The organism is Streptomyces sp. NPDC037421, assembly GCF_055602105.1.
The window spans coordinates 1-111,658 of sequence record NZ_JBVJWV010000025.1 but is presented as its reverse complement, the minus strand read 5'-3'; the positions used below and the strand labels follow the sequence as shown (position 1 = coordinate 111,658).

At 71.9% G+C, this 111,658-nt stretch carries 98 protein-coding genes and 6 pseudogenes; 55 read left to right on the top strand and 49 right to left on the bottom strand.

Annotation, left to right across the window (positions count from 1 at the left end; all coding sequences use genetic code 11):
- Positions 1–103: 103 nt before the first annotated feature.
- The 5 genes from ACZ7IF_RS28925 to ACZ7IF_RS28905 all read right to left on the bottom strand — a co-directional run bounded on the left by ACZ7IF_RS28925 (position 104) and on the right by ACZ7IF_RS28905 (position 6,271).
- A complete protein-coding gene (locus tag ACZ7IF_RS28925) occupies positions 104–898 on the bottom strand; it encodes an SDR family NAD(P)-dependent oxidoreductase (RefSeq protein ID WP_470977187.1) in 795 nt (264 codons plus the stop codon).
- Between the two features lie 363 nt (positions 899–1,261).
- Entirely contained in the window at positions 1,262–1,669 is a 408-nt protein-coding gene (locus tag ACZ7IF_RS28920) for a hypothetical protein (protein WP_470977184.1), read from the bottom strand.
- A 920-nt stretch (positions 1,670–2,589) separates the two neighbouring features.
- Positions 2,590–3,246, bottom strand: coding sequence for a leucine efflux protein LeuE (gene leuE, locus ACZ7IF_RS28915; protein WP_470977181.1), 657 nt, complete (start codon positions 3,244–3,246; stop codon positions 2,590–2,592).
- A gap of 64 nt (positions 3,247–3,310) precedes the next feature.
- Entirely contained in the window at positions 3,311–4,807 is a 1,497-nt protein-coding gene (locus ACZ7IF_RS28910) for a B12-binding domain-containing radical SAM protein (RefSeq protein ID WP_470977178.1), read from the bottom strand.
- Positions 4,808–5,293: 486 nt separating this feature from the next.
- Complete coding sequence (locus ACZ7IF_RS28905; RefSeq protein WP_470977176.1) at positions 5,294–6,271, bottom strand: hypothetical protein; 978 nt, start codon at positions 6,269–6,271, stop codon at positions 5,294–5,296.
- Positions 6,272–6,509: 238 nt separating this feature from the next.
- Here ACZ7IF_RS28905 and ACZ7IF_RS28900 point away from each other — a divergent pair, with 238 nt between their 5' ends.
- Positions 6,510–7,067 carry a DUF6882 domain-containing protein gene (locus ACZ7IF_RS28900; protein ID WP_470977173.1) on the top strand — a complete coding sequence of 186 codons (558 nt, stop codon included), beginning with the start codon at positions 6,510–6,512 and terminating at the stop codon, positions 7,065–7,067.
- A gap of 45 nt (positions 7,068–7,112) precedes the next feature.
- Positions 7,113–7,571: a hypothetical protein gene (locus tag ACZ7IF_RS28895; protein WP_470977170.1), complete on the top strand. Its 459-nt coding sequence runs from the start codon at positions 7,113–7,115 to the stop codon at positions 7,569–7,571.
- Positions 7,572–7,763: 192 nt separating this feature from the next.
- Here the strand turns inward: ACZ7IF_RS28895 and ACZ7IF_RS28890 are convergent, their stop codons facing one another.
- The 4 genes from ACZ7IF_RS28890 to ACZ7IF_RS28875 form a co-directional block, all read right to left on the bottom strand.
- Positions 7,764–8,318 (bottom strand): P-loop nucleotide/nucleoside kinase family protein, encoded by a 555-nt coding sequence (locus ACZ7IF_RS28890; protein ID WP_470977168.1) that lies wholly within the window; start codon positions 8,316–8,318, stop codon positions 7,764–7,766.
- Between the two features lie 362 nt (positions 8,319–8,680).
- A complete protein-coding gene (locus ACZ7IF_RS28885) occupies positions 8,681–9,094 on the bottom strand; it encodes an XRE family transcriptional regulator (protein WP_470977165.1) in 414 nt (137 codons plus the stop codon).
- Between the two features lie 754 nt (positions 9,095–9,848).
- A complete protein-coding gene (locus tag ACZ7IF_RS28880) occupies positions 9,849–10,601 on the bottom strand; it encodes an RES family NAD+ phosphorylase (protein WP_470977162.1) in 753 nt (250 codons plus the stop codon).
- A gap of 284 nt (positions 10,602–10,885) precedes the next feature.
- Positions 10,886–15,580, bottom strand: coding sequence for a hypothetical protein (locus tag ACZ7IF_RS28875; protein ID WP_470977159.1), 4,695 nt, complete (start codon positions 15,578–15,580; stop codon positions 10,886–10,888).
- A 20-nt stretch (positions 15,581–15,600) separates the two neighbouring features.
- Between ACZ7IF_RS28875 and ACZ7IF_RS28870 the strand changes: the two genes are divergently transcribed.
- On the top strand, positions 15,601–17,088 hold the full coding sequence (locus ACZ7IF_RS28870) for a lipase/acyltransferase domain-containing protein (RefSeq protein WP_470977156.1): 1,488 nt from the start codon (positions 15,601–15,603) through the stop codon (positions 17,086–17,088).
- A 155-nt stretch (positions 17,089–17,243) separates the two neighbouring features.
- On the opposite strand, the gene ACZ7IF_RS28865 is transcribed toward ACZ7IF_RS28870, so the two are convergent.
- The 3 genes from ACZ7IF_RS28865 to ACZ7IF_RS28855 form a co-directional block, all read right to left on the bottom strand.
- On the bottom strand, positions 17,244–17,999 hold the full coding sequence (locus tag ACZ7IF_RS28865; RefSeq protein ID WP_470977153.1) for an ASCH domain-containing protein: 756 nt from the start codon (positions 17,997–17,999) through the stop codon (positions 17,244–17,246).
- Between the two features lie 350 nt (positions 18,000–18,349).
- Complete coding sequence (locus ACZ7IF_RS28860) at positions 18,350–19,012, bottom strand: response regulator (RefSeq protein ID WP_470977150.1); 663 nt, start codon at positions 19,010–19,012, stop codon at positions 18,350–18,352.
- Positions 19,009–20,157 (bottom strand): sensor histidine kinase, encoded by a 1,149-nt coding sequence (locus tag ACZ7IF_RS28855; RefSeq protein WP_470977147.1) that lies wholly within the window; start codon positions 20,155–20,157, stop codon positions 19,009–19,011. Before ACZ7IF_RS28855 ends, ACZ7IF_RS28860 begins: the two co-directional genes overlap by 4 nt.
- Before the next feature lie 340 nt (positions 20,158–20,497).
- Between ACZ7IF_RS28855 and ACZ7IF_RS28850 the strand changes: the two genes are divergently transcribed.
- Complete coding sequence (locus ACZ7IF_RS28850) at positions 20,498–21,892, top strand: alpha/beta hydrolase family protein (RefSeq protein ID WP_470977144.1); 1,395 nt, start codon at positions 20,498–20,500, stop codon at positions 21,890–21,892.
- Between the two features lie 258 nt (positions 21,893–22,150).
- On the opposite strand, the gene ACZ7IF_RS28845 is transcribed toward ACZ7IF_RS28850, so the two are convergent.
- On the bottom strand, positions 22,151–23,137 hold the full coding sequence (locus ACZ7IF_RS28845; RefSeq protein WP_470977141.1) for an N-acetylglucosamine kinase: 987 nt from the start codon (positions 23,135–23,137) through the stop codon (positions 22,151–22,153).
- A 415-nt stretch (positions 23,138–23,552) separates the two neighbouring features.
- Between ACZ7IF_RS28845 and ACZ7IF_RS28840 the strand changes: the two genes are divergently transcribed.
- On the top strand, positions 23,553–24,248 hold the full coding sequence (locus tag ACZ7IF_RS28840; protein WP_470977138.1) for a scabin-related ADP-ribosyltransferase: 696 nt from the start codon (positions 23,553–23,555) through the stop codon (positions 24,246–24,248).
- A gap of 140 nt (positions 24,249–24,388) precedes the next feature.
- On the top strand, positions 24,389–24,538 hold the full coding sequence (locus ACZ7IF_RS28835; RefSeq protein ID WP_470977135.1) for a hypothetical protein: 150 nt from the start codon (positions 24,389–24,391) through the stop codon (positions 24,536–24,538).
- A gap of 110 nt (positions 24,539–24,648) precedes the next feature.
- Here ACZ7IF_RS28835 and ACZ7IF_RS28830 read toward each other — a convergent pair whose 3' ends face one another.
- The gene (locus ACZ7IF_RS28830; RefSeq protein ID WP_470977132.1) at positions 24,649–25,143 is read right to left on the bottom strand and encodes a hypothetical protein; all 495 of its coding nucleotides are present in this window, start codon (positions 25,141–25,143) and stop codon (positions 24,649–24,651) included.
- 354 nt (positions 25,144–25,497) lie between these two features.
- On the opposite strand from ACZ7IF_RS28830, the gene ACZ7IF_RS28825 reads away from it, so the two are divergent.
- Together ACZ7IF_RS28825 and ACZ7IF_RS28820 are read left to right on the top strand one after the other, a co-directional pair.
- On the top strand, positions 25,498–26,652 hold the full coding sequence (locus ACZ7IF_RS28825) for a sensor histidine kinase (protein WP_470977129.1): 1,155 nt from the start codon (positions 25,498–25,500) through the stop codon (positions 26,650–26,652).
- Complete coding sequence (locus ACZ7IF_RS28820) at positions 26,649–27,290, top strand: response regulator transcription factor (protein ID WP_470977126.1); 642 nt, start codon at positions 26,649–26,651, stop codon at positions 27,288–27,290. The genes ACZ7IF_RS28825 and ACZ7IF_RS28820 overlap by 4 nt, the downstream gene beginning before the upstream one ends.
- 48 nt (positions 27,291–27,338) lie before the next feature.
- Here the strand turns inward: ACZ7IF_RS28820 and ACZ7IF_RS28815 are convergent, their stop codons facing one another.
- From ACZ7IF_RS28815 to ACZ7IF_RS28795, 5 genes are all read right to left on the bottom strand, one after another.
- On the bottom strand, positions 27,339–28,586 hold the full coding sequence (locus ACZ7IF_RS28815; protein WP_470977123.1) for a cytochrome P450: 1,248 nt from the start codon (positions 28,584–28,586) through the stop codon (positions 27,339–27,341).
- Positions 28,583–28,777, bottom strand: a complete 195-nt coding sequence (locus ACZ7IF_RS28810; protein WP_470977120.1) for an MbtH family protein — start codon at positions 28,775–28,777, stop codon at positions 28,583–28,585. Before ACZ7IF_RS28810 ends, ACZ7IF_RS28815 begins: the two co-directional genes overlap by 4 nt.
- Complete coding sequence (locus tag ACZ7IF_RS28805) at positions 28,774–31,890, bottom strand: non-ribosomal peptide synthetase (protein WP_470977117.1); 3,117 nt, start codon at positions 31,888–31,890, stop codon at positions 28,774–28,776. Before ACZ7IF_RS28805 ends, ACZ7IF_RS28810 begins: the two co-directional genes overlap by 4 nt.
- 3 nt (positions 31,891–31,893) lie before the next feature.
- On the bottom strand, positions 31,894–33,579 hold the full coding sequence (locus tag ACZ7IF_RS28800) for a class I adenylate-forming enzyme family protein (protein ID WP_470977114.1): 1,686 nt from the start codon (positions 33,577–33,579) through the stop codon (positions 31,894–31,896).
- A gap of 78 nt (positions 33,580–33,657) precedes the next feature.
- Positions 33,658–33,831: a thiazolylpeptide-type bacteriocin gene (locus ACZ7IF_RS28795; protein ID WP_125600985.1), complete on the bottom strand. Its 174-nt coding sequence runs from the start codon at positions 33,829–33,831 to the stop codon at positions 33,658–33,660.
- 227 nt (positions 33,832–34,058) lie between these two features.
- On the opposite strand from ACZ7IF_RS28795, the gene ACZ7IF_RS28790 reads away from it, so the two are divergent.
- The 11 genes and pseudogenes from ACZ7IF_RS28790 to ACZ7IF_RS28740 form a co-directional block, all read left to right on the top strand.
- The gene (locus ACZ7IF_RS28790; RefSeq protein ID WP_470977111.1) at positions 34,059–34,625 is read left to right on the top strand and encodes a hypothetical protein; all 567 of its coding nucleotides are present in this window, start codon (positions 34,059–34,061) and stop codon (positions 34,623–34,625) included.
- A 204-nt stretch (positions 34,626–34,829) separates the two neighbouring features.
- Positions 34,830–35,822: a hypothetical protein gene (locus ACZ7IF_RS28785; RefSeq protein WP_470977108.1), complete on the top strand. Its 993-nt coding sequence runs from the start codon at positions 34,830–34,832 to the stop codon at positions 35,820–35,822.
- Positions 35,819–36,691 carry an ABC transporter ATP-binding protein gene (locus tag ACZ7IF_RS28780; protein ID WP_470977105.1) on the top strand — a complete coding sequence of 291 codons (873 nt, stop codon included), beginning with the start codon at positions 35,819–35,821 and terminating at the stop codon, positions 36,689–36,691. Before ACZ7IF_RS28785 ends, ACZ7IF_RS28780 begins: the two co-directional genes overlap by 4 nt.
- A complete protein-coding gene (locus tag ACZ7IF_RS28775) occupies positions 36,688–37,548 on the top strand; it encodes an ABC transporter permease (protein ID WP_470977102.1) in 861 nt (286 codons plus the stop codon). Before ACZ7IF_RS28780 ends, ACZ7IF_RS28775 begins: the two co-directional genes overlap by 4 nt.
- On the top strand, positions 37,545–40,124 hold the full coding sequence (locus ACZ7IF_RS28770) for a lantibiotic dehydratase (protein WP_470977099.1): 2,580 nt from the start codon (positions 37,545–37,547) through the stop codon (positions 40,122–40,124). The genes ACZ7IF_RS28775 and ACZ7IF_RS28770 overlap by 4 nt, the downstream gene beginning before the upstream one ends.
- A complete protein-coding gene (locus ACZ7IF_RS28765) occupies positions 40,121–41,887 on the top strand; it encodes a hypothetical protein (protein ID WP_470977096.1) in 1,767 nt (588 codons plus the stop codon). The genes ACZ7IF_RS28770 and ACZ7IF_RS28765 overlap by 4 nt, the downstream gene beginning before the upstream one ends.
- On the top strand, positions 41,884–43,839 hold the full coding sequence (locus ACZ7IF_RS28760) for a TOMM precursor leader peptide-binding protein (protein WP_470977093.1): 1,956 nt from the start codon (positions 41,884–41,886) through the stop codon (positions 43,837–43,839). Before ACZ7IF_RS28765 ends, ACZ7IF_RS28760 begins: the two co-directional genes overlap by 4 nt.
- A gap of 14 nt (positions 43,840–43,853) precedes the next feature.
- Positions 43,854–45,371: a nitroreductase family protein gene (locus ACZ7IF_RS28755; RefSeq protein ID WP_470977090.1), complete on the top strand. Its 1,518-nt coding sequence runs from the start codon at positions 43,854–43,856 to the stop codon at positions 45,369–45,371.
- The gene (locus ACZ7IF_RS28750; RefSeq protein WP_470977087.1) at positions 45,368–46,330 is read left to right on the top strand and encodes a thiopeptide-type bacteriocin biosynthesis protein; all 963 of its coding nucleotides are present in this window, start codon (positions 45,368–45,370) and stop codon (positions 46,328–46,330) included. The genes ACZ7IF_RS28755 and ACZ7IF_RS28750 overlap by 4 nt, the downstream gene beginning before the upstream one ends.
- Positions 46,327–47,517, top strand: a complete 1,191-nt coding sequence (locus ACZ7IF_RS28745) for a JmjC domain-containing protein (RefSeq protein WP_470977084.1) — start codon at positions 46,327–46,329, stop codon at positions 47,515–47,517. Before ACZ7IF_RS28750 ends, ACZ7IF_RS28745 begins: the two co-directional genes overlap by 4 nt.
- A 61-nt stretch (positions 47,518–47,578) precedes the next feature.
- Positions 47,579–47,821, top strand: a pseudogene (locus tag ACZ7IF_RS28740) (DUF2201 family putative metallopeptidase); the annotation flags it as partial.
- A gap of 88 nt (positions 47,822–47,909) precedes the next feature.
- Here ACZ7IF_RS28740 and ACZ7IF_RS28735 read toward each other — a convergent pair.
- Positions 47,910–49,196, bottom strand: a complete 1,287-nt coding sequence (locus tag ACZ7IF_RS28735; protein ID WP_470977081.1) for a phytase — start codon at positions 49,194–49,196, stop codon at positions 47,910–47,912.
- A 253-nt stretch (positions 49,197–49,449) separates the two neighbouring features.
- On the opposite strand from ACZ7IF_RS28735, the gene ACZ7IF_RS28730 reads away from it, so the two are divergent.
- Complete coding sequence (locus ACZ7IF_RS28730; protein ID WP_470977078.1) at positions 49,450–49,836, top strand: hypothetical protein; 387 nt, start codon at positions 49,450–49,452, stop codon at positions 49,834–49,836.
- Positions 49,837–50,153: 317 nt separating this feature from the next.
- The gene (locus ACZ7IF_RS28725) at positions 50,154–52,181 is read left to right on the top strand and encodes a HelD family protein (protein WP_470977075.1); all 2,028 of its coding nucleotides are present in this window, start codon (positions 50,154–50,156) and stop codon (positions 52,179–52,181) included.
- Between the two features lie 141 nt (positions 52,182–52,322).
- Here the strand turns inward: ACZ7IF_RS28725 and ACZ7IF_RS28720 are convergent, their stop codons facing one another.
- Positions 52,323–53,180: an endonuclease/exonuclease/phosphatase family protein gene (locus tag ACZ7IF_RS28720; RefSeq protein ID WP_470977072.1), complete on the bottom strand. Its 858-nt coding sequence runs from the start codon at positions 53,178–53,180 to the stop codon at positions 52,323–52,325.
- A gap of 91 nt (positions 53,181–53,271) precedes the next feature.
- Here ACZ7IF_RS28720 and ACZ7IF_RS28715 point away from each other — a divergent pair, with 91 nt between their 5' ends.
- A complete protein-coding gene (locus tag ACZ7IF_RS28715) occupies positions 53,272–54,387 on the top strand; it encodes an NADAR family protein (protein ID WP_470977069.1) in 1,116 nt (371 codons plus the stop codon).
- 208 nt (positions 54,388–54,595) lie between these two features.
- On the top strand, positions 54,596–55,369 hold the full coding sequence (locus ACZ7IF_RS28710; RefSeq protein ID WP_470977066.1) for a glycosyltransferase family 2 protein: 774 nt from the start codon (positions 54,596–54,598) through the stop codon (positions 55,367–55,369).
- 165 nt (positions 55,370–55,534) lie between these two features.
- Here ACZ7IF_RS28710 and ACZ7IF_RS28705 read toward each other — a convergent pair whose 3' ends face one another.
- The 4 genes and pseudogenes from ACZ7IF_RS28705 to ACZ7IF_RS28690 all read right to left on the bottom strand — a co-directional run bounded on the left by ACZ7IF_RS28705 (position 55,535) and on the right by ACZ7IF_RS28690 (position 60,767).
- A complete protein-coding gene (locus ACZ7IF_RS28705; protein ID WP_470977063.1) occupies positions 55,535–56,296 on the bottom strand; it encodes a PIG-L deacetylase family protein in 762 nt (253 codons plus the stop codon).
- Between the two features lie 304 nt (positions 56,297–56,600).
- A pseudogene (locus tag ACZ7IF_RS28700) lies at positions 56,601–58,471 on the bottom strand (vWA domain-containing protein).
- Positions 58,414–59,475, bottom strand: a complete 1,062-nt coding sequence (locus ACZ7IF_RS28695; RefSeq protein ID WP_361595917.1) for an ATP-binding protein — start codon at positions 59,473–59,475, stop codon at positions 58,414–58,416. The pseudogene ACZ7IF_RS28700 and the gene ACZ7IF_RS28695 overlap by 58 nt, the downstream one beginning before the upstream one ends.
- Positions 59,476–59,804: 329 nt before the next feature.
- The gene (locus ACZ7IF_RS28690) at positions 59,805–60,767 is read right to left on the bottom strand and encodes an SDR family NAD(P)-dependent oxidoreductase (RefSeq protein WP_470977059.1); all 963 of its coding nucleotides are present in this window, start codon (positions 60,765–60,767) and stop codon (positions 59,805–59,807) included.
- 132 nt (positions 60,768–60,899) lie between these two features.
- Here ACZ7IF_RS28690 and ACZ7IF_RS28685 point away from each other — a divergent pair, with 132 nt between their 5' ends.
- A complete protein-coding gene (locus ACZ7IF_RS28685; RefSeq protein ID WP_470977056.1) occupies positions 60,900–62,093 on the top strand; it encodes a sensor histidine kinase in 1,194 nt (397 codons plus the stop codon).
- Complete coding sequence (locus ACZ7IF_RS28680) at positions 62,090–62,743, top strand: response regulator transcription factor (RefSeq protein ID WP_470977053.1); 654 nt, start codon at positions 62,090–62,092, stop codon at positions 62,741–62,743. Before ACZ7IF_RS28685 ends, ACZ7IF_RS28680 begins: the two co-directional genes overlap by 4 nt.
- A gap of 273 nt (positions 62,744–63,016) precedes the next feature.
- Here ACZ7IF_RS28680 and ACZ7IF_RS28675 read toward each other — a convergent pair whose 3' ends face one another.
- The 6 genes from ACZ7IF_RS28675 to ACZ7IF_RS28650 form a co-directional block, all read right to left on the bottom strand.
- Positions 63,017–63,916: a hypothetical protein gene (locus tag ACZ7IF_RS28675; protein WP_470977050.1), complete on the bottom strand. Its 900-nt coding sequence runs from the start codon at positions 63,914–63,916 to the stop codon at positions 63,017–63,019.
- Positions 63,913–64,926, bottom strand: a complete 1,014-nt coding sequence (locus ACZ7IF_RS28670; RefSeq protein ID WP_470977047.1) for an SPFH domain-containing protein — start codon at positions 64,924–64,926, stop codon at positions 63,913–63,915. The genes ACZ7IF_RS28675 and ACZ7IF_RS28670 overlap by 4 nt, the downstream gene beginning before the upstream one ends.
- Positions 64,927–65,695: 769 nt before the next feature.
- Positions 65,696–66,007, bottom strand: coding sequence for a hypothetical protein (locus ACZ7IF_RS28665; RefSeq protein WP_470977044.1), 312 nt, complete (start codon positions 66,005–66,007; stop codon positions 65,696–65,698).
- 124 nt (positions 66,008–66,131) lie between these two features.
- Positions 66,132–66,620 (bottom strand): DUF4265 domain-containing protein, encoded by a 489-nt coding sequence (locus tag ACZ7IF_RS28660; RefSeq protein ID WP_470977041.1) that lies wholly within the window; start codon positions 66,618–66,620, stop codon positions 66,132–66,134.
- A gap of 472 nt (positions 66,621–67,092) precedes the next feature.
- Positions 67,093–67,386 carry a hypothetical protein gene (locus ACZ7IF_RS28655; RefSeq protein WP_470977039.1) on the bottom strand — a complete coding sequence of 98 codons (294 nt, stop codon included), beginning with the start codon at positions 67,384–67,386 and terminating at the stop codon, positions 67,093–67,095.
- A gap of 769 nt (positions 67,387–68,155) precedes the next feature.
- A complete protein-coding gene (locus ACZ7IF_RS28650) occupies positions 68,156–68,791 on the bottom strand; it encodes a TIGR03086 family metal-binding protein (RefSeq protein WP_470977037.1) in 636 nt (211 codons plus the stop codon).
- 97 nt (positions 68,792–68,888) lie between these two features.
- Here ACZ7IF_RS28650 and ACZ7IF_RS28645 point away from each other — a divergent pair, with 97 nt between their 5' ends.
- From ACZ7IF_RS28645 to ACZ7IF_RS28610, 8 genes and pseudogenes are all read left to right on the top strand, one after another.
- Positions 68,889–69,836, top strand: a complete 948-nt coding sequence (locus ACZ7IF_RS28645) for a helix-turn-helix transcriptional regulator (RefSeq protein WP_470977034.1) — start codon at positions 68,889–68,891, stop codon at positions 69,834–69,836.
- Positions 69,837–70,214: 378 nt separating this feature from the next.
- Positions 70,215–70,946, top strand: a complete 732-nt coding sequence (locus ACZ7IF_RS28640) for a hypothetical protein (RefSeq protein ID WP_470977031.1) — start codon at positions 70,215–70,217, stop codon at positions 70,944–70,946.
- Between the two features lie 146 nt (positions 70,947–71,092).
- Positions 71,093–71,599, top strand: a complete 507-nt coding sequence (locus ACZ7IF_RS28635; protein ID WP_470977028.1) for a DinB family protein — start codon at positions 71,093–71,095, stop codon at positions 71,597–71,599.
- A gap of 112 nt (positions 71,600–71,711) precedes the next feature.
- A complete protein-coding gene (locus ACZ7IF_RS28630; protein WP_470977196.1) occupies positions 71,712–71,900 on the top strand; it encodes an e9imm peptide in 189 nt (62 codons plus the stop codon).
- A gap of 332 nt (positions 71,901–72,232) precedes the next feature.
- Positions 72,233–73,339 carry a hypothetical protein gene (locus ACZ7IF_RS28625; RefSeq protein ID WP_470977025.1) on the top strand — a complete coding sequence of 369 codons (1,107 nt, stop codon included), beginning with the start codon at positions 72,233–72,235 and terminating at the stop codon, positions 73,337–73,339.
- Positions 73,340–73,405: 66 nt separating this feature from the next.
- Positions 73,406–73,642 carry a hypothetical protein gene (locus tag ACZ7IF_RS28620; protein ID WP_470977022.1) on the top strand — a complete coding sequence of 79 codons (237 nt, stop codon included), beginning with the start codon at positions 73,406–73,408 and terminating at the stop codon, positions 73,640–73,642.
- A gap of 489 nt (positions 73,643–74,131) precedes the next feature.
- Complete coding sequence (locus ACZ7IF_RS28615; RefSeq protein WP_470977019.1) at positions 74,132–74,863, top strand: DUF2625 domain-containing protein; 732 nt, start codon at positions 74,132–74,134, stop codon at positions 74,861–74,863.
- 187 nt (positions 74,864–75,050) lie between these two features.
- A pseudogene (locus ACZ7IF_RS28610) lies at positions 75,051–75,236 on the top strand (ATP-binding protein); the annotation flags it as partial.
- A 160-nt stretch (positions 75,237–75,396) separates the two neighbouring features.
- On the opposite strand, the pseudogene ACZ7IF_RS28605 reads toward ACZ7IF_RS28610, so the two are convergent.
- Positions 75,397–75,696 (bottom strand): annotated as a pseudogene (locus tag ACZ7IF_RS28605) (DUF6192 family protein); the annotation flags it as partial.
- Between the two features lie 117 nt (positions 75,697–75,813).
- On the opposite strand from ACZ7IF_RS28605, the gene ACZ7IF_RS28600 reads away from it, so the two are divergent.
- The 12 genes and pseudogenes from ACZ7IF_RS28600 (at position 75,814) to ACZ7IF_RS28545 (ending at position 84,569) form a co-directional block, all read left to right on the top strand.
- Entirely contained in the window at positions 75,814–76,701 is an 888-nt protein-coding gene (locus tag ACZ7IF_RS28600) for a DUF2268 domain-containing putative Zn-dependent protease (RefSeq protein WP_470977016.1), read from the top strand.
- Positions 76,702–76,802: 101 nt separating this feature from the next.
- Complete coding sequence (locus ACZ7IF_RS28595) at positions 76,803–77,378, top strand: TetR/AcrR family transcriptional regulator (RefSeq protein ID WP_470977013.1); 576 nt, start codon at positions 76,803–76,805, stop codon at positions 77,376–77,378.
- 11 nt (positions 77,379–77,389) lie between these two features.
- Positions 77,390–77,779, top strand: a complete 390-nt coding sequence (locus ACZ7IF_RS28590) for a (R)-mandelonitrile lyase (protein WP_470977010.1) — start codon at positions 77,390–77,392, stop codon at positions 77,777–77,779.
- Between the two features lie 14 nt (positions 77,780–77,793).
- Positions 77,794–78,378: a DUF4865 family protein gene (locus ACZ7IF_RS28585; RefSeq protein WP_470977007.1), complete on the top strand. Its 585-nt coding sequence runs from the start codon at positions 77,794–77,796 to the stop codon at positions 78,376–78,378.
- The gene (locus ACZ7IF_RS28580) at positions 78,372–79,283 is read left to right on the top strand and encodes a phosphotriesterase family protein (RefSeq protein WP_470977004.1); all 912 of its coding nucleotides are present in this window, start codon (positions 78,372–78,374) and stop codon (positions 79,281–79,283) included. Before ACZ7IF_RS28585 ends, ACZ7IF_RS28580 begins: the two co-directional genes overlap by 7 nt.
- A gap of 342 nt (positions 79,284–79,625) precedes the next feature.
- A complete protein-coding gene (locus ACZ7IF_RS28575) occupies positions 79,626–79,925 on the top strand; it encodes a Rieske (2Fe-2S) protein (protein WP_470977001.1) in 300 nt (99 codons plus the stop codon).
- A 415-nt stretch (positions 79,926–80,340) separates the two neighbouring features.
- Positions 80,341–80,835, top strand: coding sequence for a hypothetical protein (locus ACZ7IF_RS28570; RefSeq protein WP_470976998.1), 495 nt, complete (start codon positions 80,341–80,343; stop codon positions 80,833–80,835).
- Positions 80,836–80,963: 128 nt separating this feature from the next.
- On the top strand, positions 80,964–81,455 hold the full coding sequence (locus tag ACZ7IF_RS28565; RefSeq protein ID WP_470976995.1) for a hypothetical protein: 492 nt from the start codon (positions 80,964–80,966) through the stop codon (positions 81,453–81,455).
- A 163-nt stretch (positions 81,456–81,618) separates the two neighbouring features.
- On the top strand, positions 81,619–81,981 hold the full coding sequence (locus ACZ7IF_RS28560; RefSeq protein ID WP_470976992.1) for a hypothetical protein: 363 nt from the start codon (positions 81,619–81,621) through the stop codon (positions 81,979–81,981).
- A 730-nt stretch (positions 81,982–82,711) separates the two neighbouring features.
- The gene (locus ACZ7IF_RS28555) at positions 82,712–83,008 is read left to right on the top strand and encodes a hypothetical protein (protein WP_470976989.1); all 297 of its coding nucleotides are present in this window, start codon (positions 82,712–82,714) and stop codon (positions 83,006–83,008) included.
- Between the two features lie 465 nt (positions 83,009–83,473).
- A pseudogene (locus tag ACZ7IF_RS28550) lies at positions 83,474–84,051 on the top strand (transposase); the annotation flags it as partial.
- Positions 84,048–84,569, top strand: a complete 522-nt coding sequence (locus tag ACZ7IF_RS28545; RefSeq protein WP_470976986.1) for a hypothetical protein — start codon at positions 84,048–84,050, stop codon at positions 84,567–84,569. The pseudogene ACZ7IF_RS28550 and the gene ACZ7IF_RS28545, both read left to right, overlap by 4 nt.
- Before the next feature lie 150 nt (positions 84,570–84,719).
- Here the strand turns inward: ACZ7IF_RS28545 and ACZ7IF_RS28540 are convergent, their stop codons facing one another.
- A complete protein-coding gene (locus ACZ7IF_RS28540; protein WP_470976983.1) occupies positions 84,720–85,061 on the bottom strand; it encodes a hypothetical protein in 342 nt (113 codons plus the stop codon).
- A gap of 140 nt (positions 85,062–85,201) precedes the next feature.
- Between ACZ7IF_RS28540 and ACZ7IF_RS28535 the strand changes: the two genes are divergently transcribed.
- Entirely contained in the window at positions 85,202–85,429 is a 228-nt protein-coding gene (locus ACZ7IF_RS28535; RefSeq protein ID WP_470976980.1) for a hypothetical protein, read from the top strand.
- Between the two features lie 83 nt (positions 85,430–85,512).
- Here the strand turns inward: ACZ7IF_RS28535 and ACZ7IF_RS28530 are convergent, their stop codons facing one another.
- The 4 genes from ACZ7IF_RS28530 to ACZ7IF_RS28515 form a co-directional block, all read right to left on the bottom strand.
- Positions 85,513–86,133 carry an RDD family protein gene (locus ACZ7IF_RS28530; RefSeq protein WP_470976977.1) on the bottom strand — a complete coding sequence of 207 codons (621 nt, stop codon included), beginning with the start codon at positions 86,131–86,133 and terminating at the stop codon, positions 85,513–85,515.
- Between the two features lie 389 nt (positions 86,134–86,522).
- On the bottom strand, positions 86,523–87,446 hold the full coding sequence (locus ACZ7IF_RS28525; protein ID WP_470977193.1) for a D-alanyl-D-alanine carboxypeptidase family protein: 924 nt from the start codon (positions 87,444–87,446) through the stop codon (positions 86,523–86,525).
- Positions 87,447–87,646: 200 nt separating this feature from the next.
- Positions 87,647–88,432 (bottom strand): FG-GAP repeat domain-containing protein, encoded by a 786-nt coding sequence (locus tag ACZ7IF_RS28520; RefSeq protein ID WP_470976974.1) that lies wholly within the window; start codon positions 88,430–88,432, stop codon positions 87,647–87,649.
- A complete protein-coding gene (locus tag ACZ7IF_RS28515) occupies positions 88,405–89,190 on the bottom strand; it encodes a trypsin-like serine protease (protein WP_470976971.1) in 786 nt (261 codons plus the stop codon). Before ACZ7IF_RS28515 ends, ACZ7IF_RS28520 begins: the two co-directional genes overlap by 28 nt.
- A gap of 164 nt (positions 89,191–89,354) precedes the next feature.
- Here ACZ7IF_RS28515 and ACZ7IF_RS28510 point away from each other — a divergent pair, with 164 nt between their 5' ends.
- Positions 89,355–89,990 (top strand): sigma-70 family RNA polymerase sigma factor, encoded by a 636-nt coding sequence (locus ACZ7IF_RS28510; RefSeq protein WP_470976968.1) that lies wholly within the window; start codon positions 89,355–89,357, stop codon positions 89,988–89,990.
- 449 nt (positions 89,991–90,439) lie between these two features.
- Here the strand turns inward: ACZ7IF_RS28510 and ACZ7IF_RS28505 are convergent.
- The 3 genes and pseudogenes from ACZ7IF_RS28505 to ACZ7IF_RS28495 all read right to left on the bottom strand — a co-directional run.
- A pseudogene (locus ACZ7IF_RS28505) lies at positions 90,440–90,874 on the bottom strand (helix-turn-helix domain-containing protein); the annotation flags it as partial.
- Positions 90,826–91,023, bottom strand: coding sequence for a hypothetical protein (locus ACZ7IF_RS28500; RefSeq protein WP_470977199.1), 198 nt, complete (start codon positions 91,021–91,023; stop codon positions 90,826–90,828). The gene ACZ7IF_RS28500 and the pseudogene ACZ7IF_RS28505, both read right to left, overlap by 49 nt.
- A 690-nt stretch (positions 91,024–91,713) precedes the next feature.
- Complete coding sequence (locus ACZ7IF_RS28495; protein ID WP_470976965.1) at positions 91,714–92,892, bottom strand: hypothetical protein; 1,179 nt, start codon at positions 92,890–92,892, stop codon at positions 91,714–91,716.
- Positions 92,893–93,072: 180 nt separating this feature from the next.
- Between ACZ7IF_RS28495 and ACZ7IF_RS28490 the strand changes: the two genes are divergently transcribed.
- Together ACZ7IF_RS28490 and ACZ7IF_RS28485 are read left to right on the top strand one after the other, a co-directional pair.
- Positions 93,073–93,939, top strand: coding sequence for an IS5 family transposase (locus ACZ7IF_RS28490; protein ID WP_470976962.1), 867 nt, complete (start codon positions 93,073–93,075; stop codon positions 93,937–93,939).
- Positions 93,940–94,042: 103 nt separating this feature from the next.
- Positions 94,043–94,792: a transposase gene (locus ACZ7IF_RS28485; RefSeq protein WP_470976959.1), complete on the top strand. Its 750-nt coding sequence runs from the start codon at positions 94,043–94,045 to the stop codon at positions 94,790–94,792.
- A 66-nt stretch (positions 94,793–94,858) separates the two neighbouring features.
- Here ACZ7IF_RS28485 and ACZ7IF_RS28480 read toward each other — a convergent pair whose 3' ends face one another.
- Positions 94,859–95,398: an SMI1/KNR4 family protein gene (locus tag ACZ7IF_RS28480; protein WP_470976956.1), complete on the bottom strand. Its 540-nt coding sequence runs from the start codon at positions 95,396–95,398 to the stop codon at positions 94,859–94,861.
- Between the two features lie 494 nt (positions 95,399–95,892).
- On the bottom strand, positions 95,893–96,606 hold the full coding sequence (locus ACZ7IF_RS28475) for a hypothetical protein (RefSeq protein WP_470976954.1): 714 nt from the start codon (positions 96,604–96,606) through the stop codon (positions 95,893–95,895).
- 800 nt (positions 96,607–97,406) lie between these two features.
- Between ACZ7IF_RS28475 and ACZ7IF_RS28470 the strand changes: the two genes are divergently transcribed.
- Complete coding sequence (locus tag ACZ7IF_RS28470) at positions 97,407–98,390, top strand: IS481 family transposase (protein ID WP_470976951.1); 984 nt, start codon at positions 97,407–97,409, stop codon at positions 98,388–98,390.
- On the opposite strand, the gene ACZ7IF_RS28465 is transcribed toward ACZ7IF_RS28470, so the two are convergent.
- The 4 genes from ACZ7IF_RS28465 to ACZ7IF_RS28450 form a co-directional block, all read right to left on the bottom strand.
- Positions 98,387–98,995 (bottom strand): ferredoxin, encoded by a 609-nt coding sequence (locus tag ACZ7IF_RS28465; protein WP_470976948.1) that lies wholly within the window; start codon positions 98,993–98,995, stop codon positions 98,387–98,389. The genes ACZ7IF_RS28470 and ACZ7IF_RS28465 overlap by 4 nt on opposite strands.
- Before the next feature lie 291 nt (positions 98,996–99,286).
- The gene (locus ACZ7IF_RS28460) at positions 99,287–100,339 is read right to left on the bottom strand and encodes a TniQ family protein (protein WP_470976945.1); all 1,053 of its coding nucleotides are present in this window, start codon (positions 100,337–100,339) and stop codon (positions 99,287–99,289) included.
- A 1-nt stretch (position 100,340) separates the two neighbouring features.
- A complete protein-coding gene (locus ACZ7IF_RS28455; protein WP_470976942.1) occupies positions 100,341–101,342 on the bottom strand; it encodes a TniB family NTP-binding protein in 1,002 nt (333 codons plus the stop codon).
- Positions 101,336–102,085, bottom strand: a complete 750-nt coding sequence (locus ACZ7IF_RS28450; RefSeq protein WP_470976939.1) for a hypothetical protein — start codon at positions 102,083–102,085, stop codon at positions 101,336–101,338. The genes ACZ7IF_RS28455 and ACZ7IF_RS28450 overlap by 7 nt, the downstream gene beginning before the upstream one ends.
- A 168-nt stretch (positions 102,086–102,253) precedes the next feature.
- On the opposite strand from ACZ7IF_RS28450, the gene ACZ7IF_RS28445 reads away from it, so the two are divergent.
- The 3 genes from ACZ7IF_RS28445 to ACZ7IF_RS28435 are packed head-to-tail and all read left to right on the top strand — an operon-like array spanning position 102,254 to position 106,634.
- Positions 102,254–103,432, top strand: a complete 1,179-nt coding sequence (locus ACZ7IF_RS28445; protein WP_470976936.1) for a tyrosine-type recombinase/integrase — start codon at positions 102,254–102,256, stop codon at positions 103,430–103,432.
- Positions 103,429–106,053, top strand: a complete 2,625-nt coding sequence (locus tag ACZ7IF_RS28440; protein WP_470976933.1) for a tyrosine-type recombinase/integrase — start codon at positions 103,429–103,431, stop codon at positions 106,051–106,053. Before ACZ7IF_RS28445 ends, ACZ7IF_RS28440 begins: the two co-directional genes overlap by 4 nt.
- Entirely contained in the window at positions 106,050–106,634 is a 585-nt protein-coding gene (locus ACZ7IF_RS28435; RefSeq protein ID WP_470976930.1) for a DUF6262 family protein, read from the top strand. The genes ACZ7IF_RS28440 and ACZ7IF_RS28435 overlap by 4 nt, the downstream gene beginning before the upstream one ends.
- A gap of 924 nt (positions 106,635–107,558) precedes the next feature.
- Here the strand turns inward: ACZ7IF_RS28435 and ACZ7IF_RS28430 are convergent.
- The 3 genes from ACZ7IF_RS28430 to ACZ7IF_RS28420 are packed head-to-tail and all read right to left on the bottom strand — an operon-like array spanning position 107,559 to position 109,649.
- On the bottom strand, positions 107,559–108,161 hold the full coding sequence (locus ACZ7IF_RS28430; RefSeq protein ID WP_470976927.1) for a hypothetical protein: 603 nt from the start codon (positions 108,159–108,161) through the stop codon (positions 107,559–107,561).
- A 7-nt stretch (positions 108,162–108,168) separates the two neighbouring features.
- Entirely contained in the window at positions 108,169–108,960 is a 792-nt protein-coding gene (locus ACZ7IF_RS28425) for a hypothetical protein (protein ID WP_470976924.1), read from the bottom strand.
- Positions 108,957–109,649, bottom strand: coding sequence for a TnsA-like heteromeric transposase endonuclease subunit (locus ACZ7IF_RS28420; protein ID WP_470977190.1), 693 nt, complete (start codon positions 109,647–109,649; stop codon positions 108,957–108,959). The genes ACZ7IF_RS28425 and ACZ7IF_RS28420 overlap by 4 nt, the downstream gene beginning before the upstream one ends.
- Before the next feature lie 456 nt (positions 109,650–110,105).
- On the opposite strand from ACZ7IF_RS28420, the gene ACZ7IF_RS28415 reads away from it, so the two are divergent.
- Together ACZ7IF_RS28415 and ACZ7IF_RS28410 are read left to right on the top strand one after the other, a co-directional pair.
- Positions 110,106–110,522, top strand: coding sequence for a HEAT repeat domain-containing protein (locus ACZ7IF_RS28415; RefSeq protein ID WP_470976921.1), 417 nt, complete (start codon positions 110,106–110,108; stop codon positions 110,520–110,522).
- Positions 110,523–110,719: 197 nt separating this feature from the next.
- Positions 110,720–111,349, top strand: coding sequence for a class I SAM-dependent methyltransferase (locus tag ACZ7IF_RS28410; RefSeq protein ID WP_470976919.1), 630 nt, complete (start codon positions 110,720–110,722; stop codon positions 111,347–111,349).
- The last annotated feature ends 309 nt before the right edge of the window (positions 111,350–111,658 follow it).

The window sequence follows — 111,658 nt, the reverse complement described above, 5'->3', positions numbered from 1 at the left end:
CCCCCCCCCCCCCCCCCCCCCCCCCCCCCCCCCCCCCCCCCCCCCCCCCCCCCCCCCCCCCCCCCCCCCCCCCCCCCCCCCCCCCCCCCCCCACCGGACGGGGTCAGGGGGTCGGGATGGCGGTGACCAGGCCGCCGTCGACGGCGATGTCCTGGGCGGTGATGTAGGCGGAGCGCGGGGAGAGCAGGAAGGCCACCGTCTCGGCGATGTCTTCGGACTGGCCCAGGCGCTTGAGCGGTATCTGGGAGCGGATGGCTCCGTGGGTGGCCGGGTCGGGGTTGGCGGTGTGGAACATCTCGGTGGCGATGTAGCCCGGGCTGATCGAGTTGACCCGGATACCGCGCCCGGCGAGGTCGGTGCCCATCGTGCGGGCCAGGTTGTGGACGGCTGCCTTGGTGGCCGCGTACACCGGGGCGACGGCAAGTCCGCGGTGCAGCGTCCACGACGCGTTGATGACCACCGAGCCGCCGCCGGCCGCGTCGAGCAGCGGCAGGGCCTTGTGGATGGTGAAGAAGGTGCCCTTGAAATTGACGTCGACCGTGTGGTCGAAGTCCCGCTCGGTGACCTCGCTGGTGTGCTGGAAGACGCCGACTCCGGCGTTGGCGAACACCCCGTCCAGGCGCCCGTGGCGCTCCCCGATGCGGTCGGCCAGGCCGTCGAGATCGGCCAGGCCGGCGGCGTCCGCACGTACCGCCAGAAGTCGGGCGCCGCCGTCGGAGAACGCGTCGAGCTGCTTGGCAGCGGCGGCGAGGCGGCCCTCGTCGCGGCCGGTGATGACGACGTGGGCGCCGCGGTGGAGGAGGAGACGTGCGGTGGCCAAGCCCATGCCGCTGGTTCCGCCGGTGATCAGAACGACGCGGTCATGAAAAGAGGTCGGGTCCGTGTTGCTGTTGGTCATGGCACCAGCCTGGTCACCGGCAACGGGGACAACCAGACCCGAACCAACCTGGGTCGCCCAGAGCCACCCGCCCAGTGCCGCGTCAGGCATTGTTCGCCCTGGCGAAATCGCGGTCAGGTGAAGGCGGTTGCGGTACGTTCGGCGCTGCCGAGTGCTGCTGTGAACTGAGTGGCCGTATCTCGACCGATCATGGAACGTGCGGGTCGAACAGGGTTCCTGATGGGGTGATCTTCCAGCTGTACGCGCACCGGAACCGGGCTCGGACGACCCCTCGGCACAAAGAACCGACGGCCCGCCACCCGCTACGACGTCGGCAAGACCGTCAAACGCCCCGAGAGCCTCAAGGCCATCGGCAGGCCAAGCTCAGACGTCCATCAACACGTAGTTGAACTCCACCCGGTTCGCCGTCTCCACCGGAGCCGCCTTCCCGTACCAGCGGTCACGGAACGGGTCCCCAGCCTTCGCCAGCTCCCCGCGCACCGCCCACCGCTCCACGGGCTTCCCGCCGCTCATCTCGTCGAAGGGACCGTCCACGCCCGTCAGCATGAGCACCGCGCGCACCACCCCGCGGTGCGTGAACAGCACGTACGGGCACTCCTTCGCCCGGTCCGGGTCGAACCGCCAGTGCCACCGGTTGATCGTGACCGTCACGTCGTCCGGCATCCACTCGGCCCACCCGTTGCACTGCCGGTTCGCGTAGTCCTCCGGCTTCGTGTTCCCCGGATAGTCGACCATCTTCAAGACGAGTATTTCGGCGCTCTTGGTCTGCATGGTCACGCTCATTCCAGTGAGGCGACCCGACCAGTCCGCACGCCGGCCGGGAACACGAGATTCTAGAACTCCGTTCGCCGCCAAGGCGGAGCTGTCCACGACCCGGTCACTCGTAGAGCAAGGGGCCGAATCATCTCGGCCTCCGGTAGTTCCTCCGAGTCCGGCTCCGCCGTCGGCTTCCGGTTCCACAGCACGGTGAATTTCCGCTCCAGGCGCTGCTTGGCAGACGGCCTTCCCACGCGTTGCGGGGTACCGCGTTCACCCACCAGACGGGTTCCCCCCAGGACATCGAGGGTCACGACCGGCTCGACCACCCACGACGGCGGAGAAGGGCTGTACGGGGCCAACCGACACGACACGACCCCCGATGTCGGCGCGGTCCTGGCCCCGCTGCCCGGGAAGGATCCGTGGAGTTCGTCCGGGAGGCGAGGGACAGGACGATCAGCCACGCGAACCCCACCCTCCGCTGGCGCAGCACGGCGACGACGGCCGCCAGTGCCGCCGTCGCCGGAGAACCGCCGCGCCCGCACACCGCAGAGGAGGACTACCTGCCCCGCCCTTGCACGCTGTCCCCACCCCGGCCGTGGAGTACCCGAACCGGGATCCGCCGGAAGGCCTCGGCGAGTTGCTGGACGAGCGGTTCCCGGCCATGGAGGAGGAGCGGGGCCACGACTACTTCAGCGTGGCCACCACGCAGCAGGGCAAGGCCGGCGGCTGCCCCGGTTGGACTCAGGGGCCGGACCGGCCCGACTGCGCCGGCTGCGGTACCCCGCATGGAACACCTCCTCGGCGCCACGGCGACCGAACCGGGCACGGGCCGCTGGCTCCCCCCGGACGACGGCGACCCCCGCCACGACCGGGCCCACGTTCCGGCCTGGCGGGCCGAGGCGGACCCGGCCGTCCCGGCGCGGGCGGGGGGCTCAGTTGCTCGTCGTGGCCAGCTTCGCCGCGAAGCCGAGGAACACCGCTCCCGCCCCGGTCGTGAGGCCCGCCGACAGCTTCCGGCGGCGGCGGAACTGCGAGGCGAGGTACGTACCGCTGAAGATCAGCACGGTGACGTACGCGATGCTGATGGCCTGGTAGACGACGGCCAGCAGGGCGAAGGACAGCCCCGGGTACGCGTACCCGGGATCGACGAACTGGACGAAGAACGACAGGAAGAACAAGATCGCCTTCGGATTCAGGACGGTGATCACCAGCGACCGCCGGAACAGCCTTCCGCCCGCCGTCGGGTCGGCGGCGCCCGAGGCATCCTCCGCGGTCTTCTCGTCACGGCGTCGCCACATCGCCCACGCCGCCCGGATCATGCCCACCGCGATCCAGGTCAGGTAGCCGGCACCCGCGTACTTCACCACGGCGAACACCAGCTCGTTGGCCTGCAGCAGTGAAGCCAGCCCGGCGGCCGTCGCCACCATCAGCAGGGTCTCGCCCAGGAACATCCCGGCCGCGGCGCGATAGCCGGCCCTGACCCCCAGCCGCGCGGCGACCGACAGCGTGAACAGCGAACTCGGCCCGGGCAGCAGAATGATCAGCAGCGCCCCCAAGGCATAGGTCAGCAGATTCTGCACTCCCAGCATTTCGGCACCCTTCTTCCCGCCCGTCGGCCTCCGGCGGGCGGGCGACCGCGCTCCAGGGGAGCGGCTATCCGACGTTGTTCCCCGTGCGCACGTTGTGCGCGCTCACCATCTCGTCGACCTCACTGATCCGCTCAAGGGCGTACTTCTCACTGATGTGGGTGAAGTTGTCCGCCCAGAAAGCACCCAGCTCGTCGATGTCGAGCAAGTCCTGATCGCCGAACCTGGCGAACATCTCCTCCCGGTCGTCCCGCGTCACGGTGATTCCCAGGGCAGTCAGGTAGCGGTCGATCTCATCGCTGCTCTTGAAGAAGTTCGGCCGGTCGTAGTCGACCAGCAGATCCCATGCCGGACTGTTCGGCAACGGAATGAAGCGGGAGAACTCCACCGAGGAGAGCTCGACCTCGCCCAGCATCTGCCGGATCCCGGCGATGGTGCGGTCCAGCGTCTCCGGCCGTTCTCCCGGAGCGCCCGCGATGTACGAGGCGTGAACCGAGATGCCGGCCTTGTTCAGCATGCGGATGGCTTCGAGATTGGTCTCGCCGGTCGTCTTGTTCTTCCGCTGTGCCTCGAGCATTTCGGGATCGGCGGCGTCCAGCCCGATGTTGGCACGGGTGACACCGAGTCGCCGCAGCTTGTCGACGTTGTTGCGCTTGGTGAGCCCCAGGGCGCGCGCGTAGACCATGACCTGCAGCTCGCCGTCGTCGATGCGGCGCTTCAGGTGCGATGGGGTGGAGTCGATGAGGGCGTCCACGTAGCGGGGACTGGCGGTGAAGCTGTCGTAGACCTCGAAGAAGAGGTTGATGCCGTGCTCGCGGTTGTACTGGTCGATCGTCTTCCAGAAACCGCGGGGATCGCCCGTGTTGACGGTCAGGTCCGCGATGGAGCAGTAGGTGCAGCGCTTGAAGCCGTTCTCGCAGCCGCGTGCGTTGTTCACCGTCACCGGTCGCACCTGGTGGCCGTGGAGGTGACCGAACTGCGTCCGGTAGTTCTCGGCGTAGACGTCGAGCACGTCGTCGATGAAGGACAGGTCCGGAATCGTGTTGCGCAGCGAGAGCGCGTACTTCGGGGCCGGATTGATGTGGGTCCTGCCGTCGTGCCGGTAGGCGAGCGAGGAGACCTCGGATAATGATCCGTTGCCGTCGAGTAATGCGCGGATCAGCTCCACGAAGGGAATCTCGCCGCCGTCGTTGGCTATGACGTAGTCGATCTGCGGCCGGTTGCGGAGGATCATCTCGGGGAAGAAGATCGCGTGGTCGTCGCCGAGGACGACCCGGGCCCCGCACGCCTTGGCCGTTTCGGCGATCTTCAGGGCTTCGGAGTAGGTCGGGGTCAACGCGCTGATGCCGACGACATCGGGCATGAAATCCCGAACGGCCCGCTGGACGGTCTCGGTGTTGCTGATGCCGCCGTCGACGACTCGGATGTCAACGCGGTCGCCCAGCGCTTCTCGCGTCGCCGTGGCGAGCTGGACGATGCCTATGTGCGGGTAGCAGGCGTAGTTCGAGGCGTTCCGGTTGTCCGTGGGGTTGGGGGCGTTCGCGAGCAGTAGCTTCAACGTCATTCCATCACCTGGTGCAGGGGAAGCGAAGCGGACGGCCGGCGGAGGCACGTCCGTACGGATCATGAACATTTGCACAAGGGATGTGCATGTACCAGGCATCAATCAGCCAGTGCGGCAGTCGGAACCGGACATTCTGATTCCGTTCGGTCCAGACGCGTCGTGCCGTCCAGTCCGCTCTCACTGGTGATCGTCATACGGAGGTTCTCCGCGCGCGGCCGCCACCGCCACCGCGGGGATGCGCGGCGCGAGGGCCGGAGTCGGCGGCCGGGACAGGAGGAACACCCAGGCGAAGGCGGTCCCGAGCCCCGCGGCGTGATCCAGCGCGGGGTCTGCCCGCGCGGCCAGTCCGCCCCGCACGAAGGCCCGTTCGGGCAGGTTCTACCCCGACGGCGAAGCACGAGACTCCACCCGGCAGGACGCCGGCCCGTCCGGATCCCGCTGCCCACCGGCACCACCTGACGCGCGGCGACCGAGGCGTTGCGCGGGTCAGCCGTGGTCCTCCCATTCCGCCCGGCAGAACCGGGCCCCGCTCACCACGGTGTCCCCGGCTCTGGCAGCCCGTACGTACATGTTGAGACCGTCCACCCCCAGATCGCCGCCACAGCCGATGCGCAAGCCCAGATCCCGCTCTTCGACGTGCCGGATCAGGGCTGCGTCAACGGCAGAGACCTTCATGCCGATCAGCCGGATGCCCGCGAACTCGACCTGGGGCCCGGTCCGTCCGTGAATCGTGACGGCGCCGAGGGTGGGAGGCCGGTTGTAGCCGCAGGAGTAGTGGGCGGTCACGCCCACGTGGTCGAAGCGGTCCTCGGCCAGGACCCACTGCCCCTGGCCTTCCCACGGCGTTCCGAACGGATACCGGCCGTGGCGGGACGCCGGCTCCTCTCCCAGCGCGGCAGCCACCTCCTGCGGCTTCATGCCGAACCCGAGAGGACCGACGCTCTCCAGCGGTGTCCACTCCCAGTGCCCTCGCTCCTGCTCGGCCCGTACGGGCCACGCCCCCGCGTTCGGCGGCTCGTCACGGACGTCGCGCCAGCGGACGACCGGCGCGGACCCGAAGGGGTCCTCCGCCAGCTCGCGGCAGACCAGCAGCGCATTGGTGATCACCGTGTCCAGCCGCTGCGTGTACCCCTCGGGCGTCAGTCCCCGCTCCTGTGCGGCGCCCATGGACACCCCCCACGCCTCGATCTCCGGATCACCGCTCCGGTTCACCCGCACGGAAGTCCCCTCCCGGCGGGCGAGGTCCAGGACGTCCGCCCGTACCTCGGACGGCACCCGGGCTATGAGGCCGATGTCCCGAAGGCGTACCAGCGGCCCCTCCATCGCATCGACCGCCACGGCGACCAGGCCGCCGTCCTCGCCGTAGACCGCGGTCACGCCCCAGTCGGTGTAGCAGCCCCAGCCGATACCGCTGCCCAGCCCTTGCGAAACGTGGGCGACCGCCCCGTCCAGGGCCGATGCCACCTCCTCAGGGTTCATCCCGAACCGCAACGGCCCCACTGCCGCCAACGGTTCGAGCACCCACTCCACCCGCTCCCCGGGCTTCCTGTTCCACCAACGCACGGCGGCCTCCACCATCGTTCCGAACACCCCGACGGCACCCGCCGGTGATCTTGCGACCCAACGTAGGCGCAGCCTCCGACAATGCTTGTCGGCGAGGTCCTCAATCGCCTGGTCAGCGGCGTCTGGCAGACTCCGCGGCATGGGAATCTTCAAGCGGGCCAAAGAGGCGGAGAGCGCTGGTCAGGCCGGGGAGCGAGCCGGCCTGAGCACGCTGCTGCTTCAGGGCGAAGAGATGATCGAGCAGTTGGGTCGTGCCCACATGTCCTGGGGACTCGGATCGGCGGACCGCTGGGGTCTGGACCAGACCGCCGGCGTCATCACCTGGACCTTCCCCGACAAGACAGCCACGGCGCCCGCACAGATTCTCGGCAGTTTCAGCCCCGGCTCGGGCTCATGGCTCTGGGCTTGGGCCAACGAGAGCATCCTCCCCGAAATGGGCCGCGAAGCGCGGCGCTTCCGGGACTGGGCAGAGGCCAACGGGCATCCAGGCCTCGCCCAGCCCGAGATCGACGCCGACGAGCAGGCCGCTTCGGCGCTCGTGGCCCTGGCCGTCCGGGTCACCGGTGCGACCGGCTATTACAAGGCGCCGGGAGGCAGCTCCTTCGTGATCATCACTTTCGGACCGGTCACGCTGACCCATGCGGACGGCAGCGTCTCCGCCTTCGACATCGACGTCGACATCGACCGGCGACCGTGAATCGGGCCCGGGCCCGTCCCAGGACGAACGTGACAGCATGCGGCCATGCCGCCCCTGCACCCCAACGGTGACCATGCGATCACCGCGATGTACTCCGTGCCCGACGACGCCTGGTACTTGGAACTGGAGCGCGTCGCCGGGCAACAGCACCTGGCGACCGCGATCGTCCCCGACGAGGATCCCGCACGGGAGCCGACGGTGTGCTTCCACCCCTGCGGAGGGCGCGCGGAGGTCCCGTACGAGGTGATGCGCTGGTTCATGGACCAGGTCGACGAAGAGGTCCGTGCGTCCCGCGCCTGGATGCGGCTGAGGCCTGAGCTCGTCGAGGTCATCCACCGGTTGCGCCAGGAATACATGGGGGTCATCGACGACGACGACTTCCCGCAGGTCCTGGCCGAGGTGCGCGCCACGCTCCCCGAAGCGGATCTCCCCGCCGTTCTGGAGGCCGCCTTCGGGCGGAACCCCGACGGCACCACGGTGGACGCCCAAGGAGACGCGACCTGACCCCGGCCGGGAGTCCTCGCCGGCTCGCGGACGAGGCCTGCGGGCGGACGTGCCGGACACATCGGCGATGCGGAACGGCTTCGCTCACTCACCGTTGCTTTCGGAGACAGGAAGAGGCGCAGCGAGCGACGCGAAGCCTCGATTGGACGGTTCGTGCTGGCCGGCCCGGTGATCCCGGCTGTGTCCTTGCGGTCACTTCGCCCGTACGAAGGCGCTGATTTCGGCTGTGCCGGGGCGGTAGCCGTCGGACGTGTCCACGAGCAGGGTGGGTGCGTCCAGGGAGATGTCAGCGAACTCTTCCGGTTTGTAGGTGCCGGCGGCGATGTCGGTGAGGAGCCGGTGGTCGCCGTGGGCGGCTCGGTGCGTGTCCGAGGCGGCTCGGTTGGTCATGCGCTCGATGATGGTCGGCGTCGGCGTGGTGCAGCGGATGATCCGGAGGTCGGCGATCCGTGTGAGGGGTTCGAGGCCGGGGCGCCAGAGCCGGTCCTGGTAGGCGGCCTCGGCGACGGCGGTGACGCCGGCCTTCAGGAGCACGCCGAGGGTGTCGAAGAAGGCGTGCATGGCCGGGATGTTGAGGGGGTCGTGGCTGCCGGGCCGGTGGGCGGCGGTGCTCATGACCATGCCCTGCTTGATCTCGTCGCGGATGATCGCGGGGCATCCGAGCTCGTGCTGGAGGCTGTGCGCCAGGGTGGTCTTCCCGGTGGCGGGTGGGCCGCTGACTACGACGAGGGTGGGCCTTGCCGGCATGTGGCGGAGCTCCCGAGGGGTGAGCGGGTACGTCGGCGTCTGGTCAGGCGCGCGACCGTGCGTGGATCCGGCTGTCGGTCGGCCCAGCGGTCAGCGGCGGGCGGCGCGTTCGTCCACGTATCGGGACAAGGGCGCCCAGGAAGAGGTCGGCCGGCGCAGGGCCGTGGGCGGTGTCGAGGGTGTCGAAGCGGGGCCGGAAGGCGTCGGCTTCGTGCACGCTGTGGACGAAGGGCGGCGTTCGCGCAGGCAGGGGGAAGACCGCGGGGGCCGTGATCCTACGGGAGGCGGCGGGTCCGCCGCGTGACTGCTTCGTCCATGACGGGCGGACCCACTGCACTACCGATTCCAACGGTTCCACCTGGTCAGCCGCCGTCGACGTACGCGCGGGCCGCCACCATCACGTCGCGCCGCCGGCCGTCGGCGATGCACTGGGCCGGTGCCTCGTCCTCCAGCTGGGGGTTCATCCCGATCATCCAGGCGCGGGCCGTGTGGAGGCTTTCGGCGTCCTGGATGAGCTGGAAGACCTGTAGCGCGGCGCGCAGGCGCTCCTCCGCTTCGGGGCGGGGGATGGTGGCGCCCGAGGCCCACTTGCCGACCTGCTTGGGATCGCTGATGTTGGCGATCCGCGCGGTCAGGCGCTGCCCGAGGTTCTCCTGCAGGAAGCGGGCGATCTCGCTGATGCCCATGCGCACGGAGGCCGCGTGGGCCCGTTCGGCGCTGGCAACGCTCTTCGCGACGGCGACGGCGACAGGGGACGTGGTGGTGTCAGAAGGCATATCGGGTCTCCCTCGTTGCCCTGACTGCGCGCCCGTTCGGCGGCGGGTCGCGTGCTCAGGCGACGGGTGTAGGTGTGTGCGCCCGCGGGGACCTGGCTGTCGCGTGCTGCCGCGAAGGCAGACGGAGGGGACGCTCGGTCTCGGCGAGCTGCGAACGCTTCTTGCTGTGTTCCCGACCCGCCGGGAAGCGTCTACCAGGGCGGGGGGAGTGGGCCGGCCGGCTAGCGGTCGGCGTTCACCATCGATGTATTCCGGTCCACGGGGATCCGGCACATGGGTGACTGGGGAGGAGGCCCGGCGGCGTGACGCTCGTGTCGGGCGGTGGTGCGGCGATTGGCAACGCGAGCCCGATGCGTAAGAGCGCCTTCACGGCGCAACCGGTGTCACTCATGAGATCCCCCACATGCTCCAAGTCGGTCGGTGTACTGGTTAGGTTACCCATTATCACCTTCCAACTCCACCTCTTAGGCAGAATCCGCCGTGTTGTCGACGGACGGTCAACTTGGGGGTTTCGGCGCTGACTTCATCCCTGACCTGTGGTGATACCCACCGGCCCGGGGAGGGTCGGTGGCCTGGGGGAGGGGGAAGCCGGGTTGATTTCGTCCTTTCGGAGGATGCGGCTGTGGTCGTTTTCAGGTTGGTTTCAAGGTTGATTTAGTGGTGGGGTTCCCGGTGGGCTCCCGGTGGGGCGCGGCCGGGGGGGCCTGGGGCGGGTCCGCGGCCCCCGCCCAGCCCCGCCCCCGCCCACAGCGCGTCACAGCATCGTCAGCCCGTACTCGTCGGCCACCCGCAGCAGGGCGTCCGACTGGGGGAAGATGAAGGTGGACTCCTCCTGCGTCAGCTCCACGTCGTTGAACACGGCCCAGCACTGGCGCATGCCGAAGCGGGAGCGGTAGGCGATGCCGTGGATGAGGCGCTCCTGCTCCCCGGGTCCGGTGCGCTGGGTGATGGCCCATGCCGAGATCTGCCGGGTGATCCGGCGGTTGAAGCCCTGGATGTGCTCCGTGGTGAGCCTTTCCACGTCCTGCTCCGCCAGCTTGTCCTTGAGTTCGCGCGAGAGCGTCGCGAGGGTCCGCTCGTCGTCCACGTCGAGGAAGCGGGCCTCCCGGGGAGGCCGCAGGCGGACCAGGATGTGGCTGGTGGTCCAGTCCCGGGGGATCTTCCCGGGGGTCATGAAGGCCGGCTCCTGCCAGTCGTCCGCGATGACCTCCCGCATGGCGGGGTGCACGCGGAAGGGGGCTAAGGCCTCGGCGAAGCAGCCGTCGTGCTCGGAGGCGCAGTAGAGGGTGCCGTAACTGACCAGGCTCCAGCGGTTTCCGCCCGTCCGCGCGTGGTCCTCCTGGCTGATCGTTTCGTACTTGACCGGCTCCTTGTGCTTTCCCAGGCGCCAGATGCCGTGGTCCGGCGCGGGGACGAGGGCGACGTCCAGCTGTGCGGTGTCCGGGCTCATGCGGCCGCTCTCCTTGCTCCGGCCGCCCTCCATGGGGCGCGGGCCGGTGATGCTCATGGTTCTCCGGAGGCCGGGCCCGCGGGCGCGGGGCGGTCCGACCGCCGGGAGAGCCGGTCTCTTTACGGTGTGGTGCTCGTGAGGGGTGCTCAGGAGCGGGTTTCCTCACGTGCGGTGTGCTCATGTGATGGGCGGGTCATGCGCTGATCGCGTCCGCCGTGCGGCGCACTGATCCGTGGCACGTGCCGAACGATCATTTTGATGCTCGGATACGACCGAAGCGACCGGGTTGCGGTGGCCGACGGGGGCGCACGAAGGAACACGGGGGGCGCATGCGGGGGCGATCAGGCCCCACCCGCCCCGCACCGGGCGAGATCGACCTCCACCGCGACGGCTCCGGCGTCCCCCGTGAAGGAGAGCACCACGCGCCCGCCGCCCGCCGCCACCGGGTGCGCGGAGATACCGCGTACGGGGCTCCCCGCGGCCAGCAGCAGCCGGCACCTCCCCGTGGCGGCGTCCCAGACGCGGACGGTCCCGTCCGCCGCGCCCGAGGCGACGAAGCTGCCGAGGCCGCCACCCGCGTTCCACACGGCCAGGGCGAGGACGGCCGCCGTGTGCCCGGTCAGCGGCTCGCCCAGGGGGCGGTGCTCGCGCAGGTCCCACAGCCGCACCGTGCCCTTGTCGCCGCCGCTGGCCAGCAGCGGCGGAAGTCCGCCGTCCGGGCAGGGGTTGACGGCGACGGCGTGCAGCAGGCCCTGGTCGCAGCGCAGGGGCGCGCCCAGCGGGCCGTGTTCCGCGTCCCACAGCCGTACGGTGCCGTCGGATCCGGCCGAGGCGAACCAGTCCGCGCTCTCCCCGTTCTCCCCGCTCGAAGCGGCCGCCACGGCCCGGACCCGCAGGTCGTGCCCGGTCCACTCGCCGAGCGGGCCGGGGGCGTCCAGGTCCCACAGCCGCACCGTCTCGTCGTCCCCGCCGCTCAGCAGCAGGTGCCGGCCGCTCGCGGTGGTGCAGGCGGCGAGGGCGCGGACGGGGAGGAAGTGCCCTTCGAGGACGTCCGGCAGAGGCTGCCGGGTCTCCGCGTCCCAGAACCGGATGCCGTGGTCGTCGTACCCGGCCGAGACCAGGACGCGCCCCTCCCGCCGCCGGGCCCAGGCCAGCGCGGACGGCGGCCTGCCGGTGTCGATCCGCGCGACCGCGTCCCCCGTGCCGATGTCCCGTACGTCGATGTACGGGTGGCCGCCGCTGAGCGCGAACCACGACGGGCCGCGCAGGTCCCCCGTCCCCTCCGGCAGGAGCAGGGCCCCGCCCGTCGGCGCCGGCCCGGACGGTGTCCGGGCGGTGGTGAGCGCGCGCTCCAGGACCTCCCGGTTCCACAGGCGCAGCGTGCCGTCGGTGGAGGCGGAGGCGAGCAGCTCCGAGCCCGCGACCGAGCCCGCGACCGGGACCGCGACCGGGACCGCGACCGGGGCGAGGGCCGTCACGGCGGCGGTGTGTCCGCTCAGCAGCCCCGGCGGCTCCTTCGCGGCGGTGTCCCACCGGGATATGTCCCAGACGGCGATGCGGCTGCCGGTGCCGGCCGCGAGGAGGTGGCGTTCCCCCCGGCCCTCCTGGCCCCCCTGGCCTTCCAGGGGGAGCGCGGCCAGGCTGGTCACCGGCCCGCCGGCGCCGGTGAGGGTGGCGAGCGGTCCGCCGGTGCCCCAGACGGTGACGCTCCCGTCCGCGTGCCCGGCCGCGACCGTCCCGGGCCGCGTGGTCGGGGCGAGCACCCGTACGTCGGCCGGGAACTCGAACCGGGCCACCTCCGTCCCGGCCGCCGGATCCCGGAACACCAGGTGCGCGTCGTCGGCGATCGCCAGCAGCGGCCGTCCGGGCGGGTCCTCCACCGCCGCCAGCGCGGTGGCCGTCGTACGCGGTGTGTCCCCGGGCAGGGCGAACAGGTCCAGCGTGCCCATCCGCTCGTTCCACCAGGCCACCACCCCGTTCCCGTCGACGCAGACCACCGCGAGTTCGTGCCCGCCGTCGCGGTACGCGCACACGTCGGCGATCCAGATCCCGCCGGGCTCGTGGACCTGGTCCAGGCGGCGGCCCGTCACGGGGTCCCACACGCGCAGGGTGCCGTCCGTACTGCCGGACACCAGCAGCGGCGACTGCGCCGGGCGCGGTGCGAGGAGCAGGTGGCGTACGGACCCCTCGTGCGCGCCGATCGGCTCGCGGACCGCCGTGCCCTCGACGGCGTCGATCAGTTCGATGCCGCCGTCGTCGTCACCGGCCGCGAGGGCGGGACGCCCGTCGGGTGCCGGCACCGCCGCCAGGGAGCGCACGGTGGTGCGGAGGGCGGCTAGGACGTTCACCGGCGGCGCCCACTGGGACCACAGCACCGCCAGCGGTGCCGCGTCCCCCGGTGTACGCGGGCGCGGGAGCCCGGGGTGGCGCAGCGCCGTGTACGCCAGGTGCAGGCTGGCCAGCCGCGAGGGGCGGTCCGCCCGGTGCAGGTACGGCTCCACCGCCGCCCACGCCTCCAGCCACGGCCGGCCCTCCTGCCCCCGTCCCGGCCCCAGCAGCCCGCGGATCGGGCTGCCGGTCAGCCACGGCAGCACCTCGGCCGGCACGTGCGCGTCGTCCAGGACCCCGCCCAGGCGGGCGTGGCGCGCGAGGTGGCGCCGTACGTACGGGTGCGGGGCGGTACCTTCGGCGGCGCCGCCGGTGGTGTGCGGCGCGGCCAGATCGGCGAGGGCCCCCGCGATGCGGGCGTGCACGGCGGCGTCGTCGTCCGCGTACCCGTCCCCGTACGCACCCTCCGCTGCCCCGGCCCCCGCAACCCCATCAGTCCCACCGGCCCCGTCAGCCTGACCACCCTCATCGGCCCCATCAGCCTTATCGGTCTCATCGGTCTTATCGGCCGGGTCGTCCTGAGCGTCCGTCATTCCCATCCCCCCAACAGGCACCCGGCCTCCCACGGGCCAGGCGCGCAGGACCGCGGCCAGCCGGTCGTGCGCCGGCCGGTACACCCGCTGGTCCTCTTCGACGTCACGGGTGAGATACCCAGCCAGACGGCCTTCCAGCAGCACCCGGATCTTGGCGTCGGCGTCCTCGACGTCACGGCCCGCGACGGCGGACGCCACGGCCGGCCACACCTCGCCCCAGGCGAGGCCGCGCCCCTGCGCGAAGGCCGTCGCGCGCAGCAGTGCCAGCGCCTCGTCCGCCCTCAGGCCGTCCTCCGCCGCCCGCACCAGATCGTCCTCCAACAGCCCCGCCGTGCCCTCGCCCAGCCGCTCCAGCCAGTCGGCGTCCGCCAGCAGCCGCGGCCCCTCGGCGCGCAGCTGGTGCGCCGCCACACGCGCGTCGAGGAAGGACCGCCCGACCGCCCCGGCCACCGTCCGTGACACCTCGGCCAGGTCGTGCCCCGCCCAGCCGCCCTCCCCGTCCAGGAGCGCCCGTACGTACCCGGCCACGTCCGCGCTCATGTCCTCGCCGTCGGTGCGCAGCACGGCCGCCCCGGGGAAGGCCTCCCGCAGCCGCCCCAGCAGGTCCGGGTCCCCACCGTCCCCACCGTCCCCACCCTCCCCGTCGCCGTCGCTGCTGCGTACGGCCACGACCAGCCGCACCCCGCGCCGCACGGGCAGCGCCCGTCCGGCGGCGGCCGGGTGCGAGAGGTGCCCGGCCAGCGGCAGCAGCACCTGGTGCACCAGCGCCGCCGGGTCGGTCGCCTCGTCCAGGGCGTCGACGACGACCGTCACCATCGGGCCGGGGGAGGCGAGGAACCCCCGCAGCCCCAGCTGCCAGCGGCTCAGGTGGTCCCTGCCCGAGGGGTCCGGGGCGGCCCCCAGCTTCCGCGCGATGACCTGCAACAGCCCCAGCGGCTCCCGGTTGTGCGCGGTGACCGCGATGGTCACCGCGCCCTCGTCCGGGACGGTGTACGGCGGGCAGTGGCCGACGGCCGCCGCGTACAGGTCCGAGGCCCTGAACCGCGCGTCGCTCAAGGTCACCGCACGGCCGAGGATGGCCGACTTCCCGCTCGCGGTGATGCCGGTGACGACCAGGACGCCGGGCGCGCCCGTCAGGAAGGAGACCACCGCGGTGTTCAGCTCCCTGCGGCCGGAGAAGTACCAGCCGGGATCGTCGGCGCCGGTGCGGCCGCTGGCCTTCTCCAGCCAGTAGCCCAGGTCCTCCAGGCTCGCCGCCACCTCCTGCCGGCTCTCCTCGACCGCGGCCTCCTCCGGCCGGTGGCCCGGGTTCGGCAGGGCCGCGGTGGGGACGTGCAGCTTGCCGCCCATGAGCGGGCGGCAGTCCAGGGACAGCCTCCGGCCCTGTTCCCTGCCGATCGCCCGCGCCGCCTGGTACAGGGCGCGGCTGAACTCGTCCATCGTCAGGTACGGGCGGGTGATCCCGCCGGCCGTGCGCAGCCACTTGTGCGCCCGCCGCAGGACGAGCGCGAACTCCCCGCCCATCACCCGCATCCTGGGCGCCGCCGTGGTCAGGACGTTCAGCGTCGCGTCGGCCGTCCGCCCGGTGTCCAGGCTCTGTACGAGCTCCAGCAGCTCCGGCCCGATGGCGGCGGACTCGCACATGTTCACGATGACCAGCACGTCCCGGGCGTGCGAGTCGAGCGCGGCGATCACGATCTCCGTCGTACGCAGCCCCGTGGCCAGCAGCCGGCCGGGGTCGGTGTTCCGCAGGACCGCGAAGTGCCTGCCCGCGCCCCCGGTCAGGCCGTGGCCCGTCACGTACAGCACCACCGGCACGTCCGGCTCCACCTCCCGGATCCCGCCCGTGTCCAGGAAGCGCTCCACGTCATGACGGCTCGTCACCGGCCCGCCGGGCGCCACCCGAACGAAGCCGGGTCCCTCCGGCGGCCGCCGCTCCCACCACAGGGACACCGCCTCCAGCTGCGCGCCGACGGCCTGCCGCAGCGCCTCGGTCCCGTCCTCCATGGGCAGGACGTACAAGGCTCCGGCGGACGGCGCCTCCGCGGCCTCCGCCGCCCCCACCGCCCGCTCCACGCCGTCGGCTAAGCCGATCTCGCCCCGCTCCCCGTCCACGGTCCCTATTCTTCACTGCCATGGACAAGCGGCAGCACCAGCACCACCAGCACGGCGGCCCGGACGACGGCTTACCCGACCACATCACCCAGGACGCGGTGGTCGTCGTACCCGGGATCATGGGCAGTACCCTGCGCGACACGACGACGGGCAAGGACGTCTGGGGCATCGGCGGCGTCTCCTGGCTGCTGAAGGCCTGGACCCTGCCCTCGGGCCTGAAGTCCCTGACCGTGACCGAGGACGAGTTGGTGGGCAAGACCGGCCGCATCAAGGCGACCGGCCTCCTCAGGCATTCCGCCTGGACCCCGTACCTCGCCGGCAGCGAGCCGTACACCGACCTGGTCGACACGATCCGCACCAGCGTCGCCGACGACGCCGCGATCCTGGAGTTCGCGTACGACTGGCGGCTCCCGATCGCCGTCAACGGCCGCCTCCTGGCCGACGCGGCGCGCGTCCACCTGACCGAGTGGCGCCGCCACCCCGCCCACGCCGAGGCGCGCCGGCACCGCGTCGACCAGCGGGAGGGGCGGCTGGTCTTCGTCGCCCACTCCATGGGCGGGCTCGTCACCCGCGCGGCCCTCGACCCCGGCTACGACAGCGACCTCCAGGGCGACACCCGCGGCGTCATCACCCTCGGCACGCCCTTCCAGGGCTCGGTCAAGGCCGCCGTCATCCTCGCCACCGGCCGCGGCACGCCCGTACGGCTCCCGCACCGCAAGCTCCGGGCCATGTGCGCCACCATGCCGGGCCTGCACGACCTGCTGCCGCAGTACCGCGGCGTGCGTGCGGGGGACGACGTACGCCACCTCACGCCGAGCGACGTCGCCGGCATCGGCGGCAGTGCGGAACTGGCGCGCAACGCGGCGCGTTTCCACCACGGCCAGAAGGCCATCACCCTGCCCGGGCACCGCTCGGTCGTCGGCGTCAACCAGCCCACCTGGCAGAACCTGACGATCAGCGGCGGCGAGGTCGAGCCGCACCTCGACGGCGCCCGCCAGAACTCCGACGGCAGCTTCATCCGCGACCGGCAGGACCGCGTCCGGTACTTCCAGGTCCACGGGGACGGCACCGTCTACAAGGAATCGGCGGTCCTCACCGACATCGTCACCCACCTGCCGCTGCAACACGGGGACGTGGCCAGGGCGAAGACCGCCCTGGAAGCCGTCACCGAGATCGTCCGCGACGACGTCAACCCCGGCCCGCCCCAGGGCGAAGCCGGCTGCGGCCTGACCGCCCCGGACCTGGTGGAGGCGGGCCGCCCCTGGAAGCTCCGCCTCACCGACGTGGCCACCCTCCCGGGCCTGACCTGCCACCTCACCGACCTCGACGCCCCGTCCCGCCCGACCCCCCTCACCCCGACCTGGGAGGACGGCATCGCCACCGCCACGGCGACCGCCCCGGCCCCGGGCCTGTACCGCATCGACGTCCGCACCCCGGACGGCTTCACCATCACCCAGCTGGTCATGTCCGCCGACCCGTCGGACCCGTTGGCGGAAGCGGAGGACTGACGGGACTGACGGGACTGAGCGGACTGACGGGACCCCGCCTGCTCGGGTACGCGCGGTGTCACTGGTTCCCGATGATCCGGGACAGGCCCGCGTCGAAGAAGTTCTGAGTGCTCGTCGTCACCTCGCGGCCCAGCCGTCGTTGGCGCACCCGCGGCTTAAGCGGCGCCCTTGTCGTCGTCGGTCTGGAAGGTGATGACGTCGACTTCGTCGGTTCCCGCCAGATCCGGGTAGTGGCCCTTGAGGGCTTCCCGGAGTTCGGCTGCGGTCGTCAGCCCTTCAGCTCGGGCGTCCCGGTCGGTGAGGTCACTGACCAGGCAGTGCCTGATGCCGGTCACCTCTGCCGACAGGACGACTTCAGGGTCGCTCTCGAACACCAGCCGTGCCGGGCCGAGCTGCGCCGGGTCCCGGAAGCGGGTGGTCTTGGTCTTGGCGCCGGAGCGGACGACTTCGAGGTAGCGCGGGTTGAACCGAATGATCGGGGGACCGGCCGTCTCGGGGTCTTGGTAGAGCAACGGGTCGAGACCGTTCATGCCCGCCTCCGGGGTCCATCGCTGAGCCAGCGGCATCAGGTCGGCGGCGAGTACGGACCTGAGCCCCGCGGGGGTGGGCACGATGACGCGCATGGTGGGGTAGTGGTCCACGAAGACCTGCCGATCGCGCCCGCACGGGCCGATGACCCCGCGCCCGTGGTTTCCCACGGCGACGATGCAGCGCATCTGGCGGGCGCCCTGGGCCCGCGCAGCTCCCAGAGCCACGAGCTCGGCGCAGGGCCCGCCGGTGAAGTGGTAGAGGTTCACGCCGGCGAACATCCGGTAGTCGGCGGCCATGACCGCGGCACCCACCGTGTGGATCCCGTCTTCATCGGGCCCGGCGTCGGTATGCGCGTCTATGGTGCGGCGTGCCAGCTCCACGAGCTCACGCTCGTCGTCATCGAGAGCTCGTACAGATGACGGGACGTACATCCTTTTGACCTTCTCTTCCTTCAGCAGTCGCCCAAGAGCATTCCACGCCACGCAGGCGGGCTCCACAGGGTTTCGGCTTGCCTTGGCCGGACCCTTGGAGGAGAGCATCGTCAGGGGCCGTCCGCCGGAAGGCGAAGCGCGCTGTCGTAGGGGCCGGGCGGGATGCGGAGGGTGGCGGTGTCGTGGTCGCCGAAGTGCGGCCACGTCGTGTACCCGGCGGCGCCGTCCCCCCCCGTCGGCGACGTGGTCGGCCCGCTCCGGGCCGTGGTCTGACCGCTGTTCCGAGTCCTCGGCCGGCGTCAGCCCGGGGGGACCAGGCGGTTCTCGTGGGCGAAGACCACGGCCTGGATCCGGTCGCGGAGTTCCAGCTTGAGCAGGATCCGCCCCAGATGGGACTTCACGGTCGCCTCCGCGAGGTACAGGGCGGCCGCGATCTCGGCGTTGGACAGGCCGCGACCGACCTCGACGAGCACCTCCCGCTCCCGTGCGCTGAGCCGGTCCAGCCGCTCGTCGCGGACTGCGGTGCCCCCGTCGGCCAGGTGCGGACGGAAGTCCTCCAGCAGGCGCCGGGTGATCCGCGGGGAGAGCACCGCGTCGCCCGCCGCGACGTTGCGGATCGCGGTGAGCAGCTCCTCGGGCCGGGTGTTCTTCAGCAGGAAGCCCGAGGCCCCGGCGCCGAGCGCGGCGAAGGCGTACGCGTCCACGTCGAAGGTGGTCAGGACCAGCACCTTGCTCCCCGGGGAGACCTCGACGACCTGCCGGGTCGCCTCGATCCCGTCCGTCCCGGGCATCCGGACGTCCATCAGTACGACGTCGGGCCGCAGCTCCCGGGAGAGGCGGACGGCCTGGGCGCCGTCTGCGGCCTCGCCGACCGGCGCCATGTCGGGCTGGGCCTCCAGGACCGTGCCGAAGGCCATCCGGAGCAGCGCCTCGTCGTCGGCGATCACGATGCGGATCGTCATGCGGCGCCCGTCCCGCCGCTGTTGAGCAGGAGCCGGGTCCGCACGCCCCAGCCGCCGCTCGGAAGCGGTCCGGCCCGCAGCGTCCCCCCGTAGGCGGCCGCGCGCTCGCGCATGCCGGGGATGCCGTGGCCGGACGGTGCGGCGGCGGGAGGCGCCGGCCGGGGGCCGCTGTCGGTTACCTCCACGCCGACGCTCCCGGCCGAGCACTCGACCAGGACCGTCGCGCGGGTGCCGGCGGGGGTGTGCTTGAGGGTGTTGGTCAACGCTTCCTGCACCAGGCGGTAGACGGTGAGTTGTGCGGTGGCCGGCACATGGGCGTGGCCGCCGCGGACCTCCAGGCCGGTCGGCAGCCCGGCGACGGCCATCTGGTCGGCGAGCGCCTCCAGCCGGGCGATGCCGGGCAGCGGGTGGCGCTCGGCGTCCGGCTCGTCGGGCCGCAGGACGCCCAACGAGCGCCGCATGTCGGTGAGGGCCTGCCGGCCCGTCTCGGAGATCTGCAGCATCGCGGCGGTGGCCCGGTCCGGGGACCTGTGCTGCGCGTACACGGCGGCGTCGGTGAGCGCGACCATGACGGACAGGTTGTGGGTGACGATGTCGTGCATCTCGCGGGTGATCCGGGCCCGCTCCTCGGCGACGGCCAGCAGCGCCTGCTGCTCCTGGTGCAGCGCCAGCCGTTCGGCCCGCTCCTGTACGGCGGCGAGGTAGGCCCGGCCGGTCCGCACGTTCACCCCGAGGACGGCGGCGGCGACCACCGTCGCGGTGAGCGCGACGAACGGGGTCAGGAACGCGCCGTCCGGTGTCCAGCGCAGGCAGGCCAGCACGGCCCCGCCCTCCACGACGGCGGCGGCGAGCAGCGTGCCGCGCCGGCCCGTGTGCGCGGCCGCCGTGTACAGGGCCACCAGCAGGGCGATGTCCGCGGTCAGTTGGACGTCCGCCAGCCACTGGACGAAGGCCGCGGCCACGACGGCGGCGAACACCGCGAGCGGAGCCCGGCGCCGCCCCACCAGGGGCAGCGCCAGGGCGGCGGTGAGCGCCGCCGCCACCGGCAGCCCCCGGGCCGGGTACGTGGTCACGACGTTGAGCAGGAGCAGCGCCGGCAGCACCGAGTCCCACACCAGGGGTGGTACCCGGTCCTGGTGGCGCACCGTCACACCTCTCCGCCGATCGGTCGTCGTGGCGGCCCGGCCGGGGCCGCCACCGCGTACAGCCGCAGCCTAGGCCGCGGGTCCGCGCCGCACATGAGCCCGGCGTCGGAGGTCAATGTGCCGGGGTACGACCACAGGAGGAGACGGACACCTCCCGTGGTCGCAGGCCGGCCGCCGGTCCGGGGTGCCCGGTTGCCACTGCGGTCGCAGTCGGCGGCGACCCGGGGCCGATGCGGCGGCGCGGGCCCGGCGCCGAGCATGGCCGGGTGACCGAAACCATCCCGGGGCTGTTCTGTCCCTTCCGGAAGTCCTCGTCCTGCTGGGCGCCGTCGCGCTGCTGGTGGCGCGCTGGCTCCCTCCGGCCGCCCGCCGGCCCGTCACCGTCGTGGCGGGGGCGGTCCTCGTACCGTCGGCGATCGTGCTGGGCATCGTGGGGATCCGGTGGCAGATGCTGCCGGTCCTGGCCGGCGCCGCCGTCGCCTCGGCGTTCGCCCTCCCGCCCCTGCTGCGGCGCGGTGCCGGCCGACCGGCGTGGCGGGCCCGCTGGTGGCTGGCCCTGCCGGGATCGCTGGCCTGCGCCGGCCTGATCGCCACCGGCCCGGTGGCCGCCTGGGCCTTCCCCGTGCCCGTCTTCCCCGAGCCGACGGGCGCCTTCGCGGTCGGCACCCGGGTGGTGCAGTGGACCGACCCGCTCCGCCCCGAGAGCTTCACCGCCGATCCGGACGACCGGCGCACGGTCGTGGTCCAGCTCTGGTACCCGGCGCGGAAGAGCCCTGCGGGCGTCCCTCGGGCCCAGTACCTGGGACGCACGGAGGGCGAGGCGCGGACCGTCTCGGAGGCCCTCGCCGGCGGGGTCGGCCTGCCCGGTTTCCTGGTCGACGGCGTCCCGAGGGCCCGCAGCCGCGCGGTCGTCGACGCCCCGGTGGCCGGCGGGGGAGAGCGGTTCCCGGTCGTCCTCTTCTCCCCGGGGTCGGGCGGGGTGCGGTCCCAGAACACCGCCTGGGCGGAGGAGCTGGCCAGCCACGGCTACCTGGTCGCCGCCCTCGACCACCCGTACGACTCCACCGTCGTCGTCCTCGCCGGCGGCCGCACGATCCGCGCCACCACCGCCTCCTCCGGGGACCGCGACAGGGACGAGGAGCTGGCCGCCGGCTGGACCGCCGTCCGGGCCGCTGACCTCGGCTTCGTCCTCTCCCGGCTGGAGCGGCTGGACCGCGGTGAGACCGCCGACCCGCTGACCGGACGCCTGGACACCGGCCGCGCCGCGGTGGCCGGCCACTCCCTGGGCGGAGCCGCCGCCCTGCAGGCGGCCCGGCAGGACCGCCGGTTCGACGCCGTCGTCGACCTGGACGGCTACCCCCACGGCCCCACCGCGCCCGCCCTCGAGCAGCCGGCGCTCGCGCTCACCCAGGAGATCACCGCCGGCACCGACCCGCGCTACCTGCCCCGGCTCACCGAGGCCCTCGAGCACAGCACCGCGACGAGCTACCGGCTCACCGTCCCCGGCGCCGGGCACCTCACCTTCATGGACGGCCCGCTCTACCTGCCGCCGGTGCCCTCGATCGTCGGCACACTGGGCCGCACCGAGAGCCCGCGCGTCGTCGCCGCGGCCACCCTCGCCTTTCTGGACGCCGCTCTGCGAGGCCGCCCCGGCGACCCGGCCGACATCCTCCGGGCCTACGGCACGGTCTCGTCGTCATCCGGGGCTCGGGGAACTGCGACGCCAACCCCGTGATCGGCCTTGCGCGCGTGCTGGGCCATCCACGGGTTCGGCCTCGAAGTTCCCCGGGCCCCGGAGCTGTCGGGCCGATCGTGTGACCGTCGTTTGATCCGCTCGTTCTTCCCGGTGCGGGGCGGGGAGAACGCGGTGATCTGCCGGACGCGGAGTGGGAACGCTTGCGGCCGTTCCTGCCGGTGAGGAACGGCCGGTGCGGGCGGTGGCGTGATCACCGGAGGGTTTCGAGGGGACTCTGCACCGGGTCCGGACCGGGGTTCACCGGCGCGATCCCGAGCGGGCGAGGGCGATGGCGCCCGGCAGGCCGTCGGTGACCGGGTAGGGGGTCAGGTCCCAGCCGGAGAGGCGCGCGGCGAGGCGGTCCAGGAGGGGGCCTCGGGGGCCGATCAAGCCGCCTGCCGTCACCAGCGGTTCGCCCCGGCGGGGGCGGAGTGCCGCGGCGCTTTCGGTCAGCAGATCGGCGGCTTCGTCGAGGATCCGCTCCGCGACGGGGTCACCGTCCGCCGCCGCGCCGAACACCACGGGGCAGAGCCGGGCCAGTCGGGCGGGTTCGGACGCGGCACGTGCGCCGTCGATCAGCACGTAACGCAGGGCGGCCGGGTCCGCCCCCGGGGCCGCGGCGGGTGCCGGCGCGGCACCGAACGCTGCGGCCAGGCGGGGCAGCAGTACGGTGGCGGGCCCGCGGCCGTCCAGGGCGCGCAGGGCGCGGCGGATGCCCTCCCGGGCGATCCAGAAGCCGCTGCCGTCGTCTCCGGTGAGCCACCCGCAGCCGTCCGCGGCGGCGGCCAGCCTGTGGCCGCGGATCCGGACCGCGGCCGCGCCCGTTCCGGCGACCAGCGCCAGGCCGTCCGGCGGTGTCCCGGGAGCCGCGGCGAAGGCCACCTCGGAATCGGCCATGACGTGCACGCGTGGGGTCCGTACGCCGTGACGCGCGAGCGCGGCGTGCAGGGCCCGGCGTGCCGGGCCGTGGCCGCTGTCGCCCGCCCGCCCACCCGCCCCGCCCGGGATGCCGGCTCCGGCGAAGCCCGCGACGACGCACGTCACCCGCGCCGCCCGGCCTTCGGGCAGGACTCCGCCGATGGCGTGCGCCAGGCGCTCCTCCAGGAGCGGTTCAGGGACCGAGCGGGCGTTGCCGGCACCGGCCGATGCCGTGGCGAGCAGCGGGCCGCCGTCCGTGGCGGCGACGGCCGCCCGCAGTCCGCTGCCCCCCGCGTCGATGCCGAGCACCAGCGTCATCCGCGCCATCCGCTGGTCACCTGGTCACCTCCATGGCCTGCGCCGGTGGTTGCCGCTGCCTCCGGGGCCTGGGCGCGGTAGGCCGTACGGCTTCCTGGGTGGCCGCCTTCGCCTCGGCGGTACGAGCGTACGTGCGTTGCGGGCGCCATGGCGATGGAGAGCACGTCGAGGACGGTCATCCGGGCGTGCCGGGCGAGGACGACCAGGGAGGCGTGGTCGCCGCCGACGCGGCCGGACCCGTCGAGGCCGTCGGCCCCCGGACCGGCTGTGGCGAACGCCCTGCGACCGCAGAAGCCTTTCCCCGGTACGACTGATCCACCCGCCCGGGTGGATCACCATTCGGCGGCGGCCCGGCGGGGGTTCCCCGCCCCTATAAAGAGGGTGGTTTCGCCCCCTGGCCGTCTGACTGATGGGTCGTCATTCCATGCTGAACGCCGTTCTGCGCCTCGCCGCCACCACCTTCCTCCTGTCCGCCGCCCTCACACCGTCCGCCGCGGCCGCGCCGGCGGCGGCGGACGGGGACACGACGGCCCCCTGCGGTCCGGTCGTGGAGTACCGGGCCTGGGACTGGTGGCGCACCACGACGAACACGCAGATCGCCCGTAACGTGGCGGCCACCGCTTCCGGTGAGCGCTGGCAGTGGCGTGAGGACGTGAACACCTTGTGGCGCGGCGACACGAGGGAGAACGTCGAGGAGATCTTCAAGGCCGGCTTCACCCCGCGCGGGGACCAGCTCATTCCGCTGGCCGAGTACATCGTCAAGGGCGGCGGCCAGCTCAGCGCCCACCTCAGCACCAGCTGCGACGAGAGCGTCGCCAAGCGGTTCGCGACGTACGGGGCGGAGAAGACCGGCTGGGTCTACGAGATCTACGCGCCGGGCGGCATCGACGTGAACGCCACGGCGCAGGTGAACAACTACCAGTCGCCGTACCTGTGGAACAAGGAGATCGACTTTCCCGGCGGCGTGCGGGGCAACTTCATCAAGGGGGCGTGCAAGTACCGCCTGACGGGCACCGACCCGGTGACCAACGAGAAGACCTGGCAGCAGCTCGGCTGCAAGGACAACGCGGACTTCGCCCCCTACAAGTCCGCGCCGGGCGCGTACAAGCTGGCCGGCTGACATGGCCTCGGGGTGAAGCGGGAGCCCGCAGCCCGGGACGCCCGCCCGTCGTCACCTCCGCGCTTCACTCAGAGGGCCGCTCCAGGGTGGTGCCACGGAAGCAGCACCGGGTCTCGTGGGTCCGGACCGACCGCGCCGTCATGAACAGGGTCGACCTCCGCGACGCCGCCGCGGTCCAGATCGCCCCGGGCATCGAGGCCCTCAAAGGAGCCACGATCAGCACGACCCAGCTGTCCGACCTCGCACCCGCCCTGGCCCGGCAAGCCGGAATCACCGTCAAGGACGACTGAGCACCTGCTTCCGGTGATCCGGACCCCGGACCGGCGCGGCCACGGCGCGGCCGTCCGGCCTCTCCACGCAGGAGACCGGCATCAGCGACGGCTTCCGGTCGCGCGGGTACTCACGCGCGTGTGAGGACGTACTGGTAGTCCACCCCGTGAAACGTGATGCCGCCGGTCAGCTCGGTGACCCGGGTCGTGGCACCGGTACATCCGGCCGTGGCGAGTGTCGGGCCCCACGGGGTCTCGAACCGGATCCGGCTCCTGCCGGGAAGGTCTTCCAGCAGAGTCGGGGCGGAGGTCACGGCGTCGTCCGAGAGGGCCGGGTGGGAGAACTCCGTGCGGACGAGGCCGTTGGGGGCCGCCCCTCCGGAGGACTGCGGAGTGAGCCTCATGGCGATGGGCGAGGCGCCTCCGGCCACGGTCAGCGTGCCGCCGAAAGCAGTGTCAGCAGTGCCCTCGGCCGTGGCGAGGTAGTCCGTGAGCAGGGTCTCACCGCAGGTGCCGGAGACGCCCGCACCCCCGGACCTGTGATCCACGGCATGCGAGGAGGCGACCGTGAGCAGGACGGCCGTGGCAGTCAGGACGATGAAGGCGAGACCACGCGTGCGATTCATGCCCCGCCAACGATCCGAGGGCGTGATCGTTTCGGTCCGTGCGGGTGGATGTGGAACGACGTACCCCCGCGGCTGAGCACCCACGCGATCCCTGCCCGAGGGCAGTTGACATGGGGGGCGATTCATCCGCGTTGACGCCTCGATGGGCACATGTAATGTGCAGGGAGTTGGGTGATCGTTCGACGCGTCGCCCCAGGTCGGCGCGGATCCTACGAGCCTCCTGGGCGCCGCGGTTCACAGGAAACGGGGGTACGGCCATGAGCCGGATACCGAGGTGTTGTCGTTATTGGCACGGCGGGGGGAGAGACGGCGCCATCAGCAGACGGGACGAGCCGCGGCACGACGGGTGACGCGATGACCGAATCACTGCTGAACGCCCTGCGCGCCCGCCGGACCCTCCCGCGCCCGGCCGTGTCCGCCCTGATCCTGCTCAACCTCACCTGGCTGGTGCTCCTGCTCACGGGCACCGACGCCGGACCCGCCGCATGGGCCTGTGGAGCCGCCCTCGCGCTGGTCTTCCTCGCCGTGCCGTGGGTGTCGGACCTCGGCGAGGAACAGGACGCCCCGAGCCGGGGGGCGCACCTCTGGGTGGCCGGGGTGACCGTCATGGCGGTCGGGCTGGTCCTCACCGACGGCGAGAACGCCACGGTGATGCTCTCCTACCCCGCCATCGTCTCCGTCTGGATCTGCCGGCCGGCCCGGGCGCGCGCCGTCTGGTCCGTCCTGCTCGCCCTGCTCGGGACGGGGCTGTGGTTCGTGGAGGGAGCCGACCCGGGAACCGCGGCGGCCCTGTTCGGGGCCGCGGTGGCCGTCGCCATGAACCACATCCTGCGCGCGGCCGTCGCCCGGGCGCGCGAAGCCCGGATCGCACAGCGGGAACTGGTCTCGGCCTCCCGCGGGATGGAACGCCACCGCCTGCTGCGCGAGGTCCACGACATCGTCGGCCAGGAGCTCACGCTCATCGCCATGGAGGCCGAGCGGGCCCAGGCGCACCCCGGGCCGGCACCGGCCGGTGACGGCCGCGACGGCATCCAGTCGGTGAGCGCGCGGGCCCGCACCCTGCTCTCCCGCATGGAATCGGAGCTGCTGTCCCTGCGCGGAACCTCCTTCGCGGAGGAGCGCAGGCGCGCGGAGGACGCCTGCGCGGCCGCCGGACTGTCGCTCACCGTACGGTGCGAGGTACCCGGCGGGCACCTCGCACCGCAGGCCGACCAGGTCCTGGGCTGTGTCCTGAGGGAGGCGATGACCAACGTGCTCCGGCACGCCCCCGGCGCGCGCTCCTTCCGGTTCTCGGTCTCCGAGGACCCCCGGGGCATCGGGTTCACCGCCGTCGACGACGGCGGCTCCGCTCCGCCGCCGCATTTCGGCATGGGCCTGGCCGGCCTGCGCGACCGGCTGACGGAGATCGGCGGCGAACTCGACGCGGACGTCACGCCCGACGGCCACTTCGCCCTCACCGGGTACATCCCCCGGACCATCCGGACCGAGTCCCCCGAGGAGGCACTGTGAGCACGCCGGTCGCGGGCGGCGGCACGCCGCCGGGCATCCGCATCGTCGTCGTGGACGACCACCGCATGGTCCTCGGCAGTCTCGCCGCGGCCCTGCACGCCACGGAGGGCTTCGAGGTCGTCGCCGCGGTCAGCCGCAGCGAGGACGTGGTGCCGGCCGTGCTCAAACACCGGCCCACGGTGGTCCTGCTGGACTACGGGCTGCCGGGCCGGGACGGCATGGCGCTCCTCGGCGACATCCGCGCGGTCCATCCCGCGTGCCGGGTCGCCATGATGACGGCCATGCGGCAGCGGTCCGTCGTGCGCGACGCCATCGCCCGCGGGGCGCTCGCCGTCATGTCCAAGAGCGCTCCGCTGTCCCAGCTCATCACCACCCTGCGGGGGGTGGCGGCCGGGCAGCTCACCCTGGACGAGGAGGTGCTGCCCTGGGTCACGCAGGCCGGCGACTGCCTGCTCAACGAGCGCGAGCGCGACGTGCTGCGGGTCGTGGCCACGGGCGCGTCCATCGGCGAGATCGCCGCCGAACTGAGCCTGGCCCAGGGGACGGTGCGCAACGTGGCCTCCAGCGCGATCAAGAAGCTGGGGGCGCGCAACCGGTACGACGCGACGCGCATCGCGGCCGAGCAGGGCTGGCTCTGACCTGACGGGGGTGGGCACGGCTGTCGGCCGCCGCCCACCCCCACCGGTTCACGCCCGCGACCAGCTGAGCGGCAGGCGCGCCGATCCGCTCAGGAAGTTGGAGTAGACGGGGCTGACCGGTCCGGCCGCCTCCATCGTCCCCACCAGGGTCCGCAGCCCGTCGAGCAGCGTCCCGATCTCGACCCGTGCCAGGTACGCGCCGAGGCAGAAGTGGGAGCCGTACGCGAAGGACACGTGCCGGTTCGGGGTCCTGGCCAGGTCGAAGCGGTCCGGCCGGTCGAAGACCCGCTCGTCGTGGTTGGCGGAGACGTTCCACACGGTGACGATGTCGCCGGCCGCGATGGCCCGCTCCCGCAGGACCACGTCCGCCGCCGCGGTCCGGCCGGCGTGCAGCGCCGGGGAGGTCCAGCGCAGCACCTCCTCCACCGCGGACCGCGTGGACACCTCCCCGGCGCGCAGCAGCCGCCACTGCCCGGGATGCGCGAGGAGCGCCCGGACCGCGCCGATCATCGACAGCCTGGTCGTCTCGTCGCCGCCGAGGATCAGGCTGTAGCAGTTGAGGACGATCTCCTCGTCGGTCAGCGGCTCGCCGCCCGGGCGGAAGCCGGCCAGCGCGCTGATCACGTCGTCGCCGGGGGCGTCCCGGCGCCGCGCGGCCAGGTCGGCGAAGAACAGCAGGATGTCGTTGCGCGCGAGCCAGGCCTCGTCCGGGCCGGCGTCCGCGTGCTCGGAGCCGAGCGCGGCGGAGGTGAGGGCGAGCAGTTCGTCGCGGTCCGCCCCGGGTACGCCGAGCAGGTCGCAGATGGCACGCAGCGGGATCCGCGCCGCGACGTCCCGGGCGAAGTCGCAGCCGCCCCGTTCGAGGGCCTCCTCCAGCAGGGCCGCGGTGGCGGTCCGCACGCTGCGTACGACGCCGTCCAGTGCACGCGGCGAGAAGGACTTCATCAGGGCGGTGCGCAGCCGCGCGTGGCGGGGGCCGTCGGTCACGGCCAGCATGCTGCCGCCCGCCGAGTCGCCGCCCGCGAGGAGGGTGTCGAGGACGTTGCCGCGGTCGGAGCGGAAGGTCCGCGCGTCCCGGTACACGGCCGACACGTCCTCGTGCCGGGTCACCACCCAGAAGCCCGGCCTGCCGTCGCGGGGCGGCTGCCAGTGCACGGGATCCTCGTCGCGCAGGGTGCGCCAGACCCCGGTGAGGTCCTGCTCGGCGTGCAGGACCGGGTCGGACAGGTCGAGGCCGGGGCCGGCGGGCAGGTGCCGCGGCGCGTCTCCGCGTACGGGCTGCCGCAGGCCGGTCATCGGCGGGCCTCGCCGGGGAGCGTCGCGGCGGCGTGCGTGACGTGCTCCAGGCAGTCCGCGCGGCCGGCGGGCCCGTGGAGCGCCCGCCAGCCCTGCGGGGCGGGGACGAAGGCGGGCCACAGGGCCGGGCGGCCGGTGCCGTCGCACAGTACGAGGAACCGGCCGTCCTCGTCGTCGAAGGTGTTCCTCATCGGGCGGTGCTTCCTTCCTTGCGACGCGCTGCGCGGGCCAGGCCGCGCGGGGTGCAGCCGGCGAGCGCGTCGCGCGGGCCGATGCCGAACCCGGCCCGGCGGGCCAGGGTGATCAGTTGGACGAGGCGGATGCTGTTGCCGCCGATGCCGAAGAAGTCGTCGTCCGGGCCGGTGCCCGGGACGCCGAGCACCTCGTCGAAGAGCGCGGCGAGCACGGCGAGGTCGGGGTCGGGGGTGTCGCCGGCCCCGTCCGGGGCGGTCTCGCCGGGGGCGCCCTCGTGGCGGTGCTCCAGCAGGGCCGCGCGGTCCAGCTTGCCGTTCGCGGTCAGCGGCAGGGCGTCCCACAGGTGGTACTCCGCGGGCACGAGATGGCCGGGCAGCAGCGTGCCCAGGTACCGCCTCAGCTCCGCGGCGTCCACGCCGGGAGCTCCCGGCCGGGTGGCGAGATGGGCGGCCAGCACCCGGTCGCCGGAGGGTTCGGGGCGGGCGGTGACCGCGGCCTGTGCGACGGCCGGGTGCGTGCGCAGCGCGGCTTCCACCTCGCCCGGCTCGACCCGGAAGCCGCGGACCTTGACCTGGTCGTCGCCGCGGCCCTCGTAGGCGAGCTTCCCGTCCTCGGTCCAGCGGGCCCGGTCGCCGGTGCGGTACATGAGGGAGCCGGGCGGACCGCAGGGATCGGGTACGAAGCGCTGCGCGGTCAGGGCGGGCCGCCCCAGGTAGCCGAGGGCGACGCCGCGGCCCGCCACGTAGAGGTCGCCCGTCATGCCGGGCGGCAGCGGCTGGAGTCCGGGGCCGAGCACGGCCACCCGTGTTCCCCGTACGGGACGGCCGATCAGCGGGGCGGCGGTGCCGGACAACGGCCCGTGCAGGGTCGCCGCCACGGTGGACTCGGTCGGACCGTACGCGTTGATCATGCGTCGGCCGCGCGACCAGAGGGCCACGAGGTCGCCGGAGCAGGCGTCGCCGCCGACGATCAGGGTGGCGAGTGCGGGCAGCGGCGCGTCGGCCGGCAGCGTCGCCAGGACGGCCGGCGGGATGAGGGTGTGGGTGACGCGCGCGGCGGCGAGCAGGTCGGCGAGGGTCTCCCCGACCAGGGTGGCGCCCGCGGGCGGGATGACGAGGGTGGCGCCCGCGGAGAAGGCCAGCACGCTCTCCAGGACCGCGGCGTCGAAGCTGGGGGAGGAGAACTGCAGGACCCGTGCGGCGGAGTCGGCGGCGCAGCGGTCGAGGAGGGTGGCGGCCAGGTCCGCCAGACCCCGGTGGGGGACGACGACGCCCTTCGGGTCGCCGGTCGACCCCGAGGTGTAGATGACGTACGCGGGCGCCTCGGGGTCCGCGTCGGGAGGCGGCGCCACGGCCGTCGCCGCGGTGGCGTCGAACGCCGCCGGGTCCACGAGGACGCGGCCGCACGCCGCGTCGGCGGGCAGGGACGGCAGGGTCTCGGCGCTGACCACGGCCAGGGCCGGTGCGGCGTCGCGGACCATGTACCGCACCCGCGCCGCCGGATAGCACGGGTCCACCGGCAGGTAGGCGGCGCCCGTGCGCAGCACGGCGAGCTGGGCGACGGTCATGGCGCGCGAGCGGGGCAGCAGCAGGGCGACGACCGCGCCGGGCCCGGCGCCGGCGGCGGAGAGCCGGCGGGCGAACCGCTCGGCGGCCGCGTCGAGCTGCGCGTACGTCAGGTCGCCCTCGGGGGAGGACAGCGCGACGGCCCCGGGGGTGGCGGCGGCGTACCGGGCCACGGCGGAGGCCAGGGTCAGCGGCGGCGCGCCGGGCTCCGGCTCCGCGGCGGGAGGGCTCTCGACGGCGCCGGGCAGGGCCAGCAGGCCGACGGGCCGCTCCGGGTGCTCGGCGAACTCCGTCAGGGCCGCTTCCAGGCAGTCCAGCAGCCGTTCCGGAGCCAGGTGGCCGAGCGCCCCCGGGCGGTGGTCCAGGCGCAGGGCGAGGCGGTCGCCCGGGACCACGGAGAAGCCGGCGGCGTAGTGGTTGGCGTCGTGCGAGACCGACGACTCCAGGCGCAGCCCCGGTACGAGCACGTCGAACTCGGCGGCGGCCAGCGGCGCGCGCTCGACGACGGCGACCGTGTCGAAGAGCGGCCCGCACCCGGCGATGCGCTGGACATCGGCGGGGCCGAACTCCGCCGACCAGGGCGCCAGCTCGTCCAGCCGGTCCTGGACCCCGGTCACCAGCTCCGTCCAGGACCGGGCCGGGTCCACCGCCACCGGGACGGGCTGGAGCGTCGCGTGGGCGCCGATCGGGGGCTCGGCGCCCCGCGTTCCGCGCCCGGCGGGCAGCCCGCCGAGGACCACGCGGTCCCGGCCGGCCGACAGTGCCTGAAGGGCGGCCCAGACGCCCTGTACGACGGCGTCCAGGGTGACCCCGGCGGCCTCGGCGCGCGCCACGACCCCGCGGCTGCGCCGCTCGTCGAGGTGGCGGGCCAGCCGCACGGGGGCGGTGGTGAGGCCGGCGCCCAGGAGCAGCGGGGAGGCGTCGGCGAGGAGCGAGCGCCAGCCCCGCTCGGCGGCCGGGCCGTCCACCGCGGCCGGAAGGGCCCCCGACCCGTGCTCCGGCTCCGGCGCGGGCAGCGCGCCCGGCTGCGCGCCCGGCTCCGGCTGTGCGCCCGGCGCGGCGGCGTACCCGGCGAACAGTTCCTTCAGCAGCCGCGGCTGCGACCACCCGTCGCACACGAGGTGGTGGTGGGTCAGGACCAGTACGGAGCGTTCCTCCCCGGTCCTGATCAGCAGGAGCCGCAGCAGCGGCGGGGCGTCCAGCGCGAAGGGCGTGTCGCGCTCCTGACGGGCGAGGCGCTCGGCCTCCTCCTCCCGCACCCGCGCGTCGAGGCCGCGCAGGTCGGTCTCCCGCCAGGGCAGGGCGAGGTCCCCGGCGGCCGCCACGACCGCCGCCGGTCCGGCGTCCCGGTGGGTGAACCCGGTGCGCAGGACGGCGTGGTGAGACAGCAGCCGGTCTCCGGCCGAGCGCAGCCGCGCCGCGTCCAGCGGCCCCTCCAGCCGGAGGACGAGCTGCAGGTTGTACAGCTCGGGGGCGTCCTGGTGGCGGCCGTAGACGAGCGTGACCAGCAGCCCGCGCTGCGCCGGGGTGAGCGGCGATGGCATGTCTTACCTCGTGTTCTCGGTGTGTCGGGCGGTACGGGCGGTACGGGTGGCGGGCCCGGCGAAGGCGATCACGTCCGGGTCGCCCCCGGGTGCGCCGATGCGCCGCAGGTCGGGCTTGCCGTTGTCGGTCAGCGGGATCCGGGACCACAGGGCGATCCGCGAGGGCGCGTGCGCGGGCGACAGGCGCTCCGCCACGGCGGCCGTGAGGCGGCCGAGCAGGGCGTACGCATCCCCGTCGGCGAGCCCGTCGGCGAACCCGGCGACGGCGGCGGCGGTGACCGCGGCGCCGACGTGTTCGCCCGCGTCGCCGTCCACCACCCGGTGGACCACGGCTTCGGCGACCGCCCCGGTGGCGAGCAGCGCCCGCGACACCTCGGCCGGGCGGACCTTGACCCCGGCCGTCTTGATGACTCCGTCCAGCCGGTCCACGAGGTGGAGGTAGCCGTACGCGTCCCAGCGGCCGAGGTCGCCCGTACGCAGCCAGCCGTCGTGCAGGACGTCGCGGAACGCCCCCGGCCCGCCGGTGTAGTGGGTCATCATCTGCGGTGAGCGGACCAGCACTTCGCCGGTGGCGCCGTCGGGCAGCGGCCGGGTGCCGCCCCCGGGGGCGCACACGCGGACCTCCACACCGGGGAAGGGCCGCCCGGCCGAGGGCAGCAGTTCGTGCTCCCAGTGGTCGACGGGTTCGAGTACGGTGACGCGCCCCGCCTCGGTCGTGCCGTAGCACTGCACCAGGCGCGCGCCGAAGACCTCGCGGGCGCGCGCGAGCCGCTCGGGGGAGGCCGGCGAGCCGCTGTAGACCAGTGCGCGGAGCGCGCCGAGGTCGCGGCCCGGCAGGCCGGGGTGGTCGAGCAGCGCGTACAGGTGCGGCACGGCCAGGTAGGTGCGGGTGACGGCGTGCGCGGCGATCGCGTCGAGCACCGCCGCGGCCTCGAAGCGCTCGTGCAGCACCAGGGCCCCGCCGGCGCACAGCACCGCGTCCGCCATCGGCCCGGCGGCGTGGCTCAGCGGGGTCACCACCAGCATCACGGGTTTCTCCGCGGCCAGTTGGGCGGCGTCGTCGAGCACCAGGTCGCTCCAGGCGGCGAGCGGCTGGGACACGCCCTTGGGCCGGCCGGTGCTGCCGCTGGTGTACGTGACGACGGTGGCCCGCTCCAGCGCCCCGGGGGTGGGCACCGGAGCGGGCAGTCCTCGGGAGGCACGGGCCTCCCCGTCCCCGGCCGGCTCGTCGAAGCCGCGGGTGACGATCACCGTGAGGGGGTGGGGCGTGCGGGCGCGGACGGCCTCGGCGTGCCCGGCGTGCGCCGGGTCCACGACGAGGACGCCGGCGCCGTTCTCGGCCAGGATCGCCGCCTGTGCGCCGGCGTCGAGGAGCGCGCCGTCGGGTCCGGGGTTCGTGGAGCGCAGGTGGACGACCGTGGCGCCGAGCAGGTGGGCCGCGTAGCGGTGGGCCAGCAGGGCCGGGTGATTGCTCTCGGTGAGGAGCCCGACGGCGGGCGGGGACGCCCCGGGCGGGCCGGGCAGGCCGGTGGCCGCGAGTGCGTCACGGGCGCGCAGCACGGCGTCGCGCAGCCGGCGGCCGGTCAGTTCGAGGTCGCGCCAGCGCACCGCGACGGCGTCCGGCCCGGCGGCCAGTACGTCCAGGACGCGGGAGACGTAGTGCTCCCTGGCGGGCGGGTTCGGGGTCACGCTGCTCCTCCGTGCTCCGGATGTCCGGCCCGTCCGGCGGCCTGGGCCGCCGGACGGACAGGGTGGGACGTCGTCGGATCAGCAGCAGGACGACGACGAGGAGGAGGACGAGGAGCAGCACAGGGCGTTGCCGCTCGAAGCGCCCATCTCCGGGAGGGCCACGCCGTCGGCGACGTCCAGGACCTCGAGCTCCTCGATGTCGAAGGAGGTGAAGAGCTGGTCGAAGTCGGCAACAGCGGTGGTGTTCGCCATGATGGTGGTTCCTTTCGGGTTCTTCGAATGCGGCCCGTATTCGGACCGACGAGCTGATGCTGCACCAGGAAACGGGTCGGCCGAAACAGCTCGGATCTCATCTCTGACAATGTTCACGACTCGCATGACAAACGTCATCGAAATCGGTCCGAAGTCATTTTCTGCGGTATGGGGCCGCATCCGGGGGCCTTAGAGTGAGCGCCGTGACCCGTGCAAAAGGAGGCCCCATGGACCCCAACTCCCGTACCGGACGCGCGCCCCGCGGACCGCTGATCGGGGCCGTCTTCGGAGCCGCGTGGTTCCTCATAGGCCTGAGCGCGCTGCACGGCTCCGCGCGCGGGGTCGCGGCCGCGGCCGGTGCCGTGCTCGTCGTCGCCGTGACCTTCGCCGTCCTGCGCTCCCGCAGCCGGCCGGCCCCGGCCCCGGCCGCCCCCGCACAGCCGCGCGGGCGCGCGTTCGTCAGGCTCCTGGTGGTGCAGGCCGTCCTGCTCGGCGTCGGGGCCGGGCTGATCAACAGCCGCCTCCACACTCCCCAGTTGGCCTTCTCCTGGGCCGCGCTCGTCGTCGGCGGGCACTTCTTCCCGCTCGCCCGGGTCCTCGGCGCCCCCCTCCTGCGCGTGCTGGGCGCGGTGATGGTGGGGGTGGTCGCGGTGACCGCCGCCACCGCCCTGGCGGCGCCGGACACCACCCCGTGGATCTGGCAGGCACTGCCCGGCCTCGGCTGCGCGGGCGCGCTGTGGGCGGCCGTCCTGGCCACCGGAGCCCGCCCCCGCGCCGGCCTGCCCCGCGGATGACACTTGTCACGCACGCCGTGACAAGTGTCAGGGAAACACCGCCTTGGACACTTCTCCCCGCTTCCGGCCGACCACAATGTCGCCGTGAAAGAGGGAGACGTGACGGTGAACCTGGAAGAAGAAGTCGAAGACCCCGTGGGAATACGCGTATTCAGCAGGGTCCCGATGAATCCGAGATGGTCTGCGGACCGTCTCGTGCCATTGGTGCGCGAATTGCGGACCGTGCACGGCGCGCCCGTCGTATATCTCGAACGCGGCTGGCTGCACGGTCCGCACGTCGACGTCGTCGCCCGCCCCGGCCCGTCCGGACCGCTCCCCTGGAAGGCCCTGGCCTCCCGCGCCGGAGCCCCCCCGATCGGCGACCGGGAACCCCTCACCGAGCGCGCCTACCTCGCGCAGGCCCGCGAACTGGGCCGCCTCGAACAGGTGGACCCGCCCTACCTGCCCATGGCCCCGCACGGCGCCGTGCGCCTCGTCCCCGCCGCGCAGGCCCACCCCGGCTGGCCCGAGCGGGTCCTGCCGCTGCGCGAACTGGCCCTGTCCCGGATGACCGCGCCCGTCGTGCACTGCCTGGAGTCCCTCGCCCGGGACCCCGGGAGCGCCCTGGTGCGGATGGCGGAGGCCTTCACCGCGCTCGCCGCGGTCCACCCGTACGGGGCGCCGCACGGCACCTTCTCCTTCCGCTCCCACGCCGAGGCGTTCTTCCACTGGGCCGGCCCCGGCAAGGACCCCCGGGCCGCGTTCCGGCGGCGGCTCGACGCGGAGCGAGCCGTCCTGCGCCCCGTCGTCGAGCGCGCCCTCACCGGCGGGGAGAGCGCCGGGGCGGCCCGGTGGCGCGGGGCCCTGTCGTACGGATCCGGCCTGTTCGAGGCCTCGGCCGTGCACGGGGAGACCACCCCGGAACTGCTCGACTCGCTGGCCGGCGCCCAGGAGGACGCGCCGGAAGGGACCGCGCGCAGTGCCTTCCACACCGCCGTCGCGGAAGCCGGGGTCACCGGTCTCGGGGCGCCGTGGTTCCTGGCGTACCGGCTGATGATCAACCTCTTCTACCGGCAGCTGCCGCTGTTCGGCGTCTCCCCGATGATGCGCTACTACCTGTGCCACGCCGTCGCCGAGACCGTCGACGAGATCACCGGCGTCACCTGGCAGGAGCGCCTCGCCGGGCGCACCCCGCACCGGACGGAGGCCGCCGCGTGAGCGGGGCCCGCGGCGGCGCGCCGGCCGTCGAGGCCGTCGACGTCGTCAAGCGCTACGGCGACCGGACCGCGCTGGACGGCATCTCCTTCGAGGTCGGCAGGGGCGAGGTCTTCGGCCTGCTCGGCCCCAACGGCGCCGGGAAGACCACCGCCGTCGAAATCCTGGAGGGCCACCGGCCCCGCACCGCGGGCACCGTACGCGTCCTCGGAGCCGACCCGGCGACCGCCGGACGGGCCTGGCGGGACCGCATCGGGATCGTCCCCCAGGCCTCCTCCGACCACGGCTACTGGCGCGTCGGTGAACTCGCCGCCGAGACCGGCCGCTGCTACTCCGACCCCGTCCCGGCGGGCGAACTCCTCGGTCTCGTCGGCCTCGGGGACCGCTCCCGTCAGCCGGTGTCCACCCTCTCGGGCGGACAGCGCCGCAGGCTGGACGTCGCGCTGGCCCTCGCCGGCCGGCCCGCGCTGCTCTTCCTCGACGAGCCGACGACCGGCTTCGCCCCCGAAGCCCGGCGTGAACTGTGGGCACTCGTCGAGCGGCTCAAGGAAGCCGGCACCTCCATCCTGCTCACCACCCACTACCTCGACGAGGCCGAGCGCCTCGCCGACCGCGTCGCCGTCCTGCGCGCGGGCCGGATCATCAGCGTCTGCGCACCCCGGGACCTCGGCTCCGCCGACGCGGGCAGCGAGATCAGCTGGCGGGAGGGCGGCGAGACGCGCCGTACGCGGACGCACGACGTACCGGGCTTCCTCGCCGGCCTCCAGGCGCGCCTCGGGGCCGACGTACCGGACCTGGAAGTCCGGCGTCCGTCCCTGGAGGACCGGTACCTGCAACTGATCGACCACGCACCCGGGAGCACGGGCACATGAGCACACCCCTCGCCGGCACCCCGGCCGCCGCCCACCGGGACACCCCGGGGCGGCCCCTGCCGGGCGCCGTCCGCACCGGGCTGCGGCGCGGCCGGGCGGAGATCCGCGTCTTCTTCCGCAACCGCACCGCGCTCGTCTTCGGGACGTTGCTGCCGCTGGCCCTGATGCTGCTGTTCGGGACCCTCTTCAAGGGCTCCGTGCCCGGTACCTCCGTCCCCGTCCACGACGTGGTGGTGGCGGGCGTCCTCGCCTCCGGCGTGATGTCCGCCGCCTTCAACACCCTCGCCATCGGCACCGCCCTGGAGAGCGGGGACGGCACCCTCAAGCGGCTGCGCGGCACCCCGCTGAGCCCGGTCGCGTACTTCCTGTCGAAGGCCCTGCTGGTCCTGGCGCTGAGCACGCTGCAGCTCGTCCTCGTACCGGTGGTGGCCTGGGCGGCCTTCGGATTCGTCCCGCCCGCCTCCCCCGGCCGCTGGGTGCTCCTGCTGTGGGTGTTCCTCGTCGGGGTGCTGGCCAACTCCTTCCTCGGCATCGCCATCGGCTCCCTCGCCACCGACCGGCGGGGCATCGGCGCGGTGCTCCAGTTCCCGTTCGTGCTCCTCCAGTTCGTCTCCGGCGTCTACTACCCGTTCGCGCAGCTGCCGGATGTGCTCCAGCACGTCGGGGCCCTCTTCCCCCTCAAGTGGCTGGCGCAGGGCATGCGCGCGGCGCTCCTGCCCGACTCCCTGGCCGCCGCGGAGCCCGCGCACGGCTGGGAAACGGGCCGCCTCAGCCTCGTCCTGCTCGCCTGGACGGCCGGCGGACTCGTGCTGTGCGTGCTGGCCCAGCGCCGCCTCCTGCGAAAGGGACTGTCATGACCGACACCGACACCACCACGAACACCGCCGGCACCGGCACCACCACCGGCACCGCCCCCGGCCCCACGGCCCCGGGCACGGAGCCCGTGTGGATGCTCCGCGTCAACCCGCTGCGCCGCACCCCCCTGGCCGACGCCCCCCTGGCCGGCCTGGTGACCCGGCTGGCCGAAGCCGAACGCGCCACGGCCGCCCTCGCCGCGGACTGCTCCGACCAGCTGTACGTCCGCATCGGCGACACCACGGGGGAGGAGCGGGCCCGCCTCGTGGCGCTGCGCCGGGCCATCCACAACGGCCGCGCCCCCGGCCCGCTCACCGCCGGGCCCCCCGTACCCGCCGTACCGCTGTGGCACGCCGCCCGGGAACGGCTCGCACGGCTGCGCCGGGAAGTGCGGGACGCCCACGACGGGGCCGTCGCACGCGAACGCCGCCACCTCGCGGCCCTGCTGGGCGACGAGGACCTGCGCCGCTCCCTGGTGCTGCTCGCCCCCGAGGTCGACGGCGCGGCCGAACGCTACCGGCAGGCCGTGGCCCTGACCGGCGAACCCCCCGCCCGGCTGCGCAAGTCCGAGCGCGGCCTGCTCCAGTACGTCACCCGCGCCATGGTCCGCACCAGCCCGCTCTCCCGCCTCACCGCCGTCGCCCTCGCCGTCCCCGGCGAGCACGGCGCCGGCCCCGGCGAGGCCGCCTTCACCGGCGCGGAGTCCCACCTCTCCCTGGACCGGGTCATGGCGGGCTACGTAGCCGCCGGCCTGCCCGGCGCGCCCAGCCGGCTCCCCGCCCCCGACGGCTGGGTGCAGCGCCCCCCGACGGCCGAACTCGACCCCGAAACGGGCCGCTACACGTTCCTGCACGCCACCGACGCCGGAGTACGGCTGCTGGCCGCCCCGGCGAGCGAGTCCCTGCGCGTGATGCTCGCGCTCACCGCCATGGGCCCCCGCCCGATCGCGGACGTCGCCGCCGAGGCCGCCCGCGTCCTCGACCTCAGCATCCCCGACGCCGTGCGCACCCTCACGGACGCCGTGCACGTGGGCATCCTGTGCACCGCCGTCGGCCCCGAGGACTGGCACACCGACCCCCTGACCCCGCCCGGGGGAAACGGGGCCGAGCAGGTACGCGGCCACCTGGCGACCGTCCGGGAGCGACTGCCCCGGCTGGCCGCCGCGTCCGCCGCCGAACGCGCCTCCGTACTGGCCGACGTACGGGGAGCGGCCGCGGAACTCAGCCGCGCGGCCGGCCGGCCCGCCACCATGCTCGTCGAGGAGGACTACGTCGCACCGCCCGTGGCCCTCACCACCCGGGCCTGGCGCCGGCAACTGGACGACCTGGGCCGCGTCGTGGAGTTCCAGAGCCTCTTCGACCGCATGCACGACGTACGGCAGCTGCTCACCGCCGCCTTCACCGACCGCTTCGGCTCCGGCGCGAGCATCCCCCTGTGGGAGCACGCCGACGGCCTGGTGCGCGAGGTGTACGACCGGGAGACGCGCTACCGGGTCCACGGCGAACAGGGCCTCGGCCCCGCCGACGGCTCCCTGGAGACCCTGCGCGCCCTGCGCAGGCAGGCCCTGGACGCACTCCACTCGGACCTCGCGGGCCGCGACCCGGCCGACGAGGAGGTGCTGTGGAAGCCGTCCGAGCTCGCCGGGCTCGCCGACGGCCTGCCCGAGGCGCTGCGCCGGGACCCGGTCTCGTACGGGGTACTGGTGCAGCCGGCCGGCGACCGGCTCGTCGTCAACGACGCCTACGCCGGACACGGCATGCTCTACGGACGGTTCCTGGCCGCGGACGCCGCGGCCGGCGGCGGCGCCGCCCGCCGCCTCGCCGACCGGCTCACGGCCCGCTACGGCCACGACGGCGCGGCCGTCGCCGAGGACCTCGGCCTGCACCGCCTCAACGTGAACGCCCACCCGCCCGTGCTCCCCGACGGACTGCACGCCCAGGACTGGTACGGCCTGCGCCTGGCCCACGACCCGGCCGCCGGACGGCTGCGCGTCGAACGCCCCGACGGCCGCGAGCTGCGCGCCGTCACCCTCGGCGCCGGCTTCCCCGAGCTGTACCCGGCGCCCCTGCGCATCGCGACCTGGCTGCTCAGCGGCGGCCGGCTCGTCAACGACGTGGTGGGGGCCCGGCACCGCCTCGCGGGCGGCGACCCGGCCGCGACCCACGCCTGCCCGCGGCTCGCGGCAGGGGACGTCGTACTGTCCCGGCGCCGCTGGTACCCAGGCGAGGACTTCGGCGCCGCGCTCGCGGCCGGCCCCGGCGACGCCGACCGGCTGCTCGCGCTCACGGCGTGGCGGGCCCGGCACGGCGTACCGCCCGAGCTGGTCTTCAAGACCGTGGCCGACCCGACGCGCCGGGCCGCGGCACAGGACCGCAGGCGGCAGAAACCGCAGTACGCCGACCTGCGCAGCGCCCTCATGGCACGGGTGCTGCCCCGGCTGCTGGAACGCGGCGGAACGGGCTACGCGGAGGAGGCCCTGCCGGGCGTCGGCGCCTCGGCGCACGCCTTCGAGTGGGTGGTGGAGATCGGACGGGCCCCAGGAGGCCGGTTCACGTACATGGCGGAGGAAGAACGTTGAGCGATCTGCGGATACTGCGGCCCGGGCTGCACTACGCGCCCGTGCAGAGCGGGGTGTACTTCGGCCACGACCGCGGGCAGTTCGTGCTGCGCGGGCCGGAGGCCCTGTTCGGCGTCGCCGACGTGTGCGTACCGGCGCTGGAGGACGGCAGCACGGAGGACGGCCTGGTCGCCGCACTCGGCACCGAGCGGTCCCGGCCGGTGGTGCGGCACCTGCTGAAGACCTTCGACGCGCACGGCCTGCTGCTCGACCCGGCCCGCTTCACCGCGCCGCCGCCGTCGGAGGCGGAACGCCGCCGCCACGCGGGCGCGCTCGCCGAACTGGAAGCGGCCAGCGACGACCCGTACGGCCACTTCGCGGCGCTGCGCGCCTCGGCCGTGCTGCTGTGCGGGCCGCCCGAGGCCGTCGCCCCGGCCGCCCGCGGCCTGCACCGGGCCGGAGCGGGCCGGCTGCTCCTGGCCGTCCCAGACCCGCGGGCCGTCGCGACGACGGCCCGCCAGCTCGGCGCCGAGGTCCACGAGCTCGGCCCGCGGGGCGGCCCGCCGCCCGCGGCCGTGGACGCCGACGCGTACGTCCTGTGCCGGACGCCGGAACAGGACCCGGCGGACCCGGCGGACCCGGCCGACGTGTGGGCGGCCTGGCTGGAGCGCCTGCCGCAGGGCCGGCCCGTGGTGCCCGTGGCCTTCGAGGAGGCGTTCATCCTGGTGGGCCCCGTGCTCGACGGCCCGGCCGCCGCCGCCCGCCGTACCGCGCTGCACCGGCGCGTCGCCGACCACAGCGCCACGGAGCCGGCTCCGCCGGTGACCCGCCCCGTCGGCGACGCCCTCGCCGGAGCCCTCGCCGGGCGGGCCGTGTTCCACGCCCTCACCACCGGCGCCGACCCCGCGGAGGCCTACCTCGTGCACGGCGACGAACCGGCCGCCGACCGCGTCGAGGCGCCGGTGCACCCCGTCACCCCGGACAGGGCCGCGCGCGCCGCCCTGTCCGAGGCCGCCTCCGCGCCCGCCCCGGCGGCCGCGGCGAGCGCCGAGGCCGTCGAGTCCCTCGCCGGGGCCTGGACCGGCCTCTACACCCTGCCCACCCCCTACGACCTGCCGCAGCTCCCGGTCGCACTGGCGCAGGCCCGGCCGGCCGCGGGCGCTGCCCGGCCCGTCGTCGCCCCGGGCGACAACCAGCAGGAGGCGGCCCTCCAGGCCGCGCTGGGGGTGCTGCGCGCCGCCCTGCCGGAGGAACGCGACACGGCCGCCGCGGCCGGCACCACCGCCGAACGCTGGCTCCTGGACGGCGCCCTGCGGCTGCTGGCCGCCGGGACCGGCCCGGACGGCTCCCCGGCCGACTTCGACGCGCTCGCGGCGCGCCCCCGCGGGCTGTGGCGCGTACTGGCCGACTACGAGGACGTCCCCGTACGCGTCGAGCTGCACGAACTGCCCGGCCTGTCCTGGCCGCTGGCCCGCGTCGCCACCCAGGACGGCACGCCGCTCGCCGCCGCCTGGGGCCCGGACGCCGACGGCGCGGTCACCGAGGCCCTCGCGGAGGCGCTCGCCCGGATCCGCACCCGGGCGGCACGCGGCGCCGACCTCGGCGGTGACGGACCCGGCACCGCCGCGCTGGAGCGCGTCGGCGACGCCGCGGTGGCCGCGCTGCGGGCCGAGGTCACCGCGTACGCCGCGGCACGGGACCTGGAGTTCACCGGTCGCCCGGCCGACCACGACCCGGTCCTCGGCGAACTCCCCTTCGCGCACGGCCGGGTGAGCGCCGGATGACCGCCACCACCACGGCCACGGCCACCGTCGCCGCCGGCCGCGTCGCGACGGGCCCCGGCCTCACGGCCGCCCCGGGCCTCGGCGAACTGCTGGCGGCGGTACTGGAGCCGCTCGCGCGCAGCACCGGGGCCACCGTCGCGGTGAACGCCGGCTGGGACCTCGGATGGGAGGCGCGGCAGTGGAAGGAGGCCGCGCACGCCGGCCGCCCGCACCTGTCCGTACGCGTCCTCGGAACGGAGGCGGTCGTCGGACCCCTGTGGGTGCCCGCCACCCCGGCCGGCTGCGCCGGCTGCGCGGAGGCACGGCTGCGCATCACGGCCGACCACCCGCTCGTCGAGGAGTTCGACGTGCCGTGCCGGCTGCCCGCCGCGGCCTCCCCCTTCCTGCCCGAACTGCTGGAGACGGCCGTGGCCTCCCTCCTGGCCGCACCGCCCGCACCCGGCGAACTCCACGCCGTCGGCGGCCCGCGCAGCGGCCGCCACCGGGTGCGCCGCAGCCTCGCCTGCCCCGTCTGTGCCGAGCCGGCCACCACCCCGGCCGACCCGGCCTCCCCGCCACCACGCTGGGAGCCGGTGTCCCGTCCCGCAGACCCGGACGACCCGGCCCGCGGCGCGCACGGCCGCGTCCTGCTGGACCGCGGCCACCTGCGCGAACGCGTCGTCGACCCCCGGTTCGGGCCCGTCCTCGGCGTCATCCGGGACACGCACGCGCCGTTCGCGATGAGCAGCGCCGTCCACCCCGACGCGAAGGCCTGGGGGTACGGGCGCGCGCCCCGGTTCGACCGGTCGGAGCCGCTGGCCGTGCTGGAGGTGTACGAGCGCCTCGCCGGCTTCCCGCACCACGGCGCCGTGCTCACCGGCACGCCCTACGCGGACCTCCGCGGCCGTGCCCTGGACCCGGCCTCCCTCGGCGGGTACACGGCCGAGCAGCTCGCCCACCCCATGAGCCGGGTGCTGCCCGGCGACGCGACCACACCGCGCGACTGGGTGTGGGGGCACCGGCTGCGGGACGGCGAAGCGGTGCTCGTCCCGGCCGAAGTCGGCTTCTACCAGTACGAGTACACCGAACGGATGGCCCGCCACCGGGCCCGCCGGGCCCCGGCCGACCGCCGCCGCCAGCACTTCCAGCCGGAGTCCTCCAGCGGCTGCGCGCTCGGGTCGAGCCTGGAGGAGGCCGCGCTGCACTCGCTGTTCGAACTGGCGGAGCGGGACGCCTTCCTGCTGGCGTTCCACCGCGCCCGGCCCCTGCCGGCCGTGGACCCCGGCTCCCTGGAGGACCCGGTCAGCCGGATGCTGCTCGACTCCATCGAGGCCCGGGGCTACGACGCCCACCTGCTGGTCATCACCCAGGACATCGGGATCCCGGCGGTCTGGGCGCTCGCCGTGCACCGCGAGGGCGGCTACCCGGCCACCTGGTCCGCGGCCGGCTCCGGCGCCGACCCGGCCGGCGCGGTACGCGGGGCGCTGTGGGAACTGGCCCAGCTGGTCCGCGAACCCGTCGACTGGGAGCGTGCCCATGCCGAACGGCTGCTGGCGGACCCCTACCGGGTGGACGTCCTGGAGGACCACTACGTCCTGTACTCCCTGCCGCAGACCCTGCCCCGCATCACCTCGGTCCTCGGCGGCCCGGCGGTCGGCCTCCACGAGGCGTTCCCCGCAGCGGCGCAGCGGTTCCGCGAGGAGGCGGGCGGCGACGTACTCGGCGCCCTGCGGTGGACGGAGCGGCTCTACGCGGACGCCGGACTCGACACCGTCGTGGTCGTCGACCAGACCACCCGGGAACACGCCGACCTCGGGCTGGCCGTGGCCAAGGCCGTGGTGCCCGGCATCGTCCCGATGTGCTTCGGCCACGCCCAGCAGCGGCTGACGGGCCTGCCCCGGCTGGAGCGGGCGCTCGCCGGGGCCGGACGCCCCGCGGCCGCCGCCCCGTACGACCCCCATCCCTTCCCCTGACCAGGAGATCATCCATGGCTGCCCTGTCCTCCCGGGACGTCCTGCGGTTCGCCTTCGCCCAAGGCGCCGGGAACGCCCTGGTCACCGCCCCGATCCGGGTCACCGAGCATCCCGTGAGCACCGCCGGGGCGCTCCCGCCCGGCACCCTGCCCGACCGCCGGACACCACTGCCGCCGGGCACCCACGAGCACCTCGCGGACCTGCCGTACCCGCGCCGGCGGATCGCCGCGCAGGCGCTGGAGGAGAGGGACGCGGCGGACGCGGCGGACGGCCCGGACGCGGCGGACGGCCCGGACGCGCCGGAGCGGCGCCTCGGGCACGCACTCGTCGCCGCCTTCGGCATCCAGCGCCGCGAACCGTCCAACCCGTACAACGACCACCGCGGATACGCCTCGGTCCGCAGCAAGTTCCCCGTCCACGCCTTCGTCACCGGCGACGGCCGCCGCCGGCTCGTGGACCCGGGCCGCCACGCCCTGCTGGAGACGACGGGGCGGGGCGCGGCGGGGGAGCCGGCCGCGGTCGTCCTCGCGGGCCGCTTCACGCACCTGCCCGACTACTACCGGCCCCTGCGCGGCCCGCTGACCGAGCTGGAGCTGGGGATCAACCTGCGCGCGCTGGCCGTCGGCATGGAACTGTTCGGCGTGGCGGGGGCGCTGCGCCTGCCGGGCGCCGAAGGCGCCGGGCTGCTCGCCGGCCTCGGACTGGCCCCGGCCTGGCAGTGGACCCTGCCCCTGGTCGTCGAGACCCCGTCGGCCGCCGCCCCGTCGCCCGCACCGGCCCCGCCCTCCGGGGCCGGGGACGAGACCGCGTGCCCCGATCCGGCCCTCGCCGAGGTCGTCGCCGTCAACCGCACCCAGCGGGCGGGAGGTCCGGCCGCGCCGCTGGCCGGCGCGATACCGGAGCTGCCGGGGGAGCGCGGCCCGTCCTGGGCGGAGGTGCTGTTCGAGCGGACCGCCGGACGGATGCCGCGCCGCCTCTCCGGAATGAACGGAAGGCGCCGCCGGGTCCCGGCCACCGCGCTCACCGACGCCGCGGCCTGGCTGGCCGTGCCGCCGCCGGGGCTGCTGCGGGCGGTGGCCGGCGCGATCCGCGTCACCGCCGTCGTCCAGGACGTGGACGGCTTCGCGGACGGCCGCTACGAGGTGCGGGACTCCCGCATCGAGGCCCGCGACACCGCCGGCACCGGGCTCCACGCCCGGCTGGAGCGCGAGTACGGCTACCCGCTCACCCCGGGCAACGGCTGCGACGTGCGCCACGCGACGGCCCTGTGGTTCCTGACCGCCCGGCCCGGCCGCCTGGTGGAGGAGTTCGGCCCCGCCGGATGGACGCTCGCACAGTACGCCGCCGGCTGGATGACGCAGGGCCTGTCCCTGTCCGCCGCGGCACACGGCCTGTACGCGCGCCCGGCGCGGGCGTTCGACGAGATCCCCGCCCAGCGGCTGCTCGGCCTGGAGCCCGACGAGACCGTGCTGCTCTCCGTCATCAGCGGCACGGGCCGCTTCACCGAGCAGGTATGGGACATGCGACTGTGACCACCACCACCACCACCGGCACGGCCCGCACCTGGACGGCCTGGCACCTCCACCTGCCCTCGACCGCGCAGTCCGCCCACGACCGCGTCCTGCACCAGGCGGTCGCCCCGGCGATCGCCGGACACCCGGGCCGGCCCTGGTTCTTCGTACGCTACTGGCAGGCCGGCCCGCACCTGAGACTGCGCATCGCCGGCCTGACACCGGACGAGGCACACGCGACGGAACGCCGCCTGCGTGAGGCCCTGCCCGGCGCCGCCGCCCTGCGCGACGGCGAGGAGCCCCTCGGCGACGCCGCCTTCGGGCGCGAGGCGCAGCGCCTCGCCCGGGCCGGGGAGGCCGGCTCCGCCCTGCCCCAGGGCACGCCCCCGCTGCCCACGGGCGTGTACGGGGCGGCGTACGAGCCGGAGTGCGAACGCTACGGCGGCGAAGGGCTGATGGCCCTGTCCGAGTCCCTGTTCACGCTCTCCAGCAACCTCGTCCTCGCCTTCCTGTCCTCCCGGCCGCGCGGCCGGAGCTCCCGCGCCCTGTTCGCCCTCGGCGCCGCCGCGGGCGCCGCCGCCGCGCTCGGCGACGGCCCCGACGCGGAGGCCTTCCGCTCGCACGGCCTCGCCTCGTGGCGGCGCTGGCTGCTCGGCTACGGCCACTCCGCCGACGACGTGGACCGCTGGGTGACGGCAGCGGGCGAGGATCCCGGGCGGGCCGGGCAGGCACGGTCGGTCCTCGCCTCCGCCGCGGCCGGCGGCGGCCCGCTGGCCCTGTGGCAGAGCGAACTGACGGCCGCCGCCGAGGTGTGGGGGCGCACGCCCGGCGTCCTGCCCGGCCGGCTGCTCTTCTCCCACCTGCACATGCTCCACAACCGCCTCGGCCTCGGCATCGCCGACGAACTCCTCACCTACGCCCGGCTCGCGCCGCTCCCCCCGCACCCCGCCGCCCCCGACCCGCACCGGAGCACCCGATGACCTCCACCGACAGCCGCCAGGCGCTGGCAGCGCCCCGCCGCACCGCCCTCGGCCGCCTGGTCGAGGACCCGGCCGCCTTCGCCGCGCACCTGCCGGCGGCACCCCGGCTGCGCCGCGCCGCGGGAGACTTCTCCGACCTGTTCGGCCTGGCCGACGTCGACGGCCTGCTCACCGACCGGGCGCTGCGCAGGCCCGCGTTCCGGGTCATCCGCGACGGCCGGCAGGCCGACGACGCGTCCTGCCTGCACGGCGGCCTGCTCTACCCGGACGTCGCCGACCCCCGCAAGATCTCCGGCCTGCTGGCGGAGGGGGCCACCCTCGTCTTCCAGGGACTCCAGGAACTGACCGCCCCGCTCGCCGAGTTCGGCCGGCGCCTCGGCCACGACCTGGGCCGCCCCGTCAACGTGAACGCGTACGTGACACCGGCCGGCTCCCAGGGGTTCGGCGACCACTACGACACCCAGGACTCCTTCATCGTCCAGATCCACGGCAGCAAGCGGTGGAACCTGAAGGAGCCCGTGCTCGCGCAGCCGCTCAGCCACGAGACGGGCAGGACCCTGCCCGAGGGCGGCGGGGAGGGCCGGACCCTCACCCTGGAGCCCGGCGACTGCCTCTGGCTCCCGCGCGGCTGGATCCACTCGGCGCGCAGCACGGACGCGGCCTCGGTGCACCTCACGATCAGCCTGTACGAGTGGACCGGCCACTGGGCATGGACCCGGATCGCCGGGCGCGCCGCGGGCCTGCCCGGCCGCTTCCCGCTGAGCACGGACTTCTTCCGGGACCGGGCGGCGGCGGAGAAGGACATGGCGCTGCTGCGCACCGAACTGGTGGAGTGGCTGAGCGCGGCGGACGACTCCGTCCTGGTCGACCTGGTCCGCGCGGCCGGCGCCCCCGAATTCCCCTCCCCGGTACGCCACCCCGCCCGTCAGGTCCTCTCCGCCGGAGCGGACGAGGACGCGGAGTACACGGTGAACGCCCACGCCGTCCTGGGCGCCGAGATGCGCGGGGACCGGCTGGTGCTCACCCTGGGCGCCCGCGGCCTGACCGTCCCGGCGGCGATGGCCCCGCTCCTCGCCGACCTCCTGACCCGCGACCGCTTCCGTCCCTCTCAGCTCCCCCAGCCCCCCGGCGCCGCCGCCCTCCTGGCCCGCCTTCACGCGGAGGGCGTCCTCACCCGCACGCCCTGAAGCCCACCACGGCCGGGCCGCCGCCTCCCGAGGGGCGGCGGCCCGGTGGACGGGCCCGGCGGGCGGCGGCGGTACGGACCTCCGCACCGGCCTCGCCACGGCACTGCGCGCCCGGCCCCGCCCGGACGTGGTGGTGGCCCTCACCGACGGCCAGACCCCCTGGCCGGACCACCGCCCGCCGTGCCGCACGGTGGTCGGCCTCTTCCCCCGGCAGCAGGCCCGCCGCCCGCGCCACGAGGAGGACCCCGCCTACGAGCCGGACACACCGCCCGAGTGGGCCCGCGTGGTGGAGATCGGCCGGTGACCGGGTCATCACCGAACCACTCCGGAACGGGACCCCCGGGCGGGCCGTCGGGCGCACGGTGGAAGCACCGCGCGCCCGCCGCGGCGGTTCAGCCGATGGCGTGGAGGACCTCACCCAGGTCGACGAACTTGAAGCCGGTGGCTTCGCGGTCGCCGTCACCAGGCGTCTCCTTGCCGTCCTGCACGACCAGCAGACCATGGGGGTACCGCTCGCCGAGCGGTGCGTTGAGGGCGGCTGCTCCGTCGCAGACTTCGGAGCCGTCAAGGGCGGGCGAGGCCGCGGTGACGCGGAAGGCGCCTTCGAATTCGTTGTGGTCCTCGCGCTCGCGGTCGTAGGCGACGAAGGTGTTGTCGCCCTGGCTGGAGGCGAGCAGGTAGCCGTCGCCGCCCGGTTCGGCGACCAGGGTCAGGCCCTCGACGTCGGCCGTCAGACGCCTGCCGCCGTAGCCGGGGTCGGCGCCGCGGGTGCACTCCTCGGTCTGCGCGTCGTAGGTGCCGGGCACGCCGTACTCGCGCACCTTGTCGATCAGCTTCGGCGTGCCGGTGAGGCCGGCGTCGATGCGCCAGATGCCGACGTCCTCCTGCCCCGCGTACAGGGTGCCGTCGGCGGGGTCGACGACCATGCCCTCGACCTGCGGCAGCTCGCCCGGCTCGGCGCAGGGCGTCCAGGCGGCACCGTTGGGCAGGCGGAACGAGGACGGCAGGTCGAGCGTGCGCACCTGGCGGTAGTCGACCGTTCCGGCGGGAGTGGCGACCAGTTCGAGCAGGGCGATCCGGGTGCGGTTGCGCTGGCTGACGAGCGCGTAGGAGCGGCCGGTCTTCCGGTCGGTCCAGGTGGCCAGACCGTAGGCGGTCTTCTGCTCGTTGACCTCGGCCTGGTCGGCGGAGAAGACCGGGCGTGCGCCGGGGTCGGTGACGTCGGTGAGCGGGCCTCCGGGCCGGTCCCGGTCGATCCGGTAGATCCGCAGCCGGTCGTTGCCGCGGTCGCTGACCACCGCGACATCGGCACGCCCGCCGGCCAGGCGCAGGCCCTGGACCAGGTCGACGTTGTTGAAGCGGCCGGGTGCGTCGCCGGCGCCCGGCCCGGCAGGGGCGGGGACCGCCTGCACCTGGCGCGCCTCCAGGTCGTAGACCCGCAGACCGCCCTGCTTGGCGGTGGCGACGACCAGGCTGCGGCCGGGGTCGGCCGCGTTGCGCCAGATCGCCGGGTCGTCCGCGTTGGCGTCGCCGCCGGCCTCGTCGTCGTACAGCGGCGCGGTCTCGGCCTCGGGCCGGATGCTGCTGATCGAGGAGGCCTGCGCCGGGAGGGCGACGGAGGCCGCGAGTGCCGTGCAGAGCACGAGCGCGGAGGCGCGAGCTGCCAGACGTACCATCATATGTCTTCCTCTGTAACGGGTTTGCCCTGCCGAAGAAGACACTCGGAGGAGGGCTTGTCATGTCCGCGACTGGAGGGTTTCCGGTAGTTGAACTCGCTGCGAACCCCCCGGGGCCCGGCAGGGGGGACGAAGTCCTGGACGCGGCGCGCCGCGATGGGACAGCCTGGATGCCGTGGACGGAGTGAGTGGGGGAGCGGTACTCGCCTTGGTCGGTGTCCTTCTCGGAACGACGGGCACTCTCGTGGGACAGTACTTGGCGACTCGCGTCGAGGTGAGGCGCGACCGGCAACGCCAAGCGGAAACGGAGCGCGCGGAGCGCAAAGAGGCCATCCTGGAGTTCCTGGCCGCAGCACAGAGAGTCGAATTGGTGCTGGACCGCAGGAGCCTTGGTCTGCCGGCCGGGGACGACCCCGAGGAAGAGTTCCTGCACGCCTTGTGGCTGGCCAAGAAAGCCGTTGAGCTGGTCTGTTCCCATGAGGTCGCCCAACCTGCACACGACTACACCGAGGCACTGCACCAGACCATCCGCGACGTGGCGGCCAACGGCCAGGCCGCCCCCACCAAGCGTGAGCGCCGCCATGCCTTCATGGAGGCGGGCAGGAGCGAGCTCCGTGGCGACCGCCCGCAACTGCTGCGGTGACACCTCCGGGCGATGCTCCTGCTCACGGGTGGACAGCAGCCCTCCGGTGCGCGCGTGGCGGGGGCACGGGCGGGCGGCTCGCCGTAGGGCAGGCGGGCATCGGGAGCGCAACCAGCGATATGCGGAACGGCGGAATGCGTGACGCGCCATAACGTCAGCCGTAATGGATTCAGCCGTAGGGCCATGGATTCGCCAAGTAAGTCAAGACTTACCTTCAGGGGGCTTTGACCGTATGGTGTGGCTCGAATCGAAGGAGCCCCCTGTTGCCGAAAACAAATGATCCCGCTGTGCGTGCAGTTGACTCGGAGCGGGATTATGTGTCCTCCTTGTATGCGTTACTCAACGAGCGGCTTTCCGAGGCGCGAGTACACCGGGCGAATGTGCTGAAGACCCCGGCGGAAAGCGCCGGTGAGGCATACGAGAGGGAAATCGCCGCCGAGCGTCTGGCCAGGGAAATCGGCCGGCTGGAGGGCGCCGAAAAGGGGCTGGTCTTCGGGCGCATCGACCGGACGGACGGCACGGCCCTGCGCATCGGGCGGATCGGACTGCACACGGAGGAGGACGACCTGACTCTGCTCGTGGACTGGCGCGCGAACGCGGCGCGGCCCTTCTACGAGGCGACACCGGTCCACCCGATGGACCTGCGCCGACGCCGGCACCTGCGCCTCGAGGAGCGCACGGTCGTCTCGGTGAGCGACGAACTGCTGGACGGGACCGACCCGACCGACGAGGACGTCGTGGGGGACGGCCCGTTGACCGAGGCTCTGTCGGCACGGCGTACGGGCAGGATGCACGCGGCCGTCGCGACGCTGCAGGCCGAGCAGGACGAGGTCGTCCGCTCCGCCCACCGCGGGGTGACCGTGGTGCAGGGCGGGCCCGGCACCGGCAAGACGGTGGTCGCCCTGCACCGGGCGGCCTACGTCCTGTACGCGTTCCCGCGCGCCGCGGAGGAGGGCGTCCTGGTGGTGGGCCCCAACGCCCGGTTCCTCGACTACATCTCCCAGGTCCTTCCCTCGCTCGGAGAGAACGACGTCGTTCTGGCGACCTGCCGGGAACTGGCCGGAGTGTCCACGGACACGGTGGACCCGTTCGATACGGCCCGCCTCAAGGGCGGCTCAGACCTCGCCGACGCCTTGGCCGGCCTGCTGCGCGTCCACCAAGCCCCCGCCGGTGACTTCACCGTGCGGGTCGGACAGGAACCGGTCCACCTCTCCGGTGAGGAGGTCGCCACGGCACGCGACGCCGCCGTGGCAGCCGTACCGGGGCACAACCCTGCGCGCCAGGTGTTCAAAGAGCTCTTGGCCGACGCCGTCACCGAAGCGGTGCAACGGGACATGGGCGACCTCCTGGAGCAGATCGACGCCGATGCCGAAAGGATGACGGGCCTCGACCTCGACCGGTTCACGGGAGCCGCCCAGCGCCGCGCCGAAGGTGCGGCCGACCCGGGTCCGGCCCACGAGCTGGACCTGGACGCCATCCGAGCCGATCTCCTCGACGACGCCGGCGTCGACCGAGCGGTCGAGGTGCTGTGGCCGCGGCTGGTACCCGGTGACCTCGTGAAGGCGCTCCTGACGGACGCCGGCGCCCTCACCGAGCACCTGCCCCGCCTGACCGCGCAGGAGCGGTCCCTTCTGCTGCGCGGTCCCGACGACCCGTGGACCGACGCCGATGTGCCGTTGCTGGACGAGGCGGCGAGCCTCGTCGACGGACCCCCCGGGCGGACGTACGGGCACGTCGTCGTCGACGAGGCGCAGGAACTGACCGCCATGCAGTGGCGGATGATCGTCCGGCGCTGCCCGGCAAGGGCGATGACACTGGTGGGTGACTTCGCCCAGGCAGGCCCGGTCGCGACGGCACGCGACTGGAAGGAAGCACTGGGCCCCCACGTCGGACCGCGGTTCAAACTGCACGACCTGACCGTCAGCTACCGCACCACGCAGGAGATCCTGGAGAGCGTCCGGGACCTGCTCACGCGGATCGCTCCGGACCAGAAGCCCACGAGGTCACTGCGCAGCGGTGAGAGCCCTCGCATCGTGACCACACCGCCGGACGGGCTGGCCACCGCCGTCGTCCGGGAACTCCGCGCCCAGAGCACCGGGCACCCGGGCGAACTCCTGGGAGTGATCTGCGCGGACACCAGGGTGAGCGAGCTGACGGCCCAGGGCATCGCTCACCACGCGCGCATCGTGCCGGCGTCCGAAGCACGCGGCCTGGAATTCGACGGGGTCGTCGTCATGAACCCCGAGGAAATCGTCACGGCCCGCCCCGGCGGGGAAAGGGACTTGTACGTGGCCCTGACCCGGGCCACCAAGCGCCTCTGCACCATCACCGTCCAGCCCGCCTGACGACTCGGCGCCCGCGTCGTCGCCGCGGGCGCACCCGGCGCGGCACGGACGGCGGCCCACCCGCATCAGGTGCCGGAACGGGGACTCGACCAGGCCGAACCCCAGCGGGCGGGCGGGGGTGAAGACCGGAAGGGACAGCCCTCAGCCCCGGTTCAGGTCGGTGTGCAGCACGTGGTGGTCCGAGTACGGGCTGGGGCGGACGCGGTGCGTGCGCGGGCTGATGCCGCGCAGGAACACGTAGTCGAACTTGCTGTTCCAGTCGGTGGTCGCCGCGCAGCCGCCGACTCCGGCGGCCGAGGGGCGGCAGCCGGGGTCCGTGTCCGCGGCCAGGGCCCACATCGGGCCGAGTTCGGGGGCGTGCGGCACGGCGTTGAAGTCGCCGAGGACGACCGCACGGTCGTGACGGGCGACTTCCGCGGCGAGGACCCCCACCTGGCCCGCCCGCACCTCCCCCTGCCGGCGCTGGGCGAGGTGCGTGTTGAACACCCGGACCGGCCGGCCGCCCACCAGCGTGGTGACGGCCAGGTAGCCGCGGTCCTCGGAGCCGCCGTCGGGGTATTCGGCGCTCACCCGGTCCGTCATCGGCGCCGCCGACAGGATCGCCTGACCGAAGCCGCCCGGCCGCCACGGCAGCCCCCCGCAGCGGTTCCAGTTCCGCAGGACCGTCCCGTACTCGACCCGGTAGACCAGCCCGTAGACCTCCTCCAGGTACCTGCGGATCTCCTCCACGTCCCGTACGCACGCCTCCTGCAGGCCGATGACCTGCGGCGCGTACGTGGCGATCTCCGTCGCCCGGCCGAAGTTGTGCCCGCTCCCGCCGCACGGGTTGCAGATGTTCCACGTGGCGACCCGGTCCGGTACGACCTCCTCGGCGGCGTCGAACGGCAGCGGCCTGGCGAGGGGGGCGCCACGGCTCGGTGCGCTGGGGCCCAGCAGCAGCACCATGCAGACCGCGGTCATCGCGCCCGCGGCCCACCGCGCGCCCCTTCTCAGCACCATCGCCTCCCCGGAGTGGACGCACATCATCACACGGCGCCCTCGACGGGCGATCGAGGTGCTTCCCGGCCGGTCCGTCCGGCATCATCACGGCATGATCGGCAATCGGATCACCCATCGCACGGCGGACGGCGTCCGCGTACCCGGCACCTGGCGGCACGCGTTCATATGCAACGGCGGCTCCTACTTCCTCACCGACCTCTTCATCTACGCCGACGGCCTCGTCGACTGCTGGGAGCTGGTCACCCTCGACGAGTTCGAGCAGAAGCTCCGCCGCGGATGGGTGGCCACCAGCCTTCCGGACGGCGGACGCGCCTCCGCGCACCACCTGGCCTCGTGGACGTTCGGCCAGCCGCACACCTGGCTGACCCCGGACCTGCTGCTCGCCGAGGTCCGCGACACCATCGACGAGCTGAACGGCCGCCCCGACTCGACCGCCCGCTGCCTCGCCGCGGTGGACGTCTTCATGGCGGACCGCACGGAGGACAACCGGGCCGCCGCCCGGGCCGCCTACCTGGCCGTCCCCGAGACCGTGCGGCGCTACGCGCTCGGCGACATGGACCGCAAGGACCACCCCCTCCAGGTGCTGGTGGCCGGGCCCGGCGGCCGGACCCCGGACGAGCCCGAGGAAACGGTCACGCAGGAGGAGTACGACGAGGCCGTCGCATACTTCGAGGACCGCGAGCAGTGGCTCGCGAAGGCCCCTTCACGGGTGCCGGCCGACGGTCCGGCCGAGTCCTTCGCCCCCGCGGTCAAGATCTACCACTCGTATCCGCAGCGCGCGCTCGAAGACCCGGGCAAGCGGGCCCTGCGCAATGACTACCCCGCCCCGATCACCGTCGGCGACGTCACCTACCCGTCCGTGGCACACGCCTACTGGGCCCGGTCCGTCGCCGAACCGGAGGCCCGGACCGCGGTCGTGGCGGCGGAGTCGGGCGCGAAGGCCCGTACGGTCGCGGCCGGGGTGCCGCGGCGCGAAGGCTGGGAGCGGGTCCGGACGGCGGTCATGGCCCGTCTGCTGCGCGCCAAGTACGAGCAGCACCCCGACCTCGCGGCGACCCTGCTCGCCACGGGTGACGCGACCGTGCTCTACGACGACGCCGACTCGGGCTTCTGGGGCGAGAACGGAGGCCGGGGCCGCAACTGGACCGGCCGCCTCCTGGAACTCGTCCGTTCCGAACTGCTGGCCCGCCAGACCCTCGACGACTGACGGGGTGCGCGGCCGGCGGCCGGGCATGACGTAGGTCAGGTCGGGCGCGCCGTCCCGGAGCGGGGCCGGCACGGCGATCACCGCGGCACGCACGGCCGGCGGCGGCCCCTCGTAGCCCTGACCAGCGATGACGACATGCATGGCAGCCCCCACTACCATTCCAGTGCTTGAATGGAACGTCGTCTTTGACCGAGCAAGGAGAAGCACTGTGCCCCTGGTGTCCGTCGTGATGCCCGTGTACAACTCGGCGGCGACGCTCGGCGCAGCGGTTCGGTCGGTTCTCTCGCAGACGCACAGCGACCTGGAGCTGCTGGTCACCGACGACAAGTCTTCCGACGGCTCCTTGGACCTGCTCATGGAGTTCGCCCGGCAGGACGAGCGCGTCAAGCCGCAGTCGGCACCGGTCCAGGGTGGGGCCGGCCGGGCACGCAACCTCGCCATCGAGCGGGCCCGGGGGGATTACGTCGCCTTTCTCGACAGCGACGACCTGTGGCTTCCGAAGAAGACCGAGCGGCAGATCGAGTTCGCCGCTACGGGCGATGCGCCCTTGACGTTCACGTCCTACTACAAGATGGACGCCGACCACGACGGCGAGAGCGCCGACTTCATCCCGAACGGACGGGTGGTCCGCGCGCGGGAACACGTGGACTACCGCGCGATGCTGGTGCGGGACCACATCGGCGCTCTGACCGCCATGTACGACCGCAACGTCCTCGGCCCGCGGCTGATGCCGGAGATGCGCAAGCGGCAGGACTACGCCCTGTGGCTGTCGATCATGCGGGACGGCGCGGACGCCCGGGGCCTGGCCGAGCCGCTTGCGGTGTACAGGTCCCACCAGGCGGGTTCGCTGTCCTCCAACAAGCTCTCGCTGGTCCCGTACAACTGGGAGCTGTACCGCCGGCACGAGGGGCTGTCGGTCCCCCGGGCGACGCGGGCGCTGGCCGGTGCTGTGTGGCAGTCGCTGCGCAACTCGCGGATCTAGACATGCCTTCGGGGCGCGCGGTGAAGACGTGCTGGACGGCCACCCCGCCTTCAGCCGGTGTGCTGATCAGGTAGACCGGTCCCCCCACACGCTCGCGAGCGTGTGGGGGAGACGACGTAGGGGGCTGCCGTGGTCGGCCGCCGTGCCGTCGAAGGCACGGGCCGGTCAGCGTGCCAGTTCGCCGAGGCCGCTGTACGCGGAGACCAGGTCGTGGCGGATGAACCACTCGGTTCCCAGGACCGCCTCCCTCTCCGATGCCGGCAACCCGGTCAACAGGGCCGGGAGTGAGCGGTCCCGTGCGGCTTCTGACCGGTGGGCCTGGATCGCGGCCCACTTCTGGTCCAGCCAGGGGCGGACGTCCACGGCAGCAGTGATCATCTCGTCCGGGACCGTGTGCACGCGCTTGCCGACGCTGGCGAGCAGCCCGGCCAGGCCGGTGCTCGTCGACTGCGGGTGTGCGGAGAGGTACAGGGCACTGGCGCGCCACGGGGGTCCGGTCTCGGGGAAGAGGCCGGGGAGCCCGGCCGCGTGTGCGGCGAGGAGCGTGACACGGTGGGTGTGGACGTGATCGGGGTGCCCGGAGGAGCCGTGGGCGTCGTGCGTGACGATGACGTCCGGCCGGAAGTCGCGTACGTGGGCGACGACGCGCTCCACGGATTCCTCGAGAGGGGCTTCGCAGAACCGCGGCCGTCCCGGGGAGGAGTGGGGGACCCGGAGGTCGGCGTACCCGAGCATGCGGGGGTCCTCGCCGCCGAGGATGCGGAGGGCGTCGGCGAGTTCGGCGGCGCGATGGCTGTCGGGAGCCCAGGTGGCGGTGACGACGGCGGTGCGCGCGCCGGCCGCTGCGTGCTTGGCAAGAATTCCCCCAGCGACGAGGGATTCGTCGTCGGGATGGGCGTAGACCGCGAGGACGCTGGGTGCGGGCATGAAGGACTCCGTTCTCTCCGAGGTGGTCGCTTCTCCAGCACCGCAGCGTGGCAGCCGGAGTGCTCCTCCCGCAGCCGAAGGCCCGGCCGATCACGATGCGGCAGTCGGCCTTCTCCACGACGTCCCCGGCCCGCGGTCGTTGGTGACGACGACCGCGCCCCCGGCCATCGCCCCCGGCCATCGCGGCCGGCTTCGGGGTCCGCTTCTCGCGGTAGGCGACGGGCCCTGGCCCGGGCAGCGCACGACGGTGGGTGGAGCCCACCTGGCCGATCAAGGGTCCGGCGTCACGCGGCCCGGGCGGCAGTCAGGTCAGGCGGAAGACCGGGCCCCTCGGGGTGAAGGGGAGACCGGCGCCCTGGGGGATCAGGTAGGCGTGTTCGCGGCGGATGCGCAGGGTGTCGCACCAGCCGTCGGTGATCACCAGGAGCGGCGCTGCGGGCGGGAAGTCCTCGGCGCGCTGGAGCAGGTCGATGCCCGGCTGGAGCACCGTGCCGCCCCGGCCGCGGACCCGGACCCGGCCCGCGATCTCGGCCGGCGGGACGTAGCCCGCGTCGTACGGCGCCGCGTCGCAGAAGACGACCCGCGCCGCCGGTACGTCGCGGGCCTCGGCGTACGAGGCGATCGCGCCCAGCGCCTTGCCGAGCAGGGCGGCGTTCATCGACCCGGAGGTGTCGAGCACCACGCCGAACGTGCAGCGGGCGGTCTCCTCGGGCGGGAAGTACCGGCCCGCGCGCGGGATGTCCGGGGTCGAGGCCTGGCGGCGCGCCGGGCGGGCGTAGGACCGCACGGCCTCCGGCCTCGGCACGTACTCGTCGAACCAGCGGGCGAGCCGGGCGTCCCAGGGCACCGGCGGGTGGGCCGGGCCCGGATCTCCTGGACCAGCCCGGCGGGCAGCAGGCCGCGCCCGTCGCGGACGTGCAGGTCGAAGCCCTGGACGAGGCCGCGCTGGTAGAACGCGTCGAGATCCGCGTACGGACGTCCCGCGCCGTGCGCGAGCGGCTCGCCCAGGATGTCCCCGGCGCCCTTGCCCCGCAGGGTGGCGAGGCGCCGCATCCGGCGCAGGTCGGTGGCGATCCGGTCGTACACCTCCTCGACGGAGAGCCCGCGCAGCGCCGGGTCGTGCAGCAGCCCCTCGGGCATGCTGCCGATCCGCATCTCCACCAGCCAGTCGTTGACGACGTAGTCGGCGGCGACGTTGTGCAGGTACGGGTCGCGGCCGCCGCGGCGCTCACCGTGGCGCAGGGCGGCGTGCAGCATCTCGTGGGCCAGGATGAACCGCCACTCGTCGTCCTCGAAGGTGCGCAGCGGGTTGACGTAGATCTCCCCGGCGGTGGCGCTGACGGCGGCGACGGCGATGTCCTGGGCGCGGGCCAGCTCGGCGTCGGCGACGACGGTCAGGCCGGCGGCGAGCCCGCCGAGCAGCGGGTACGAGGACACGAACCAGTTCAGGGCCCGGTCCCAGGGGCGCTGGGCGACGCGTTCGCCGGTGGTCCGGTCACGGCGGCCGCCGGCCACGTCCATGGCGGCGGAGACGCTGCGGGTCAGGGCGGCGGCGAAGGCGGTCTGCCAGTCGGGGACGGCGGTGCTCCAGGTCCGCCAGGTGGTCAGGACCTGGTCGGGGCCGTGCCCGGCGGTGCCGCAGTGCTCGTAGGCGGCGGGGATGCCGTCGCGGCGCCAGCGGGCGGCGAGCTCGTCCTCCTCGCCGCCGGGGTACTCGGCGGGCAGGTGGTCGGGGGCGCGGCCGATGGGGAAGGTGAGCAGGAAACGGTTGACGACCGCGCAGCGGGCGGCGAGGTCGAAGGGGTCCGGCTGGGTGCGGTCCTCGTCCTTGGCGGCCGGGACGTGGCCGAAGCCGAGGTGGAGCAGGGCGTGGGCGATCACCCAGGCCCACTCCCGGGGTTCGGCCCGCCGCGTGGGGTGGACGTGGACGACGCCGTTGGAGGTGACGGTGGCCAGGCCCCCGTCCGGGGACTCCGGGCAGCCGGCCTCGCGGCAGACCTTGCCGCCGAGGGCGGCGAGGGCCGGGTTCTGCTTGACCAGGGCCAGGCCCTCGGCGAAGGCCTGCGTGGCCGGGTCGGGTTTGGCGGCGGCCTTCGCCCGGGCCTTTCCGCTCCGGCTCACCGGCGGGCCTCGACCAGCCGGGGCATGTCGCGGGCGGCCTCGATCAGGAACCATCCGGGCAGCACGGGCAGGCCGTCGGCGTCGTCGGCGATGACCGTCTGGGCGACCTCGACGGAGATCTCGGCGAGCTGGACGAGGAGCGACTTGAAGCGGTGGGTGTGCTGGCGCAGGGCGGGCGAGACGTGTTCCTTCTGCGCCGGGAGTTCCTTGAGCAGGCGCCCCCGGAAGGCTTCCGCCAGGTAGTAGAGCAGGTCGCGGTCCTGGAGCCGGGCGGGCCAGGAGGCGTCGCCCTTCAGGATGGCCTCGATGCCGAAGGTGTGGCGGACGATCTTGGCGTAGCCGCAGAAGGAGACGGCGTGCGCGGGGGTGAGGGTGCCGTGGGCGACTACCTTGAGGGTCTGCTCGTCCAGTTCCGCGCCGAAGGAGTGCAGGGCGTCGGAGAGCATGTGCCAGGAGCGCGGGGTGGAGAAGGGCTCCTCGGTCTTGGGCGGCTGCGACCAGAGGTGGTCGGGGCGGTCGGTGAGGTAGTCGGTGACCCACGGGTGGATGCCGTGCTCGCCGGCCCACACCAGCCAGTCCTGTGCGGACGCCTGGAGGTGGACGTGGGTGAGGCGGTTGACCAGGGCGGAGGCGATGGGCCGGGCCAGCGCGTTGTCCGTGGCGCGGTTGCCCGCGCCGATGACGATGGAGCCGGCGGGCAGTTCGTAGGAGCCGATCCGGCGGTCGAGGATCAGCGAGTAGAAGGCCTTCTGGACGTCCGGGCCGGCGGCGTTGAGCTCGTCGAGGAAGAGGCAGTACGGCTCGTCGCGGGCGATGGCCTCGGGCGGGCAGAAGACGGAGCGGCCGTCGCGGATCTGGGGTACGCCGATCAGGTCCTCGGGGGCGAGCTGCGTGCCGAGGAGGCTGACGCATTCCAGGCCCAGGGAGTCGGCGAACTTCCTTACGAGCGAGGACTTCCCGATGCCGGGCGCCCCCCAGAGGAAAACGGGCCGCACGGTGGCGAGGCCGAGCAGCAGTTCGGGGATCTGGGCGGGGGTGACGGTAACGGCAGCCTGCACGGGCGGGGACGTCCTTCAAGGTGGGGCGGTGTGTGGTGCGGCCAGTGTGGTCACACCGCACACCGCCTGGCATCCGGTTTTCCCGTGGGCGGTTCGGTGGTCCGGGCGGTCCGGGCCCCGTGCTCAGGTCTCGACCAGGTGTTTGAGCTTCTCCTCTCTGACGAGCGTGTGGCCCGACACGCCCGGGCCCACGCCGGCCAACCCGCCGCGCCGGCCGGTGTGCAAGACCCGGGGCCACGGCCGGTTGGGGTCGTGGAGGTCGACCACGAGCGTCAGGGTGGCGTGACCGCGGTGCCCGTGTCCGACACCGGGGTGAACCGCTGTGAACCTCAGGTACCGCTCGGCTGGACCATCCTCCGGCCGGCGGTGCTTCCGCCGTCCACGGTGACCGACGCACCCGTCATGTAGGGGAAGTCGTCGGAGGCGAGCCCGAGCACGGCGCGCGCGATCTCCTCGGCGTCTGCCATGCGTTCGAGCCCATCGACGTTGAGCGGCCCCCATGCCTGCTTGTACTGGGCCCATGCCGCATCGGGCAGTCCCGGCGGGCGGACGAAGGGGGTGTCGGTGGTGCCGGGCAGCAGGGCGTTGAGCCTGATTCCCTTGGGCCCGTAAGCGAGTGCCGCCGACTTCACCACGCCCTGCACCGCCCGCTTGCTCGCCGTGTACGCGGCGCTGTTCGGCCGTGCCTGTTCGGCCGCTGACGACGAGGTGCAGATGATGACGCCGCGCTGTGCCCTGAGCATGTGCGGAATCTCGTACTTGATCGCGAGGAACACGCCCCGGGCGTTGGTGGCCTGGATGTCGTCCCACTCCTCGATGCTCATCTCATGGGGTGCTTTGCCGCCGCCGATGCCGGCGTTGTTGAAGGCCACGTCGATGCCGCCGTAACGGCTCGCGACCCGGTCCACGAAGCCGCGCACCTGGGCGTCCACGCGTACGTCCGCCTGCGTGTACGTGGCTTCGCCGCCCGCGTCCCGGATCTCCCGTTCCACCTGGCGTCCCAGCTCGGCCCGTCTGCCGCAGAACCCGACATGGGCCCCCTCCGCGGCGAACGCCTTCGCCGCCGCCCTGCCGATGCCCGAGGTGGCACCCGTGATGAGCACCGACTTCCCCTGGAAGCGGCCGGGCTGCGTACGGGACCTGGACCGGTCGCCGACCGCGTGGGCGGTGGTGCCGAAGGCCGCGCTCGCCAGACCCAGCGCGGCAGCGCCACCGATCAGGGACCGCCGCCCCACGGCCGCGGATTCGGCGTTCGCGTTGCCACTGGAGTCCGTGTTCGCATTCGTATCCATGGCGATCACGCTCGCAGCCCGCCCCGGACACACGACTCCACCCACCGGCCGGACTTCGCGTCCGGCAGGAGGAGGCGCCCTCCTCCCATGGCAGGACCCCGGGCACACGGGCGTCCGCCTATCGTTGGCCGCGTGAACCGACCTTGGATCGAGCTTGCGTTCGACAGGAAATTCGCCGCCATACGGGTCCTGGCACTCGCCGGCATCCTGATCGGCGACTTCCTGCTGCTGCACCGGCCGTCCGGGGCACAGGACTGGAGCTTTGCCGCAGCCGGGCTCGTGCTGTGCTTGGCCGCGGCGAGGTGGGCGCTCGGCGCGCTCCTGGCCCAGTCGGCCCTGCTCGTCACCGCGCACACGCTGGGCGCCGGCACCGTTCCTTCGTTGAAGGTGCTGGCCGCCGTGACCCTCTTCGAACTGGCGGTCCGGCAGTCCGGGCGCCGCCCGGCCGCCGGGGCGACGGCACTGGCCCTCGCCGTCGCCGTGAACCGCCTCGAGGACCTGCCCGGCGAACTCCTCCCCGTCCTCTACAAGATGTGCATCGTCGCAGGCCTGCCGCTGCTCCTGGGCGCGTACGTACGCGTGACCCGCGACGCCGCACTGCACGCGCGTCGGTACGCGGAACAGCAGGAACTGCGCGCCGCACAACAACTGCAAGCCGCCCGCGCGGCGGAGCGCACCACCATCGCGCGCGAGTTGCACGACCTCGTGGCCCACCACGTCTCCTCCATGGTGCTGCGCGTGGGGGTCGCCCGGCACGTCACCGCCGCCACCAGCACCACCGACCCCCGGATCACCGACGTCCTCGACGACCTGCACTCCAGTGCCCGCGCGGCACTGACCGATCTGCGGCGCCTGGTGTCCGTACTGCGAGCCCCGGCCCGGACCGGTCCCGGCATCGGCTCCATGGTCACGCCCGGGGCGCTGCCGGCGGCACTGGAGACGGTGGTGGAACACAGCCGCCGGACCGGACTGACCGTAACCGCCTCCGTGGATCCGCGTGTCGTGCGGCTCGACGCGGTACGCGGCCTCGCGGTCCTCCGCCTCGCGCAGGAGGGCCTGGCCAACGCGGCCAAGCACGGCGGGCCCGGAACACGTGCCGAGCTGGCCGTGCGGCTGGCCGACGACACCGTCCACGTGACGCTCCACAACGACGGCGCCGGAACGACCCGGCCACCGGCCCCCGGCCCTTCCGGACACGGACTGATCGGCATGCGCGAACGCGTGGACCTGCTCGGCGGCCGGCTGCACGCCGGCCCCGCAGCCCAGGGCTGGCGACTCACGGCCGAAATACCCGCCCTCGCAACCGACATGGAGCTCCAGCCGTGATCCGCATCCTCCTCGTCGACGACCAGCAGCTCGTCCGCATGGGACTGCGCATGCTCTTCGAGCAGGCGCCGGACATCGAGATCCAGGGCGAGGCGGACAACGGCGCGGAGGCGGTACGACTGGCTGAACGCCTCACTCCCGACGTCGTCCTCATGGACCTGAGGATGCCCGGCCTGGACGGCATCACGGCCACCCGCCGCATCCTGGCCGCACGCCCCGCCACCCGGGTCGTCGCCCTCACCACCTTCGATGACGACGACCATCTGTACCCGGTGCTCGAGGCCGGAGCCTGCGGCTTCCTCGTCAAGGACACCCCGCCGACCGAAATCCTGCAGGCGGTACGCCGGGCCGCGAACGGAGAGGCCCCCTTCAGCCGGGAGGTCCTCGACCGCCTCGTCGCCCGGGCTCTCCACACCCGTTCTTCTCCCGGCACTCCTCCGGACATCCCGGTGCCGGCCATCACCCCGCGCGAACGGGAGGTCCTCGGACTGCTCGGTGTGGGCCTGTCCAACAAGGAGATCGCAGACCGGCTGCACCTCGGGATCACCACGGTCAAGACGCACGTGGCGAGTCTGATGGCGAAGACGGGCCGGGACAACCGCATCCGTCTCGCCGTTCTCGCTGTCCTCACCGGCACCACTCCAGACTGACCGCCCCTGCTCCGAGAGCCGCCCGCTGACGGGGTGCAACTGGTCCGGTTGCCGGTGAGGCTCCCGTCGAAGACGATGCCGAAGGCCTGGAGAGCCCGCTACCGGCGGCGCATCGGCGGTCTCGTCCCAGCCCTGGCGGGCGGCATGGCGGAACGAGAACGAGGCCTTGACGCGGTCGACGAGGACGACCGGGCAGACACGGTCGAGCGGCCCGGGCCCGCCACCCGGCCATGCCCTCCGTGCGGAACCGGTGATCACGGCCGGGCACGACGCTCACGTCACCAGGCGCAGCGACGTTTCCGCGATGCCCAGCCGTACGCTCTGGCCCCAGGTCAGCTGCAGGGCATCGGCCTCCATCCCGTCGCCGAAGACCACGATCCGGTCCGACTCCACGGTCAGTCGCAGCCCTTGCCCGTGTCCCAGGTGGCCTGAGGTTCTTGAGGTTCCGGTCGCGGGCGATGGCCAGGCCTCGCGCACGTACCACAGGAGCCGCCGGTCGCACGGTGCGGGCAGCTCAGCGGTGCCGCCGCGCTCCAGCCACAGCGAGCGCAGCCAGCCGGTCGCGCCCGTGCCGGTGCCCACCAGCACCCCGGAGGACGCCTGGGCCTCACCCGGGCCCTCCTCGCCGTCGGGGCCCAGGCGGTAGCGGGCCGTCTGATGGCCGGGCGGGCCCAGGTAGATCTCGTTCAGCGCGAGGAGACGCTGGGTGTCGTCGGCGACGGCCTCGACCATGGTCAGGTCTTCCGTCCGGCCCCCGCCGGCGCTCGCGGCGCACAACAGGGCGGCCGTGTCGGCGCAGCGGTGACGGACCAGGATCCCCGGGTTGCGCCCCGGGTCGGTGTCGATGCCCACCACCGGCTGTCCGCACAGGTACTTCGCGGTGTTGGCGACCAGACCGTCCTGCCCCACCACGACCACCACGTCCTGCGGTGCGAACAGGAAGCGGTCCAGGTCCGCCCGCTCCACCCGGGTGCTGCGCCAGGTCAGTGGCACCGCCGCCGCGACCTCCCGCAGCGTATGCTGCGCGCGGTCGTGGCGGCGTACGACCTCGTCGATCGAGCGGCCCCGGCTCGAGAGGAAGAAAGCGGCCTGCCCGTGCGTCCCGTGCCGGGCGAGCAGTTCCTCGTACTCGGTCCTGCGGTGCACGAGCACCGCCCGCGGGGCCAGGCTCACGCGCCCGCTCCGCCGTCCGGACGCCCGAGCCTGCTGAGGAGGCCGGTGAGGACATCCGGGGTGAGCGTGATGCTCTCGACCCGCGGCAGGTTCTCCGCCAGCCGGGTCGCCGCCAGGGCGTACAGCGTGCCCGGGCCGGTCTCGCCGTGCACCCGCAGCCAGGCGGCCTGGGCCTCGGCACGTGCCGACCCGGTCTCACGGGCCGCCTCGGCCTCGGCGCGGGCCAGGCGGACCTTGCGGGCCGCCTCGGCCTCGGTCCGTACACCGTCGGCCGCCGCCTTCTCCTCCGCCTCGCGGCGGGCGTTGATGCCGCGCTGCTCGACCAGCTGTTCCTCGCGCCGGGCCAGTTCGATCTGACTGGCCAGCTCGTTCTCGGCGATCGCACGCTCGCGCTCGACGGCGACGGCCCGCCGTTCGTAGGTGGCCCGGTCCGCCTCCTGCTGGATCTGCTCGCGGGCCGGTGTGCGCAGTGCGCGCTCCACCTCCGCTTCGGGCCGGATCGCGACGACGCGCACGGCCACCACGTCGATGCCGGTGGCCGGGAGCCTGGGCTCGGCGGCGAGACCGTCGGCGACGCTCTGGCGCACGGAGGCGACGCCGTCCACCAGGGCGGCGGCCAGCGGGGTCCGGGCCAGCACGTCAAGCGTGTGCTGCTGCGCGGTCTCGGTGAGGAGGGTGGCGATCTGCTCCAAGGGCGCGGCGCGCCAGCTCCCGGTGTCCGGGTCGACGGAGAAGTCGAGCCGGTCCGCCGCCTCGGCCGGGTCGCTGATCCGGTAGGTGACGGTGGCCTGCACGGTGACGTCCTGGAAGTCGGCGGTACGGGCGTGGAAGGCCATGGCCAGCTCCCGGTCGTCGACCGGCACTTCGGAGAGCGCCGCGGACAGCGACCGGTACCAGAAACTGAGCCCCCGGCCGTCATGGACGAGCCGGCCGCGCTTGTGGTGGCGGATATGGGTGGTGGGCGCGGATCGCAGATGACGCCAGCCGAAGCGCCGGGTGATGTCGGCCATGGTGAACCCCCTTGATTTCGTCAGCATGACGATAACCGCGAGCGTCAATATCGTCAAGAGGACGAAAAGGGTGAGGTGGCCCCGAACCCCGGGAGGCCAGCCCGATGGGCCGGGGCCGGGGGCCGGGAGGCTCCGGCCGTCCGCGGCTCGGATGGAAACCCGACCACCCAGCCCTCGCGGTCTACCCCCGAGAGGTCATCGGAGCCCACCGCGCCTTCATCGCCCGCCGGGCCGCGCGACCCGGCGAGGAATACCGCACGCCCACCGACGAGGAACGGGGCTCCTTCCTCGGGCACTTCGAGAAGCGCGAACTCTCCCACCGGCACCTGTGGCCGGGCCTTCTCCACACCCTGCGTCCACGAGCACGCCTGTTTGCGATGCGCCATGCCCCGCCCCGCCCCAGCCGAGCGCCCCCGGCTCGTCGAGATCCGCGACAATCTCGTCGACCGCATCGCCGAAGCCAAGCACGAGGGCTGACTCGGGGAAGTCGACGGCCTCGAAACCAGCCTCGCCGGCGCCCGGGACAAGCTCGTTCAGATGGACCCAACGGGCCGCCGAGCGGCAATCGCTGGTTCAGAGAATCGGAGTCGCCGATCACCTGGACCGCGAGCACCCTGATGACCAGGCGAATCACCCGCCGACAGTCCCGCCGGGCCGGCCGGCCGCCGCCCGGGAACACACACGCGACTGACCGCGGTCACTCCCGCGACCGCCAACTCCAGCACTTCTGTCATGGCCGGATCGGGAGCAGGTGCCAAGTGCTTGGAACTCAGAACCCGTTGCCCCATCCGAAGGTGGCGCTGTAAGCGCGTTGGAGTGCGTGCTGGCCATGGTCCCCGTCGGCGTAGGCCCACATGAGGGCTGCGGCGAACCAGAGCAGGAAGATTCCACCGACGACGCCCAGAGCGACCAGCCTGCCGTACCAGATGAGGAGGACCACGGCGACGGTCACGATGACCGCGCCGACGTGGGCTCCCCACAGGTCGAGCGACGCAGCCTTGCGTGCCGCCCGGGCTTCAGCCCGTTCTACAGCGAAGCGCTCCTCTCGAACAGACTGCGGTTCGTACTCGTCGAAGTTCATCTCATCCCCCTAGCCCTGACGCTACCTGGACCCGGACCACGCGGAGCTGTGTGTGGGCAGTGGCGATCGTCCAGCGGTCCGCGGCCTCGGGGGCACGGAGCTTCATCGAGGTCAAGGAACAAGCTCAGGCGTTCCACCACTCGCCGGTGCCACATCCGACCTCGTAGTGCCACCATCCCTCTGTCTGCCCCTGCGCCAGGAGAGCCTTGACCCCGGCGAAGTCCGTGCCTGCCGGCACCGTGAAGGCCACCATGGGGAAGTCCTTGCTGAAGACCTCGCCTCCGAGCCCGAACGCCGAAAGTCGCTGATGGACCGCCTGAGGGCTGCTCCCGAGAGGACCGGTGGGTACGGGCACGACACGGATGGTGCAGTTGCCGGAGGGACTGACCTGCCCGACAGCCCAGTGGAGCCCGTCTGAGTCGGTCCGGTACCGCACCAGGTCGCCCTCGGCAACCCCGTCCTGGAGGAAGGGGGCGTTCTCGATCCGGGCCGTGCTGTCTCCCAGATCCGTCGCCCACAGACCTTCGGTGTCCTGCGGGAACCACCCCTCGCGTGGCACGAACCGGAACCAGACCTTGATCTTCTCAACCACGCTCTCCATGCCCGCCATCATCCGCTGACCAGCAGAACCAACTCGCACCGGGCTTGAGGACAGGGGTCGAACGTCAGGCTCGGCAGCTGGACCCGTACCGCCGACCAGGCAGCCGGCCGCTGAGCGGAAGCTGGCCCTCGCGGCGGACCTGCGGATGGATGTCCCGGCCCATCGGGGGGCAAGACCGCCGTGCTGCCGAGGGCCCTGGCTGCGGCCGGATCCGACTTCACCGACGCCGAACGGGCATCGATCGGGCGGTTGAACGATCCCGAGGCGTGAGCCTGGCCTCCCCGCCCCGGGTCTGTTCGCGGGAGGCGCCGGACGGCGTCCACGGTGGCTCCGCCCGGCGGGCACACGAGTACGAGCCGTTGGGTTTCACCGCGGCCCACTCACCGACGCCCCGTAACCACCTGGGTTACGGGGCATCGTTGTCGCAGCGGGCCGACGGCTTCGCGCGTGTCCGGACCCGGCACGCCGTGACCGAGCGTGTCGGTCAGCGGGTGACGACGTTGTGTGCTGGGGTGATCTGCGGCTCGCCGTCTGCGTAGCCCAGATCGGCGAGGACCGGCTGGAGGATCTTCGAGAAGTTCTCGAGTGCCTCCTCGGACTCCCACACGTCGACGACCCGCCACCCGCCGTCGACCGGCCCGGCCACGTGGGAGATCAGTCCGGGAGCCGGAATGTCCGCGAGCGAGGCGAACTCGCTGCCGTCGGTGAGTCGGCTGATGCAGGCGTCGTAGAGCTCCTGCCCGGCGCCCGGAATCTCGAATGTGACGATGATGGCCATGTCGTCCCCACTGCTCGCTCACTGTGTGCGGCGACCGCTCCGGTCGGCGCGATGCCCCTCATGCCTACCCTCTGTCCGCGCATCGACGCTGGCGGGGGCCCTTCCGGGGGACCTGCGGGGAGGGCGCTGAGGTGCGCGGGGGGTCTTGCGCCCGGAACCCATTGACCACGGGCGTGCGCCCCCGCAGAGGGACGATGGTCATCAATGGGCATACTGCGGTCAGCATCCAGGCATCGATCCCTAGGCCGGCCGGCCGGCCGTCCGGGCCTGGGGCGTGCCTGGTTGGGACGCGGGTGCTCCGTGCTGGGGCCCGGTGGGTTCTAGGGGCTCTACGTTGGGCACATGGGTTGGCCGCAGCCATTGTGTCGGGTTGCGGGGCCCAGAGGATGTGGGTGTGGCTTCTGGGGGTGCCTCCTGTGGCTCGTACTGCCTGGCCGCCCGTGTCCTCCTGACCGACCCCAGCCTCGCCGATTGCGAAGTGCGACGTAGTCGCTGTGCAGAGCAATGCCGGCGTGGTCGTCTGCACCAGCGTTGAGGACATTGCGGCGGGCTGCGGCGGCACGGAGGCGGAGTTCACGCCCGCCCTTGACCGCGAGCGGCGAGCGGCGAAGGGGCCGCGCCATGCGGAGGCTCCGGTGATGGAGTGGCACCCCGGCGGAGGCCTGCGCTGCGCGGACCTGACCGACGTCCGGTTCGCCCTCCCGGCCGCCGCGCGGCCGAGCGGCGACAGTGCCGGCCTCCCCGGCCGTCGGTCCCCGCACCGGGTTCCTCAGGGTCGGCGTCCGGCCCAGGCCACCAGACGGTCGATGGCCCGGGCTCCGGGGTCCACGGTCACCACTTCGGCGAAGGGGATCCGCCCGCCGCGGGTTTCGGCCGGCAGCGCGCGACGTACGACGCCGATCACCCGCTCGATGAGGGCCGGGTCCCAGTCCGGGTCCTGTCCGGTCGCCCTGGCCAGGTCCCAGGTGTGCACCGTGAGTTCGTGGGTGTAGACGGCTGCGGCGGCCGCACCCGGCAGGACGCCCATCGGCAGGCGCAGCTGCCGGCCGAGGATGCCCGGATCCGCCCACACCTCCGCGACCTCGCGGGCGCCCGGCTCCCAGGCCGCCGCCCACGCGCCGTCGGCGACCTCGTCGGCGAAGGACGGGACGCTGAACGGGTCCTCGCCGCGCCCGATCACCGAGATCCGGCGGACGACGGCGACGAGGTGGCTCGACAGCCGCCGCACGTCGAACTCCTCGCAGGGCGTCGGGGCGTCGTACTGCTCGGGCCGGACGGCGGCCAGCGTACGGCCCGCCAGCTCCACGGCCGCGGCGAGATCGGTCCGCGGATCGAAGGAGGAGGGGGTGTCGACGGTACGGGTGGGGTCGGACGGGGTCTCGATGAGCTGCTCGGTCTTGTTCATGGGTTCAGCCTGTACGCAAAAGTGGCCACCCTCTGGCCAGTTTTCCGAAGAGAATGAAAGGCGACGACGCGGCACCCACGAAGGAGGAAATGGGCCCATGAGAGCCGACCGGTTGGTGGCGACCCTGCTCTTCCTCCAAGAGCGCGGCCGCGTCACCGTCCCCGAAGTGGCCGCCGAACTGGAGGTGTCCGAGCGCACCGCGCGCCGAGACCTGGAGGCCCTGGCCGCGTCCGGCATCCCCGTCTACTCACAGCGCGGCCGCGGCGGCGGCTGGTCGCTCGTCGGCGGGGCCCGTACGAACCTCACCGGACTGACCGCAGAAGAGATCCGGGCGTTCTTCCTCATCACCGGCCCCCTGTCGGCCACCCCCGAACTGCGCACCACCCTGCGCAAGCTGGTCCGGGCCCTGCCGCCGCCCCTGCGGGCGCAGGCCCAGGCCGCGGCCCGCGCAGGGGTCGTCGACGCCACGGACTGGTCCCGCGACGCCGTCACCGCCGATGCCGCCCACCGCTCCGCGCTCCAGGGCGCCGCCGTGGACGGGATCCGCGTCCGCCTCGGGTACGCGGGCGTCGGCAAACCGGCCGGCGAGCGTACCGTCGACCCCCTCGGGATCGTGGCCAAGGCCGGAGTGGACTACCTCGTCGCCGGAACGGAGAAGGGCCTGCGCACCTTTCGGCTCAGCCGGGTCACCTCCGTCGAGCCGACCGGCGAACCGGTGGTACGGCCGCCGGACTTCGACCTCGCCACGGCTTGGCGGGCGCTGTCCGGGGCCTTCCAGGACGGCATTCACGCGGTGACCGCCCGTGCCCGCGTCCGCCCCGACACGCTGGCCCTGCTGCAACGGTTCCTCGGCGGCCGCGTGCGCGTCGGCGGTCCACTGCCCGACGGCTGGACCGAGGTGTGGGTCGACGGCCCGGCCGCGAAGGCCCTGGCAGGGCATCTGGCCGGGCTGGGCGCGCGGGTCGAGGTACTGGATCCGCCGGAGGTACGGCAGTGGCTGGCCCGTATCGGCGCCGAACTCACGGCGATGTACGCGGAGGAGTAACCGCACGCACCGCCCGGTGCGCGCGCTTGACGGCCTTCTCGGCCCGATCCGAGGAGCCGACCGTCCAACGCCCGAGCCCCTTCAGCTTGCGCCGGTGCCCATCCACCCGTGCCCGTGCCCGTGCCAGTGCCAGTGCCCGTGCCCGAGCCCGCGGCGTCGCGGCCGGCCTGCCCGGCGCCGCGCCCCAGCGGGGTTCGTCCTCAGGGGCGGCGGCCTGACCTGATGGTTCACGACGGACGGCGAGGGCCCGAGCCCGAACCGGGCCCATGGTGACGGCCAGCAGGGCCGGGCCGAGCCGGTGGACGCGCCCGGTGAGGCTGTGCGGCGAGCGCCCGCCGCATCTGGTCAGCCACCCGGCGTCAGATCTATCGTGAGGCAATGACGGCACACAGCCCGGGGGCGCCCGGCGGCGTGGAGCGGGACGAGTCGGGAACGACGGACGTGGTGCTGCGAGCGGGCGGCGCCTCCTGGCTCACCGTGCCACGCTCGCTGGGGAGCGCCGCGCTGACCGCGCTCGGTACGGGTCTTCTCGGGCTCGCCCTGGTCCTGCCCGTAGCGGTGATCGTGCTCTTCTCCGGCGCCGGCTGGGCCGCGGTGGGGACGGTGGCCCTCTGGATGGTGTCCGCAGCCGTCACGGCGGGCTTCGCGGGCGCACTGGCCGTGGCCTGCTTCCAGGTGTACCGGATCAGGTTCTCCGCCGTCGGCGATCCCCCCGGGGTGCGCCTGGTGCGCGGCCTGGGGAGCGGTCCGTGGCGGCCGCTGGAGGAGCCGGACCGCCTGCGCCTGGAGCAGGAGATCGAGGAACCGTACGCCGGGGACCCCCTCCCCGCCACCCGCGTCCTCACGCTGCGCCTGATCCGGGACGACTCCGACGTCTGCCGGGCCGTCCTCCAGCCGGACACCGACGCCCGACAGCTCCTCGCGGCGTTGGAACAGGCCCTGGGGCCGGCCGTCCAACTCGAACTCCACGTCAAGCGCACCACCCGCCCCGCGCCCCGTCGCCGCCCCGGCCCCCGGAACCGCGGCCGGGGCGGGCCCTCCGGCATCGGCATCAGTGCCGCCGGGGGCTACAGCTGCGGCAGCGGATGCGGCGGAGGCGGTGGCGGCTAGGGCCTGTCCGGCGGATCATGCCGGGCGGCCCACCGACGCTGAACCGCTGTGGCGACCCCCCGCCGGACAAGGAGCCAGACGGAGCAGGTTGGGCCCGTCGATAAATGCCTCGACACCAGTCGCGGTGATCGGGGACGCTTCGCCCGATGACCAGAATCGACGACACGCCGCCCGCGTGGGACGAGCGCACCCAGCTCACCACGTTCCTCGACTACACACGTGACACCGCCCGCGCCAAGTGCGACGGCGTCTCCGCGGAGAACGCCCGCAAGGCAATCCTGCCGGGCTCACCGCTGATGACCATGAGCGGAGTGATCAACCACCTCCGCTGGGTCGAGTACTACTGGTTCCAAGTGGTCTTCCTCGGCGAGGAAGACCAGGGCCCCTGGACCGACGAGGACCCCGACCGCGAGATGCGCATCGCCGTCGACTTCCCGCTCACGCAGTTGCTCGACGAATACGCCGAACAGAGCGCCCGCTACCGCGAACTGGTCGCCGCGAACGGCCTGGAAAACCGGGCCAAGCGAGCCGTCCGCAACGGCCTCCACGTCGACCTGCGCTGGATCCTCCTCCACCTCACCGAGGAGACAGCCCGCCACAACGGCCACCTGGACATCCTGCGCGAGATGCTCGACGGCACGACCGGCGGTTAGGACTTGTCCGGCCCATCACGCGTCTCGCCGGGCTGACGCCTTCATGTGGAGGGGGTGGGCCGGGTGGGCGCAGCGGGTATGAGCCGCGAGCAAGCTGTGACCCTTGACCCTAGTGCAGCGGATCATGGACGCGGACCACGCCGATGAAGGCGAGGCCGATGACTGGTTGGACATGCTGGACGGAGCCTTGAAGTGTCCGGCTGGGCACGTCGGTGATCTGATCTTCCGGCCCGCTGAGCGGGAGCTTTCGGCGGCGGAGGCAATCGACGAGGCCCTGGCCTACCGCCCGATGGCCCTGTGATCGTCTGCCGACGCGGATCCGGAACCAGATGGTGGGAGTTGCGGCCGTTGCGGTGCCGAGGTCGACGTAACGCCGCTCGTCGTAGCGGGTGGCCACGGCCCGGTGCTGCTTCAGCCGGTTGACGGCCCGCTCGACGGTGTTGCGCTCTCGTACCGCTCTTCGTCGAAGCCGGGTGGCCGTCCGCCGCGTGAGCCTTTGCGCAGGCGGGCGGCCTGGCTGTCGGTCTTCTCCCGGCATGAACCCCTGTGTCCAGGCTCCAGGGGTCACCTCATTATTGTTCAGACGTGTCCCACGGGGTGGGACGCGGTCTGCTGATTGCCAGGGGGTTGGGGATGGGTGCGGGTACGGAGCCGGACGGTTCGTCCAGGTCCGACGAGGAGTGGGAGCGGTTTCTGCGCGAGTCGGTGGCGGGTGCTGCCGACGCGCCCAAGGAGCCGTCGGCGCGGGCCCGCGACGTGGCGAAGCGGCTGCGCGAGGAGCCCGACCGCGGCATGGAGGGCTGGCGCAGCTACACGCCCGTGCGGCCCAAGCGGCGCACGGTCTGGCCCGTAGTCGGGCTGCTGGCCTCTCTGATCACGCTGCTGGGGCTGGTGGCACTCGGACCGGGACGGATAGTGGACCTGTTCGCCGGCGAGGAGTCCGACTCCGAACCGCTGGCGGCGGAGACCGCCCATCCCACCCAGGGCCCCCCGGCGCAGGGGGCCCAACGCCCCACCATGAAGGAACCGTTCCGCGGCTCGCCGGCGGCGAGCTGGGCGAACGGAGCGGAGGGGATCACCGTGCCGGAGGCCCGGGCGGTCGGCTGGATGGGCGCGGCCGAGGTCGAACGGGCCCTCGCCGGCAGCCGGGACTTCCTTGTCGCGTCCAGCCTGGACCGCGCGGTGCTGCGGGGCGAGCGCCCCGAGAAGGCGATTGCACTGATCAACCCGTACCAGAAGGACGTCCAAGACCTTCTGGAAACCGCTTTTCGAACCCCGACCGAGAAGAACGACCCCCTCCTCCTCTTCAGTCGCTTCCAGCCATCCCGCACCCAGCTGGTCGGCGACGTCGTGAAGACCCGGGGCCGGCTCACCTACCAGGAGGGCGAGCGCGGCGCGCTCCAGGTGACCGCCGACGTCACCTTCGTCTACCCGGTCACCCGCGCGAACGGGGGCGGCGACGACGACATCGTGCGCACGATCGTCCGGCGCGAGCTGGTCCTGAGCTGGGACGACCCTGCCCAGGTGATCACCAAGCCGGGCACGTTCTCGATCACCTCGTACAAATACAGCATGACCAACGGCGGCTGCGACACCTCCAAGGGGTACCTCACCCCGCCTTTCGGCAAGGACCGCCGGACGGACGGGGCCGGCACGAAGACCGACCCGTACGACCGCAGCGCGCCGGTCGGGGCTGGCGATTCCTCCGGGGACGGATGCGGGAGCGCGACGCGGTCCTGATGCGGAGGAGCCCAGACCGGTCCGTGACAGGTGATCACCGGGCCGGCCGCCCCAGAACCGCACCGGATGGATGAGCTGCACGGCGACACCGCGGAGGCGCCGATCCCGGTGGCCATCGAGACCAGCCGCGGCCTGCTGGTCGCCACGCTGCGGCAGGGCCTCCGGAAGATCTACGCGGTCAACCCGATGGCTGCCTCGCGCTACCGCGACCGGCAGGGTGTCAGCCGCAAGAAGGAGTACTTCCTGGCGATGATCGAGGCGTTCAGGGACAAGCCGGGAACCCTGACAAGCCGGGAACCCTGACCCGCCCCGATGCCCGCCGCATCCTCGCCGTCGCGCCCACGCCTGCTCTGGCCGCTATGCCGCCGATGCGGCAGCTGACGGCAACGCTCCGGCGAGCCGGCCGCCGCCGGGGCAGCGAAACGGACGCCGAACGAATCCAGCAGCTCTTCCGCGAGCAAGCCCCGGGGCGGTTTCCCCTCGTCGAGGACGCCATGGGCAAGCAGGCACGGGTCCTGCTGCTGCAGCCGGACGCGGCCCGCGGCGGTCGATGGCCTGGCGCGGGCGCGATGAATCGATCGCCTTCCCCGCAGAGCCGCTACGAGCAGGAGCAGCCGCTACGTGAACGGAACGGGACGGCTTGTCCAGGGGGCGACAGGAGCGACGGTCGTTCGGCCATGAGCCCCGAAGCGGAGACGATCGCTGCCCGGTCCATCGCCCCGGCCTCCGAGTGAGCGCAGCCCAGCCCAGCCCACATGACCAGGCCATACCGAAGGGTGCGACCATCGTCGGATGCGAGGGATCGATGAGCTGATCAATGTGGACGACCCGGCGTGGCCGGAGCTTCAGGGGATTCTCAGGGCGAGCTCCGTGCCGGTTCAGGTGCTGTCCGGAGACCTCAACGAGGGCCGCCGGTGCCTTCTGCAGATGCAGGTCAGCGCGCGATCGGTGCTGGGTGCACTGGCGTTGGACACCGGCGGATTGCTCGTGGATGACGGGTGGGTGCGAGTGTTCGGCGGGGGTCCGGGTTCGGTCGCGGACGGGCGACTCCCGAGTCTGGCGCAGGTCAACCGCTTCCCCACGGACTTCGACCCTGGCTGGCACCCCGCGACAGGTCTTGTCGTCGGCCACGACATTCTCGGAGGTGTCTTCGCGTTGAACGGTGGCGATCCCGCGGCAGCGGGCCGCCCTGGGGCACCCGGCCAGATGACGTACTTCGCTCCCGACACTCTGGAGTGGGAGGCGATGGAGATGGGCCACTCCGGGTGGGTCTCCTGGCTGCTCTCGGGCAGGCTGGAGACGTTCTATGACGGAATGCGCTGGCCCGGCTGGCGTGAGGAGACCGCGGCCCTGGCTTTCGGGCAGGGTCTTTCCGTGTTTCCGTTCCTGTGGTCCGAGGAAGCTCACGCCGATCTCGCGGCCACGAGTCGGCGGCCCGTGCCGATGCGCGAGGTGCTCGGAGTCGCGGCGGACTTCGCCCGACAGATGGGGTCGTCCGATCCTGGGTTCCTGGGCGACGTGTGACTGGCTTCGCTGTCGGTCCTGGTCCGTCAGCGAAGGTCCGGAGTCGGGCGACTGGAGCGGCGTGGTCGTGATGGGGCGGCGAACACCCCACGGCTTGACGGCTTAACCGCATGAGGTGTCTTTCCACGCGATAGCCGAGGGAAGAGGTCTGCTTCGGGTTCGGGGCCGACGGCGCCGTCAGGGGTGCATGGAGACACTCATGGACATCCAGCCAGGACTGCCCGGGACGGACAACTTTCAGCACTGGCCGCCGTGGCGGCCGCTCGTGGTCGAGACCGCCCGCCACGTCCTCGACTACACCGGCGGCACCCTGGTAATGCCCATGACCGTCCTGGTCGAGGAGTACTGGCGCGAGATCAGCTCGGGCCTCGCCCTGCGGATCGCAGAGGCCGTCAAGATGTGAGGGGCGTCGCTCGCTCCGGGAGGTCTGGGCGAATGCCGATCGGCCCGAGGCCTCACGTGCCAGAGCGAAGAAGGGGCTGAGGCTGAGGCTGAGGGCGGTTGGTGGCGGTGAGCGGTCAGTCCCGGGTGTGTCAGCGAGGGGCCGGCTGACCGGCCCGGCGGGACTGCCAGCGGGTGATTCGCCTGGTCATGAGAGGGATCGCGGCCAGGTGATCATCGATTCGGAGGGCGACCATGACGAACAGCGGCAGGCCCTTGGTATCGACGACGAGGTGCCGCTTGCGTCCGTAGCCGACCCTCCGGTCCGCCTCATCCGGGGTCCACCGCCCCCTCCTCCCCGGCGGATTCGGGACCGCGGCGAACCGCTCCTGAACGTCCTCGATCGATGCCAGGATCCGGTGGACCGTGAAGGACACCGAGGCCTGACGGTGTTCGGCGGGCCATCGCGAAGATGATCGTTCGCACGTTCCGGGTCCACGCCGAGCGGATGGCGACCACCGTCCCGCAGCTTGATCCTCACGTAGGGGGAGGGCCTACCGTCCCAGGTCATGAAGATCATCGTCCATGACACGGCGTCCGCCATGCTCGATCTCCTGCAGCGCCCGCTGGAGGAACGGCCCGACGCCCTGCGCGAGATGCTCAGCCCCCTGCAAAGCGCCATGTCCGCAATCGGTGACCTGGACATGGTCCAGATGCACCAAGCGGGCAGCGGCTTCCGGATCGACGTGGAGGATGCGCGCTACCTGACAGCCCTGCGGCAGATGCAGGACGCGCAGGTGTGGAACCAGATCGAGGACCGCCTCGCCGCGGCGTGGAGGCGGCTGAGCGCGGCGGTGCCGGGGATCAAGGCCGCCGAGACCGTGCACGTCGTCCTTGCGCTGGGCAACCCGGACGACGAGCTGCTGACGGTCCGTAACGGGGGCTACTTCGGGATGGGTGGCATTCCCGGGGCGATCCAGCTGACGATGTGGCCCACCGAGACCAGCCTCGCCAAGATCGGATACGCCGCCGCCCACGAGCTCCACCACAACGTGCGCTATGCCAACGTGGTCTGGGACCCGGCCACCGTCACGGTCGGCGAGCAGGTGGTGGCCGAGGGGCTGGCCGAGGCGTTCGTACGCGAGCTGGCCGGTGAAGACGCGATGGGGCCTTGGGCGACGAGGCTGTCCGGCCGGGAACTGGACCGGGTACAGGCCAAGGTGACAGCGGCGATCGACGTGGCCGGGATGTGGAACCTGCCCCCGTACGTGTACGGCGACGCCACCGCCCGACGCATGGGCTGCGAACCCGTCGGGCTGCCCGACGCCGCCGGATACGCGGCCGGCCTGCGCATCGTCGACGCCCACCTCACGGCCTCCGGGCTCACCGCGGCACAGAGCACCGCCCTGCCCGCCCGCGACGTCCTCGCGAACGCGGGCGTCCCGACCGGCACGTAGACACCGCTCTACGGCACCGACCGTTCCAGCCGCCCGCAGTTCGTCTCCGAGTCCCCCCGCCGTCGCCGAATCCCGAACGGCTCGCCTCTGTACCTACTGGTATGTACAGTATCCGCATGAGCACTCAGGACCGACTGATCGAGTCCACCCGCGAACTGCTGTGGGAACGCGGTTACGTGGGCACCAGCCCCAAGGCGATCCTGGAGCGCGCGGGCGCGGGCCAGGGCAGCATGTACCACCACTTCCAGGGCAAACCGGACCTCGCGCTGGCCGCGATCCGCCGCACCGCCGAGGAGCTGCGCGCCTCCGCGCAGAGCGCGCTGGATGGGCCCGGGACGCCGTACGAGCGGATCCGGGCCTATCTGGAGCGCGAACGCGACGTGTTGCGCGGCTGCCCCCTGGGCCGCCTGACGATGGACCCGGACGTGGTCGCGAACCAGGCTCTGCGGGCCCCGGTGGACGAGACGATCGCCTGGCTGCGTGAGCAGCTCGCCCGCATCGTCGAAGAGGGTCAGGAACAGGGCCAGTTCGCCCGGTCCCTCGACGCGCGGGAGATCGCCGCGACGGTCCTCGCCACGGTGCAGGGGGGCTACGTCCTGGCCCGCGCGTCGGGCTCGCCCGCGGCCTTCGACTCGGGGGTACGCGGTCTGCTCTGCCTTCTTCGACCGGCATTCTGAGGAGTTCCCGTATGCACATCACGACAAGGCGGCCCGACACCCTCCAGGGCCCGGCGGAGCACTTCACGGGCACGGTGTGGCTGGACGAGATGGCCGCCCCGGAGTCGCCGTCCCGGTTGCGGATGTTCAGCGTGCACTTCGCCCCCGGCGCGCACACCGCCTGGCACCGCCATCCGCACGGCCAGGTCCTGCACGTCCTGGAGGGCGAGGGACTGGTCCAGCGCGAGGGCGGTGACGTCACGGCGATCCGGGCGGGCGACACCGTGTGGATCGAGCCCGGCGAACGGCACTGGCACGGCGCCGCTCCCGCCACCTTCATGACGCATCTCGCCGTCGTGGAGGCGGCCGAGGACGGCTCGACCGTCGAGTGGCACGAACACGTGGGCCACTACCCCGCCTGAGAAAGGAGCTCACGATGCACGCCATGCAGTACGAGATGACCCTGCCCGCCGACTACGACATGGACGTCATCCGCGACCGTGTCCTGCGCCGCGGGCACGCCCTCGACCACTGGGACGGCCTCGCCTTCAAGACGTACCTGATGCGCGAGCGCGGGGTGCACGGTTCGCCGGTCAACCAGTACGCGCCGTTCTACCTCTGGAACACCACGGAGGGGATGAACGCCTTCCTGTGGGGAGGCCCCTTCCAGGGGCCCGTCAACGACTTCGGGCGGCCCGACGTGCGGCAGTGGACGGGCCTGGCCTACGAGGAGGGCGCCGCGGCCGGCTCTCCCGCCGTCGTCGCGGTGCGCCGGCGACAGCGGGTCCCGGAAGCCGTGCCGCTGTCCGAGTTCATGGAGGACGCGGTGCGCGAAGCGGGGCGACTTGCCGCGCGGGAAGGCGCCGTACTCGCCGCAGCCGCCGTCGACTCGCACCGCTGGGAGCTGGTCCACTTCTCGCTCTGGGACCACACGTCGCCCGAAGCCTCGGGCGACGTCTTCGAGGTGCTGCACGTATCGGCGCCCGGGAGGCACGAGCTGACGCGCGGACGGCAGTGGTAAACCGCGTCCGCACCGTCCTCGGAGACGTGCGCCCCGATGACCTCGGCGTCTGCGACGCCCACGACCACCTCTTCCTCCGCAGCCCGAAACTCCCCGGCCGGGAACTGGACGACGTCCCGGCCGCACGCTCCGAACTGGCCGCGTTCCGCGCCGCGGGCGGCGCGAGCGTCATCCAGTGGACGCCGTACGGCATGGGACGGAGGACCGCGGACCTGCCGCCGCTGTCCCGCGCGGCCGGGGTGCACGTGGTGTGCGCGACCGGGCTGCATCAAGCCGCCCACTACGACCCGGAGTTCCTCGACGCGCTGCGCGGCGGGCTCGCCGACGTCTTCGTCTCCGAACTGACCACGGGCATCGGCGCATCGGGCGTCCGCGCCGGGCTCATCAAGGTCGCGGGCGGCTTCCACGCCCTCGACGCGCACGCACACTGGACGATGGCCGCCGCGGCCGAGGCCCACCACGAGACAGGCGCGCCCATAGCCGTCCACCTGGAGCACGGCACGGGCGCACTCGACGTACTCGACCTGCTGTGTGACGAGCTGGAGGTCCCCCCTCACCGGGTGGTCCTCGGGCACCTCAACCGCTCGCCCGACCGCGTGGTGCAGCGCCAGGCCGCGGAGGCGGGCTGCTACCTGGCGTTCGACGGGCCCTCACTCGCCCATCACGCCACGGACTGGCGGATGCCCGACGCGATGAAGGCACTGGCCGAGGCCGGCTTCGGACACCGGCTGCTGCTCGGCGGGGACACCGTCGTCTCCGGGGCGCGGTCGGTCGACGGCGGCCCCGGGATGCCGTACCTGCTGCGCCGGGTGCGACCCCGGCTGGTGGCCGCCCTGGGTGCGGAGCTGGTGGATCACATCCTCACCCGGAACCCCGGGCGGGCCTTCGCCGTCGACTGGCCCTGAGCCGGTCGGTCCGGCTCGACCGGTGGGCGGGGTGAGGCTGAGCGGGACGTAGAGGGAGGTGCGCGCCGTGCTCAGGGCGGGTTTGCCGAATGTGGCGCCGAACGGCACCTTCGGCGGGGCGACGTACGGGCTGTACATCGAGGAGTACGCCAAGCTCGCCGCCCCCACGGCCCCCGACAGGGCCACGCCCCCCACCCCCAGCCGGCGCACCCGCGCGGCCGCCGGGCCCTCCCGTGACCGCTCAGGGCCTGCGGGACGGGTCCCAGGAGTGCCACAGGGACGCGTACGCCACAGGTTGGCGATGGTGCGTCCGGTGTAGGGGCGGGGCAGGTAGCGGGCCGCATGCTCCATGCGGGCCTCGAAGGGGAGGCCGGCCAGGAGCGCGTTGCCGACGGCGCCGGCGTGCGCGCTGTCGGTGAACGCCGCCTGGACCTGGACCGGGGTTGCGTCCTGTCCAGCGTCTCCGGCGGCACGGCCAACTGTCCGTGCCACGGAGGCAAGTTCAAGATCGCTGATGGCTCGGTGGCAGGTGGGCCGGCGCCGTCGCCGCTACCACCGAAACGGATCCGGGTATCGGGCGACTCGATCTGCCTCCTTGAGCAGCCCGCCCCGGCCTCACCCCTCACTGCTCACCCGCCATGAACGCTGTGATCGCGGAAGCAACCCGCCTCTGGCAGGAAGCCCGCGGACCGCAGCCCCTCTTCCCCCAACCCCCTACCCACAGAAGCCGCCTCGACCCGCGCACCATTTCAGACCCCCCTCCCCAACGCCTGGACAGCCCCGCTGGACAGGCTGGACGGACCCGCGCGGCTTCTTCGGCGCGACGCCGCGATTCGTCTGGTCCAGATGGCCCGCGGCGGATCACGGACGAGCGCGGGCCGCTACCTCGGCATCCCGCCCGGGACCCTGCGGTCCACCACTCTGCGAGTGCGCACCTGGCAGAAGCTGCCGGGCAACGCCGAGACATACCAGGCCTCCCTGCAACACGTGGCAGAGATCATCACGGCTGCTCCCCAACGCGGGTGAAGCCCCCACACGCCACCTGCGAGCGCGGGAAATGGAGATGCTGTTCCCTGACCTGCACAGGCAGGATCGCTCCATGCCGACCGATGTCAGCGGAATGATCGAATGCCGGCCTGGGGCCCGTCTATGGGGCCCCGACGACGAAGACTCCGTGTGGGAGGTCGCCATTGATCTTTTCCTCCTCAACAGGGGCAACGCCTACGACGGCCTGGCTTGCCTGTTCGGAGTCCGAAACTCCTTCGGCTTCCGTCCCCTGGCGGAAGGCCGTGGCTTTCCGGATGACGCCTCGGATGGGCTGCGAGGTGAGTTCGCAGGCTACGGCGGCCCCCGCGATGTGCACGGGACCACGTGGCTGACCTGGGCCGAGCTGAGCACCACGAACTGGCAGGAGACCAACACCTCAGGCACACGAACGCGCGCCTCAGCCGCAGGGAACGACACCGACTGGGGCCGCGTCTGGAGCGTCATGCGCATCCTCAGCGAGGTCCACGGAGCCGAGAACGTACGCCTTGTCGTCTGGTTCTGCTGACTCGCGGCTGAGCACCTGGTGGCACTGCCCTGCAGGTCGAACGCTCAGCGAACCAGGTCCAGATCTTCGACGCGCTCGGCCGCGAGACCTCGTCCTTCTCCGTCGGGGACGCCATCGAGCACCTGCTCGTGGACGAGTCCGGCCATATCTGGGTCGGGCACTTCGACGAGAACCCGGTGGGAATCCGCCGCTGGAGCGCCACCGGCCAGCTCGCCTGGACGCCAGACGGCGCCCCCATCCCGGGTCTCTTCGACTGCTACGCCCTGAACGTGTCGGGCACCGCGGCCTGGGCGTGCCCGTACACGGACTTCCCGCTCGTCGAGATACGCCCCAACCGCTCCGACCGGCCCGTGAGAGTGTGGGCGAACCGCGTACGGGGCGCCCATGCGGTGGCCGTCCACGGCGAGCGGGTGGCCTTCTACGGCGGCTACGGCGAGGAGCGGGACCGACTCGCCCACGGAGAGATCACCGAAACATCCGTCGAGCCCACGGACGTCGGCCTGCTCACCCTGCCCGACGGCCCTGCCCCCGGCCGCCGGCGGGTCGTCGGCCGAGGAAGCAGGATCTACGTCCAGGCCGAGCCGTTCACTACGTGGGGCGTGTTCGACCTCAGCAGCTGACATCCAGCACTGGAAAGAGCGAAGGGCGCGAGGCGTGGCACTGTGCTTCGGATTGGTAGTGGACTTCGGCGACGATGCGAGGGCCGCTCGGGCAGCCTCATGCGTTGAGCCGTGGCCGTACACGCTCCGCGCCGGTGCCCTTCGGATCCCTCTGCACCGGCCCATGCTGTCGACTGCCGGGCCATCTATGCAGGTGGCGGTTCTGCCAGTGGCTGTGGGCTTTGGAGTTGTGGCCGATGGAAGTCTGCCACGGTTCGACCTCACCGAGACTGAGCTGGAGGAGCTCGGGCGTGGCCTTTACGGACTGCTCGCACGATTCGAGGGTTACCGCACGGCCATGGTCGGCTGGGACCCAGAGTGCTTCCTCGACGTCGACGACCTGGCTGCGGACTGGGCGGAGGAACTCTCTCACGGCACCTTGCCCGGCCTGGTCCTTGCCGAGCATCTCCGTAACCGGCTTCCCCTCGGGCCAGCCTGGGTTCCCTTCAGCCCGGGATACGTGTGGCTTCCTTACACGCAGCAGTGATTCCCCGCCGCCGACATCGACGGCCGCACTGTGCGCTTCAGTTGGCGATCAGCGCCAACTGAAGCGCACAGGCACACCCGTTGTGACTGAGGACTGGACCTGTCCCATGCGCACTGGAACTGTCGAGCTGTGCATTCATGTTGGCGGGCGGCCAGCGGCACCGAAATGAGCGATCAGCCCGTCTTGACGCCACTGCGTGCACGTCCACTCCCGCGCGGACGTGTGGTGTGATGTCCGCGGCTCAGGTGACGGGCACACGCGACGAACGGGGGACGCAGTGTCTGGCAGGCAAGAGACTCCAGGGACGATCTCCAGTACCCCACGGTTGCTGGCAGGTGCGTTGACACGCGAGTCGGGCCGCGCCGGGCAGCTGCTGGCTGCCGGGGAGTGGCTCCCCGCTGCGGCGGACACGGCCGCGGCGGCCAGGGTCCTTGCCCGCCTCTCCGCCCCGCTCCCCGCCCGCAGGGCCGGCAGTGCACGGGCGCGGGCCGTGGACCGAGACCGGCGGCTCCAGCGGATCTGGCGCACCGCAGTTCACCACCTTGACGCAGGTGAGGTCAGTCCACCAGCCGCCGCCCTCCTGGCCGCTGTCGCTCGCGCCTTCCTGCCGTGGTTCGCCGCCCCGAATCCGCCAGCCGCTGCGGCGGCTCCGCGCTACCCGACTGGCCAGGGCACGGCAGACGGCTTGCCGGTCCCCCTGGCCGATGCGGGCGAAGCCCTCCTACCCGACTTGATCGCGCTGTTCGCCGCACTGGCGGCCCCGATTCCGTCCGGGACCAGCTCGCGGACGCCCGCAGCCGTTTCCTGGCAGGTCCAGTACGCGGGCCGGTTCCGGCACTACGAGAGACCTGCCCACGACGTGTGGACGGCCAAGACCGTCCGCTGCTCCAGATGCGCGAATGCGGACGGCCCATGGACCGTGGCCTGCGACTGGCATGTGGTGACCCTGGGCTGCCCGTGCGGGCTGGTGACCGACCGGCACGGCCTCAAGGTCTCCGAAGTCATCCTCGTTCTGCCGGACATGTGAGCAGGCGGCGCCTGCCGCTCGCAGGGCCGATCGAAGCCAGCCACCTCGCGAGTAGACCCTTGCTCGGCACCACCGTGCGGACCCCGTCGAGCCCGATCCGATGTCGGGCCCTTGGCATGCGAACGCTGAAGAACTGAGCATCGAAGTTGTCCGCCCGTGCCATCTATCGTGCTCGGTCACACCTCCTCTCCGACGAAAGCTCGGCGGCCACCAAGCCGAGCACGTTCATCCGTACCTTGCCGAGCACCTCAATGAGTACGCCGACAGGAGCAGACCCGCGCCCGCCACGGGCGAGGAGAACTCACCCCGGTCTCCGAGCAGCCGGCCGAGGAACGCCAGGCTGTCGGACGGAGCGGCAACGCCCGCCACCGTGAGACCGCTGCCCGCCCTGAGGTACGCGCCATCCACCGGGCAGCGGTCGCCAAGGGGCGCAGCCAGGCCCACGCCAACGAGCGCGCGGCCCTGGACGCCATCTTCCACGAGCTCCTGCGCTGCCAGGTCCGTGGAGATCCGACCCTGGTGGTCCTGGACACCCAGAGCGTCCACGCGGCCGCCGGGGTCCCCGCCTCCACGACCGGCCGGGATCCGGCAAAGCGGGTCCCGGGCCGCAAGCGGGGCCTGGCCGTGGACGTGCTCGGCCTGGTCATCGCGGTGGCCGTCCTCGCAGCGGACGCGCACGACAACCCAGCGGGCGTCGCCCTGCTGGACCCGGTCGCCGAACATACCGGCGGAAGCGCCCGGAAGGCCCTTGTCGACCAGGGCTTCAAGAACCAGGTCGCCGCGCAGGAGCCGGCCTGGGCATCGACGTCGAGATCGTCGCGCGCAACCCGCAGGAGAGGTGGTTCGTTCCGCCGCCGAAGCGGTGGAGGGTCGAGCAGACCTACGGAATCCTGACACTGCACCGGCGTCTGGTCCGCGACTACGAACACCACCCGGCCTCGTCCGTCTCCCGCGTGTACTGGGCCATGACCCAGGTCATGGCCCGCCGCCTCACCGGCGAGAGCACCTCCACGTGGCGCGAGCTGCGGAAGGTGAGCGCGTGAACCTCCAGCCGTTGCTCGACGCGCTGGTCATCCAGGAGGAAGCCGCCCGGGGTCTGGCCGACGACCTCCGCACGCAGATCGGCGAACTACAGGCCCGGCTGCGCGAGGCCGAAACCCACCTCGAAACCTCTCGATCACACGGAAGACGGTCACCGGTCTCGCCGACCGGCTCCCAGCCGCCCCGCCGGACCTGCCCGAGCACCCGGACCACCCCCGCATCCTCGGCATCTTCAACGAGGCCGCCGGCCCCCTTGGTGCTGGTCGAGGCGTTGGAGACAGGCGGCGGCCTGGTCAGGATCACGATGGTCCGCCCGGGCTGCGGGCAGGAATCGACGCAGGTCTCCGGGCTGACGGTGCGCTACCAGCGGCGTATCCCGGCCCTGCAGAAGGTGATCGCGGCGGTCGCGATAACCCTGGCCGGGAGAGCCGGGGCCCACGCCACAACCGGGTCGAGGCCGGTGAGCGGGGAGCGGCGGCCCGCCGGGTTGCGGCCACCGGCCCACCTGTGGCGGTCGTGAGGGAAGCCGAGATGGCCTCGTACGGCTGTCGGCGGGGAAGGCTTGGGGCGGCGATCCCCTGGAGCGCCTTGCTGCCGACGCAGGACGCCGTCGGCAGCAAGGCGTCAGGCGGACGCGATGCTGTCCGCGTCGAACGACGATCAGAGAACCTCACCGGCTGCTGGACAGGCCAGCCGCGAGGTTGTGTTCCGCCAGGGCCTCTATCGTTGCCGAACGGACGGTCTGCGAGGCAGCCGGCGGTGCCACCGCGACCGGTTCGCCGTAGGCGTCGAGCCAGAAGTCGACCGGCGTCGGGGCGAACGTGGGAATCTTCACGACGAGCTTGTGCGGGTACGGCTTCTCGCCGTCCTTGACGTACGCGGTCACGTAGCTGGGGTCCTCGCCCCGGCGCAGCGGGACGAGGCGCTCGCCGTTCTCGGTGATCTCGGGCTCACGGGTGGCGTGCTGGCCGGGTTTCGCCAGCTCGTCCGTGACGGCGCGCAAGGGGGTCAAGGCGCACATGCTGGAGGTAGTCCTCACGCCATCTCATCCAGGTGCGGCCCCCGCGTTCGACGGCAACTCGGAAGAACCCGTTCTGGGCGTCGACGCGGCAGTTCTTGTCGCGGTCGACGGATATCTCGACTCTGCTCCCCATGGCGACCGCGGACCTGGCCGTGACACGTACCGACGGCGCGTCCCTGAACAACCGCATGGATTCGGACAGCAGCGCGCCGTCGGTGCTCTGCTTGGTGTTGCCCGCGCTGCTCGCCCCGCCCTCGCAGCCCGTCAGAGCCAGCACCATGCCCGCCGCCGCGCCCGATACCGCCAGACGCCTTGCCCTGCTCGTCACCGCAAGCTTCTTCTTTCGCTCTGAATTTTGATCACTTCACCTGAAAATTCCAGGCATCGTTCGCCTCGCTGGTGGAACACCTCCGCCGCCCTCGCGCGGTGGGGAGGAGCGGCCTCAGCTCTTGGTGACTCGGATGACGACGGTGCCGCACACCTTGTCGGCGAAGGTCTGCTTCTTGATGTCCCACAGCGGCCACAGCCAGCCGATGTGGCAGGGGAGGCTGTCGAGGATGTGGGCCAGCTTGCGGACGAAGGCCATGCCGAAACCGAGCGTGCTGCCGTCGGTTTCGCGGCGCAGGCTGATGCCGACCGCCTTCTTGCCGATGGTCTGGCCGGTGGAGCCCTCCTTGAAGAGCTGGAAGAAGCCCATGGCGACCGCGTACACGATGCCGACCATGAAGAAGACGCCGGGTTCGGCCTTGTCCGGGTCGGCAGCGGTGGCGAGGTCGACGAAGCCCAGGGCGTACATCGGGCCGATGACGATCAGCGTGTCGAGCAGGTCCGCCCCGACGCGCAGTCCCCAGTGGGCCAGCTCGGGCATACCGCCCGGCATGCCGGGAGCGGGCATGGAGCCGTACGGAGCGGGCTGCTGGGGGTACCCGTACTGCGGGGCGGCCTGCTGTGGGTACCCGTAGCCGTACTGCGGGGGCACGCCCTGCGGGGCCTGCTGAGGGTAACCATGCTGGGCCTGCGGGGGCTGCTGGCCGTACGGGTTGTTCGGGTCGCCGAAGCTCATGGTGAGATCTCTTCGTTCTGGGTAAGCGGGGACGATGTGGGCCGAGTGGGGGAACGCACGTCGACTGGTCAGCACTGGCCCATCCCCCCGGACACCTGCACTGGAGGATTTCACGCCGCACCGACACCCACCTGGCCGGGGCGACGTACGAACCTCGGCGAGGGGGGAATCGACGTCAGGAACGTCTCTGCCGGTCGGGCGCCAACGGGCTGCCACCTGGGCGGGCACGGCTGCCGTGACGAGGCCTTGACCACGGAAGACAGCCCGCACCGCCGGGGCACAGCCGAGGTCGAGCGCACCGCGACGGCTGATGGAGCCAAGTCCTCTGCCCGACGTGTCGAGTGCTGCTGCCCTACAGTCCCTCCGCAGCACCACGCACGTCGTCACTGTCAGTCGAGGACGTCGGGGATCGGGTCGGTGTTGCTGCGCTGGAGGGCGGTCTTGGAGCCGGCGGCGGGGCCGAGGGCCCAGTCGGAGAGGGCCATGGAGTCCATGTAGCGTTCCTCGTCGTTCAGCAGGACCCCGATGACGGTTTTGCCGTTGCGGGTGACGGAGAAGACGAGGCACTTGCCGGCAGGGGTGGTGGTACCGGTCTTGATGCCGATCGCGCCCGGGTACGCGTAGCCGGTCGGGCGCGGCTGGATCAGGAGGTTGGTGTTGCTCCATGCGGCGACGGCGGCGGTTCCGCCGGTGCTGTAGGTGGTGGTCTTCACCAGGGTCTGGAACAGGGTGTTGGTCATCGCGTGCTGGGTGAGCTTTGCGAGGTCGCGCGGGCTGGTGAGGTTCTTGCCGGTGGGCGAGATGCCGTCGAAGGAGTCGTAGACGGTGTTGGCCATGCCCAGCTCCTTCGCCTTGGCGTTCATCTTGGCGATGAAGTCCGCCGTGCGGGCCGCCATGGTCGTACCCGTACCGAGGGCGTCCGCGAGGGCGTATGAGGCGTCGGACCCGGACGGCAGCATCGTGCCGTACAGCAGCTGACGGACCGTCGGTGTCGCCCCGGCCTTGAGCTGAGCCGAACTCGCCCCCTCGCGGGCGACGTAGTCCAGGTACTCCTGCTTGACCGTGACCTTCTGGTCGAGGTTGAGGCCCGGCAGGGTGGTGACCACCACGGCGGTCATGATCTTGGTGGTGCTGGCCATCGGGCGCTTGGTGTCGGCGTTCTTGGCCATGAGCGTGGTGCCGTTGGTGCCGTTGATGACGATCGCGCCGGCTGCGGTGAGGGTCGGCGCGGGCGCGGCCTGGGCGGGTGCCGTGGCCGTGAGCAGGGCACCGGTGGCGATGGTCACTGCGAGCGCGCCCCTGGCGCGCCGCATCAGGTTGGAGATCACTTCTGTCCTTGATCGTGTTGAAGAACCCCGGACGGGACGGGAGGTGCCCGCAAGGGCGCGTCCGGGAAACGCATGCCGGACCATTGCGTTGCTGTCAGCTGAAGCCGCCGTGATCCGGTGGGCGGGCGCCGCCGCACGCAGCAGGCGTCCCGGCTGCGTGTGACGACGGGGCGCCGGGTCCTGGGTCAGAGCTGGACGCCCACGCCCTCGAAGGTGCCGTTGCCCCTGCCGCGGTGGAAGGACATCTTGTTGCCCTTCCAGCTGACGATGTCGAGCTTGCCGTCGCCGTCGCCGTCGCCGTCACCGGTGACGATCTTCAGGTCCGTCCAGGTGCCGGCCGCGGCCAGACCGCCGGAGTCCAGGGTCCCGGCGGCGTTGCCGGTCCAGCGGACCAGGGCGCCGTTGTCCCAGACGCCTACGACGTCGTCACGGCCGTCGCCGTTGAAGTCACCGGTGCCGAGGATGATGACGTTCTGGAAGGAGGCGTCGGGCCAGATCTTCTTGCCGCCGCCGAAGTCGAGCTGGCCGTTGCTGCCGACCTTGTAGGCGTACAGCTCGCCGTTGGGGCGGGTCGCCAGGACGCCGTCCTTGGGGCTGGCGGGGTCGAGCTTGTAGCGGGTGAGGTGCTTGAGCTGGGCCCAGGTGGCGTTCTGCGGGCTGAGGGTGACGGTGGTGGCGAAGGTGCCGTCGCCCTTGCCGGCGTGCAGGAGGATGCGGTCGCTCTCCCAGACGGCGGCGATGTCGCGCTTTCCGTCGCCGTTGAAGTCGCCGGCGAAGACACGCTGGACGGTCTTCCACACGCCCGGGGTTCCGACGGCCGTCGAGGTCGGCTCGAAAGTGCCCTCGGCGCGGCCGCGGTAGACCTGGAGGGTGCCGTTCTTGTCGACGGCGGCCAGGTCGGCCTTGCCGTCGCTGTTGAAGTCGGCCAGGACACGGTGGTCGGTCAGGTTGCCGGTGTCGGGACCCGGCACGGTGACATTGCCCTTGACCCACTGCCCGAGGTCGTCGACACGGACGGCACGGGCCCCCGCCGCGTCTCCCCTTCGGGGGCACCGAGGCAGGACCCAAGCCATGAACCGGTCGTCAGGGCGACCAGCTCCTGCTGCCCCGCGTTCTCACGCGTGAGCGGCCCACCGGCGTCGCCCTGGCACAGCGCCGCCTCACCGACGGGCTCGAGGTCCACGACAGCGTCGGCGGTGGTGGCGGTGACGTTGAACTGCCCGCTGTTCAGCAGCCCCGGAACCCAACTGGTCTTGGTACGCCCGAAACCGGCACTGAGCAGCGCCTGCCCAGCAGCCGGGGCCTGGCCCGCCAGCACCGCCGGGGCCACATTGGCCACCGGCGCACCCAGCTTGAGCAGGGCGACGTTGCGCTCCGCGTGGACGACCACATCGGTGGCCTCCACGACGGCCCCGGTGGTGCCGTTGTCCAGGTCCGCGCGGCCGACGGTGACGGTGGTCTTGTCCTGGAGCTTGCCGCTGGCAGGTCTGGCGCTGGTGGCCGAAACGCAGTTGGCCGCGGTGAGGACGTAGCTCTTGTCGACCAGGACACCCGAGCAGCCCTTGAGGTGGTCACCGAAGACGATCTTAGCGGTGAAGGCGCGGCTGCCGTCGGTGACGGGCGAGCCGGACAGGGGGGAGGCGGGCGTAGCGGTGAGCACGATCGCGGTGGCCGCGGCTGCGGCAGCTGCGGCCGCATCCCGCGGGTGACGGGAACGGTGGGAAGGCATCAGCAAATGTCTTTCGGAAGAGTACGTGCGTGGCTTGCGCGGTCGCGGTCGTTGGTGACGAGTACACGTGAAGGACGCGCTCCAGCGCCGCGCGGACGACGCCGCCGGTCGTCGTCACCTGCGCCGCGCTGCGGGCGCGTTCGGCCAGCGCCTCGGGCGGCGCCGTGGAGCGCCCTGCGGCGGGCCCGGGGCCCCAGCGGCAGCTGGGCAACCGGTTCGACGCCGAGGACGCGGTGCACATCACATTCGAGGTGGTGGTGCGGATCTGGCCGCAAGTGGTGGCGATGGAGTATCCGGCGTCCTACGCCTGGAAGGTCCTCAAGAACCGGATCGCCGATGTCCTGCGCGAGCGCGCGCGGGTCAGCCCGGTCGAGGACGACCGCCTGGCCGAGGAGCTCGACCGGCAGGTACTGGGCACGGGCCCGTTCGAGCGGGCCGCGGTCCGCCTCAGCGTGGAGGAGGCACTGCGCCGGCTGCCGGAGCGGCAGCGGGAAGCGGTCGTCCTTCACCGGATGGTGGGGATGAGCACCGAGGAGACCGCCGAGGTGATGGGGGTCAAAGAGGGGTGTAGGCGGCCCGCTGGTCTTGGCTGGTCGGCTGGCGCCATCCGGGGGAAAACCCGCACGTCGCAGTTTGCTTCGAGTCCGTCGGACGGCTGGGTCGCCATGCTGTCCGTTGATGCGCAGGCTTCGGTACCAGGGACGGAAGGTCGGTCGAGTGAAGCTCACCAGACGGTTTGCCACGATCAGCGCCGCTGCGACGGCGACGCTGCTCCTCAGCGCCGGCGGCGCCCAGGCTGATGGCGACGGGGGACTCCTTTCGCTGCTGGGTAACTCGCCGCTCATCCAGGTCTGCTACCCGATGAGCCAAGTCGGAGGAATCGGCAACAGCAACACTGGCGCCCAGAGCAACAGCTGCAACCAGAACGCCCAGGCGACGACAACCCCGGCGAACGGCACCGCGGGCGTAACGGGTGCTGAGGCGGTCACAGGCGACCCTGTGGAGGTCCCCCCGGGCCAGCACCGCGGAGCTCTGGCACAGTGCCCTGACGGAAAGATCATCACAGGTGGAGGCCCCGTCGGTAATGGACTAGACGGTTTTCGGACCGAAGAGTCGTTCCCTCTCTCGACGCAGGCGGACGGGGCGCCGGATACCTGGGTCGTCAGTGGCACCAACGAAGGCCCGCAGGCGATCGAGCTGAGAGCCGCAGCAGTCTGCGTAACCGGTAGCGCTTAGGGTGTGCAGATCTTTAACTCGTCTTTTTGACCTTGGTCTGGGTGGGGTCGGGAGCGAGGAACGTTGCGACGTCGGCTGGTGTGTGAAGGCGGGCGGTAGAAGGGTTGATGTGGTGGCCGTGTGCTTCCAGGAGTGGGCGGACTTCCTGTTTCGCGCGGCTGATGGTCATGGCGGTGACGCCGAAGAGTTGGCCGAGGAGGTCCATGGTCGCGAGTTTGCGCAGGTGGAGCACGGTGGCCAGGACCCGGTCGGCTGGGGTGAGCTTGGCTTTGGCACCTGTGCCAGGGGCCACCAGGCGCTCGTGACTGCGACGTGTGCGGAGCACTTGCTCGCGTTGAACCTCCAGCGCTGGAGTCAACGCGTCGATGAGCTCGCTGAGCTGTTGGCGGGTCATCCCGGTCAGTTCTGGGTCCTGCAGCGAACGCCGCGTGAGGCGAGGCGGTCGGCCCGGTCGGTGAGGTTCTCGGCGAACTGCAGCACCGTCACCAGTGCCAGCTGCCCCGGTGACCACCCTTGCCGGCCCCGTACCCCGAATGCCTGGGCGAACTCGGCATCCGCGAACAGCTCGCCGAGCTCGTCGCGTACCCGCATCGCCAACGGATACGGCCCCTTCGCTGCTGCGGCCCGCGCTGCCCGCCCGGTCGTTTCCGGCACCTGCGGCCACGGCCGCGTCCGCATCGACACCCCACACCCCACCCCGCGGCCGCAGACGGAAGAGCACGACCGCTACACGACCAACGAGCATCACAACCGACCCGCAACGGAATTGGCCAGCAGGATCGGGTCTGGGCCGCCCACAGCCGCACGGCGGTCTCCGTGAGGTCGAAGCCCTTGACGAACTCGGGCACCGACCTGTCACCACGCCGGCACAACTCAACGATCTCCGCCTTGAACTCCGGCGTGAACTGCCGCCGGGGCCTGGGCGGCTTCTTCAGCATGCCCTCTATCACGGACATCCCTTCCCGGGCACACGCCCAGATCTCCGGATGTCCGCCAAACCGGACCAACTTCAGGCGCCACTCCGAACCGGTCGTGATGTGCGTGGCGACCGCTTCGCTGTCGATCAGCCACACGTCCATGGCCGCTGCTGGAGCGGCAGGAGGCCCGGGCCTGGGCAGCGACGAGGTGCCGAACGCGAAGGCGGAAGACGCGAAGACGGCGGCAGTGTCCGCGGCCGTGGCAGCGGGTTGGATGTAGCGAGACACGGGAAGGCGTCCGGCAGTCAGCGCAGTCACGGGCCGCCGGAGTGCATCATTCCCTCACCTCTTCTTCGCCTAGGCGAATCAGCTATGGCGTCAATTCGCTATCCGGGCGGGATGACTGTCCGGGTGGAAGTTCTTGCCTAGGAGCTGGAATGCTGTGTTCCTCAGTTCCTTCGAGAGCAACCATAAGTCGAGCGAAGGAAGACGGAAGATCGCCAGGATCGAACTTCATGGCTGACCGGACGTCAATCAGCATTCCTCTCAGCTCTGTGTCCTGCACTACGCCAGCCAAGTGGATCAGATCGTCGAGATCGGCGAGTTCGGGGGCATCGGGCTCAATCGAATCAGCCTGGGCTTGACCGCGGGCCAGGCAGTTCAGGATCTCGTTGAGAGGATGCTCCGATGCCATGACTTCATCGACCAGGGCCGGATCCTCCCACTCCATTCGCCTAATGAGTCGTTTTGGTAGCGACGCTCGCAGCCACTTGATGACAGATCTTCGCGCTGCGAGCATGTCAGGACTGAGGGCAATGAAACTGCTTTGAGCTACTTCACGTATAACGCCACCTGCGAATACCGTCGCACCGACACCCAAGGAATCAACCCAGTTATCCGTGAACAGGAAGTCTGAAGTCAGTCCCGTGACGGCTCCCGCGACCAGCAACTGAACGAAGGTGCGCCATCGCGAGTGGCTTTCATGAACCTCTCGCTCTGGAACTCCATCGAGAATCACGGCGCCCATACGATGCCGGGCCATATTCAATCCTTCTGGCCGAAGGGATTCAACCAATAGTCCCCGCGTCTCGTTGGCGACGGCGACAGCAAACAATTCTGGGCGTTGGTCACTCCGAGGGTAGGCTGCCCTGTCGAGGGCGTTTGCTCCCTGTTCGGTTCGTGCGGCGGCTGCGACCCAGAAGACCAGGCGCTCGAAGAAGGTTGAGTTAGAGGCGCCTCGCCAGTTCGGGTATCGAATTCCCTGGCTTACTTTCTCGCGGGCCCAATTCGTAATCCGCTTGGTTCGTCCGCCAGCTGTGTCAAACGAAAGGGGCGTGCTATCCAGAATATCGCACAGGAGATCCGCAGCCTCGCCGACCCTTTCTGATACCAGGTGGCTGCCTGGTGTGAGGCGGCTCTCCGCATTTGCAGCCAAGGCCCGGATGACCGCCTCGCGGCGAAGATAGTTTAGCCATTCACGCTCATCATGCAGGATTTTCGCAGCGTATAAGATCCGATACGTCCTGCTGACATCCCCAGCTCCGGGCATACGCTCCCCTCGAATATGACTACCGGGGCAATGTATCGTCCCGTCGGGGTGGCCACAACGCTACGGGCGTTCGATCGTCGATCGCGGATGATAGGGGCGACATCCTGCATGTGACCTGAGCTTCTCAGCGCCTAGGCCGTGTGTCGAAAGTGGATCTTGAGCGTTGGATGATCACGGTTCATGGGGCGGGGAGATCTCACGGACGAAGAGTGGGCGGTGCTGGAGCCGTTGTTGCCGAAGGGGAGGAAGCCGGGGCGGCCGCCCGTCTGGGCTCGGCGACGGCTGATCGACGGCATACGGTTCAGGGTCCGGACCGGTGTTCCGTGGCGGGACGTGCCCGTCGAGTACGGACCGTGGGGTCGGATCTATGACCTGTTCCGTCGGTGGCAGCGGGACGGCATCTGGCACAGGATCTTCACGCGGCTCCAGTCTCTGGCGGACGCGAAGGGTGCGATCACGTGGGACCTGAGCGTCGACTCCACAGTGTGCCGCGCTCATCAGCATGCGGCCGGGGCCCGCAAGCAGGGTGATCTGCAGAAGGAACCGCCGGGCGGTGTGTTCACCGAGCCCGGAGATCACGGCCTGGGACGCTCGTGCGGCGGGTTCACCACCAAGCTGCACCTGGCCGTCGAGCAAGGTCAGCGGCCCATGTCGATCGTGATTACGGCCGGGCAGCGCGGGGACTCGCCGCAGTTCGAACCCGTGCTGGAGAAGGTCCGCGTGCCCCGCATCGGGCCGGGTCGGCCACGCGTCCGCCCCAACCGAGTCCGCGCGGACAAGGCGTACGCCTCCCGCAGAAACCGCGCCTACCTGCGCCGCCGCGGAATCCGCTGCACCATCCCCGACAAGGCCGACCAGGCACGCAACCGCCAGAAGCTGGGCTCCCGCGGCGGCCGTCCGCCGCATTTCGACCCGGTCGACTACCGCGAGCGCCATGCGGTCGAGTGCGGGATCAACCGGCTGAAGCGTCATCGGGCCGTGGCCACTCGCTACGACAAGCTCGCAGTCCGCTATGAGGCCACTGAGCTCTTTCAGGGTGGCCACTGATCGAGTGACCCTGGCCGAGTCAGGATGAAGACCGCAACGGACAGGGCTCCCGCGCCGTTGAGGGAGGTGTTCGAAGTCTCAACCCATCGGCACAGGAGCCCTGTTGGTTCCCCATCCTGCCGCACTCGACCTGCCTCACGCTCTGGTCGAGTGGGTATCCATGCTCATCGCCACCCGTGAGGGTGACCGACGCTGCAAGCTGCCGCCCCACCAGCGCGCCCTCGTCGGCCTGGTCTACCTTCGTCGGCACGACACGCTCGCACGGCTCGCCGCCGGCTTCGGCATATCCGTCGGCACCGCCCACGCCTACGTCAAGGCTGTCGTCGAGCACCTGTCCGGTCGGGCACCCGGCCTGCTGCGTTTCCTGCGGGAAGCCGATCCTGATCACGTCCTGCTCGACGGGACGCTCGCCGAGTGCGACCGGGTCGGCGACAGCCGGGCCGACTTCTCCCAGGAGCACCGGCGTCACGGCGTGAACGTGCAGGTCGTGGCCGATCCCACCGGCAAGCTGCTGTGGATCTCACCCGCGCTGCCCGGCCGCACCCATGACCTGACCGCGGCCCGCACACACCGCATCATCCGGATCTGCGAAGGCCAGGGTGTTCCCGTCCTAGCCGACCGCGCCTACATCGGCGCCGGCTCCTGGGTGACCACACCGATCAGACGGCTTCCGAACCGGGACCTCACCACAACCCAGCGGACGATTAACCGAGCCCTGTCAGCGGCACGAGCACCGGTCGAACGAAGCATCGCGCGACTCAAGTCCTGGCAGATCCTCCGCCGGGCCCGCTGTAGCCCCAACCGCATGACCGTCATCGCCGCAGCCATCCTCACCCTGGAACGTCAGCGCTGATGAATCTCAGTGCCGTACCGGGGTGAGGACGGATTGGCAATGGCTGTCATCCAGTTGGGAACCGTCTCAGGACCAGACAAGTCGACCTTCGGTGAACCGACAGACCGGGGAGCTTCCATCGGCGATCCTCGTCAGCGTCTCCGCCACGGAGTCGAAGTACTGGGCCATCGATTCGTACTCGCCCGTGACCGTGGGGTCACCCACGAACCAGCTGCCGACGCGCCCGTCCCGCACATCGATGAACTTTCCCATCCAGCCGTCCTGGTCCGACAGGAACGGGATCCACTCGTTACGCCAGAACGGGTAGTCCGGCTGGTCCGGAGGGTCGAATCCGCAGGGCGTGGAGCGGTTCGCGTAGAGCCTCTCCATGGCCCGGATGCCCAGAAAGAAGCTTCCCTCGTCGGGGAACCCGTTGAAGCCGCAGCACATCACGTCGTCGTCGACGTCTTCCTCCGGCAGATCCAGATTGTTCTGCAACAGCCACGTCCGCAGGTCCCCATGAAGGGAGATCCCCATCCGTTCCTCGGCTGCCGCGAGCATCTGCTCCGTAGCGGGCCCCGGCAGATCCGCGTGATCGGCCGGCGCGTGCTCCCGAAGAAGACTCATCACACGCGACCAACTCTCAGCCACACTCATCGCCCTCTGCCCTCTGTCCTCTCTACAGGGATGTCTCCGTCCGACTACGCCACTGCGGAGGTTGGGAAGTACCGGCGGGAGAACCTTGCAGGGATGGTACTTCGAGCATGCGTTCCATCCCTCCCCACGATCATCTTCCGCCCCGAAGCGCAGGGCCGGCCCCTCAGCGAAGTGACCGCCCGCGACTTTTCACAGACAACGCACCGTGCCCGGCGGGCCCAGCCTCGGAGCTTCCAGGACTCAAGCGAGGGCCACGGCGTCACCCTGGAGTGGCGAAGCTGAAAACGCTCAGTGGTGATGAGGCTCCTTGATAGTGGCCAGAGCTGCTTCTGTTGCTCACTTGTTCCGGGTTTGGAGCGTCTGAGGAAGGTGGGGAGCATGAGCGTCTTTGAGGGGCTGCCTCCTTCGCTTCTCTGACGGCCGGTCGGTCAACGCTGAAGGTAGGTCAACGCTGAAGTCGGCGATCAGGTCTCCACGACGTCGGTGACCGGTTCCGGTGGCGTGCGGCGACAGTACCGGTTCAGGCCCCACGCGGTGATGATGAGGAGCAGGCCCGCGATCACCGCGGTCATCGTCGGGTCGAGCCACGGGACGGCGTCGGCGATGGCTTGAGCAGCCGGATGAAGGCTGCCTGCGACGATGACCGTCGGGCCGTCCACCTTGAGACGTCCTTCGGCTCCCGCCACTGCGGCCTCGACTATCGGGTTCTTGCACAGGTACTTGCGGGAACTCAAGAGGATCACACGGAAGATGCCGCGCTCGCCGTGGGCGTCCGTCAGGAACATGGCGACCTGTTCGGCCGGGGGGAGGTCCTTGGAGGGCAGCCAGTCGAACTCGCCTTTGCGGTCCTCCGTGGCCAGGAGGCCCGTGATGAGGCGGTACTGCCACTCGTCGGGGCTCACCCTGCCCGGGTCCACAGGTTCGGGCAGCTCCCAGCGCCGGAGGGCTCCGGTCTGCGATACGTGGTTGTCCAGAGGGGCCGGGGGCTCGGCGAAGGGCTGCTTGACCGTGATCCCGATGAGGCGCCCGACGCGCCACAGCGCGTCGTGCGAGTCGCGCACCTCCCGGTTCTGATACTCGGCACCGGGCACCGGGTCGTCGTCGGCGAACAGGCTGGCCAGATCCGTTCCGTACTCGGCCTCGGCGAGGGTGTCCAAGTCGCGGAGCGCCTTTCCCATGGCATCGTCGCTGATTGCTGCGGTCCCGGGCATCATGGGCCCCGTCCTGGCGTCGACGTGGCCGTGAGGGCCGTGGAACATCGGCGCACGTCCTGATTCGAGCGTCCCGCCGTCCCCGCGGCCTGTCCACTCGGCCGGTCGGGCGTACGCCGCTGTCGCGGTGAGTCACGGTTCTCGGGTGCGAGCGGGGCGGGCCGCCCCGCTCGGCGGGGGCGCCGGGCGGGGGCCGGCCGCTGAACGGCTGGCCGCGCGCAAGGCCGCCGCCCGTGGACGGGTCGAGCGTCCGGGCCTCCGAACAGGCCGACCTTCAAGCACACCCAGGCTCTCCACGACACGCCGACACCAGTTCGACATGCCGGATGAGGTCACTCAATAGATGGGGAGATCAACTGAGCAGGTTTGGGGACACCGCTGAGCACCGGTGGGGAAATTCAGAGAGCCTCATCAGTGGGCGTTCGGTGTTGAGGTGTCAGTGTCCCGTTCTGGGTTTGTCGCTGGTCGGGGGTATGTGGGTTGGGTTTTGCCGCTGACAGTGCTTGCCGATTCCGTGCTGACGTTTTTGACGTAGTGCCTGGTCACTTGGGTGCACATCGGGATGACGCTTTTAGTTTGCGCTGCTTCCTCTGGGGAGCGCGCTCCGCGATCCGGTGCTCTTGCCCGCGTGGCTTCCTGTTGTCCTGTGGGGATGACACGCTAGGTGTATTGATCACGAGTGTTGTTGACACTCGGCTGGTCTTGAACATGGCGAAGACCTCCGGTGTGGTGGGAGCTGTCTAGGAACTCACCGCACGGAGGCCTTCGTGTCCCACCGTAATGCCCGGCTGACCGTCTTCGGTAGGCGGCTACTGGTCGAGCGAGTCCGCTCGGGCCGCCCTGTCGCGCATGTCGCGGCCGAGATGGGCATATCGCGGGCCACCGCCCACAAATGGGTCCGCCGCTGGCGCACGGAAGGCGACGCTGGACTCCACGACCGTTCCAGCCGCCCCCGCACGACACCCCACCGGACGCTGCCCGCGATCGAGGCCCGAGTCTGTGACCTGCGCCGAAGCCGCAAACTCGGCCCCGCACGGATCGGTCCGATCCTCGGCCTGCCCGCCTCGGCCGTCCACTGGATCCTGGTCCGGCACAGCCTGCACCGCCTGGCCTGGCTGGACCGGCCCACCGGAGAGCCGATCAGGCGTTATGAGCGTGCCCGGCCCGGCGAGCTGGTCCATGTCGACATCAAGAAGCTCGGCAACATCCCTCACGGCGGCGGATGGCGGGCCGTGGGCCGAACTGACGGCGACCGCAACCGGCAGGCCACCACCACCGAGCGCAAGAGCTCCACACCAGTGATCGGCTACAGCTACGTCCACTCCGTCGTCGACGACCACTCCCGCCTGGCCTACAGCGAGGTCCTGGCCAACGAACGGCAGGAGACCGCCGTCGGCTTCTGGCAGCGGGCCAACACGTTCTTCCAGGCCCACGGCATCACCGTCGAACGCGTCCTGACCGACAACGGCGCCTGCTACAAGTCCAAGCTGTTCACCCGGACCCTGACCGCGGCCGGCATCGCCCACAAGAAGATCAGGCCCTACCGGCCCCAGACCAACGGCAAGGTCGAACGCTTCAACCGCACCCTGCTCGAGGAATGGGCCTACCTGCGGCCCTACACCTCAAACGACGAGCGGACAGCGGCCCTGGCAGACTTCCTCCACACCTACGACCACCACCGCTGCCACATCGCACTGGACGGACACCCACCCATCAGCCGCGTGAACAACGCTACGGGTCAATACACCTAGGCCCCGCGTGGGGAGAGGGGCGGCAAGGGTTCGCCGGGGTTGGCAGGGCGGCCTTCGGACAGCCAGAAGAGGTAGTGGCGGAGGTCCTGCGCGAGGCCTCCGTCGATGTACGTGACGTACTCCCGGGCCCCGTCTGCTGCCTCGCGTTCTGCCTCCCGCTTCGAGATCGACCAGGTGCGGTCCAGGGACGCGGCCCACTCCCGTACCCGGCCGCGCTCCCTCCACCAGTCGCGGACGAGCTGGGGGGTCCAGTGGTCGTCACCGTCGCAGGCGTAGCCGGCCATCGGGTCCTGTGCGACCGCGCCCAGCAGCGCCAGCGCCTGCGCCGTGTCACGGGGCTGCCGATAGATGAACTCGGCGCCCCATTCATCGTCGTAGAGCACGTGCGCGGGGGCGATCAGTCGGCCCATCCAGCAGTTGTCGGTCCCGGCCCCGTAGAACGGTCCCGGCACGTTGCGCCAGTCGTGTTCCGCCCAGCGCTCGGGGCGGGCGTTCCACCAGTTGCCGCGGTACTCCGGGGCGGGCAGCCACGTGCCGCCGCCGGGGGCGGGCAGCGGCCCGTTCTCTGCGGCCCGAACAGACGGCAGTGGGTCCCAGTAGCTCATGGTCGGCATCCTGTCAGGTGGCCAAACAGGCTCCGAAATCGTGTGCGGAGACCGTCTGCGGTCCACAACCGGCGCCCCTGGGCGGATGCCTGGCCCTGAGCGGATGTGTCGGCGCTCAGTGAAACTGAGTAGTCGTCATGTTCCTGACCTGGTGTTGTGCAGGTTGGTTGAGCGGGTTGGTGGCTGAGTGGCTCACTGAATCTGCATAGTGTCGGGGTGTGGAATCCATCTGACCTGGAGGTTTCCTGGCTTGGGGTGTGGCTGTGCAGGTTGGTTGGGTACTGCGCAGTTTCACTGGTTGTTGGTAGGTGGCCGGGGTGGTCGGTATCCGAGTTGGGTGAGTTCGACGGTGTCCGCTTCGCGGCTGGTGGGTTTGGTGTGGTGGCGGTAGGCGGTTTCGTTGGTGGGGTGGCGTGGGGCGTATTGGATGTAGCGGGCGAGGTCTTCGGGGTAGTGGGCGGGGTTTTGTAGCCATTGGCGGTTCAGGAGGCGGGCGATGGTGGTGTGGAGGGGATGGGACTGGCCGGGCGGGGTCCGGTGGTAGCGGGCTGAGGGCCGGCGGACGAGAAGCCCGGCCAGGGTGATGGTTTCGGGGTAGGTGATTGCCTCGCGGGCCAGGGCTTGCCACATGGAGGCGTCTTCGCTGGCGACGAGTCGGGCGCGGTCGGGCCAGATCCGTTCGGTTTTGGGGGCGCGGCGGCGCCAGTGTTCGGTGAGGCGGGCTGCCTGGGCGATGGCGTCGTCGGCGTCGGGCCCCCAGCGGCGGGTCAGTCGTAGGTGGGTGTGGTGTGCGCGGACGATCTCGGGAGTCTTGTGCAGGAGAGCGTGGGTGTGGGGGACGGGTATGCCGTGGAGGGTGTGGGGGCCCAGTGCCCAGGTGCGGTGGCGGGTACATACGAGCTGCTGGTGGGGGAGGTAGCGTGGGACGGGCTGGGTTTGTCCGGTGCGGGCGACGGTGCAGTGCGGGCATCCGATGACGGCGGGAAGACTGGAGGGGCGCAGGGCGCCGCCGGGCATGGTTTCAGCGGCGGAGCCCCGGTCGCGGTGGTCCTTCCAGCACGGAAGGGCGTGGGTGAGGTGAGCGTCGGGGATGCCGGTGTACTGGCTGATGCGGGCCCGCGCGCCGGCGTTGAGGTAGAGCTCGGTGGGCGTGTGCGGCCCGTAGTCGTGTTCGCGGGCGGGGCAGACCTTGGGCCGGTGTATGTGCAGCCCGCTCAGGAGCTCGCTGGTGGTGAGGTGGTGCGCCCTGGCGAGGCGTGCGGTGAATGAGACGTTGGTCTCGAAGGCCATGGGTCGGATGCGTCGCAGTGCTTGGTGTGTCAGGTCCGGCAATGTTCGCGGCATGTCAGCGCCGCCTGGCGGGCCGGGGGGTGTGTTCGGCGAGTTCGTCGAGCTCGATGTCGTCGAGAAGTGCTTTGGTGATCTTCTCGCTGCCGTCCAGGATCGCGGCGATGGCCGCTTCGCGTACCAGGGCGGACAGGCTTCCGATCCGGCCGCCGGTACGGAGGTGGAGATACGGCGCGTGCCGGGCCAGCGCACCCGTGCGGTGGGCGTCCAGGCGCAGTGCCTCGTCCATGCCCTGGATCAGCCCTTCCCATGAGGCGCGTTGCGTGGGGCTGCCGTGTCCCAGGGGCGGATTGCGGACGGTTTTGAACCGGCCTGCGATCTGCGCGCCCCGAACTCCGGTCAGCAGGGGTGAGGAGTCGAGGGCGACGCCCGCGTACACGAACGTCGCGGGGATCCGTTCGCTGAGGTGTTTCATCTGGTCGGAGGTCTCGGCGCCGTTGCGGGTGCGGGTGTTGAGGAGGTGGACGTCGTCGATCAGGACGAGTCGGGTGCCTAGTTCGTTCAGGGTGGCGCAGACGATGTCGGTGATGTGCGCCTGGTTCATGCTCGTGGTGAGGGGCAGGTCGAGGAACCGGGCGAGTTCGGACACGAGCATTTTCGCGGTCGCGGCCGGGGGGACGGAGAGGAACACGACGGGCATGTGGTCGTCGGGTGCGCCCCGGCGGGCTCGGTCGGCGAGGTGGAAGGACCGGCTGAGTTGTTGCAGGGTGGTGGTTTTCCCGGTGGTGGGCGGCCCGGAGATCAGCAGGCCTCGGCGGGCGGTGCCGTTGTGCCTGCGGTTGAGGATCATCAGCCGGCGCAGGGTGAGGGAGACCTTGGTCATGGTGGGGGTGGACAGGATGACGAACCGGGAGTGGTAGTCCAGGCGGTCTTCTGCGCTCCACGGACCGGTCCCGGGCAGGCAGGGTGGATCGGTGTCGACGAACCGCACCCATTCGCGCCAGGTGCTCGGCGAGGCGTACGGATCGTCGTTCGTCTCCCGGTCGGCGGCCGTTACCACTGCTGAGCCTCCTGGTGTGCGTCGAAGATGTTCCAGGCACCGCCCGGCGCCGCCGCGCTGGCAATGTCAGGGGTGGTGTCGGCGCCCTCGTCCGCGTCCAGGACCTGTCCGGCGGGACTGTCCAGCAGATCCATGCCCGCGTTCCGTCGCTTCTTGTGCCCAGCCTGTGCCTTCCGGCGTGACTGTGCGGGCTGGTCGTTCTCGCCGGGCTTGGAGGCGGTGCTGGTACGGGCCGCTGCGTCGAGGATGCCCGGGGCGCTGCTGGCAGGGGGTGAATCGCCCACGCCACCGACGCCTGTGTCGGTGGCATGGGCGTGGCGTAGGAGTTCGTCCAGGTGACGGGCGAGCTGCTCCTCGTGTTCGGCCCGGCCTTCACGCCGTTTGACCACGCTGCGGATGTGTCGCCAGGTGGTGTCGGTGAACGGCCTGGATACCAGCCCTTGGTGGATCCAGGTGACCGGCTCCCAGCCGTGGGGGAGTCTGACCCAGCACTGCCACGGCTCGTAGGGGTTGTGGTGGACCTCCCACTTCCCGTCCGCGGCGGTGGAGCGGTGGCGGTGCCCGTTGAGTGCGGGCCCGTCGTAGGTGCGGTAGTCGAACTGGATGCCCTCGTCGCCGATCGCGCAGCGCCGGGATGGCAGCAGTTCGATCCAGTCGGCTCCGGTCAGGGGGACGGGTACGTGCCCGGCGATACCGACGAGCACACCCCACATCTCGTTGGGAGTGAGCGTCAGGCGGGGCATGAGCGGGTGCCGCAGCCGCTCGTGGCGCCGTTCCTGCCACCCGCATTTACCGACCGTGGTTTGTGCTGTTCGTGATGTCTGTTCGAGCCTGTGGCGTGGACGTCACGGGCTCGTTTACCGACCGGTTTCAGGACGTTCGTCATGTTCTGGAGTCGGTACGGAGGACGAATGGTGCGGCACCTTGTGGTCGGGGACTTGAGGGTCCAGCGGATCGAGCGGAATGGCGGGAGGAGGTCGTGGACCGTCGTCTGGCCTGAGGGCACTCTCCACGCCGAAGCGGACAGGTTCCTGCGCGTCCATGACGGCTCGGGCACGCAGAAGACTTACGCGTACTACCTGGTGGATCATCTGCGGTGGCTGGAGCGTGAGTGCCTGGCCTTCGACAAGGTCGCGCTGCGGGACCTTGAGCGCTACATGGGCGTCGTCGGCGCCGAGGTCCACATGCCACTCGGTGAGCCGTGGCGGATGGGCAAGCGCCCCTACGGCCGGTCCGCGCTGTCGACCGCGGCGTCCTGCCTGAAGGGCTTCTACCTGCACCAGTCCTCTCTCGGCGTCAACGTGGACCTCGGTGGGAAGCTCGACGGCACGCGGCTGCCGTCGCGGGTGGACCGGCACCGCTCGCTCCTCGGGCACGTGAAGTCCGCGATGCCGGCAAACCCGCTCGCGCCGAAGGGACCGCACCGCCGGCACCCGAAGATGCTGCCCGACGGCGCGAGGGAGAAGCTGCTGGCGACGGTGAACTCGGCCCGGGACCGGATGGTGGTGACCTGGCTGGCCGACGGCGGGCTGCGGATCGGCGAGCTCTGCGGGCTGCACCTGGTCGACCTGCACCTGCGCGAGAACGCAGCCTGCGGCGAGTGCCGCGCCCCTCACCTGCACGTCTGCCACCGGCCCGGCAACCCGAACCGGGCCGAGGCCAAGACCAAGCACCCCTGGCGGGTCGAGCACGGGACGGTCACCGGCGGACTGATCAAGCGGGTCAGTCCGGCGATGGTGCACTCCTACTTCGAGTACCTCACCGGCGAGTACCCGCGCGAAGCCGGACACGGCATGCTCCTGGTCCAGTTGCACGGGGCCTGCGTCGGACAGCCGTGGGCACCGGTCGGGGCCCGCCGGATGCTCGGCCGAGCCGGGAAACGCGCCGGGCTCGGGCTGGTGAAACCCCATGCCTTCCGCCACACGTTTACTTCCGCGGTCCTCGACGCCGCCGACGGCAACCTGCTGATCGCCCGGGACGCCGGCGGCTGGGCCTCGGCTGCCACGGTCGACGAGGTCTACGGACACGTCGACGTCCACGACCCCGCCTTCGACTCCGCTCTGCGCGCGGTCTGGGGTGAGACGCGGTGACCACGACTGTTCTGATCCCGGTGCGGGACGGCCGGGAGGGCCGGGACCGGTTGGAGATCATGACCGCGCTGGTCAGCTCTCCGTCCTTCGACGCTGTGTTCCGCTCGGAGATCGTCGAGATCCCTCCGGACCACCCTGTCTACCGATGGGTCTGCCTGGTCACCGACTGCGAGCGGCCGAGGGTGGGCCGGGGCGATCTCTGCGGCGCCCACGAGACTGCATGGCGTCAGCTCCGCGCCGAGCGGTCCCGAGCGGACTTCCTGCGCACCGCCGATCCGGTCGGGCAGGGTGAGGAACTGCGTGAGCGACCGTGCCGGCTCTGCCCCGGGCGGCCTGCGCGCCAGTTGACCCTGGAACTGTGTCACCACCACCAGTTCAGTTGGTATCACCACCGTGACCGGCACGGCGCCGCAGCCGACTTCGACACCTGGCTGGCCAAGCAGCTGCCCCGGCCCGGATACGGACGCTGCAAGGCCGTGGTCTGCCCTGACCTGGCGGAGTCACCCCTGGGGCTCTGCTATCGGCACCACCGGCGCTATCGCAGGGAGGGAGGGCCGGGTGGCGCCGCGCTGCCAACGCAGTGGGGCAACCGCTACGAGCGGGTCGGCTTGCCGGTGCCGGTCGCCTACGACAACGAGTCGGACTTCCGGTGGTGGTGCTCAAGGACGGCGCCGGTATCTCGACCAGGGCAGGTCAACCTCCGGGGTCTGCACCCGCTCCTGAGGGCCGAGATCCAGTGGGGGCTGTCCGTCCATGCCCGTGGATCGGGCAGGCGCTGGGAACTCACCCAGATCCAGGGCCTGGCGGACTACTGCCGCGAGCACGGGCTTCATTCGCTCACCGACCTGGCCGCCGACGGCCTGGACCCAGAGAAGGAACAGGGTCTGCTGAGCACGGCCGGCCGGGACGCTGCCTACCTCGCCCGGATCCTCATTGACCTGCTCACCCCGCTCTATGTGACGCCGGAGCAGACCCGCGAGCAGGGGTACCTGAACACCGAGCACTTCGGCCGCCGGCTGAACAACCGGTCGCCGCGCATGGACCTGACCTCGATATCCCAGCGATGGCTCCGCGACCTGGCCTGGGATCATTTCGCCGCGATACTGCGATCGCCGAGCTGTCCGCGCTCAGGTCACACCTTCGACGGCACCCGGCGGGCCTGCACCGAGCTCAGCGCCTTCCTGGAGGTCCGGGCCCCCGGTGGCGGTCACGACCCGAGGCTGCTTCGGCCGCATCACGTCCACGACTTCGCCGCCGACCAACGGCTGCGGGAACTGGACGGGCTGCCGTCCCTGGGAATGAAGGGCCTGCACGGGAAACCGTCCATCGTGACGGCCTACACCCGCCAGATGGTCTTCACCCGCACCCGGCGGATTCTGCTGGAAGCCCTGGAATCCGGCGAAGCCGAACGGCTCGGCCTGGACCGGGGTTTCGTCACTGCCATGCCCTCTCCGGGAAGGATCATCACCCGGACACGAAGCCCCTTCTCCGACGAAGTCGCCCAGGCCCTCGCCGCGGAGACCAACCTGCAGACGCTCGCCGCCCGCCACGACCCGGCCGACCGCGGACTGCGCGACGCCTGGGAGACCATCATCGTCACCGGACGGCGCTGCAGCGAGGTGATCAAACTGCGTCTGGACTGCCTGGGCCGCTACGGCAGGCTCCCCATGCTCTGGCACGACCAGACGAAGGTCGACAACTACGACGCCGCGATCCGCATCCCCGAACAGCTCCACCAGCGGCTGGAAGCCCGACAGCGCAAGACCCTGGCGTTGTTCGCCACTCGCCACAACCGCCCGCCGACCCCGGAGGAGCGCGCCCATCTGCCGCTGTTCCCCAGCAACCAGCGCAACAGCGACAGCCGCCGGCCCCTGTCCTACCAGTGGTTCCACCGGGGCTTCAAAGAATGGATCAACGACCTCGACATCGGCCGGTGGGTACCCCATCAGGCCCGGCACTCGCTGGCCACCAGCCTGCTGCGAGCCGGAGCGAGCCTGACCCACATCCGCCGCTACCTCGGCCAGGTCTCCGAGCGCATGGCCGAGCACTACGTCCACCTCGCCCAGTCCGACCTGGAAGACGTACTGCAGCACATCTGGGTCGCCGGCCCCGGCGCCGCCAACCCCGGCGAAATCCTCACCGACGACCTCACCCCACTCACCCGAGAGCACGCCATGGCCATCGCGATCGACCTCGGCCGCCGCAGCACCCCCGCCGAGGGTGGTTTCTGCACCTTCCAGCCCGTCGTCGACGGCGGCGACTGCCCCTGGAGCCTCAACTGCCATTCCTGCGACAAGTTCGTCCTGTCCGGGGCCGATCTTCTCTACTGGAGGCGCAAGCGCGAGCAGTGGCGGCTGCTGGCCGAGGGCGCCCCGGACGATGCCACCGCCGACTACCTGCACGCCTACTTCGAGCCCACCGCCCGCGCTATCGACGGCCTGGAGAAGGCCCTGGCCGGCCTCGGCCTCCTGGACGAGGCCCTGGACCTGGACCTGCGCAAACCCCAGGACTACTTCCACCGCGTCTGGTCCACCGCCTTCCGCGCCGCCGACCTCGCCGATGCCGGTCACGACGAGCAGGACCAGGACGAGACCACCACCGACGAACAGGAATGCGCGTGACCGCCACCGTCCCCGACCCGCGCACGGCCGCCGCTCTCGCGGCCCGCCGACGCGGCACCGAAGCCGCCCTCGGGCGCGTCCGTGACGCGATCGCCAGGCTCCGCCGTGAGAAGGCCCAGGTCAGCGTCGCCGCGGTCGCCCGCCGCGCGAACGTCTCCCGCACCTTCCTCTACGACCACCCCGAGGCCAGGGACACGGTCGCCACCGCCATGGCCGAGGCGGGAGAGCGCCGGGCCCAGTTGCTCGCCGCCCAGGACGAGGAGCGGGAGGCGACCTGGCGCGAGCGGGCACTGAACGCCGAGGGCGGCCTCAAGGCCGCCCACGCCGAGATCCTCGCCCAGCGCACCCGCATCGGCGAACTCCTCGGACAGGTCCGCGACCTGGAATCCGAGTGGACCCAGGACGCCGTCCAGCGGATCACCACCGAGAACACCACCCTCAAGCAACGCGTCCGCCAACTCACCACCGACAACCGCACCCTGGATGAACGCCTGAAGGCCGCCCGCTCAAACCTGCGGTTCCAAGCCCGCCGCGTTGCCGACCTCGAAGCCCAACTCCTTGACCCACCCGTCGGAAAGTAGCCCGGCAAAACCCGGCCGAGGGGCCAGATCACCATTAGGTGACCGGGCCCCTCGGCCGGGACCAGAGCGATCGACGGTTGGCCAGCCGGGCCGCGCGACGCAAGACGGCTTCTGCGCGGGCGTGTTCCCAGGCAAGGCTCGGCCGTTCGGGCCGTCGTCGGCAATACGCGCAATCAGGATCACTGCAGACGCCTTCACGCCATTCGTCGCACACCACGCACAGCGCTGCGTCGAACCGTTCGCAGTAGTCCTGCCTGGCGCCGCACTGCAGGCATGATCCGGACTCCGGCCGGATGGCGGAGGGGCGCTTACGAGGCATCCCCCTGTCTGAGGTTCAGCATCTCCGCATCCACCACGGCTGAGACGGATCGCCATAGGAGTCCACGATCGTGCGGGAACAGTAGACCTCGTCAAGCGGATGCACCAGCCGCCGGAGCTCCCGCGATGCACCTGTCGGCAGCCCGCACAGGGCCTGCTCCAGCATCTCTCGTGGATGAGCGTCAGAGGGACAGCACGCTTCAACTCCGCAGCCACGGGCCTGTGGATCCGTCAGCCTACGGGCCGGGCCGTGAACGGTGCCGACCCACCGAGCCATCGCGTCGGCGATGGCTCCTGGCCACAAACGTGAATCCTCGAACGCGGCAATCTCGCTCTGTGCGCGCGCCGAGACCCCAGAAACGATCTTCCTGCCGTGCTCCGGGCGGAGCCTGCGCGACAACTTGGCGCGCACCTGGCCTGGCCGTCTACGCGCCATAGGCCTTTCGTTGGTTTGTCATGGACGACATCCTCCCAGAGTGAGGCCGTTCCGATCAATGCTGCCCCGATAGTCCGGCCTGTCAGCTGCCCGGGAGGCAGACTTCCCGACCTCTCTTGATCTCCCGTCGACTACATGTACGCTACGTATCACCGCAGGTCGAAGGCCATCTATGGACTCCCGCGGTCGGTAAAGCCAAGGACGACCCATTCGTCTAGGAGGTCCTGGAGCTGGGGCAGTGTCCAGCGTGCTTCGTCCTCCACGTTGCTGCCGCGCGTGGCGAGGCTGTTGCCGGTGTATCCGGCGACGTACTGCGCGAACAGGGTGCCGATTGCTCCGAAGCCCCGCTCCACCTGCCCTTTGGCGTGCCCGGATGCGGGCGGGCACGGCTGGACGGAGATCCCCAGGTGCTCGGCGGCGGCGAGGAAGCAGCGGGAGACGAACACCTTGCCCTGGTCGATGACCACGGTTGACGGCCGGATTACCGGCCTGGCTGCCGCGCCCTGCATGCGGGCGTCGATGGAGACGAGCCGCTGGTGGGGGATGACGGAGGCGGCCATGGACAGGTACTGGGGCCAGTGGGGCCGCATCGGCTGTGGCACCAGTGTCTGTGCCAGGAGTACGGCCGCGTCCACCGCCTTGGTGCCCTTGGGGCGCAGGACGGCCGCGGTGATGCTGCGGGTGGCCATGTCTACCGCCATCGTCAGTTCCGGCCGCCGCGCCTGTCCGTCCTCGCACACGACCATCACGTCCAGCAGGGTGCTGTCCATCATCACCAGCTCACCGGGGCGCCATCGCGTGTGTCGGAGTGAACACCGGCTCCGGTCGAGATGCCCGCCGCCGATGGCCGGCGGCTGTCAGCGCGAGCTGTTCCTGTTCGGCGACGGAGCGCACTAGCCGGTTGAACGTGGCCACCGGCGGCACCGCCACTGCTCCGGGTCCGTGGGCGTCTTTCAGCAGCCACCCCACCTGGCGCCGCAGCCGACTGAATGTCCCCGTCGAATGCCCCTGCTGCTCCTCCAGCGCCCGCTTGATCGCGGTCACCACCCGCGGATCGGCCCGCCCGAACGCGGACCGCTCTCGTTTCAGCCGGCCGTCGACGAGACCCCAGACCCCTTGCTCGCGGTAGCGGGCTCGCATCCGGCGCACGGTGGCCACGCTGACCTGCTCCCCGGCCGCGGTCAGCTCGGCGGCCTTGGTTGCCTCGTGTTCGGCGAGCCCGTACACGGCCGGGTCGTACCCGGGCCGCGGCGGCCAGTCCCGGTGGGGCCCGATGTGGCCGGTCTCGACTTCCAGGATGTGCCGCTCCCAGGCCAGGGCCTTCTCCCGGACCGCGGGCTCAAGCCCGTCCAGCGGGCCGTGTACCGGAACACGCGACCGCCCGGGCCGGCGGGGGTCCAGGACGGCGAAGTCCTGCGTACCGAGTACTTGGGTGAGCAGCAGCACCTGCACTCCGGCGCCCTCCTCGGCGACCAGTCGGCAGCGCGGCCCGTCCAGACCGGCCAGGACGTGGACGCCACCGTCGAACCGGATCCGGTCCCCGACTTCCACGACGTCTACCGGACGTTTCACTGCTTCAGCTCCTTCCGCCGACCGGTTGGCACGGCGGTCACCGGAGTCTCCTCGCTCAGGGGGCGGTCCCAGGCCATGCTCAGCAGGTCGTTCCAGAGCCCGTGGTAGACGGCCGGCAGTGTGGCGATCGGGTCTCCGAGCCGGAGTGCACCCTTGCCCAGCGTGGTGGGTTTGGCGAACGCTGCGCGCAGCCGGGAGGCGGGGATAGTCACCGAACACCGCGGGTGCCGGTAGACCGACAGCCAGCGCGCATTGGCCAGAACGACCGGATCCGCGGTGTCCGCGAACCGGTGCTCCCAGCCCGCGTCCCGAGCACACGCCCCGACCACCCGCGCCCGGCCGACGAGCCGTGCGGACGGTCCGCCGCTCCCGGGGCAGTCCACAAGACGAATGCCCCCGTCAGCCATGTTCACGGCCAGGTCAGGGGCGTGGGTCACGATCCGCCCCCGCTCCTCCCACACGAACTCCAGCGGACGGCTCACCATGCCCGCCACCTGCGGATTCTGATCCAGCATCATGACCGCGTCCCGCATAGCCGCGCTTCCGTACCCCACCAGACGACCGGTGGTCGCTGACCACCACCACCCCGGAGCCAACCGCCGCCCTCGCCGCAGCGGGAAACCACGCACCATCGCGCACTCTATGAGGCGTAGCTCCCCGATAGCTGCCCGCCACGGTCTCTGGAGCATGACCCCGTCCGGCCCGACGAACCGCACGTCCACATGGCGCGGATGCACCCCGCCCCCCTCCACCGAACCCAGTGGCCCCCCGAGAGCAAGTCGCCCTTGCGCCCATTGAAGAAGGCTCGGTCAACCTGCGCAGTGCGCAGATATACCGAGCCACACGAGGTGGTGAAGCACCCTCTGACCAGCCCGAATACACCCCTTGACTCTGCTATTGCCCCCTGGCCTGCAGGAACCCAAGCCGACGACCCGAGCGCAGGGCCCCAGACCAGTCCCGAATCCCAGATGAGTTCCGCTGCGAACAGGCAGCCTGTGCAGGCCGGTTGGGCAATGGCGCCGTGGCCCCTGGCTAGCGACCCCACTGTCCCGTCTCACTGAAGGTTGACCAATCTCACTGTAGATTGACCGCCGCGGTGTTGTCTCAACGAAGCGTGATCGAGACATCCCTGGCAGCCTGGTGCCGTGGATGACTTCACCGAGCAAGGGCTTCGCGACGCGATCGCCGCAGCGGAATCGCCGGACTGGTCTGTTAGAGCCGCCGCGGGGCGACATCTGGCGGCAGCCCCGCAGATTGAGAGTGTCGCCGGTGTCCTGCACCGTCTGTTGCTAGACGCTCAGGACACCGGGGTGACCTCGGATACCGCGGTGGCTCTCTTGGCTCGGAGAGATCTGGCCGGCCTGCGTGCAGTGCTTGCTGCCCGTGCAGTGGCCTCTGACCAGGGAACCGCCGATCAACTTGCTGCGGAACTGGACGGTGACCCGCGCTGGGCGACCGGACAGGACGGCGCCGAGATGATCGCGCAACTTCAGACGCTGGCAGCGGACAGAGACCCCGATGTCCGAAACGAAGCTCGGTTGCGACTTACACGCCTGCGCTGATCGGAAGGCACTGGTCACTGCCAACCTTCAGTGAGACAGGACACCCACTTGTCGGCGGTCAGTGGATCTGGTACGGGGTGATCTTTCCAGAGTCTAGCTCTGGTTCAGGTTGAATCGGATGGGCTGCGTCCCTGACTGGTGTAGGCGGCATGGCGCTGGAGGACGGCTCTGATCGTGGACGGTGTTAGCTTCCTCTCGTGACGGACCACCAGGAGCAGACGAGGGCGGCCTATGACGGGGTCGTCGAGCTGTATGCGTCGTTGTTCGCTAATCGGTTGGAGACGCATCCGTTCTCGCGGGCCATGATCGGCACCTTCGCCGAGCTGGTGCGTGAGACGGGGAATCTGCGGGTGGCCGATGTCGGGTGCGGGCCTGGACATCTGACGGGCATGCTGGACGATCTGGGCCTGGACGTCTTCGGGCTCGATCTTTCGCCGGGCATGGTTGACCATGCCCGGCGGGCTCATCCGGCGTTGCGGTTCGACGAGGCGCGGATGGAGGCCCTGCCGGTCGAGGACGGCGCGCTCGGCGGCGTGCTGGCCCACTACTCTATGATCCACACTCCGCCCGGTGAACTGCCCACACTCCTCGCTGAGCAAGTACGCGTCCTGGCGCCTGGAGGCTTGCTCCTGGTCTCCTTCTTCGCGACCGAAGAGCCGGAGCCGATCCGCTTCGACCACAAGGTGGCGCCCGCCTACAGTTGGCCGGCGGACCGCTTTGCCGACCTGCTGGCCGAAGCCGGGCTCGTCCCCTTCGCCCGGCTGCTCCACGATCCGGCCTCCGAACGGGGCTTCCTCGATGCCCACTTGCTGGCCCGCCTGGGCTAGAGGAGCACAGGGCCCGACGGCTGCCTCTTTACTGCTGCCAGCTCGGTCCGCGGAGCGGGCCGTGGTCTGGAGGCGGAGCCGGAAGACCCAGGGCGGGGGAGCGGAGCGGACCCGCCCAACGGGCCGGAGGCCCGGACCCCGTGAGACGGGGTCACCTCCCGCGCGGAGCGCGGGAGCCCTGGGGCCTGCGCAGCAGGCCCGCTCTGGTGGAGCGCAGCGGAACCAGAGCCAGTCCGGAGCGAAGCGCAGGACTCCGGCCCGAAGGGCCGGCCATGGCTCGGAGCGAAGCGGAGAGTTGGGCCCGAAGGG

Excerpts from the sequence above, each read along its gene's own strand:
- ACZ7IF_RS28640 (WP_470977031.1), top strand. The coding sequence starts at position 70,215 with ATGACGGCACACAGCCCGGGGGCGCCCGGCGGCGTGGAGCGGGACGAG.
- ACZ7IF_RS28815 (WP_470977123.1), bottom strand. The coding sequence starts at position 28,586 with ATGACCGGCCTGCGGCAGCCCGTACGCGGAGACGCGCCGCGGCACCTG.
- ACZ7IF_RS28895 (WP_470977170.1), top strand. The coding sequence starts at position 7,113 with ATGCCGCCCCTGCACCCCAACGGTGACCATGCGATCACCGCGATGTAC.
- ACZ7IF_RS28885 (WP_470977165.1), bottom strand. The coding sequence starts at position 9,094 with ATGCCTTCTGACACCACCACGTCCCCTGTCGCCGTCGCCGTCGCGAAG.
- ACZ7IF_RS28840 (WP_470977138.1), top strand. The coding sequence starts at position 23,553 with ATGCTGAACGCCGTTCTGCGCCTCGCCGCCACCACCTTCCTCCTGTCC.
- ACZ7IF_RS28560 (WP_470976992.1), top strand. The coding sequence starts at position 81,619 with ATGCTGTCGACTGCCGGGCCATCTATGCAGGTGGCGGTTCTGCCAGTG.
- ACZ7IF_RS28705 (WP_470977063.1), bottom strand. The coding sequence starts at position 56,296 with ATGCCCGCACCCAGCGTCCTCGCGGTCTACGCCCATCCCGACGACGAA.
- ACZ7IF_RS28860 (WP_470977150.1), bottom strand. The coding sequence starts at position 19,012 with ATGACGATCCGCATCGTGATCGCCGACGACGAGGCGCTGCTCCGGATG.
- ACZ7IF_RS28535 (WP_470976980.1), top strand. The coding sequence starts at position 85,202 with ATGGCGACCGCGGACCTGGCCGTGACACGTACCGACGGCGCGTCCCTG.
- ACZ7IF_RS28490 (WP_470976962.1), top strand. The coding sequence starts at position 93,073 with ATGGGGCGGGGAGATCTCACGGACGAAGAGTGGGCGGTGCTGGAGCCG.
- ACZ7IF_RS28445 (WP_470976936.1), top strand. The coding sequence starts at position 102,254 with ATGGTGCGGCACCTTGTGGTCGGGGACTTGAGGGTCCAGCGGATCGAG.
- ACZ7IF_RS28635 (WP_470977028.1), top strand. The coding sequence starts at position 71,093 with ATGACCAGAATCGACGACACGCCGCCCGCGTGGGACGAGCGCACCCAG.
- ACZ7IF_RS28650 (WP_470977037.1), bottom strand. The coding sequence starts at position 68,791 with ATGAACAAGACCGAGCAGCTCATCGAGACCCCGTCCGACCCCACCCGT.
- ACZ7IF_RS28620 (WP_470977022.1), top strand. The coding sequence starts at position 73,406 with ATGGATGAGCTGCACGGCGACACCGCGGAGGCGCCGATCCCGGTGGCC.
- ACZ7IF_RS28810 (WP_470977120.1), bottom strand. The coding sequence starts at position 28,777 with ATGAGGAACACCTTCGACGACGAGGACGGCCGGTTCCTCGTACTGTGC.
- ACZ7IF_RS28600 (WP_470977016.1), top strand. The coding sequence starts at position 75,814 with ATGAAGATCATCGTCCATGACACGGCGTCCGCCATGCTCGATCTCCTG.
- ACZ7IF_RS28760 (WP_470977093.1), top strand. The coding sequence starts at position 41,884 with ATGACCGCCACCACCACGGCCACGGCCACCGTCGCCGCCGGCCGCGTC.
- ACZ7IF_RS28475 (WP_470976954.1), bottom strand. The coding sequence starts at position 96,606 with ATGGGAAAGGCGCTCCGCGACTTGGACACCCTCGCCGAGGCCGAGTAC.
- ACZ7IF_RS28430 (WP_470976927.1), bottom strand. The coding sequence starts at position 108,161 with ATGATGGACAGCACCCTGCTGGACGTGATGGTCGTGTGCGAGGACGGA.
- ACZ7IF_RS28575 (WP_470977001.1), top strand. The coding sequence starts at position 79,626 with ATGCTCCATGCGGGCCTCGAAGGGGAGGCCGGCCAGGAGCGCGTTGCC.
- ACZ7IF_RS28595 (WP_470977013.1), top strand. The coding sequence starts at position 76,803 with ATGTACAGTATCCGCATGAGCACTCAGGACCGACTGATCGAGTCCACC.
- ACZ7IF_RS28755 (WP_470977090.1), top strand. The coding sequence starts at position 43,854 with ATGGCTGCCCTGTCCTCCCGGGACGTCCTGCGGTTCGCCTTCGCCCAA.
- ACZ7IF_RS28515 (WP_470976971.1), bottom strand. The coding sequence starts at position 89,190 with ATGCCTTCCCACCGTTCCCGTCACCCGCGGGATGCGGCCGCAGCTGCC.
- ACZ7IF_RS28720 (WP_470977072.1), bottom strand. The coding sequence starts at position 53,180 with ATGGTGCTGAGAAGGGGCGCGCGGTGGGCCGCGGGCGCGATGACCGCG.
- ACZ7IF_RS28715 (WP_470977069.1), top strand. The coding sequence starts at position 53,272 with ATGATCGGCAATCGGATCACCCATCGCACGGCGGACGGCGTCCGCGTA.
- ACZ7IF_RS28830 (WP_470977132.1), bottom strand. The coding sequence starts at position 25,143 with ATGAATCGCACGCGTGGTCTCGCCTTCATCGTCCTGACTGCCACGGCC.
- ACZ7IF_RS28920 (WP_470977184.1), bottom strand. The coding sequence starts at position 1,669 with ATGCAGACCAAGAGCGCCGAAATACTCGTCTTGAAGATGGTCGACTAT.
- ACZ7IF_RS28775 (WP_470977102.1), top strand. The coding sequence starts at position 36,688 with ATGAGCACACCCCTCGCCGGCACCCCGGCCGCCGCCCACCGGGACACC.
- ACZ7IF_RS28525 (WP_470977193.1), bottom strand. The coding sequence starts at position 87,446 with ATGCGGCGCGCCAGGGGCGCGCTCGCAGTGACCATCGCCACCGGTGCC.
- ACZ7IF_RS28655 (WP_470977039.1), bottom strand. The coding sequence starts at position 67,386 with ATGGCCATCATCGTCACATTCGAGATTCCGGGCGCCGGGCAGGAGCTC.
- ACZ7IF_RS28790 (WP_470977111.1), top strand. The coding sequence starts at position 34,059 with ATGGACCCCAACTCCCGTACCGGACGCGCGCCCCGCGGACCGCTGATC.
- ACZ7IF_RS28665 (WP_470977044.1), bottom strand. The coding sequence starts at position 66,007 with ATGAACTTCGACGAGTACGAACCGCAGTCTGTTCGAGAGGAGCGCTTC.
- ACZ7IF_RS28870 (WP_470977156.1), top strand. The coding sequence starts at position 15,601 with ATGGACAAGCGGCAGCACCAGCACCACCAGCACGGCGGCCCGGACGAC.
- ACZ7IF_RS28465 (WP_470976948.1), bottom strand. The coding sequence starts at position 98,995 with ATGAGCTACTGGGACCCACTGCCGTCTGTTCGGGCCGCAGAGAACGGG.
- ACZ7IF_RS28450 (WP_470976939.1), bottom strand. The coding sequence starts at position 102,085 with ATGCCCCGCCTGACGCTCACTCCCAACGAGATGTGGGGTGTGCTCGTC.
- ACZ7IF_RS28645 (WP_470977034.1), top strand. The coding sequence starts at position 68,889 with ATGAGAGCCGACCGGTTGGTGGCGACCCTGCTCTTCCTCCAAGAGCGC.
- ACZ7IF_RS28690 (WP_470977059.1), bottom strand. The coding sequence starts at position 60,767 with ATGGATACGAATGCGAACACGGACTCCAGTGGCAACGCGAACGCCGAA.
- ACZ7IF_RS28590 (WP_470977010.1), top strand. The coding sequence starts at position 77,390 with ATGCACATCACGACAAGGCGGCCCGACACCCTCCAGGGCCCGGCGGAG.
- ACZ7IF_RS28845 (WP_470977141.1), bottom strand. The coding sequence starts at position 23,137 with ATGGCGCGGATGACGCTGGTGCTCGGCATCGACGCGGGGGGCAGCGGA.
- ACZ7IF_RS28910 (WP_470977178.1), bottom strand. The coding sequence starts at position 4,807 with ATGACGTTGAAGCTACTGCTCGCGAACGCCCCCAACCCCACGGACAAC.
- ACZ7IF_RS28585 (WP_470977007.1), top strand. The coding sequence starts at position 77,794 with ATGCACGCCATGCAGTACGAGATGACCCTGCCCGCCGACTACGACATG.
- ACZ7IF_RS28735 (WP_470977081.1), bottom strand. The coding sequence starts at position 49,196 with ATGATGGTACGTCTGGCAGCTCGCGCCTCCGCGCTCGTGCTCTGCACG.
- ACZ7IF_RS28670 (WP_470977047.1), bottom strand. The coding sequence starts at position 64,926 with ATGGCCGACATCACCCGGCGCTTCGGCTGGCGTCATCTGCGATCCGCG.
- ACZ7IF_RS28770 (WP_470977099.1), top strand. The coding sequence starts at position 37,545 with ATGACCGACACCGACACCACCACGAACACCGCCGGCACCGGCACCACC.
- ACZ7IF_RS28570 (WP_470976998.1), top strand. The coding sequence starts at position 80,341 with ATGGAGATGCTGTTCCCTGACCTGCACAGGCAGGATCGCTCCATGCCG.
- ACZ7IF_RS28495 (WP_470976965.1), bottom strand. The coding sequence starts at position 92,892 with ATGCCCGGAGCTGGGGATGTCAGCAGGACGTATCGGATCTTATACGCT.
- ACZ7IF_RS28530 (WP_470976977.1), bottom strand. The coding sequence starts at position 86,133 with ATGAGCTTCGGCGACCCGAACAACCCGTACGGCCAGCAGCCCCCGCAG.
- ACZ7IF_RS28745 (WP_470977084.1), top strand. The coding sequence starts at position 46,327 with ATGACCTCCACCGACAGCCGCCAGGCGCTGGCAGCGCCCCGCCGCACC.
- ACZ7IF_RS28925 (WP_470977187.1), bottom strand. The coding sequence starts at position 898 with ATGACCAACAGCAACACGGACCCGACCTCTTTTCATGACCGCGTCGTT.
- ACZ7IF_RS28890 (WP_470977168.1), bottom strand. The coding sequence starts at position 8,318 with ATGCCGGCAAGGCCCACCCTCGTCGTAGTCAGCGGCCCACCCGCCACC.
- leuE (WP_470977181.1), bottom strand. The coding sequence starts at position 3,246 with ATGCTGGGAGTGCAGAATCTGCTGACCTATGCCTTGGGGGCGCTGCTG.
- ACZ7IF_RS28420 (WP_470977190.1), bottom strand. The coding sequence starts at position 109,649 with ATGCTCCAGAGACCGTGGCGGGCAGCTATCGGGGAGCTACGCCTCATA.
- ACZ7IF_RS28825 (WP_470977129.1), top strand. The coding sequence starts at position 25,498 with ATGACCGAATCACTGCTGAACGCCCTGCGCGCCCGCCGGACCCTCCCG.
- ACZ7IF_RS28835 (WP_470977135.1), top strand. The coding sequence starts at position 24,389 with ATGAACAGGGTCGACCTCCGCGACGCCGCCGCGGTCCAGATCGCCCCG.
- ACZ7IF_RS28615 (WP_470977019.1), top strand. The coding sequence starts at position 74,132 with ATGCGAGGGATCGATGAGCTGATCAATGTGGACGACCCGGCGTGGCCG.
- ACZ7IF_RS28660 (WP_470977041.1), bottom strand. The coding sequence starts at position 66,620 with ATGATGGCGGGCATGGAGAGCGTGGTTGAGAAGATCAAGGTCTGGTTC.
- ACZ7IF_RS28900 (WP_470977173.1), top strand. The coding sequence starts at position 6,510 with ATGGGAATCTTCAAGCGGGCCAAAGAGGCGGAGAGCGCTGGTCAGGCC.
- ACZ7IF_RS28460 (WP_470976945.1), bottom strand. The coding sequence starts at position 100,339 with ATGCCGCGAACATTGCCGGACCTGACACACCAAGCACTGCGACGCATC.
- ACZ7IF_RS28880 (WP_470977162.1), bottom strand. The coding sequence starts at position 10,601 with ATGAGCATCACCGGCCCGCGCCCCATGGAGGGCGGCCGGAGCAAGGAG.
- ACZ7IF_RS28805 (WP_470977117.1), bottom strand. The coding sequence starts at position 31,890 with ATGCCATCGCCGCTCACCCCGGCGCAGCGCGGGCTGCTGGTCACGCTC.
- ACZ7IF_RS28795 (WP_125600985.1), bottom strand. The coding sequence starts at position 33,831 with ATGGCGAACACCACCGCTGTTGCCGACTTCGACCAGCTCTTCACCTCC.
- ACZ7IF_RS28625 (WP_470977025.1), top strand. The coding sequence starts at position 72,233 with ATGGGTGCGGGTACGGAGCCGGACGGTTCGTCCAGGTCCGACGAGGAG.
- ACZ7IF_RS28480 (WP_470976956.1), bottom strand. The coding sequence starts at position 95,398 with ATGAGTCTTCTTCGGGAGCACGCGCCGGCCGATCACGCGGATCTGCCG.